99 protein-coding genes (2 of these 99 only partly in view) are annotated in these 115343 nt (G+C 63.5%); 20 read left to right on the forward strand and 79 right to left on the reverse strand.

The genetic code is table 11. The features are described from left to right. The 6 genes from IAE34_RS07945 to IAE34_RS07970 all read left to right on the forward strand — a co-directional run. Window positions 1-926, forward strand: the final stretch of a protein-coding gene (locus IAE34_RS07945) for a heavy metal translocating P-type ATPase (RefSeq protein ID WP_200138319.1). Its footprint begins 1525 nt before the window's first position; 926 of the gene's 2451 nt are visible here — the last part of the coding sequence; its start codon lies off the left edge, out of view; it ends in the stop codon at window positions 924-926. Window positions 927-947: 21 nt separating this feature from the next. Then, window positions 948-1163, forward strand: a complete 216-nt coding sequence (gene ccoS, locus IAE34_RS07950; protein WP_200138320.1) for a cbb3-type cytochrome oxidase assembly protein CcoS — start codon at window positions 948-950, stop codon at window positions 1161-1163. Next, complete coding sequence (locus IAE34_RS07955; RefSeq protein WP_200138321.1) at window positions 1156-1839, forward strand: sulfite exporter TauE/SafE family protein; 684 nt, start codon at window positions 1156-1158, stop codon at window positions 1837-1839. Before ccoS ends, IAE34_RS07955 begins: the two co-directional genes overlap by 8 nt. Before the next feature lie 145 nt (window positions 1840-1984). Continuing rightward, complete coding sequence (gene hemN / locus IAE34_RS07960) at window positions 1985-3367, forward strand: oxygen-independent coproporphyrinogen III oxidase (RefSeq protein WP_200138322.1); 1383 nt, start codon at window positions 1985-1987, stop codon at window positions 3365-3367. 176 nt (window positions 3368-3543) lie between these two features. Beyond that, complete coding sequence (gene fnrA / locus IAE34_RS07965) at window positions 3544-4278, forward strand: Crp/Fnr family transcriptional regulator FnrA (protein WP_200138323.1); 735 nt, start codon at window positions 3544-3546, stop codon at window positions 4276-4278. Window positions 4279-4330: 52 nt separating this feature from the next. Continuing rightward, on the forward strand, window positions 4331-4879 hold the full coding sequence (locus tag IAE34_RS07970) for an adenine phosphoribosyltransferase (protein ID WP_200138324.1): 549 nt from the start codon (window positions 4331-4333) through the stop codon (window positions 4877-4879). Window positions 4880-4890: 11 nt separating this feature from the next. Here the strand turns inward: IAE34_RS07970 and IAE34_RS07975 are convergent, their stop codons facing one another. Then, window positions 4891-5814 carry a class I SAM-dependent methyltransferase gene (locus tag IAE34_RS07975; protein ID WP_200138325.1) on the reverse strand — a complete coding sequence of 308 codons (924 nt, stop codon included), beginning with the start codon at window positions 5812-5814 and terminating at the stop codon, window positions 4891-4893. A gap of 264 nt (window positions 5815-6078) precedes the next feature. Here IAE34_RS07975 and IAE34_RS07980 point away from each other — a divergent pair, with 264 nt between their 5' ends. Next, window positions 6079-6708 (forward strand): DUF1062 domain-containing protein, encoded by a 630-nt coding sequence (locus IAE34_RS07980; protein ID WP_200138326.1) that lies wholly within the window; start codon window positions 6079-6081, stop codon window positions 6706-6708. A 45-nt stretch (window positions 6709-6753) separates the two neighbouring features. Continuing rightward, window positions 6754-7503, forward strand: a complete 750-nt coding sequence (locus IAE34_RS07985) for a thioesterase II family protein (RefSeq protein WP_200138327.1) — start codon at window positions 6754-6756, stop codon at window positions 7501-7503. A gap of 37 nt (window positions 7504-7540) precedes the next feature. Here IAE34_RS07985 and IAE34_RS07990 read toward each other — a convergent pair whose 3' ends face one another. Genes IAE34_RS07990 through IAE34_RS08040 form a run of 11 tightly spaced genes read right to left on the reverse strand, consistent with a single transcriptional unit; the run spans window position 7541 to window position 32643 of the window. Then, the gene (locus tag IAE34_RS07990; RefSeq protein ID WP_200138328.1) at window positions 7541-8290 is read right to left on the reverse strand and encodes a creatininase family protein; all 750 of its coding nucleotides are present in this window, start codon (window positions 8288-8290) and stop codon (window positions 7541-7543) included. Continuing rightward, window positions 8287-9168: a hypothetical protein gene (locus IAE34_RS07995; protein ID WP_200138329.1), complete on the reverse strand. Its 882-nt coding sequence runs from the start codon at window positions 9166-9168 to the stop codon at window positions 8287-8289. The genes IAE34_RS07990 and IAE34_RS07995 overlap by 4 nt, the downstream gene beginning before the upstream one ends. Before the next feature lie 28 nt (window positions 9169-9196). Further along, window positions 9197-9763 (reverse strand): nucleoside 2-deoxyribosyltransferase, encoded by a 567-nt coding sequence (locus tag IAE34_RS08000; RefSeq protein ID WP_200138330.1) that lies wholly within the window; start codon window positions 9761-9763, stop codon window positions 9197-9199. A 4-nt stretch (window positions 9764-9767) separates the two neighbouring features. After that, window positions 9768-11393: an aminotransferase class III-fold pyridoxal phosphate-dependent enzyme gene (locus IAE34_RS08005; protein WP_200138331.1), complete on the reverse strand. Its 1626-nt coding sequence runs from the start codon at window positions 11391-11393 to the stop codon at window positions 9768-9770. Between the two features lie 45 nt (window positions 11394-11438). Then, window positions 11439-12725: a beta-ketoacyl [acyl carrier protein] synthase domain-containing protein gene (locus IAE34_RS08010; RefSeq protein ID WP_200138332.1), complete on the reverse strand. Its 1287-nt coding sequence runs from the start codon at window positions 12723-12725 to the stop codon at window positions 11439-11441. After that, window positions 12722-16336, reverse strand: coding sequence for a beta-ketoacyl synthase N-terminal-like domain-containing protein (locus IAE34_RS08015; RefSeq protein WP_200138333.1), 3615 nt, complete (start codon window positions 16334-16336; stop codon window positions 12722-12724). Before IAE34_RS08015 ends, IAE34_RS08010 begins: the two co-directional genes overlap by 4 nt. After that, entirely contained in the window at window positions 16329-19577 is a 3249-nt protein-coding gene (locus tag IAE34_RS08020) for a non-ribosomal peptide synthetase (protein WP_200138334.1), read from the reverse strand. Before IAE34_RS08020 ends, IAE34_RS08015 begins: the two co-directional genes overlap by 8 nt. A 37-nt stretch (window positions 19578-19614) precedes the next feature. After that, window positions 19615-24735, reverse strand: coding sequence for a type I polyketide synthase (locus IAE34_RS08025; protein ID WP_200138335.1), 5121 nt, complete (start codon window positions 24733-24735; stop codon window positions 19615-19617). Then, the gene (locus IAE34_RS08030; protein ID WP_200138336.1) at window positions 24735-29765 is read right to left on the reverse strand and encodes a type I polyketide synthase; all 5031 of its coding nucleotides are present in this window, start codon (window positions 29763-29765) and stop codon (window positions 24735-24737) included. The genes IAE34_RS08025 and IAE34_RS08030 overlap by 1 nt, the downstream gene beginning before the upstream one ends. Window positions 29766-29816: 51 nt before the next feature. After that, window positions 29817-31088 carry a condensation domain-containing protein gene (locus IAE34_RS08035; protein ID WP_200138337.1) on the reverse strand — a complete coding sequence of 424 codons (1272 nt, stop codon included), beginning with the start codon at window positions 31086-31088 and terminating at the stop codon, window positions 29817-29819. Window positions 31089-31128: 40 nt separating this feature from the next. Beyond that, window positions 31129-32643, reverse strand: coding sequence for an MFS transporter (locus IAE34_RS08040; RefSeq protein ID WP_200138338.1), 1515 nt, complete (start codon window positions 32641-32643; stop codon window positions 31129-31131). Between the two features lie 652 nt (window positions 32644-33295). On the opposite strand from IAE34_RS08040, the gene IAE34_RS08045 reads away from it, so the two are divergent. Continuing rightward, on the forward strand, window positions 33296-34831 hold the full coding sequence (locus IAE34_RS08045) for an NCS1 family nucleobase:cation symporter-1 (RefSeq protein WP_200138339.1): 1536 nt from the start codon (window positions 33296-33298) through the stop codon (window positions 34829-34831). A gap of 17 nt (window positions 34832-34848) precedes the next feature. After that, window positions 34849-35577 carry an aspartate/glutamate racemase family protein gene (locus tag IAE34_RS08050; protein WP_200138340.1) on the forward strand — a complete coding sequence of 243 codons (729 nt, stop codon included), beginning with the start codon at window positions 34849-34851 and terminating at the stop codon, window positions 35575-35577. 37 nt (window positions 35578-35614) lie between these two features. Here IAE34_RS08050 and IAE34_RS08055 read toward each other — a convergent pair whose 3' ends face one another. Next, on the reverse strand, window positions 35615-35800 hold the full coding sequence (locus IAE34_RS08055) for a hypothetical protein (protein WP_200138341.1): 186 nt from the start codon (window positions 35798-35800) through the stop codon (window positions 35615-35617). Here IAE34_RS08055 and IAE34_RS08060 point away from each other — a divergent pair. Further along, window positions 35799-36236 (forward strand): GNAT family N-acetyltransferase, encoded by a 438-nt coding sequence (locus IAE34_RS08060; RefSeq protein WP_200138342.1) that lies wholly within the window; start codon window positions 35799-35801, stop codon window positions 36234-36236. The two genes, IAE34_RS08055 and IAE34_RS08060, sit on opposite strands and share 2 nt — an antisense overlap. 214 nt (window positions 36237-36450) lie before the next feature. Here the strand turns inward: IAE34_RS08060 and IAE34_RS08065 are convergent, their stop codons facing one another. From IAE34_RS08065 to ccmA, 15 genes are all read right to left on the reverse strand, one after another. Further along, window positions 36451-37110, reverse strand: coding sequence for a histidine phosphatase family protein (locus tag IAE34_RS08065; protein WP_200138343.1), 660 nt, complete (start codon window positions 37108-37110; stop codon window positions 36451-36453). 171 nt (window positions 37111-37281) lie between these two features. Beyond that, on the reverse strand, window positions 37282-37620 hold the full coding sequence (locus tag IAE34_RS08070) for an FKBP-type peptidyl-prolyl cis-trans isomerase (protein WP_200138344.1): 339 nt from the start codon (window positions 37618-37620) through the stop codon (window positions 37282-37284). 69 nt (window positions 37621-37689) lie between these two features. After that, window positions 37690-38091, reverse strand: a complete 402-nt coding sequence (locus IAE34_RS08075; protein ID WP_200138345.1) for a GFA family protein — start codon at window positions 38089-38091, stop codon at window positions 37690-37692. Between the two features lie 93 nt (window positions 38092-38184). After that, window positions 38185-38973 carry a PhzF family phenazine biosynthesis protein gene (locus IAE34_RS08080; protein ID WP_200138346.1) on the reverse strand — a complete coding sequence of 263 codons (789 nt, stop codon included), beginning with the start codon at window positions 38971-38973 and terminating at the stop codon, window positions 38185-38187. 50 nt (window positions 38974-39023) lie between these two features. Beyond that, on the reverse strand, window positions 39024-39962 hold the full coding sequence (locus IAE34_RS08085; RefSeq protein ID WP_200138347.1) for a 2-hydroxyacid dehydrogenase: 939 nt from the start codon (window positions 39960-39962) through the stop codon (window positions 39024-39026). Between the two features lie 98 nt (window positions 39963-40060). Beyond that, window positions 40061-40480 carry a hypothetical protein gene (locus tag IAE34_RS08090; RefSeq protein ID WP_200138348.1) on the reverse strand — a complete coding sequence of 140 codons (420 nt, stop codon included), beginning with the start codon at window positions 40478-40480 and terminating at the stop codon, window positions 40061-40063. A gap of 11 nt (window positions 40481-40491) precedes the next feature. After that, the gene (gene ccmI, locus IAE34_RS08095) at window positions 40492-41679 is read right to left on the reverse strand and encodes a c-type cytochrome biogenesis protein CcmI (protein WP_200138349.1); all 1188 of its coding nucleotides are present in this window, start codon (window positions 41677-41679) and stop codon (window positions 40492-40494) included. Beyond that, a complete protein-coding gene (locus IAE34_RS08100; protein ID WP_200138350.1) occupies window positions 41672-42148 on the reverse strand; it encodes a cytochrome c-type biogenesis protein in 477 nt (158 codons plus the stop codon). The genes ccmI and IAE34_RS08100 overlap by 8 nt, the downstream gene beginning before the upstream one ends. Further along, a complete protein-coding gene (locus IAE34_RS08105) occupies window positions 42145-42681 on the reverse strand; it encodes a DsbE family thiol:disulfide interchange protein (RefSeq protein ID WP_200138351.1) in 537 nt (178 codons plus the stop codon). The genes IAE34_RS08100 and IAE34_RS08105 overlap by 4 nt, the downstream gene beginning before the upstream one ends. Further along, complete coding sequence (locus IAE34_RS08110; protein WP_200138434.1) at window positions 42678-44651, reverse strand: heme lyase CcmF/NrfE family subunit; 1974 nt, start codon at window positions 44649-44651, stop codon at window positions 42678-42680. The genes IAE34_RS08105 and IAE34_RS08110 overlap by 4 nt, the downstream gene beginning before the upstream one ends. A gap of 11 nt (window positions 44652-44662) precedes the next feature. Next, window positions 44663-45118 (reverse strand): cytochrome c maturation protein CcmE, encoded by a 456-nt coding sequence (gene ccmE / locus IAE34_RS08115; RefSeq protein ID WP_200138352.1) that lies wholly within the window; start codon window positions 45116-45118, stop codon window positions 44663-44665. Next, on the reverse strand, window positions 45115-45291 hold the full coding sequence (gene ccmD / locus IAE34_RS08120; protein WP_200138353.1) for a heme exporter protein CcmD: 177 nt from the start codon (window positions 45289-45291) through the stop codon (window positions 45115-45117). The genes ccmE and ccmD overlap by 4 nt, the downstream gene beginning before the upstream one ends. Next, window positions 45288-46055 carry a heme ABC transporter permease gene (locus IAE34_RS08125; RefSeq protein ID WP_200138354.1) on the reverse strand — a complete coding sequence of 256 codons (768 nt, stop codon included), beginning with the start codon at window positions 46053-46055 and terminating at the stop codon, window positions 45288-45290. The genes ccmD and IAE34_RS08125 overlap by 4 nt, the downstream gene beginning before the upstream one ends. A gap of 46 nt (window positions 46056-46101) precedes the next feature. Then, window positions 46102-46770 (reverse strand): heme exporter protein CcmB, encoded by a 669-nt coding sequence (gene ccmB / locus IAE34_RS08130; RefSeq protein ID WP_200138355.1) that lies wholly within the window; start codon window positions 46768-46770, stop codon window positions 46102-46104. After that, window positions 46767-47399: a cytochrome c biogenesis heme-transporting ATPase CcmA gene (gene ccmA, locus IAE34_RS08135; RefSeq protein WP_200138356.1), complete on the reverse strand. Its 633-nt coding sequence runs from the start codon at window positions 47397-47399 to the stop codon at window positions 46767-46769. The genes ccmB and ccmA overlap by 4 nt, the downstream gene beginning before the upstream one ends. A gap of 178 nt (window positions 47400-47577) precedes the next feature. On the opposite strand from ccmA, the gene fliK reads away from it, so the two are divergent. The 3 genes from fliK to IAE34_RS08150 all read left to right on the forward strand — a co-directional run bounded on the left by fliK (window position 47578) and on the right by IAE34_RS08150 (window position 52256). Then, the gene (gene fliK, locus IAE34_RS08140) at window positions 47578-49137 is read left to right on the forward strand and encodes a flagellar hook-length control protein FliK (RefSeq protein WP_200138357.1); all 1560 of its coding nucleotides are present in this window, start codon (window positions 47578-47580) and stop codon (window positions 49135-49137) included. Continuing rightward, complete coding sequence (locus IAE34_RS08145; RefSeq protein ID WP_200138358.1) at window positions 49134-49475, forward strand: EscU/YscU/HrcU family type III secretion system export apparatus switch protein; 342 nt, start codon at window positions 49134-49136, stop codon at window positions 49473-49475. The genes fliK and IAE34_RS08145 overlap by 4 nt, the downstream gene beginning before the upstream one ends. 66 nt (window positions 49476-49541) lie before the next feature. Next, window positions 49542-52256 (forward strand): dermonecrotic toxin domain-containing protein, encoded by a 2715-nt coding sequence (locus tag IAE34_RS08150; protein WP_200138359.1) that lies wholly within the window; start codon window positions 49542-49544, stop codon window positions 52254-52256. Between the two features lie 155 nt (window positions 52257-52411). Here IAE34_RS08150 and IAE34_RS08155 read toward each other — a convergent pair whose 3' ends face one another. The 42 genes from IAE34_RS08155 to IAE34_RS08360 form a co-directional block, all read right to left on the reverse strand. Then, complete coding sequence (locus tag IAE34_RS08155; RefSeq protein ID WP_200138360.1) at window positions 52412-52804, reverse strand: DUF2802 domain-containing protein; 393 nt, start codon at window positions 52802-52804, stop codon at window positions 52412-52414. A gap of 1 nt (window position 52805) precedes the next feature. Then, window positions 52806-53285, reverse strand: coding sequence for a chemotaxis protein CheW (locus IAE34_RS08160; RefSeq protein ID WP_200138361.1), 480 nt, complete (start codon window positions 53283-53285; stop codon window positions 52806-52808). A 67-nt stretch (window positions 53286-53352) separates the two neighbouring features. Next, complete coding sequence (locus tag IAE34_RS08165) at window positions 53353-54237, reverse strand: CheW domain-containing protein (RefSeq protein ID WP_200138362.1); 885 nt, start codon at window positions 54235-54237, stop codon at window positions 53353-53355. Then, complete coding sequence (locus IAE34_RS08170; protein WP_200138363.1) at window positions 54237-55025, reverse strand: ParA family protein; 789 nt, start codon at window positions 55023-55025, stop codon at window positions 54237-54239. Before IAE34_RS08170 ends, IAE34_RS08165 begins: the two co-directional genes overlap by 1 nt. 49 nt (window positions 55026-55074) lie before the next feature. Next, window positions 55075-55962 (reverse strand): flagellar motor protein MotD, encoded by an 888-nt coding sequence (motD, locus tag IAE34_RS08175; protein WP_200138364.1) that lies wholly within the window; start codon window positions 55960-55962, stop codon window positions 55075-55077. A gap of 3 nt (window positions 55963-55965) precedes the next feature. Then, window positions 55966-56706, reverse strand: coding sequence for a flagellar motor protein (locus tag IAE34_RS08180; protein WP_200138365.1), 741 nt, complete (start codon window positions 56704-56706; stop codon window positions 55966-55968). Continuing rightward, on the reverse strand, window positions 56706-57836 hold the full coding sequence (locus tag IAE34_RS08185; RefSeq protein ID WP_200138366.1) for a protein-glutamate methylesterase/protein-glutamine glutaminase: 1131 nt from the start codon (window positions 57834-57836) through the stop codon (window positions 56706-56708). Before IAE34_RS08185 ends, IAE34_RS08180 begins: the two co-directional genes overlap by 1 nt. Window positions 57837-57881: 45 nt before the next feature. Then, on the reverse strand, window positions 57882-60140 hold the full coding sequence (locus IAE34_RS08190; RefSeq protein WP_200138367.1) for a chemotaxis protein CheA: 2259 nt from the start codon (window positions 60138-60140) through the stop codon (window positions 57882-57884). A 12-nt stretch (window positions 60141-60152) separates the two neighbouring features. Beyond that, window positions 60153-60941, reverse strand: a complete 789-nt coding sequence (locus IAE34_RS08195) for a protein phosphatase CheZ (protein ID WP_200138368.1) — start codon at window positions 60939-60941, stop codon at window positions 60153-60155. 18 nt (window positions 60942-60959) lie between these two features. Next, complete coding sequence (locus IAE34_RS08200; RefSeq protein ID WP_200138369.1) at window positions 60960-61334, reverse strand: chemotaxis response regulator CheY; 375 nt, start codon at window positions 61332-61334, stop codon at window positions 60960-60962. Window positions 61335-61438: 104 nt separating this feature from the next. Next, entirely contained in the window at window positions 61439-62179 is a 741-nt protein-coding gene (gene fliA, locus IAE34_RS08205; RefSeq protein ID WP_200138370.1) for an RNA polymerase sigma factor FliA, read from the reverse strand. Next, complete coding sequence (gene fleN / locus IAE34_RS08210) at window positions 62176-63018, reverse strand: flagellar synthesis regulator FleN (protein WP_200138435.1); 843 nt, start codon at window positions 63016-63018, stop codon at window positions 62176-62178. Before fleN ends, fliA begins: the two co-directional genes overlap by 4 nt. A 66-nt stretch (window positions 63019-63084) precedes the next feature. Beyond that, entirely contained in the window at window positions 63085-64395 is a 1311-nt protein-coding gene (gene flhF / locus IAE34_RS08215; RefSeq protein WP_200138371.1) for a flagellar biosynthesis protein FlhF, read from the reverse strand. Between the two features lie 11 nt (window positions 64396-64406). Next, complete coding sequence (flhA, locus tag IAE34_RS08220; RefSeq protein ID WP_200138372.1) at window positions 64407-66536, reverse strand: flagellar biosynthesis protein FlhA; 2130 nt, start codon at window positions 66534-66536, stop codon at window positions 64407-64409. A gap of 181 nt (window positions 66537-66717) precedes the next feature. Then, window positions 66718-67860 (reverse strand): flagellar biosynthesis protein FlhB, encoded by a 1143-nt coding sequence (gene flhB, locus IAE34_RS08225; protein ID WP_200138373.1) that lies wholly within the window; start codon window positions 67858-67860, stop codon window positions 66718-66720. Between the two features lie 2 nt (window positions 67861-67862). After that, window positions 67863-68639, reverse strand: a complete 777-nt coding sequence (gene fliR / locus IAE34_RS08230) for a flagellar biosynthetic protein FliR (RefSeq protein ID WP_200138374.1) — start codon at window positions 68637-68639, stop codon at window positions 67863-67865. Window positions 68640-68646: 7 nt separating this feature from the next. Next, on the reverse strand, window positions 68647-68916 hold the full coding sequence (gene fliQ / locus IAE34_RS08235; protein ID WP_200138375.1) for a flagellar biosynthesis protein FliQ: 270 nt from the start codon (window positions 68914-68916) through the stop codon (window positions 68647-68649). A gap of 21 nt (window positions 68917-68937) precedes the next feature. Beyond that, a complete protein-coding gene (gene fliP / locus IAE34_RS08240; protein WP_200138376.1) occupies window positions 68938-69693 on the reverse strand; it encodes a flagellar type III secretion system pore protein FliP in 756 nt (251 codons plus the stop codon). Continuing rightward, window positions 69690-70133 carry a flagellar biosynthetic protein FliO gene (gene fliO / locus IAE34_RS08245; protein ID WP_200138377.1) on the reverse strand — a complete coding sequence of 148 codons (444 nt, stop codon included), beginning with the start codon at window positions 70131-70133 and terminating at the stop codon, window positions 69690-69692. The genes fliP and fliO overlap by 4 nt, the downstream gene beginning before the upstream one ends. 9 nt (window positions 70134-70142) lie before the next feature. Next, the gene (fliN, locus tag IAE34_RS08250; protein ID WP_200138378.1) at window positions 70143-70610 is read right to left on the reverse strand and encodes a flagellar motor switch protein FliN; all 468 of its coding nucleotides are present in this window, start codon (window positions 70608-70610) and stop codon (window positions 70143-70145) included. A gap of 45 nt (window positions 70611-70655) precedes the next feature. Beyond that, on the reverse strand, window positions 70656-71624 hold the full coding sequence (gene fliM / locus IAE34_RS08255) for a flagellar motor switch protein FliM (protein WP_200138379.1): 969 nt from the start codon (window positions 71622-71624) through the stop codon (window positions 70656-70658). A 10-nt stretch (window positions 71625-71634) separates the two neighbouring features. Beyond that, window positions 71635-72132: a flagellar basal body-associated protein FliL gene (fliL, locus tag IAE34_RS08260; RefSeq protein ID WP_200138380.1), complete on the reverse strand. Its 498-nt coding sequence runs from the start codon at window positions 72130-72132 to the stop codon at window positions 71635-71637. A 126-nt stretch (window positions 72133-72258) separates the two neighbouring features. Then, complete coding sequence (locus tag IAE34_RS08265; RefSeq protein ID WP_200138381.1) at window positions 72259-73656, reverse strand: flagellar hook-length control protein FliK; 1398 nt, start codon at window positions 73654-73656, stop codon at window positions 72259-72261. Between the two features lie 83 nt (window positions 73657-73739). Then, window positions 73740-74087 carry an Hpt domain-containing protein gene (locus IAE34_RS08270; RefSeq protein ID WP_200138382.1) on the reverse strand — a complete coding sequence of 116 codons (348 nt, stop codon included), beginning with the start codon at window positions 74085-74087 and terminating at the stop codon, window positions 73740-73742. A gap of 50 nt (window positions 74088-74137) precedes the next feature. Continuing rightward, a complete protein-coding gene (locus IAE34_RS08275; RefSeq protein ID WP_200138383.1) occupies window positions 74138-75829 on the reverse strand; it encodes an ATP-binding SpoIIE family protein phosphatase in 1692 nt (563 codons plus the stop codon). 8 nt (window positions 75830-75837) lie between these two features. Continuing rightward, the gene (locus IAE34_RS08280; RefSeq protein WP_200138384.1) at window positions 75838-76137 is read right to left on the reverse strand and encodes an STAS domain-containing protein; all 300 of its coding nucleotides are present in this window, start codon (window positions 76135-76137) and stop codon (window positions 75838-75840) included. Window positions 76138-76240: 103 nt separating this feature from the next. Next, window positions 76241-76693, reverse strand: coding sequence for a flagellar export protein FliJ (fliJ, locus tag IAE34_RS08285; RefSeq protein ID WP_200138385.1), 453 nt, complete (start codon window positions 76691-76693; stop codon window positions 76241-76243). A 3-nt stretch (window positions 76694-76696) separates the two neighbouring features. Continuing rightward, window positions 76697-78058 carry a flagellar protein export ATPase FliI gene (fliI, locus tag IAE34_RS08290; RefSeq protein WP_200138386.1) on the reverse strand — a complete coding sequence of 454 codons (1362 nt, stop codon included), beginning with the start codon at window positions 78056-78058 and terminating at the stop codon, window positions 76697-76699. Further along, a complete protein-coding gene (gene fliH / locus IAE34_RS08295; RefSeq protein ID WP_200138436.1) occupies window positions 78048-78809 on the reverse strand; it encodes a flagellar assembly protein FliH in 762 nt (253 codons plus the stop codon). The genes fliI and fliH overlap by 11 nt, the downstream gene beginning before the upstream one ends. Window positions 78810-78999: 190 nt before the next feature. Next, window positions 79000-80019, reverse strand: a complete 1020-nt coding sequence (gene fliG / locus IAE34_RS08300) for a flagellar motor switch protein FliG (protein ID WP_200138387.1) — start codon at window positions 80017-80019, stop codon at window positions 79000-79002. Further along, window positions 80012-81787 carry a flagellar basal-body MS-ring/collar protein FliF gene (gene fliF, locus IAE34_RS08305; RefSeq protein ID WP_200138388.1) on the reverse strand — a complete coding sequence of 592 codons (1776 nt, stop codon included), beginning with the start codon at window positions 81785-81787 and terminating at the stop codon, window positions 80012-80014. Before fliF ends, fliG begins: the two co-directional genes overlap by 8 nt. 14 nt (window positions 81788-81801) lie before the next feature. Further along, on the reverse strand, window positions 81802-82134 hold the full coding sequence (gene fliE / locus IAE34_RS08310; protein WP_200138389.1) for a flagellar hook-basal body complex protein FliE: 333 nt from the start codon (window positions 82132-82134) through the stop codon (window positions 81802-81804). Window positions 82135-82240: 106 nt separating this feature from the next. After that, the gene (locus tag IAE34_RS08315) at window positions 82241-83611 is read right to left on the reverse strand and encodes a sigma-54-dependent transcriptional regulator (protein WP_200138390.1); all 1371 of its coding nucleotides are present in this window, start codon (window positions 83609-83611) and stop codon (window positions 82241-82243) included. After that, complete coding sequence (locus IAE34_RS08320) at window positions 83608-84828, reverse strand: sensor histidine kinase (protein WP_200138391.1); 1221 nt, start codon at window positions 84826-84828, stop codon at window positions 83608-83610. Before IAE34_RS08320 ends, IAE34_RS08315 begins: the two co-directional genes overlap by 4 nt. A 125-nt stretch (window positions 84829-84953) precedes the next feature. Beyond that, the gene (fleQ, locus tag IAE34_RS08325) at window positions 84954-86429 is read right to left on the reverse strand and encodes a transcriptional regulator FleQ (RefSeq protein WP_200138392.1); all 1476 of its coding nucleotides are present in this window, start codon (window positions 86427-86429) and stop codon (window positions 84954-84956) included. 166 nt (window positions 86430-86595) lie between these two features. Next, window positions 86596-86892 (reverse strand): flagellar protein FliT, encoded by a 297-nt coding sequence (fliT, locus tag IAE34_RS08330; protein ID WP_200138393.1) that lies wholly within the window; start codon window positions 86890-86892, stop codon window positions 86596-86598. A gap of 22 nt (window positions 86893-86914) precedes the next feature. Next, complete coding sequence (gene fliS / locus IAE34_RS08335) at window positions 86915-87313, reverse strand: flagellar export chaperone FliS (protein ID WP_200138394.1); 399 nt, start codon at window positions 87311-87313, stop codon at window positions 86915-86917. A gap of 133 nt (window positions 87314-87446) precedes the next feature. Beyond that, window positions 87447-88871, reverse strand: coding sequence for a flagellar filament capping protein FliD (gene fliD / locus IAE34_RS08340; RefSeq protein WP_200138395.1), 1425 nt, complete (start codon window positions 88869-88871; stop codon window positions 87447-87449). A gap of 80 nt (window positions 88872-88951) precedes the next feature. Then, complete coding sequence (locus IAE34_RS08345) at window positions 88952-89314, reverse strand: flagellar protein FlaG (RefSeq protein ID WP_200138396.1); 363 nt, start codon at window positions 89312-89314, stop codon at window positions 88952-88954. Between the two features lie 71 nt (window positions 89315-89385). After that, a complete protein-coding gene (locus IAE34_RS08350; protein WP_029612425.1) occupies window positions 89386-90234 on the reverse strand; it encodes a flagellin domain-containing protein in 849 nt (282 codons plus the stop codon). Between the two features lie 570 nt (window positions 90235-90804). Beyond that, window positions 90805-91230, reverse strand: coding sequence for a hypothetical protein (locus tag IAE34_RS08355; protein WP_200138397.1), 426 nt, complete (start codon window positions 91228-91230; stop codon window positions 90805-90807). Between the two features lie 387 nt (window positions 91231-91617). After that, a complete protein-coding gene (locus IAE34_RS08360; protein WP_200138398.1) occupies window positions 91618-92553 on the reverse strand; it encodes a ketoacyl-ACP synthase III in 936 nt (311 codons plus the stop codon). Window positions 92554-92855: 302 nt separating this feature from the next. Between IAE34_RS08360 and vioA the strand changes: the two genes are divergently transcribed. The 6 genes from vioA to IAE34_RS08390 all read left to right on the forward strand — a co-directional run bounded on the left by vioA (window position 92856) and on the right by IAE34_RS08390 (window position 101256). Beyond that, the gene (gene vioA / locus IAE34_RS08365) at window positions 92856-93974 is read left to right on the forward strand and encodes a dTDP-4-amino-4,6-dideoxy-D-glucose aminotransferase VioA (protein WP_200138399.1); all 1119 of its coding nucleotides are present in this window, start codon (window positions 92856-92858) and stop codon (window positions 93972-93974) included. Then, window positions 93955-95247: an ATP-grasp domain-containing protein gene (locus IAE34_RS08370; protein WP_233631013.1), complete on the forward strand. Its 1293-nt coding sequence runs from the start codon at window positions 93955-93957 to the stop codon at window positions 95245-95247. The genes vioA and IAE34_RS08370 overlap by 20 nt, the downstream gene beginning before the upstream one ends. Before the next feature lie 72 nt (window positions 95248-95319). Beyond that, complete coding sequence (locus IAE34_RS08375; protein WP_200138400.1) at window positions 95320-96024, forward strand: class I SAM-dependent methyltransferase; 705 nt, start codon at window positions 95320-95322, stop codon at window positions 96022-96024. Next, on the forward strand, window positions 96018-96743 hold the full coding sequence (locus IAE34_RS08380; protein WP_200138401.1) for a WbqC family protein: 726 nt from the start codon (window positions 96018-96020) through the stop codon (window positions 96741-96743). The genes IAE34_RS08375 and IAE34_RS08380 overlap by 7 nt, the downstream gene beginning before the upstream one ends. 208 nt (window positions 96744-96951) lie before the next feature. Further along, entirely contained in the window at window positions 96952-97719 is a 768-nt protein-coding gene (locus IAE34_RS08385; RefSeq protein ID WP_200138402.1) for a hypothetical protein, read from the forward strand. Window positions 97720-97776: 57 nt separating this feature from the next. Beyond that, complete coding sequence (locus tag IAE34_RS08390; RefSeq protein ID WP_200138403.1) at window positions 97777-101256, forward strand: glycosyltransferase family 2 protein; 3480 nt, start codon at window positions 97777-97779, stop codon at window positions 101254-101256. 53 nt (window positions 101257-101309) lie between these two features. On the opposite strand, the gene IAE34_RS08395 is transcribed toward IAE34_RS08390, so the two are convergent. The 9 genes from IAE34_RS08395 to IAE34_RS08435 form a co-directional block, all read right to left on the reverse strand. Beyond that, entirely contained in the window at window positions 101310-104033 is a 2724-nt protein-coding gene (locus IAE34_RS08395) for a glycosyltransferase (RefSeq protein ID WP_200138404.1), read from the reverse strand. A 51-nt stretch (window positions 104034-104084) separates the two neighbouring features. After that, window positions 104085-107654 carry a glycosyltransferase gene (locus tag IAE34_RS08400; protein WP_200138405.1) on the reverse strand — a complete coding sequence of 1190 codons (3570 nt, stop codon included), beginning with the start codon at window positions 107652-107654 and terminating at the stop codon, window positions 104085-104087. 72 nt (window positions 107655-107726) lie between these two features. After that, entirely contained in the window at window positions 107727-109295 is a 1569-nt protein-coding gene (locus IAE34_RS08405; protein WP_200138406.1) for a flagellar hook-associated protein 3, read from the reverse strand. Between the two features lie 14 nt (window positions 109296-109309). Then, entirely contained in the window at window positions 109310-111355 is a 2046-nt protein-coding gene (gene flgK, locus IAE34_RS08410) for a flagellar hook-associated protein FlgK (protein ID WP_200138407.1), read from the reverse strand. 12 nt (window positions 111356-111367) lie between these two features. After that, window positions 111368-112564: a flagellar assembly peptidoglycan hydrolase FlgJ gene (gene flgJ / locus IAE34_RS08415; RefSeq protein ID WP_200138408.1), complete on the reverse strand. Its 1197-nt coding sequence runs from the start codon at window positions 112562-112564 to the stop codon at window positions 111368-111370. 11 nt (window positions 112565-112575) lie between these two features. Then, the gene (locus tag IAE34_RS08420) at window positions 112576-113685 is read right to left on the reverse strand and encodes a flagellar basal body P-ring protein FlgI (RefSeq protein WP_200138409.1); all 1110 of its coding nucleotides are present in this window, start codon (window positions 113683-113685) and stop codon (window positions 112576-112578) included. Between the two features lie 12 nt (window positions 113686-113697). Further along, window positions 113698-114393, reverse strand: a complete 696-nt coding sequence (flgH, locus tag IAE34_RS08425; RefSeq protein WP_200138410.1) for a flagellar basal body L-ring protein FlgH — start codon at window positions 114391-114393, stop codon at window positions 113698-113700. A 60-nt stretch (window positions 114394-114453) separates the two neighbouring features. After that, window positions 114454-115239, reverse strand: coding sequence for a flagellar basal-body rod protein FlgG (gene flgG, locus IAE34_RS08430; RefSeq protein WP_200138411.1), 786 nt, complete (start codon window positions 115237-115239; stop codon window positions 114454-114456). 48 nt (window positions 115240-115287) lie between these two features. Further along, on the reverse strand, window positions 115288-115343 hold the end of the coding sequence (locus IAE34_RS08435) for a flagellar basal body rod protein FlgF (protein ID WP_200138412.1). The gene runs 685 nt beyond the window's last position; only the last 56 of its 741 coding nucleotides appear in the window; the start codon falls outside the window, past its right edge — the gene reads right to left on this strand; it ends in the stop codon at window positions 115288-115290.

Consider the following 115343-nt stretch of genomic DNA (forward strand, 5'->3'; position numbering starts at 1 on the left):
TCGACAAGACCGGCACGCTCACCGAAGGTCGCCTGGCGCTGCGCAGCGTCCAGCCGCTCGGGCCTTTGTCGGCGCAGCGCTGCCTGGCCCTGGCGGCAGCCCTGGAGAACCGTTCGGAGCATCCCATCGCCCGCGCGTTCGGGCGCAGCGCCGAGCCGGCCGAGCAGGTCGAGGCGGTGCCGGGGCTGGGCCTCGAGGGGCACCTCGGCCAGCAGCGCCTGCGCATCGGCCAGGCCGCGTTCGTCTGCGCCCTGAGCGGTGCCCAGGTGCCAGCGCTACCGGCCGCCGGGGGACAATGGCTGTTGCTGGGCGATCGCCAGGGGCCGCTGGCCTGGTTCGCGCTGGACGATCGGCTGCGCGAAGACGCCGCCGCGCTGCTGGCGGCGTGCAAGGCCCGCGGCTGGCACACCGTCCTGCTGTCGGGCGACAGTTCGCCCATGGTCGCCGAAGTGGCCGCGCAACTGGGGATCGACCAGGCCTGCGGCGGTTTGCGCCCGGATGACAAGCTGGCCCGGCTCAAGGCCTTGCAGGCCCAGGGACGCAAGGTGCTGATGCTCGGCGATGGCGTCAACGACGTCCCGGTACTGGCGGCGGCGGACATCAGCATCGCCATGGGCTCGGCGACGGACCTGGCCAAGACCAGCGCCGATGCAGTGCTGCTGTCCAACCGCCTGCAAGCCGTGGCAGAGGCCTTCGATCTGGCGCGGCGCACTCGGCGCATCATCCTCGAGAACCTGCTGTGGGCGACGCTGTACAATGGCCTGATGCTACCCTTCGCGGCGCTGGGCTGGATCACGCCCGTGTGGGCGGCCGTCGGCATGTCGCTGAGCTCGCTGGTGGTGGTGCTCAACGCCCTGCGCCTGACCCGACTGCCGGCCGCCGCCAAGGCCCGCGTAGCAACGAGACCAGCCGCCCTGGCCACCTGACCGCCTCTGGAGGACACCTTCATGCCCGCGCTGTACATCATGATTCCTGCTGCCCTGCTGCTGGTCGGCGTGGCGCTGTACGTGTTCTTCTGGGCCGTGGACAGCGGCCAGTACGACGACCTCGAAGGCCCGGCCCACAGCATTCTGTTCGACGATCAGGATCCACGCCATCAGGCCGCGATCGAGGCCCGTTCCGCCCCCGCCGCTGCCGACCAGGACCGCCCGCCCCGTGCCTGAACTGCTGCCTTCGATCGCATCCGCACTGGTGTTGGGGCTGCTGGGTGGCGGCCATTGCCTGGGCATGTGCGGCGGCCTGATGGGCGCCCTCACCCTCGCCATCCCACCCGAGCAGCGCAGTCGTCGCCTGCGCCTGCTGGTGGCCTACAACCTCGGTCGCGTGCTCAGCTATGCGGCAGCCGGCCTGTTGCTGGGCCTGGCCGGCTGGGCACTGGCCGGCAGCCCGGCGGTCCAGGCGCTGCGGCTGCTGGCCGCCCTGTTGCTGATCGCCATGGGCTTGTACCTGGCGGGCTGGTGGAGCGGGCTGACCCGCATCGAAGCCCTCGGCCAGGGCCTGTGGCGCCACGTTCGACCGCTCGCCACGCGCCTGCTGCCGGTGTCGAGCCTGCCCCGCGCCCTGCTGCTCGGCGCCCTGTGGGGCTGGCTACCCTGCGGACTGGTGTACAGTACCTTGCTGTGGGCGGCAAGCCAGGGCAACGCCGCCCACAGTGCGCTGCTGATGCTGGCGTTCGGCATCGGCACCTGGCCGGTCCTGCTGGCCACCGGACTGGCTGCCGAGCGCGTTGGCGCCCTGCTGCGCCGACGCCCCGTGCGCGTGGCCGGCGGCCTGCTGGTGATCCTCTTCGGCCTATGGACGCTACCTGGCCCCCACCAGCACTGGCTCATGGGGCATTGAGGCGGTGGTCGGCGGCAGCACGCCGCTGGAATTCGCTGGTGGCGTGCGGCGTGGTGCCAGACGCCGCGCTTGATACAGGTCAAGGCCGCGTCCTACAGACGATTCTAGACTCCGGGCACTGCCGCTCTTCTCGGGGACTGCCCACATGCTCGACGAACTCCACTGGGACCCCGACCTGATCCGTCGCTACGATCTGGCCGGGCCGCGCTACACCTCCTACCCGACCGCCGTGCAACTGCACGCCGAAGTGGGGTCGTTCGACCTGTTGCATGCGCTGCGCGAGAGTCGTCGCGCGGTGCGCCCTTTGTCGCTGTATGTGCACGTGCCGTTCTGCGCCAACATCTGCTACTACTGCGCCTGCAACAAGGTCATCACCAAGGACCGAGCGCGCGCCGCGCCCTACCTGCAGCGCCTGGAACAGGAAATCCAGCTCATCGCCTGCCACCTCGACCCCCGCCAGCGAGTCGAGCAGCTGCATTTCGGCGGCGGCACCCCGACCTTCCTCAGCCACGTGGAACTGCGCCAGCTGATGGCCACCCTGCGCCAGCATTTCAACCTGCTGGATGACGACTCGGGGGACTATGGCATCGAACTGGACCCGCGCGAGGCCGACTGGTCGACCATGGGCCTGCTCCGGGAACTGGGCTTCAACCGCATCAGCCTGGGCGTGCAGGACCTGGATCCGGCGGTGCAACGCGCCATCAACCGCCTGCAGAGCCTGGAACAGACGCGCACCCTGGTCGAAGCGGCGCGCACCCTGCAATTCCGTTCGGTCAACCTGGACCTCATCTATGGCCTGCCGCGGCAAACGCCCGAAGGCTTCGCCCGCACCGTCGAGGAAGTGATACGCCTGCAGCCGGACCGCCTGTCGGTCTTCAACTACGCGCATCTGCCGGAACGTTTCCTGCCCCAGCGGCGCATCGACGCCAGCGAGCTGCCTGCTCCGGCGCTCAAGCTGGAGATGCTGCACACCACCATCGAGCAGCTCGGCGCCGCGGGCTACCGCTACATCGGCATGGATCACTTCGCCCTGCCCGACGACGAGCTGGCCATCGCCCAGGAGGAAGGCACGCTGCAACGCAACTTCCAGGGCTACACCACCCATGGTCATTGCGACCTGGTCGGGCTCGGGGTCTCGGCCATCAGCCAGATCGGCGACCTGTACTGCCAGAACAGCAGCGACCTGAACACCTACCAGGACGCCCTGTCCAGCGCTCAGCTGGCGACCCAGCGCGGCCTCGTGTGCAATCAGGACGACCGCCTGCGCCGCGCGGTGATCCAGCAACTGATCTGCCACTGCGCGCTGGACTTCGAAGCGATCGAGCAGGCCTTCACCATCGATTTTCGTGGTTACTTCAAGTTGGAGTGGCCGCAACTGCTAGTGATGCAGCGCGACGGGCTGATCGCGCTCGATGACCGCGGCATTCGCGTGCTGCCGGCCGGACGCCTGCTGGTGCGCTCGGTATGCATGGTGTTCGATGCCTATCTGGCGCTACAGAACCGACAGCGGTTTTCCCGCGTGATCTAGGCGAAACGATGGACCACAGGACGGTCCAGTGAGCGAGGCACACCATGGAGGGAAAAGGGCTCGCGCCTTGGCGAAGAGCCTTGCGCCGGCCGCACCAAAGAAGTGCGGCTAGCCTCCAGGCGACCCGTAGGTTAACCTTACGGCTTATGTGTGCTTTTTTCACAAGGATCGAAGAAATGTCCGAGCCAGTCAAACTGCGCCCCCACGGTCAGGCCCATTGCAAGGATTGCAGCCTGGCCCCCCTGTGCCTGCCCCTGTCACTGAATCTCGAAGACATGGACGCACTGGACGAGATCGTCAAACGCGGGCGCCCGCTCAAGAAAGGCGAGTTCCTGTTCCGCCAGGGCGACAATTTCGGCTCGGTGTACGCGGTGCGCTCGGGTGCGCTGAAGACCTTCAGCCTGAGCGACGCCGGCGAAGAACAGATCACCGGTTTCCATCTGCCCAGCGAGCTGGTCGGGCTCTCGGGCATGGACACCGAAGCCTATCCGGTGTCGGCCCAGGCCCAGGAGACTACCTCGGTCTGCGAAATTCCCTTCGAGCGCCTGGACGAGCTGTCGGTGCAGCTGCCACAGCTGCGTCGTCAACTGATGCGGGTGATGAGCCGGGAAATCCGCGACGACCAGCAGATGATGCTGCTGCTGTCGAAAAAAACCGCCGACGAGCGCATCGCCACCTTCCTGGTCAATCTGTCTGCGCGCTTTCGCGCCCGTGGCTATTCGGCCAACCAGTTCCGCCTAAGCATGTCGCGTAACGAAATCGGCAACTACCTCGGCCTGGCGGTGGAAACCGTGTCTCGCGTGTTCACCCGGTTCCAGCACAATGGCCTGCTCAAGGCCGAGGGCAAGGAAGTGCACATTCTCGACCCGATCCAGCTGTGCGCATTGGCCGGAGGCGCAATGGACACCTGAGGCGTGCGGCGCGGGGTATACTGCCGGCTTGCTTTCACAGGATATCCGCCTCATGCACAGCGACACCTTCGACCTCAAAGCCCTGATCCGCCCGGTGGTGGACTTTCCCAAGCCGGGCGTGATCTTCCGTGACATCACGCCGCTGTTCCAGTCTCCGCGTGGGTTGCGCTACGTCGCCGATCAGTTCATCGAGCGCTATGTGGAGGCTGACTTCAGCCACATCGGCGCCATGGACGCCCGGGGCTTTCTGATCGGCTCGATCATCGCCCACCAGCTGAACAAGCCGCTGATCCTGTTCCGCAAGCAGGGCAAGCTGCCCGCCGACGTGTTGTCCGAAGGCTACCAGACCGAGTACGGCGAAGCGTTTCTGGAGGTGCATGCCGACAGCCTGTGCGATGGCGACTCGGTGCTGATCTTCGACGACCTGATCGCCACCGGCGGCACCCTGCTGGCCGCTGTGAACCTGGTGCGTCGCACCGGCGCCAAGGTGTTCGAGGCGGCGGCGATCATCGACCTGCCCGAGCTCGAGGGCTCGCGCCGCCTGCAAGCCACGGGCGTGCCGACCTTCTGCCTGACCGAGTTTTCCCTTTCCGAGTACTGAGCCGTCCGCGCTCACGCCTGCCGGCGGAACACCAGCGCCTTGAGCCCGCCCTGCGGATCGGCGTCGGGAAACTCCGGCGGGTTCTCAAGCCGCTCGCTGTACAGCAGTTCCGGCGCCTGCTCGCGCATGCCGTCGATGAGAAAATCCGGGCCGATGGCCGGGTCGTTGACACAGGCCAGTACCGTCCCTCCAGCACTGAGCAACTCGGGCAAGCGCCGCAGAACCTTGGCGTAGTCCTGGGTCAGCACGAAGCTGCCCCGCTGGAAGGTCGGCGGGTCGATGATGATCATGTCGTAAGGCCCGTACTTGCGCACCTTGCCCCAGGATTTGAACAACTCGTGACCCAGATAGGCGACACGTGAAGCGTCGTGTCCGTTGAGGCGATGATTCTCGCGGCCACGTGACAGCGCCGACTTGGCCATGTCCAGGTTGACCACCTGCTGCGCGCCCCCGGCGATCGCCGCGACGGAGAACCCGCAGGTGTAGGCGAACAGATTCAGTACCCGCTTGCCGGCGGCCTGCTCGCGCACCCAGCGTCGACCGTAGCGCATGTCGAGAAACAGCCCGTTGTTCCGCCGAACCCCAAGATCCAGCAGGTACTTCAGGCCGTCTTCGACCACCTCGCGCTGCTGGCAGGGCTCGCCGATCAACCATTGGCCTGGACTGTCGGGCAGGTAGCGGTGCTGCAGCAGGATCGCACTGCCTGTCCACTGCGGGGATTTGGCAAGGGCATTGAGCATCGACTCGAGTTCTGCCAGTTGCGCAGCGGCCGGTTCGCGAAACAGGGCGACCAGCAGCACGCCTTGCACCCAATCCACCGTGATCTGCTCCAGGCCTGGCCAGCAACGGCCACGACCATGGAACAAGCGGCGGGTTTCAGAGGGGACGGCGACCGTGAGCAAATGTTGCTCAAGTATAGACAGGGGGTTAGGCATGGGTTTTGGAGGGATCAAAATGGCTATCTTACCGTCGATACCAAGTAAGCGATACCTCGTGTGGCAGGATCGCAAGCAGTAGACCATCCGAATGCATGGAAAACTGTTACAGACACACAAACTCAAACTTCGCGAATAACCTATATGTAAGATATAGCCTACACACATGTTACTCGGTATTTCGGCCCCTCAATTTACCTCCATTGCTTGATTAAAATCTGAACACCGCTATATTCTTTAACTCTCCACCCAAAGGATCAATCCATGACAAACGGACATGTCACATGGTTGATATCGCCAATCGGCTATCAATCAATCACCAAACGTTGCCCCTGCTGCGAAATCAAGAAACTGTTTTTCCCCGCTGGCACCTTCCGCGTCAATGCCCAGAAGAAAATCCTTGATGTCTGGAATATCTACAAATGTGAGAAGTGTGACTACACGTGGAACATCGACGTTTTATCGCGCATCAAAACGGGAAAAATCGATCCAGAACTGCATCAGCGTTTCATTCATAACAATCTTGATGAAGTTCGTCGTTACGCCTATGACTACCCACTGCTCAAGCGTAATCAGGCCGAACTGGGTCCCTCGCCCGAATATGAAATCAAAGGGCCGTCACCCTACACTTATCGCGATTCCAGCCTCCTCGACATCACCATCGAGTTCGAGTACCGAATCGCTGTACGCCTTATAAACATCCTCACGCGCAAGCTGTGCTTGAATCGACGTCAAGTCATGCACTTGATCGAGGAGCACGCGCTCCTGGATGTCACCGCCAACGATCTGAACCGCAAACTCAAGATGCCAAGAACATTTCGCCTGGATCTGGCTCGCTTGTATGCATTGGACTTGCCGCTCACTACGCGACCTGAACAAGCGGTGACACTTTGATGGCTCATCTCAGCGATTGCCCGAGGACGCAAGAGGCCTGCCCCCATGTTATTCACTACCCCGCCCGATCCCGATAAGTTGAACGTGTTGTGTTTCCCGTACGCGGGTGGCAACGCCGACTTCTACAATCGCTGGAACCCACGACTACCCGATGACATCTGCTTCCACGCCGTGCAACTTCCCGGCAGAGGAAAACACATCGAACTTCCTCTGATCGGAACCATGGAGTTGCTCATCACACTGCTCATGGATGAGCTAACGCTTTTTCGCCACTGCCGGGTGGCGCTTCTAGGTACCAGCATGGGCGGGTGGATTGCCTTCCAGCTGGCTCAGCACCTGCAGATGGCAGGACATTGCGTACAACCGCAATGCCTGATTCTCTGCTCCACTGCACATCCCGACTACCGCGTCCATCTACCCGACCTCAGCGGCCTGGACAGAGCCAGCGCGATCGAACGGCTGGGTATCTTCAACCCTGGCTGCCTGAGCGTTCTCGGCAATCCGGAACTTGCAGACATCTTCTTACCCATTCTCAGGGCTGATCTGAACCTGTGTCGTCGGTGGCGTTTTCAAGCTCGGCCGGTGCTCAGTTGCGACATGCTCGCTTACCACGGAGCGTCGGATCGGATCGTCGACTATGCCATGATGCCTGCTTGGTCAACGCTGACTCGCGGTGTATTCACCCTCGACCGGGTACACGGCGATCACTTCTTTACCGAACGACCGGAGCAGAGTTTTCTCGAACATCTGAAAAAAAACCTCACCGCGCTGCACTCCCCATTGGCCATCACCTGAGAAGACACGCCGGCTTAACCACCGGCGTGCCTTGCGATCATCCTCTTGCGTCCATTACCCCCACCTTGATCTGCTCCCGGACGTGCTCGAACAACGAAACGCCAATCTCAGCGCTCGCGGTCGAGGTCATTGCCAACACGCCCTGATTGCTGGCGTCATCACGTAAAGGCAACTGATAGACACCGGCCCTGGGAGGTCGATCATGGTCGGGTCGTTCTGCGCGCACCAATTCAGGGTGCAAGTGCAGCATCAGGCTGGTTTCGGTGATGCCGGCATGCTCGGCATGCCAACCCGGGAACTCTGGCAGATGCTCCTGGACCCACTCCGGCCTGACCATGCTCCACCAACTGAAGGCGAGCACCGAACGTCCCTGCAGTGCCCCGCCCTGACGCATCTGGTCCAGCGCCTCGAAAATGAAACCTTCGTTCTCGTAATGACCATTGATGATTACCAGCTGTCGATAGGGCAACCCACTCAAGCTACGCAGTGTCTGCCCAATGAAGTCAATGAAGGTTCCACCCTCGACGAACACGGTGCCAGGAAACTGCAATCCTCCTCCGCTCTGCGGTAGAGACCGTACAGAGATAGGCAGTAGCGGCAACAGCAGCCCCTGTACGTCCACGCTCAACGCCTCGGCGAACGCTTGAGGAATCAAGGCATCGACGTTCAGTGGCAAGTGAGGACCATGCTGCTCCAGTCCGCCAATGGGCCAGACCAACACTTTGCCCCTCACCGCCTCATGCACCTGAGTGCTGGTCAGGTCGCTGAACAGCGTCACCGCACTCATGCCGTCACCTCGCGACGTGAGGTCTCACAGCGTTCGGCAAACTCTGAGCAGATGGACTGCAATGTGCCGAACATGTCCTGATGCAGCGCAGAGTAGACCTGTACGGTTTGCGCGCCGACCATGAGATATTCGTGCACATCACGGCCCCTCCCCACCCCACCACAGCCCATGATAGGCAATTCGAATCCCTGACGACGCAGGTCGTGAATGGCCGCCAGCACCAGCGGCTTGATACCTGAGCCTGAATAGCCGCATACACCGCCGAGCATCACACGCTGCCCCTGCTCGTCGAAGGCCAGCCCGCTGAGCGAGTCACTCAGCGTTATAGCCTGAGCCCCCGCGCGTTGCGCGCTGCGAGCCCGCTCGATGAGACCGGGCCCCAGCGCCAGCTTCACTGAAAACGGCGCAGTGGTTCGTCCGCGTACAGCCCGCGCGTAGGCTTCGACACGCTCGGGAGTGTCGTCATCGACGTCGTCGGCATGCAGGCACGAGATACCCAACTCCAGAGGACAGTCACTGACCTGCGCCACTTGAGCCGCCAGTTCGCCCAACGCCTCGGCGGTCCTGGCATGAATCGACGCAATGACGGGCAAGCCGTCCCGCCTGAATTCGCTCAGCACCACCAGCCAGTCAGCTACCGAGCGCTTGGAATACGTGGTGTTGTTCAGCAGCCCGGTTTCGATCACATGAATCTGCTCGGCGTGCGTCTTCTGGCAGTCGGGAAAAATGGTTTTTGTCACCACCGCCGCTGCACCGTGGGCCAGTAGCTGGCGAATGTTCCGGGGCTGATCCGATAGCAGCCCCGAACCCACGATCAGGGGTGATTTCAAATGCAGGCCCAGAATTTCATAGGTTCCGCTATGCACTGTAGTCTTCATCCGTGATTACCTGTTAGGTGAGGGGTCTTCAGGCAGGCTCCAACTGTGAACGTCGTTCCAGCAAACCCTCGATGATTCCAGCCAGTTGCCACGGGTTGGTACGCAGTTCCTCGATGTCGAGCTTTTCAACCCGGCAGATCTGTTCGAGCCCTTTGAGCAGATGGCTGGCATTGGCCACGATCGGCAGTTGCGTCACCAGCACGATTGGACGGCGCAAGGCGCAGGCCCAACCCAATTCGATGTGCGTGCCGTCCGTGCGCAGCAGATCCTGTCCCGAAAGCACCGGTAGAATCGGCATGAATACATCGCATTCCTGCATCCAGGCAAAGTCTCGTCTGGACACCTGTTCAGGGGTAAAAGCGGGTGTATCGAGCCCGAAACGCTCAGCGGCATGGGCGGAGAGCACTCGACCGTTCATTGCGCTCACTGCCTCAGTAGCCTGTTCGATGGTCTCCTTCAGCAGTTCGTGAAAACCATCCTGGCGAATGGCGAACTGGATAGGCCCCCCGATGAACACTTTCAGATTGTTCAGTGGCATGACAACGCTCCATGTTGAAGATAAGGTTCCTTGGGCACCCAAGGGCAGGTGAAACAATGCATCAGATCATCGCGTGCGCCCGCAGCTCCTTGAGGCTGTCGACGAACGCTTGATACACCTGGTCCAGATCACGGTCCTCATGTGCTGCGCTGATGAACCAGCAACGCCACTCCCAGATGTACACGTTGCGCAACAGCAGGTTGTAATACAGAAGGTCCATGTTTTCGCGATGCACCAGCCGCATGAATGAGGCAAAACTGCGTGCTTCGATCGCCACGCCGTAGTCGGCGAACAACCTATTCAGGCGACCCGCGAATGCTTGCATACGCTCGGTTAGTCTTTCGGTGAACGCTGTGCCGAGAAGCCTGACCTGCTGGAGCGATGCTCGCGCAGTGGCCATTGCAAGAGGATGCTGAAAGAATGTCCCGCCGAAGAAGGTAGGCTCCACAGCAGGGAAGCTGGCATCACCGTAGCGCCACAGGCCACCGTCGATGGCGTCCAGCGTGTTGGCACGCCCGGCCACAACGCCTAATGGCAGACCACCGCCTATGGTCTTGCCATAGGTGACGATGTCAGCCTCGATGCCATAGAGCCCCTGCACGCCCGCTGGATGTGCCCGGAAACCTGTAACGATTTCATCGAACACCAAGAGCGCACCACTGGCAGTACACGCTTCGCGCAACGCTCGAAGGTAGTGAGGGTCCGCCAGCCCCGGATCTCGGGTAGGTACTGGCTCGATCAACACCGCCGCAATTCGCTCGCCTTGTCGCGCGATGAAATCGAGCGCAGCCTGGGAGGCGAATTCGAATACCGACACATCCGCTACCATGCCCTCGGGAATACCGACGGAGACCGGCGCACTGATACCTGAGGGCCCGGCACTGGCAAGCACGGCGTCCCAGTGCCCATGATAACTGCTGGAAAATAGCACTACGTGGTTGCGCTGCGTCGCCGCCCTCGCTGCGCGCACCGCATTCATGATTGCCTCGGTGCCGCTGTTGACGAATGCCACACGCTCCATGCCCGTTATTTCGCAGATCAGCTGCGCCACCTCCAATGCCGTTGCGTTACGCGTGCCCAGTCCATAGGTCTGTTCGAGCTGATCGTGCAGCGCCTGATTGATGAATGCAGGTGAATGGCCAAACAGATGCGTGCCGAAGCCCATCGTCATGTCCACATACTCATTGCCATCCAGGTCACGGACCCTGGCGTCCCTGAACTCGGTGCACACCAGCGGATACAGCATCTCCTTGGTCGACCCTTTGAACCCGATACCCGAACGACTATCGGCGATCCGCTGGCGAACCTGCTCGGCATGGAGCTTGGACTGGCCCGTACGCTGGACATACCGTGGCACCAACTCATCGAGGTAACGCTGGCGAGCCTGCGACTCGACAGGATCGGCACTGCGCCGCATCCAGTTGAAGCCCTTGGCAGCCTGACCTGGGGCCTGGGCCTGCAGATGGTCGTGCAATTGCCGGATGGTCTGCAGCTCGGCGAAGAATTGCTTCACCGACAGCTTCACCCCGAACTGATGCTGGATCGGCGCCAGCACCTCGAACAACTGCAATGAATCCGCGCCGATTTCGGTCAATGGGGCGTCCATGTCGAGCTCGTCGGCAGGAAGGCCGAAAGCTTGCGCAAAGACTTCCACCAATTCCTGTTCCCTGCTCTGCGTACTTTGCATGATTGACTCTCTCCTTGAGTGACGAATGATTAATAGGACGATGATCTAGCCAGGATGGGTGGACGAAGACACCCCGCCCACAATGACGTGTACGTTGGTGCCGCCGATGCCAAAGGAACTGACTCCGGCCAGCCGCTGCTCTGCGACCTTTGGCCATGGCCGGCTGTGAGCGGTGATGTCGAATGGCGATAATGGATCAAGCAGTGCCGCGCAGGGCTGCTCGCAATGGGTGCTTGCAGGAAGGACTCCCAAGCGCACGGCCTGGAGCGCCTTTATGAGGCCGCTTATTCCCGAGGCGCAGTCGGTATGCCCCAGGTTGGCTTTCAGTGCGCCGAGTGCACAACTGCGCGGAGCGACGGCATCGAACACGCGTGAAAGGGCCCTCAGCTCGACAGCATCGCCTACCGCTGTCCCAGTACCGTGTGCCTCGAGCAGGCCGACCTGCCCCGCGCTCACGCCCGCCCGGGTCAATGCAGCGTTGATCACAGCCTCTTGTGCCTTGACGTTCGGAGCGGTGTACCCGGCCTTCTCCAAGCCGTCGTTGTTGACGGCAGAGCCTTTGATCACCCCGAGCAACGGATTACCGTCACGCAACGCGTCGCTCAGTCGCCGCAGCCCGACGAACCCTGCCGCATCGGCAAATACCGTGCCGTCAGCGCGCTGATCGAAGGGTCGAACTTTGCCGGTCGCCGATAAGATGCCCCCTTCGTTATAGCGGTAACCCACATGCGCCGGGTACCGCACACAAACGCCTCCGGCAAGGGCCATGTCGCATTCCCCGAGGTACAGGCTGTTGCACGCCATGTGAACCGCCAGCAAGGATCCAGAGCAGAAGTTTGCGATATTGACCGCAGGCCCTCTGCAATCGAGTTTATAAGCGACGCGAGTAGCCATGGCGTCGCTGCTACGCCCCCCCAGGGTCAGCATGGCATCGGAGGCGCTGTGATCATTCGCCGGGTATTGATCATGCCAGGTGTCGGCACGGGTCCCGACGAAGACTGCGCAAGCGTCCAATTCTGCGCCGGAACGATAGCCAGCCTGATTCAGGGCTGCTCGACAAAGGACCAGACACAGACGCTGCTGGGGGTCCATGCGCGAGGCCTCGCGGGGGGTGTAACGGAACTGGGCATGATCGAAACTTTCGGCATCGCTCAAATACGCTCCTCTGGGCACCCATCCGTCGGGCTGCGGCGTGATGGCAGGGTAGGTTTGCAGCAGCTCCTTGCCTTCGCAGATCGATTGCCACAGCGCGTCACAATCGTCGGCACCTGGGAAGCGGCCCGTCATGCTGACCACGGCAATGTCTTCTCGATAATGCGTCAGTGCGTTCATTGTTCGCTTTCCTCTGCTTGCAAGGTCGCAACGTGCTTGGCGAGCGCATCGGGACTGGAGAACTCGAAGAGATCGACCATCGCCAGACCGACATGGAATCGAGCGTTCGTTCTGCGAATCAGCTCAGCCCCCACTAGCGAGTCGCCGCCCAGGTCGAAGAAGTTGTCACACGCCTGCACAGGACAGCGCAGCACTTGCTGCCATAGCTCACTCATGGCGCGCAGATCGCAGACAGCGCTCGCCTCGCCTGCATCCACACGCAACGCTGGGCTGGCCAGGCGCTGGGGCAGCGGCCTATCGGAGACGATGAAGCGCGAATGGCGCTCGATGCTGGCGAAGATGCGATCCAGTGCGGTTTCGACCTGAACCGTCGAGAGGCCTGCGCCTCGATCCGGGGCATAGCGCAAGCCCTCACTGTGCTGCCAGCCCTCCAGACCCTCCCAGTCGATACTGAAGTAAGGGCTCTTGTCGCGACGGCGGCTGGCCCACCAGGCACAGGCCTCATTGGCTGCTGCGTAGGGACCCAGGCCAAGCCCGCCCGCCAGGACCGCCAAGGAAGAAATGAAGCAGCCAAAGCGTAACTCAGTTCCCTCGAACCACTCGTCGAGCCAGCGCGCGCCTTCCCACTTAGGCTGCATCAGTAACTGCCACTGTTGTCGCTCAGAGCGCATGAGCCAGTGCTGGGTAGCATTGCCCGAGGCCCCGGCGGCATGAATGAAGGCGTTGGCTTGAATACCGTCCCTGCGAAGTTGCTCAAGCACCCCGTGAATCTGCTGGCGGTCGCTGATGTCGGCCTCTACCGAGGTCACTTTCACACCCGTAGCTTGCAGCGCGAGCAACCTTTGCCGGCGAAGTCCCAAGCGCTCGGCATCGTGGCAGGCGCGCTGCAGGACGATAAGGTCATAACCCTGTCTACTGGCCAGGTAATGCGCCATCGCGAAGCCGACGGTGCCTAGACCACCGGTCACCAGGCAGGTCCCGACTGGCCGGACCGCACGAGCATTGATCGATCCCGACAACTCGTCGTGTCGTCGCACCCACACGCTGCTCGCCCGTATCGCACACAACGCCGGCAACGCATCCAGCCGCTCGAGCACTTGTCCCAACAGCTTGCCGGGCGACCCAGGGTTGTCCTGCATCTGCGCCAGGTCGACGATCTTTATCGATACCGTAGGATGCTCATGAGCCAGCGCGGCCACGCACGCCAGTGCAGCGCTCGGTCCCGATTGGACGTTGCCTGCCCCCCACGGATCGACGAAGCCGCTGCCCACAAGCACCAGTTCGATGCTCGGACGGGCCCGCTTCACCAGGCTCTGCACCTGCTCGCACAGCCACCAGGCCAGCTCAGGCCCACTGTCTGCCTTGTCGTCGTCAAGCAGCCAGACCAGCTTGTCGGCAACGCGCTCATCGGCACCGGCACCTCTACAGCCCAAGCGATGCAACTGATCGATCAAGGCGTCGCGCAGTGCTGGATCGCTCGCGCAGAGTGCGAATGGCGTTACGCACGGCACAGGACTCAAGCCCTGTAAAAGGCCCAGCCGTTGCCAGTTTTCCACATACACGTGCACCGGGTCGTGCTGCGTACTGCGCGCAGTCACTGCCTGCGAGCACGCCTGCTCCGACGCTTGCACGGGCTGGTCGGAGTCGTACCAGCAACGCACTGGGCGCAAGGGTGGCAACGGCAACGGGCAGTGCGGGGTCGTCGGCTCATCCTCCAGACGACTCCAGTCCACCTCCGCACCCATTGCCCAGAAGCGGCCAAGCCATGCACGCAGCGATTGCTCGCGCAGATCCAGTTGGAAGGCAACGCTGGTTGCTCGATTGGCTGGGTCAAGCGCAACAGGCACGCGGGCCGACACCTCGGGCTCGGCGAAGACCAGTGTCTGGCCAGGCAACAATAGCCGCAACCATTGACGCATCGCCTGCGCACAATGGCCATGATCGCCAGGTGTCTCGTCGGCATGGCCCCCATGGACGTAACGTTGAAAACCCGGCTCGCGCTCAAGCGTTGCATACAGCGCTTCGTCGAGCCGGACGTCGACCTCGTCAGGCAGTCGCTGTCTGGGTGAAACAGCGTAGCTGCGGGCCTCGAGCTGCTTGGCCAGCTGCGCGCAATCGTCGACATACATCGAGGTGCGCCAGTTGAGAGCACTACGCCCGACCGCCAATACCTTGGCAATCTGTTGCAGGTCTGCCCCGACGTTCTCTCGAAGATGATCCGCGAGGGCAGCGGCCATCCAATGAACGTCCTCTTCATCCCGGCCGCTGAGCACGACGGCCTGGGGCCCGGGCTCGCCCACGGCGACGCGCATGCTGCGCACAGGCGCCTGTTCGACGATCAGGTGGACATTGCTGCCGCCTGCGCCGAAAGCGCTGACCCCAGCACGGCGCGTGCAGCCCTTGGCCCACGGCATTGGCTGAGTGTTGATGACGAAGGGGCTCGACTGCAAATCGCAGGCTGGATTGGCACGGGTAAAGCTTGGATGCGGCGCGATATGGTCGCTGCCCAGCGCCAGAACCGCTTTTGTCAGGCCAGCGACGCCTGCGGCGGCGGCGAGATGGCCTACGTTCGCCTTGATCGAACCCAGCGCACAGAATTGACGCCGGTCGGTTGTTTCAGCGAATGCGCGACACAGCGCATCGAACTCGACCGGATCGCCCAACCGTGTTCCAGTGCCGTGCGCCTCGATCATGCCGATGGAATCGGCCGAGACTTGAGCCAGCGCCTGCGCCTCCATGATCAGCCGGCGCTGACCTTCGACGCTTGGCGCCGTGAACCCGGCTCGAGCACTGCCATCGTTGTTGGCCACCGACGCGGTGATCACGGCATGAATCTCATCGCCGGCACGCAAGGCTTGGTCCAACGGCCGCAATGCGACCAGCGCGACGCCATCGCCGAAGAAGGTGCCACTGGCCTGGGCATCGAAGGGCCTGCAGCTGCCGTCCTGGGAGAACATGAGATCGGGCTGGTACAGGTAACCAGGCTGAGCCGGTGCATGGAAGGAAACACCACCGGCGAAGGCGACCTCGCACTCACCCAGAAGAAGGCTATTGACCGCCAGGTGTACCGCGCTCAATGAAGAAGAGCATCCAGTCTGCACCGCCATGCAAGGCCCTTCGAAACCCAGCCGGTAGGCGACTCGGGCGCACATGTAGTCCTTGTCGTTGGTCAGCATGAGCTCCGTGCCGCCAGCGGTCGTCAGATCACAGTGGCCACGGATCACGTTGGTGAGGTAGGTATTCATCGATGCACCGGCGAACAGGCCGATGCAGGGCCGCCCAAGCGCATTGCCCAGGCCACTGGTCTGCGTCAGCTCCCATGCGCACTCCAGCAGCAGCCGCTGCTGCGGATCGAGCAACTGGGCTTCCCTGATACTGATACCGAAGAACGCTGCATCGAACCGGTCGGCATCGGCCATACGAGCATCCACGGGTACGAAGCGAGGATCTTCCAGCAACGCCTCACTTACGCCGAGGTCACGCAGGTGTGCAACGTCATAGCGGGTGGAGCATATTTTTGCTGCGAGTAAATTACGCCACAGCGTTCTGGGGTCACGTGCGCCAGGCAAGCGGCAACTCATGCCGATCACCGCGATCGATTGATCACTCATTGCCCGCTCCTCCATACACGGATCGATTGGCTCGACGATGGCGCAGGACGTTCTCGCGTCTGTGGTGGGATGAACTCACGCTCCGCTCCTCGGCCTGGCCGTAGTGTTGCAATTCGTCGGCGAGCATGCGTCCAGTCACGAGTCGGAACAGGTCCGAAGGTCGCAGGTGTTGGGCCTCTGGATAGGCCTCCAACTGGGCGTGCATCCGCAGCAACGTCATGGAATTGCCACCCAGCTCGAAATACGGTGTGTCCAAGTCGACCTGATCGCGCTCGAACACATCGCAAAGAATGTCCTGAATGCGTCTATGCCAGCCTGCGGAGGGACATACGCCTGAAGCGCTGAGCGCAGTCAGCTCAGAGGCAAGGCCGGCAAGGGCACTGCGATCCAACTTGGCGTGACGATTGAGGGGCAGGCTTGGCGCATGCAGCAAGCGGGTGGGCTGCATGTAGTCAGGCAAGTACTGACGCAAATGGGTACGGACGGCGCGCTCATCGAGCGGCTCGACGCCTTGGTGCCATTGCAACAGAGCAACCAGACGTGGATGCTCGCCCTGTTCGACGAGTACTGCAGCTTGCTTGACCGGTGCCAGTCGCTCCAGGCAGCGTTCCACTTCAGCAGGCTCGATACGGTACCCATTGAATTTGATCTGCTCGTCCACGCGACCCACGAAGCATATTCTCTGGCCATCCCAATAGCCTAGATCGCCCGTTCTATAGGCCGTTTGCGCACTGCGATAGGGGTCTTGGATAAAACGTTCCCCATTCAACGACTCCAGGCCGATGTACCCCAGCGAGACCCCTGCCCCTCCCACGACGATTTCTCCAACGCTTGCCGCAGGTGAAGTGGCCGTCTCATCCAGCACATACAGCGTTGCCAGGTCCAGGGGTTTGCCGATCGGTACCACTGCGTGCTCGGCAGACTCAGCGTCGACTTTCTGGATACTGGCGAATACCGTGGTTTCAGCAGGGCCATACAGATTCCACACCTCCCAGTCGTCGCGGATCATGTCGCGGGCAACTGCGCCTGTCAGCGCCTCTCCGCATATCACCCAATGCCTGGCATCGCTCAGCGATGGGCGGGAATTGATCACAGGGACCAGCTGACGCAGGCCCGACGGCGTCTGCGTGATGATATTGACGCCTTCGTCTTGCAGCAGAGCCCATAGCTGTTCCGGGAGCGCCCTGACCGCGCGGGGCACCACTACAAGACAGCCTCCGGAGCACAATGCACCCCAGATTTCCCAGATCGACAAGTCGAAGCTCGCGGCATGAGTCCAGCTCCAGATCTGGCCTGGAAGCATGTCCAGCGCGCGGAACATCGACTCGAGCAGCGCCACGACGTTACGCTGCCGAACATCGATGCCCTTTGGGGCACCCGTCGAACCAGACGTGAATACGCTGTAGGCCCGAGCATCGGCGCTGCTGAAGTCGAAGAGTGCGAGTTCCTCGGTTTCAGCCCCCCCTCTAGCGATGCTCGGATCGCACCTTCGCACTCGATCGAACTGGGCCGGTGACGACGCCTCGCAGACGACCGTGTCGATCTCGGCCTGCTCGATGATCCGCAGCAGTCGCTCTATGGGCAAGTCGGGGTCCAGAGGAACGTACGAGGCACCGATGCGCATGATGGCGAGCATGGCGATGATCGCATCGGCGCCTGAGCCCAGGTAGATACCGATACGATGCCCAGCCTGTGCTCCGCTATCCAGCAGCCCCTGGGCAAGCTTCAGGCTGCAGCGCTGAAGCGCGCGCCAGTCCAGCGTATGGGCGCCTTCACGAAGGGCCGGGGAGTCGGGGTGATCCTGGCAGCGGCTATCGAACCAACTGACCAGCGACTCGAACGAGACGTGCGTACAGGGCACGGCATTGATCGGTCCAGGCACACGGTTGCAATCCTGATCGATATCCATGGGCTGAAGCGAACGCCCCTGGAAGGTCTCACCGACTATCCCATCGACGCAGGCCAGCCAGTGTTCGGTGAATCGCACTAGGCCGGTAGTCGAAAAGATTCGGTCATCTCCCTTGATGACCACACGCAGCGCGTCGATGGCGTCGATGAACTCGAGAGCGATGTCCACCTGACCCTGCTGCTGGTTCAACCGCCAGGGTCCCACGTCGAGTCCGGCCCATCGCTGGCGTGCATCAGGGGCCGCCATGTGCAGCGCAAGCCAGCGCGACTGTAGTGTCTGCCCCAACATGTTCACGGTTGTTTGAAACAGCGGGTTACGCCCGTGCGGTCGAGCGATGGGCAAGGCACCCAACGCCTGCGAGAGATCGAACGATCGTAGCCCAAGGGCTCGATGCAGATCGCCTCGCGCTCGCTGGATCCGCTCCGATAATGCTGAAGACGATCGGACTCGCTGAGGCAGGACATTGAATAGACTGCCCAGCGTCTGCGCGTAACGGTCATCACGCATCGACATCGGCATTCCAATCACGACTTCGTCTTCGTGGGTAATGTCGGATACCGCTTGCGCCCAACTCACCAGCATGACGGTGTAGAGCGAAGCGTTGGTCCGACTGGCCAGGGCCCTCAAGCCCTGCAACCGTGTGCCCTCGATCGTCAGGTAGTGACTGGCGCCGGCACGTGCACCCTCTGCCCAGTGACTGGCCCACCGCAGGGGCGTTGGAACGGGCTGCAAGTATCGATGCCACTCGGCCTGCACTTGGTCACCGGACTCCACCGCTTGTTCCTGAACTTCACAGCGATAGTCCGAGAAAGGCAGGCCAGCGACCCGCCAGCCCGACGACTCCTCTTCGACTTCGACCAGATAGAGCGACTCCAGCTCGTCGAACATCAACCCCAATGAGGTGAAGTCGGCGACGATATGATGCGCGCTCAGCACCAGCACGCTCCAGCCCTCAGGATCCTGGAAGCAACCCAGCCGCACCACGTCACCCTTGGCAATATCGAACGGCCGATCAAACCATCGCTGTACGTGCTGCTGCTTCTCCAGTTCGTCCGAGCCGCCCAGCGCCTGGACATCCAGCTCGCACCCGCCGAGTTGGACAGTAGCGGGTATCGCCAGGTCATCGCATCCTGAGTAGCGTGTACGCAGGATCGGGTGTGCCGCCAGCAGACGTTGCCAGGCAAAGCCCAGAGCCTGATGCTGCAACGGCGCATACACGGCGATCGCCAGGCCGATGTTGTAGCGGATGTCCTGCGGATTCAACCTTGCAATCAGCCACTGTGCCTGTTCCTGAGGCGTCGCGCGGACCGAAGGGTCTATGGTTTCATACATGAGCGTTACCCACTTCCTTGTCAGAGTTAATGCCAACTCAAGCACTTGCCAGAAGCTTCTCGACCACGTCATCGACGATGCGACTGTCGAAGAAAGCGGTGATGGGGAGCGCCTTGCCGGTTCTCTGGCGCAAGCGTTGCACGATCGCCACGGCCCCCAGGGAATCAAGCGCCAGCTCAGCCAGATCCGTATCTGGATCCACCTGACTATGGCGGGTCAGCGTGCTCAGCTCATCGACGACCAGCTGTCTGAGCGTGGCTCGCATCGCCTCTTGCCCTCCCGTCAACGTCACACTGGGTGCGCTGGAGGGGTCCAGAGTCTTGGCCCTTGATCGAGACAAACCCAGCAAACGCTCCAGCGCCCCTGGCTGAAGGCTGGCGACAATCTCGCTACCGTCCTCATCGCTGCTCGCCATCATCCAGTCCAGTACCTGCGCCTGGGTCATCAGGCCAAGTCCATCAGTGGCCATGCGCTGACGATGCCGTTCTTCCAGGCGAGCAGTCATGCCTCCGGCCCAGGGCCCCCAAGCCACTACCCGCAAGGTGCGGACGGTGTGCGCATGCAGACCCGCCAGCGCTTCGGCGCAAGCGTTGGCAGCCGCGTAGGCCGCCTGGCCCGGCAGGCCGATGTGAGCCGACAGTGAAGAGCACATGACGAACCAGGTGGGCCTTGAAGCCTGTGCGGCCTCCAGCAGATTGAGCGTACCGGAGACTTTCGGCGCCAGTACCGCTTCAATCGTTTCTGCCTGCAAACGCGCTATCAGCCTATCCTCCACGACACCCGCCAAATGAACGATGCCCTTTAGTGGCTGGCCCCTGCGGGCGACCTGGCGCATCAATGCCTCGACATCGGTGCGATTACCCACATCGCCTTGAAAAAGATGCACATTCACACCTTGTTCCTTGAGGGACGCAACGAGCTCGAGCAGCGGCGCCTCGGGTCGACCTCGACCCATGAGGCTGATATGCCTGGCACCCTGCTCGATCAAGCGCTGCATCACCGCCGTACCTGTCTGGCCGAAGCCGCCGGTGACCAGGTAGCGTGCCGCCTCCTCCACGGCCAACGCCTGCTGCGGCTGCCCGCGCGTGGCACGCACCGCTTGCTCGTACAACACGCCGTTGGCGATCCGATGAACCTTGCACGGGTCGCCAGCTCTCAATACGGGCAGGAGGAGGTCCATTGTCTGAACGGCTGGAGGCCAGGATGCGGGTAGCTCGACAGCGTGACATCGGATACCGGGATACTCGCTGGCGATGACCCGTAGCATGGCGAGACTGGCGGCTGCCACCGAGGCTGAGTGGCGTTCGGACTCCGGCGCTCGAGTGATCAGGCATAGCCGTGGACGTTGGACGCCCGACTGGTCGATCTCCAGGCAGACTTCACGCAACCGCATCAACTGCTCGACCACTGACCGCGTTGGGTCCTCTGCGGCGAGTGGGCATGCTTCGTCGATGACGATCCATTGAACGCAAGCGCTTCGCTCGGTGATATCGCCAACCACGTCGGATACCCCGTCACCTGCTCGTATCAGAGCCTCACGCAACAGCTGGACCGTCGGTTGCGCACCACGCACGACATGGTTGATCGACTGCGAAGGCGGCGTGGCGACACTGCAAGCTCGCCACTCCAACCTCCAGGCTTGCGGATCTCTCGCCGCATCCGACGAGCGCAAGGATTGACGAGTGGCACGCTTGAGCTGGACGTTACGCAACCAGCCGACAGCCAGGCCGTCGGCATCGTGAAGATCGATGTCCCCTCTCAGGACCTGAATGTCCTGGTCGAACTCGGTGGTGGTCAACATGACCGTCGCGGTCAGTCGTGTCTGAACGGGACGGAGCAGGATCAACTCATCAACCGCCAGCGGAATGTACAGCTCAAGGCCCGGGCTGCGCTGCAGGTAGCCTGCATACAATGCCTGGAAGCAGGCGTCCAGCACGCCAGGGTCCAAGGCCAGCTGCATGTCACGCGCAACCATGCTCGGCGCTTGCAGATCGACGCGAAGACAGTGACCGGCAGGGTCATGCGCAATCGAAGTGATCCGCCTGAACAGTGGCCCCAGTTGCAATCCGGCCTCTTGCACGGTGTGATAGAACTCAAGGGCATCGACCTCGCTGCCGGCGCGGCTTCGTCCCAGAGGGTCTGGACTGGCCAGGGCCGAGGGTTCGACGGCCTGCAGGGTACCGCCCGAAAGCATCATCCGGCCCGCCGCCGGGTTGGCGTGGACAGTGAACTGATAGCGCTGTGCACCCTGGTCGCCGCGCCATTCGAATTCCACTGGACAGCTTTGACCTGGCTCGATCAACAGCGGCTGGAAGAAGCGGATGTCCGACACACGGACTGCCGGCATGTGACGCTCGCAGAGCGCTTGGCTGACCAAGGTGGCCAGATGCATCGCACCAGGCACCACGATCCTGTCGAAGATCCGATGGTCGGCCAGCAAGGACTCCCCTCGCCATACGACGGCAAATTCGATCGATTCGCGGGACTGACCGCTGAATGAGTCGTGCGCATGGCTGTAAGCTGGTAACGCGAAACGGGTGTGCGACCAGGCCGGCGAAGGCTGCGTGGACGACGTGAGCATTGGCAGATCCTGCCCAGCCTCGAACAAACCGGCCCAGAGCGTATCCAGTGTCTGTTGCAAGGGTTTGTGTCTATTGAGCACTGGCCAGACCCTGAGATTGGCGACTTTGCTCCCGAGACAGCGTTGAACATGCTGCACCAGCGAGCTGTGCGGACCCAGCTCGATGAAGGTGTCGCACCCTGACTCAGCCAGTTGGTTCAGGGCGCGGTCGAAGCGTACGGGACGAAGCGCGTTGCGCACCCAGTAACCGGCATCTGTCGGCACCGTGACGTCATCCCCAAAATGACTCGAGGACTGGAACTGCATATGGGCCGGGGAATGCCGCAACTCATCGAATGCCCGCTCCAGGTCAGCGCTCAGCGGCTCAAGCAGCGGACAATGAAAAGCATAGTGGGCATTGACCACGATAGGCTCGATTGCGGCCTGCTGACAGCGTTGCTCGAACACGGCCGCAGCGGCCTGTGATACCGAAACGATACTGGCCCCTGGGCTGTTGCAGGCCGAAATGCATCCGCCCTCATCGCCCGCGAGCAAGTCTTCGACGATGTGTTGCTCGGCCAGCACAGCATACATTCGACCGTGATCGTGCAACGTCGACATGCATTTGCCGCGCGCCACAGCGGCCTGGAGTACCTGCTCCCGGGTCAGGATACCTGCGCAACAGGCTGCCGAAAGCTCACCGACGCTATGCCCCGACACCGCTGACGGCTTTATCCCCCAGGAAACGAGCATATCGAACAGGGCCAATTGGATCGCGACGATACAGGGCTGGGCCCAACGGGTCTGCGCCAGATCGGTTCCGCTCCCGGCAGCAATGCTCGGCAGCAGTTCCCACCCATCCAGCTTGCGAAGGATCGCCTGACTTTGCTCGAGGCTGCGTCTGAATTCAGCATCGCGGCTCAGAAGCTCATCCACCATCCCCGGCCACTGGCTGCCCTGGCCTGAAAAAAGCAGCGCGATCTTTCGGCCGGGCACGCCCACCGAAGGCTTGTTCAACCAACGTTCCATCTCCTTGAGCATGACTCCTGCGCTGCTCGCATTGAATGCCTTGCGAACCGTGCCGCTCACGCTGCCGGCAGGGCAACTCACGCGTTGCTCGGGCGGTACGGTCTGTAATCGAGCCTGTACAGCCTTTACTGCCATTGTCAGAGTTTCTGGAGTATCGGCTGCCAGGCGATAGACGTTTATCGCGTTAGCCTGGCGGTGTGACCCGGCGCGAAGCAGCACTTGGGCGTTAGTGCCTGACCAGCCGAATGAACTGACCAAACCGAGTAGCGGCTCCCCGTCGCGCTCCGGCCAGGGGCGGCCAGAGCGCACAAAGCTGACACTGGGCGATGACTCGATATGGGAGTTGACCGTTTGCAGGTCAGCCTGACCCGGCACATATCGATGATGAAGGCACAGAACGGATTTGATCAGCGAAGCGATGCCTGCGGCGGCCTCGCAGTGACCGATGTTGCCTTTTACCGAACCGATCAGACAAGGTGCGTCCACGGGTCTGGTTCCCAGGACATTCACCAAAGCGCCCACTTCGATGGGATCGCCCAGGCGCGTACCGGTCCCGTGAGCCTCCACATAACCCAGCTGGTCGGCATGGGCTCCCGCACGGGCGAGCAGATCACGCAGGAGCGCCTGCTGTGACAATCCATTGGGCGCGGTCATGCCGTTGGTCCGACCGTCCTGATTCAGCGCCGTGGCCTCGATCACTGCCAGGACCCTGTCGCCGTCACGCTGGGCGTCACTCAGCCGCTTGAGTACCACAGCGCCGCACCCGTCGCTACGCACGATCCCATCGGCACGCTCATCGAAGGGCTTGCAGCGGCCGTCCGCAGCCATCAGACCCATACGGGAGGTGGCAATGGTGAACTCCGGTCCCAGTACCAGATTGACGCCGCCTGCAATGGCCTGATCGCATTCGTTGTTGCGCAAGCTCGAACAGGCCTGATGTACGGCCACCAGGGATGACGAACAGGCGGTATCGACGACCAGCGAAGGTCCTTTCAGGTCCAGCAGGTACGATACTCTTCCGGCCAACACGCTGTTGGAGACCCCTGGGCCGCTGAATGCGTTGATGCGATCCACGTTGCTGAACAGCCGGCGGGCATAGCCGTCGTTGTAGTTGACGACACCCACGTAGACACCAGTGCGACTCCCTTGTACGTCATGCCGCTCTTGTCCGGCATGAGCCAATGCCTCCCAAGCGACCTCGAGAAATACCCGTTGCTGCGGATCCATGTGCTCAGCTTCGGTATCGGTGATTCCAAAGAACGCCGCATCGAAAGCAGTTTCATCGATCAACCCGGCCCAACGAGTGCTTACCTTTCCAGGCGCGAGCGGATCGGGATCGTAAAGGTCACCGTTATTCCAGCGCTCAGGGGGAACTTCCTGGATGGCATCGCCCCGCTCGGTCAGCAATGTCCATAAAGCTTCCAGGGATTGAGCCCCCGGCAATCGGCATGCGGCTCCGACCACAGCGATGGGCTCGTCTCTGCGCTGCAGTGCCAGTTTCAGCTCACGCACACTCACCAACGCACGTTGCAGAGCCGAGGCGGTTTCGGATTTCGTGGCTCGTTCCATCAGAAGTTCGCTCCATTGAATTTTTCCTGAATGGTGGCCAATTCCTTGAGTAGTTCGGCCATCAATGCGTCGTCATCCTCATCTGCGCCGACCTCGCTGACCGTCGTATGCGCATCGTCATTGTCAGCGGGCCACAAGAGTGATTCCAGATAGCTGGCCAGTGCGTTGACCGTCGGGTAGTTCCAGAGAACGGTTGCTGGCATACGCACCTCCAGCTCGGTTTGCAGGCGATTTCGAATTTCCACACCCAGCAATGAACTGATGCCCAGGTCGCTCAAAGGCGCGTCATCTGGAATGCTCTCGATGGGCTGTTGGAGCAATGCGGCGACATACCGCCGCACGACATCGGCTAACTGTCCGTGCCGGTCCTGTGCATCCTGTCTCAAAACGACGGGCCTCGACGGCGGCGTCAGATTTCGCCCGAGCGCCATGGGTCCTCGGTACTTCATGATCGTTGGATCGAGCTCTGTCCCGGGGCAGTCGCGCAAGGCCTGCAAGCCTTCCAGAAGGGTCATGGCGGGGAGATGGCCGAAGACTTGTCCGTTCGCCAGCAAACCGTTGCCCTGGAAAGGCCCGAATCGCACGCTAATGCCAGGCAAGCCCAGGCCTCGACGGTAGTCCGCCAAGCCGTCGAGATAGGCGTTCGCAGCGGCGTAGCTGGCGTGACCGGGGAAGCCGAAGAGGCTCGAGACCGAGGAGATCAGGACGAAGGCCTCTATCGGCCAGTGCTCACTCAAACGGTGTAGATTCCACGCACCTTGCTGCTTGCCACGCATCTGTAGAAGCAACGTCCTGCCATCTACGCTTTGCAGGGGGCTGGCCTCGAGGGTGCCAGCAAGATGACTTATGCGGGTCAGCGGGCCAAGTGTCGAGGCATTGCGTTGCACTGCCGCATCCAAGGCCTGCGCATCACTGACATCCAGACATTCCACGACGATGTAGTTTCCCTGCTCACGCCAACGCTGCAGAGCCTGGGCGACAGGCTCCGAAGCCGGCTGTCTGCCGATTAGCACGAAGCGCGTCTCGCCCTGGTCGATCAACTGCTCCAGCAGCGCCTGACCCAGAGCCCCGAGCCCGCCGGTGATCAGGTGATAGCCCCGTGTATCTGAGGACCGTGATGGCACGCGATCAGGCGGCGGTTCCGCGGCCTGCAATGTGGGGATATAGCGCTGTTGGGCTCGCCAGGCGGACTGCGTGAGTGGCTGCGCCACACTGGCCTGCATGGCGATGGCCCACTGGGCGAACTCAGGGGATTGCCGGTCCAGGTGCGGCAGATCGCAAACACACAGGCGCAGCTGTTCAAACTCCAGGAGCGCCGTACGCAGCACTCCCCACAGCAACGTGGATTCAGGCCAAACGGTATCGCCCTCGCCGATACGGTATGCGCCGACGGTAAAGACATGGAGCGTCACGCCTTGACTTGATAAACGATCGACGAACCGCAACGTAGCCAGCAGATCCCTGACCAGGTATTGAAGGTCTTGATCAGGCTCAAGCAGCATGATCACGTGCTCGACGCTCTCGTTGGCGAAACCCTTGGCGAGAGCCGAGAAATCTGGCGAGTCATCAGCACCGAAACTGGACAGCTGACTTCCCGGCAAGTAGTCGCTGGCAACGGCATTGAAGGCTTGAGAGTTGCAAAGCACCAGCAAGCGGTCGGTACGAGGCGCGGCGGATACCTCTTCGCAAGCCGGCTGCCAGTTCAGTCTGTGAGTCTGCACGGCCCCGGGAGCGGCTCGCGCAGAGCCGTACACCACCGGCAATGCCAGAGGCGGTTGCGACAGCATTGCCCTGGGCGGCATCAGGGCTCCAGCGAGAAAGCCACGAACCATCAAGTGCGCCCGCAGCTGGTGCGCAGTCAGGTCTTGCAAGCCTTCGAGCCGCACGAACCCAGGCTCGCCACCGGCGATGCACTGTGCCTGCCATGTCTGTTCATTCAAATTCTGCGCAGCGCGCAGGAGCGCCTGCACGGCACTGCGCGACAACTCCAGGTCGGGAATCTTTCCTGACAGCGAAGCCATTCGATAACCACTCATGAGCATGCCATTGGCACGCAGCAGCGCCACGCACCCAATAGCCAGCGCCAGACTGTCCAACCAGTCTCCACTGATCTGCGCTTGCTCGGCCACCTGCAACACGCGCTGACGGGCCGTGGAGAATTCCTCGAAAACGCTCAGCTCATCGCACTGTGCGTGGCTCAGGAGGCATTGATGAGTGATGTCGAGCACGGCGTGATCGAGCGTGCAAGATTGCACTTCAGCCGTATCCAGCTCGCGCAGCCAATCGATAGCCTGCTGGCGATCAGTGATCACCGTCGCGACCCGGAAACGCTCGTGACTGATGGCGCTGCATAATGCCTGGGAGCATTCGCTCAAGCTAAGCTCCGGGTTGTCCTGCAACCACTTCAGGATGCTCGTGGCTCGCTGTCGGAGTGCTTCACGCCCATACCCGGACAACAACAGCGGATAGGCTCGAGGCAGATCTGGCTGTTGCGCCGACGCTCCATCGGCCAGCGCCAGGTCCATCGCGCAGGCATCGCTGCCGCCTCGGCGTGAACTGATCCACAGACCTCGATGCCAGTCGGCTTGCAGCATTGCGGCTTGCAAGCTGGATTGCAGCACTGGGTGACTGGATATCTCCACCACCACGCCGCTGGTTCGTTGCAGTACGCTACACAGAGCGTCGAACCATCGCAGCGGTAGAGCCACTGCCTCATCCCAGTGCGCACGACCAGGGGTTCGCAACACAGCGCCCGTGGCGCTGGCCCCATACACCGGAATCCTTGCCGGGCAAGGCACGATGTCTTGCATCGCCTGCGTCAGGTCGCCATAGCCCTGTTCAACGCGAGCGGCATGAACGCCAACGCGGGTCTGAATCTGGCGCACACGCACTTGGTGCTCATGACAGTGACGCTGCACGGCGGCCAGGGCCTGTTCGCTCCCGGAAATGACCGTTTCCTGTCCAGCGTGCTGAATGGCCGGATACGCCTCCACATCAAGGCGGGTCAGCAGTTCTTCTGTCTGTGACCAGCCAAGATCCAGCAACGCCATTGCCCCAGGTTGCGTGGCGGCCCAGCGCGCCTGGGCGAGGATCACCACCAGCGCATCGTGAAGGCTCAACATACCGGCGATATGAGCAGCGGCGGCCTCGCCGATACTATGGCCCACTACGGCCGTGGGTTTGAGCCCCTTTCGGATCCAGACGCGTGCCAGCGCGACTTGCACAGCGAAATGACAAGGCCAAGCGACTTCGACCGAAGTGAAGTCTTCCAGGTCATCGTACAGCCGCTCTGCCAGCGACCAGCCCGCCAGTGTTGCGAATACCCTGTCGCAGTCAGCGATGGTCTGACGAAATACTGGGTCGAGTCGCGCGAGGTGCAGGCCCATTCCTTGCCACTGATCCCCCTGGCCGGAAAACACCAGCAGTGCACCGTCGTCGATCGATCTCGCTGCCTTCACTACCAGGGTGTCGGGGTGCGGCGGCGACTCCTGCGTAGCCGGCCATTGCCGATCGATGATCACATGGGCGTTGGTGCCGCCAAAACCGAAGGAGCTGACACCCGCCAACGGGCGCCTCGACCGCCATGGTGTGTTTTGCACGACCGGTTGCACATCGAGCTGAGCCCAATCGATCGCTGGATTAGGCGTCGTATAATTCAAATGCGCAGGTATCGTCCCGTGCTGTAACGCCAGCAGGACCTTGATCAAGCCAGCCATGCCCGCCGCCGCCTCGCTGTGGCCGATGTTCGTCTTTACCGACCCGATCAACAAGGGCGAGCGCGACACACCGCGCGGACAGTAGGCAGCAGCGATCGCGGTGACTTCTATCGGATCCCCCATAGCGGTGCCCGTACCGTGCGCCTCGACGAACTCAACCTGATCGGGCGTCACCCCTGCCCGCTGCAGCGTTTCATCCAGCAGTGCCTGCTGGGCCTGGAAAGAAGGTGCTGTCAGGCTTGCATGGAAGCCGTTGTTATTGACCACGGAGGATCGCACGACCCCCCAGATCGGCGCCGCCTGGACAAGGGCATCAGGTAGCCTGCGCACGATCACGACCCCGGCCCCTTCGGCGCGCACATAGCCATCGGCGGCAGCATCGAAGGTGTGGCAGGTGGCGGTCGCCGATAGCCCACCGAATTGACGCATCGCCATGAAGCTCTGCGCCGCCAGCATAAGGTTCACACCTCCGACCACAGCGAAGTCGCACTCCCCCTGTTTCAGGGCCTGGCAAGCCAGATGCAGGGCGACCAGTGAGGAGGAGCACGCCGTATTGACGGTCATGCTGGGGCCGCTGAGGCCCAGACAGAAAGAGATTCGCGCGGACAGGATGCTGGTATCCAGACCGGTCGCGCTATGCGCCGTCATCTGTTGGGGAGTGATGTGGTGTGCGAAATCGCACCACATGGCACCGATGAAAACCCCACCGCGCTGCCCGCGAAGCGACGCCGGTGGCATCGCCGCCTGCTCCAACGCTGCCCAGGTGAGGGTCAGCATCAGACGCTGCTGCGGATCCATCTGGCTCGCCTCGTGAGCAGTGAGGCCGAATCTTTGTGCATCGAAGTCACCGGGGTGACTGATGAAACCTGCTACCTCTTTTTCATCGACGTTCCACGGGCTCTGCAAGCGCTCATTGAAATGATCGGTGCCGACCGGACCCACGCTTCGCTGGCCCTGAATCAGCAATCGCCAGAACTCGTGACTGTCAGCTGCGTGCGGAAAACAGCAGGCGAGACCGGTGATCGCTATCGGACACTGCGCCGATGCGGGTCTGGGATCCTGCAATGGAATAACAACGGGGGAGTCGTCGCACAAGTGTCGACATAACTGCTCAGGCGTTGCATAACGCCAGAATATCGTTGGCTCGAGTTCACGATCCAGACGCCGTTCGAGGGTGCTCACCAAATCGGTAATGGTGATTGAATCCAGACCCAGGCTTCCGAGCCGCTGGTGTGCATCGACGGCCTGCAATCCGGCGCAGAGCGCCAGTTCTTCCAGCACGACACGCAGCACATGTTCGTATGCAGTGTTCATGGGCTTTCCCTTTCCAGTGGCCATGAATCCATTTCATGGCTGCTTCGTCATTCAGCAGGGGGTGAGATCGAGTGTACGCAGCCCCTCGAACAGGACCTGCACCCAGGCACGCAGAGCCAATTGCCGCTCCAACTGCCGGACCGCCTGGACCGTGATCTTCAACCTGTCTTCGTAGAGCTCCGCTTCAAATCCAAGCGACAGCTCTGCCAATTGCTCAGGTGCTCTGCGGATGTCGAGCCGCTCGGGGGCCAGCCGATAACCGAGCAACTGAGGACGCGGCCGCGGTGAGTTGACGAAATTGAAACCCAGTGCTGGTAGATCGGGGCGCTCGGACTCTGGCACACCGGAGAAATACCGAGCGGCATACTCCTGCGCACCGTCCAGCGCTTCCTGTAGATCGCGTGTCGCTCGCAGCACATGCTCGTGCAACGTGGATCTGAATAGCTCGAATGTGACTGGCATCGGAAAAGCGACCGACCCGACAAGCTCAGCGACAGGAGTGTCCCACTCCCCTACGAAGTGCGGACTCATCCACATCATTAGCCCAACCGTGCCGCTCGACTGCAAACGACTGAGTGCGCAGGTCCAATGCCCCAGCAGCAAGTCGGCCAGGCTCACCCGCCATGCCTTGGCCTGCTGATGCAGCTCGTAGAGTGCGTCCGGCTCCAATACCACCGTCCAACTCAACACGCTGTCGTGACGGACCTGCCCATGATGCTCACGGCAAAGGCGATCCATTAGGCCCGGTGGCTGGACGGGGGGTGGCGCGGGGGTCGTCAGTTGCCGATGGCGCCGCTCAAGTTCCAACGCCAGTCTCAGGTAGCTGTCACATGGCTGTGCAACTAGCGGCGTACCTCGCTCGGCAGCCTGGTAAGCCCTGGACAGATCCCGCCACAGAATCCGACTGGAAATCCCATCGCACACCAGATGATGAAACAGAATCAACAGGCGTTGCTCTCCGGATTCCATGCTTTCGAACAGCCCGTAGCGCAATAGCGGTTGCGAACGCAGGCCGGCGTCTTGAACGACACGAGTCCAATGATGGATTTGCGCCAGCATGGCGCGATTCGACTCAGCCTGGATGACATGCACAGCCGTCTCGACCTTATTGCGATCAACGTCTCCCCATTCCATGCACCACCCTTCGGAAGTGCGTAGAAAATGCGCACTCAATACCGGATACTTTGCATAAATATAAGCCACCGCCTGTTGTAGATAATCAGGCAGCAGTACGTCAGTTGGAACAATCAACTCCCCTACAAATAGGTCTTCCAGGTCATAGGCCGTCTCGCAATCATAAATCTGGCCCAATAGCAGATGCATGAGCTTCTCCTGATGGCATTCATCCAAGTATCAACAAACGCTATTGCGAAAAGTGTGTTTGCTCATTAACCAGGGAGGGGCTACGGCGAAAGTTCATCCACACCACGGCGGCGCTCACGATGAGTATTCCGATTGAGGTGAACATGACCCAGTGGACAGCCTGCTCGAATGCAAATCTGGCACTACTGGCGACCTGCGCAGCCACCTCCGGTGTCAGCGTCTGGGAGTACGCCAATGCTCGATCTATGCCTTCGCGCAGTGAATCAGGATCGCTGATCCCTTCCGGCACCACGATGCTTGCGCTGTAGATGACGGACATGAGGGTGCCCAGTAATGCGATGCCCAGCCCTCCTCCCAGTTCGTAGGAGATCTCTTCGGCAGATGCTGCCATACCCGCTCTCTGCGGAGGGACGCTGGACATGATGGTGGTGGATGCCCCAGTCATACTTGCACCTACGCAGGCGCCCATCACGAACAACATCCCGGCTTGCATCACGATCGAGTGATCGAAGCTGTACATGAACAGTGCGATGACCACGGCATAGGTCAGCAACGCCATGATCAGGAATCGGTCACAGCGGATGCGGGGCAGCATCCACCCACTCAAAGGACCGGCCACGATAGCCCCCAATGATAGCGGTATGAAATAGAAGCCGGTCTGCAAGGGCGACATGTCCAGCACCAACTGCAGACGCTGACTCAACACCAGATTGATGCCCATCAGGCATCCGGCCGCCGCCAGGCTCGCCAGCATCGCCGAGGAAAAAGCCGCACTGCGGAAAATGGCCATGTCGATCAGGGGGTAGTCACGCTTTCGCTGGCCTCGCAGGAACACCCAGGCGCTGCCGATGCAGATCACCAACGCCATCGCCGCTGCAGCCATCGATGGGATCGGCTTCGCGAACTCCTTGATCAGATAGGCGAAGCTGATCAGGCATACCATGGCTTGCAGAGAGCCGAGCAAATCCCATGGCCCAGCATTTGGAAGAGGCGCGTTGTCGATCAGCCGCAGCGACAGGACCAGTGCAATGACGACAATGGGGACGTTGATCAGAAAAACCGAACCCCACCAGAAATGCTCGAGAAGGGCGCCACCGACCACTGGTCCCAATGCCGCGCCGCCCGAGGCGACCGCAGTCCAGATCCCAATGGCGACCGAACGCTCGCGCTCCTCTTCGAAAATCAGAGTGATGATCGCCAGGGTCGCCGGCATCATGGCCGCCGCCCCAACGCCCAACGCTGCCCTGGCAACAACAAGCAAAGCGGCACTGGGCGCGAAGGCCGCCAACAAGGAGGCTGAGCCGAAAATTGCCAGGCCTGCAACGAAGAGACGCTGATGTCCCACCCTGTCGCCGAGCGTGCCCGCGCCCAATAACAGGCCCGCGACGACCAATGGGTACATGTTGACGATCCACAACTTGTCGTTGGTGGACGCATCGAGCGCATGTGTGAGTGTGGGAAGCGCGATATAAAGGACTGTCATATCGATCGCGACCAGCAGAAGCGCAAATGACAGTACGGCTAGTACCAGCCACCGTCGAGTGTTGTTAGGCATCAAATTCTCCTTGCCATAAACTGCCGACATTCCCTGCCGACATTTTCAAGCTCATGCCAAGCTAGTTGACGATTATTACTATTGCAAAAAAACGGGAAATTAAAATTGTAAATTTATGATACGTGTTCATGAGGCCTATCTTGGTATGGCCTATCCAGGAAACTGAATGTGATCGAATAGGATCACGTGCGTACCCGCTTGTCACACTCGAGCAAGGCGATGGTTTCCGGAGGACTGACAAGAAAAGCCGAAGAAGCGAAAACCGGAATATCTTGTACACAAAACTAATAACAAATGCACCACAAGTGTGCACAATCGTAACGTTTCAGCCCAAAATGGTGACAAAATAGCGATAACTGACTGGCAGGTCAGATGGCGAGAAGAAGGCCGATTTTTGCGTGAAAATAAAATATCCTATGAAAATCATTCAGTTAAGTAGTTTCAGGTTTTTGCTGACGTTCACTTCAGCCTTTTAAGAAGCTGGCATGAAAATGGCTAGTCTGGACTGTGATTTGTATACAATCCGTTGATCATTACAATAATCCACGACGCCAGCCGCTCAAGGCTGTTCGCGCCCAGAACCCAGCGATGCGGGGCCTGCTGGAGATGATCCATTCTCTTCAATCAGCCCAGCGCATCAGGAGCCTCCGGAATGAGTAGCAGCCTAGACCTTGCCCCTGAACTTTCCGTAGCCAGCACCCAACCGTCGTCCTGCCCCCTCGACACCCCTACCCCGCCGTGCGAACTCAGCCCACGCCTGCACAACCGCGACCTGGCCCCCACTCGCCTGGAAGGCCGTCGCTGGGGTGGGTACAGCATCTTCGCGCTGTGGACCAACGATGTGCACAACATCGCCAACTACTCCTTCGCCATGGGCCTGTTCGCACTGGGCCTGGGCGGCTGGCAGATCCTCGTGTCGCTGGCCATCGGCGCGGCACTGGTGTACTTCTTCATGAACCTGTCCGGCTACATGGGCCAGAAGACCGGCGTGCCCTTTCCGGTGATGAGCCGCATCGCCTTCGGTATCCATGGGGCGCAGATCCCGGCGTTGATTCGCGCGGTGATCGCCATCGCCTGGTTCGGCATCCAGACCTACCTGGCCTCGGTGGTGCTCAGGGTGCTGCTCACAGCCGTGTGGCCGCAGGTGGCCGCCTACGACCACGACAGCATCCTGGGCTTGTCCAGTCTGGGCTGGCTGTGCTTCGTGGCGATCTGGGTGGTGCAACTGGTGATCCTGGCCTACGGCATGGAAATGGTGCGCCGCTATGAAGGCTTCGCCGGCCCGGTGATCCTGCTGACCGTCGCCAGCCTGGCGAGCTGGATGTTCTTCAAGAACGACGCACGCATCGCCTGGTCGGTGAGCGAGCCGCTGAGCGGTTACGAGATGTGGCGCAACATCTTCGCAGGCGGTGCACTGTGGCTGGCGATCTACGGCACCCTGGTGCTCAACTTCTGCGACTTCGCCCGCTCCTCGCCGTGCCGCAAGACCATCCGCGTCGGCAACTTCTGGGGCCTGCCGGTGAACATCCTGGTGTTCGCGGTCATCACCGTGGTGCTGTGCGGTGCACAGTTCCAGATCAACGGCCAGGTGATCGACAGCCCGACGCAGATCGTCGCCACCATTCCCAACACGCTGTTCCTGGTGCTGGGCTGCCTGGCATTCCTGATCGTCACCGTGGCGGTGAACATCATGGCCAACTTCGTCGCCCCGGCGTTCGTGCTCAGCAACCTCGCGCCGCGCCACTTGAATTTCCGCCGTGCGGGGCTGATCAGCGCCACCGTGGCGGTGCTGATCCTGCCGTGGAACCTCTACAACAGCCCGTTGGTGATCGTCTATTTTCTATCGGGCCTTGGCGCCCTGCTCGGGCCGCTGTACGGAGTGATCATGTCCGACTACTGGCTGCTGCGCAAAGGCCGGGTCAACGTGCCGGAGCTGTACAGCGAGCACCCTGGTGGCGCCTACCACTATTCCCGTGGCGTCAACCTGCGTGCGGTGGCCGCCTTCGTTCCGGCCGCGCTGCTGGCCATCATCCTGGCGCTGGTGCCGCACTTCCACAGCGTGGCGCCGTTCTCCTGGTTGATCGGCGCCGCAACCGCAGCGACCCTGTACCTGCTGATCGCGCCGCGCGATCGCCAATACCTGGATGTCAGCGGCGAGTCCATCGCCGTCGACCACAGCAGTCACTGATCGAGGAAAGGTTGTTCATGCGTATTCTGATCGTCAACGTCAACACCACCGAGGCCATCACCGAGGCCATCGCCGAACAGGCGCGCAGCGTGGCCGCGCCGGGTACCGAGATCGTCGGTTTGACGCCGCGCTTCGGCGCCGAGTCGGTGGAAGGCAATTTCGAGAGCTACCTGGCGGCCATCGCGGTCATGGACCGGGTGCTGGCCTATGACCAGCCCTACGACGCGGTGATCCAGGCAGGCTACGGCGAGCATGGCCGCGAGGGACTTCAGGAACTGCTCGACGTACCGGTCGTGGACATCACCGACGCCGCCGCCAGCACGGCGATGTACCTGGGGCACGCCTACTCGGTGGTCACCACCCTGGACCGTACCGTACCGCTGATCGAGGATCGCCTGAAGCTGTCGGGCTTGTACGACCGCTGCGCCTCGGTGAGGGCCAGCGGCCTGGCCGTGCTGGAACTGGAGGCCGACCCGCAGCGGGCCGTGCAGGCCATCGTCGAGCAGGCCGAGCGTGCGGTGCGAGACGACAAGGCCGAGGTGATCTGCCTGGGTTGCGGCGGCATGGTAGGGCTCGATGAGCAGATTCGCCGGCGTACCGGGGTGCCGGTGGTCGATGGGGTGAGCGCGGCGGTCACCCTCGCCGAGTCGCTGGTCAGGCTGGGGTTGAGTACCTCGAAGGTGCGTACCTACGCGACGCCGCGCACGAAGAAAGTGGTGGGCTGGCCGCTGTATCCAGGGCGCTGAGACGAGGCGTTGAGGCCAGCCAGGCTGACAGGGTTCGTCAAGAGCAGATGTCAGCCGGCATCCCGCCTGCTTTGCGGTTTGCCGAAGGGGATTCGCCTTTGGCCTCTGCGAACTTGCCAGACGAGAGCGTGGTGGGGAGATGACGATCAGGGTCACCGCCCGATACTTCAGGTGTGCCAAGATAGAGCCCATCGCAAGGATTGAGTATCAAGGCGTCGATCATGGAAAAAATCATCAGACTCGCCACCCCGGAAGATATCGAAACCATTTTCGATATTCGAACCAGCGTTCGCGAAAACCACCTGTCCCGGGAACAGCTGACAGAAATGGGCATCACGCCCGGCGCAATACGACAGGCGATTCTGGACGCCCCGTGCGCCTGGATCGCCGAGGTCGATGGTGTCCCTGCCGGTTTCTCCATGGTGGATGTCGAGGACGGGTGTGTATTCGCCGTATTCGTACGGCCCGAATTCGAGGACAAGGGGCTGGGCCGAAGCCTGATGAATGAAGCCGAGGCGTTGCTGTTTCGACATCACCCCACCCTCTGGCTGGAAACAGCCGAGGCTAGCCGTGCCAGCGGCTTCTATCGACACCGCGGGTGGCAGCCCGTCGAGCAACTGCCTGAAGGCGACGTTCGCTTCGAAAAGTGCCAGAGCTGACCATCGACACTGAGCGCCGTGGCCTGCCGGACCAGGTTGGAGTTCACTCCACGATGCCAGTATGTATGCCGCAGGCACAACACGGCGTATCACCTGGCAGCCGCTTCCCAAGCACGGGTACAAGCCCTTTGAAAGCGAAATCAAGCCTGACTGACAGGCCGCTGCCACCGATGAGGATCCGTGGAATCGGTGAAGCTCATCGTCTCGGACAGCGTCAGGTCGGGCACACCGTGGACCCGCCATCGAGTTCCTGACGCACGTTGCGGCTGAGCAGCGTGGCCTTGCCGTTGTGCCAGGTCAGGGTCAGCACGTAGAGCGTGTCGAAGTCCCCGCCGTCCCAATCCTGGGTGATCACGCGCTTCTCGCCGAGCGCCTTGCCGGCCACGGCGTTGATCAGGTCTGGCAGGTAACCGTGGGACCAGGCGGTGTACACCGTGGCGTTGCGGTACTTCGCACGCAGCAGCTCGTCCGCCAGGTCGTCGTAGTCGTTGGCGGCGAACTCGATGTTGACCGGCAGCCCCAGGCGGATGGCGCTGGGGCTAATGGTCATCAGTGGACGGATGTAGCTGTAGCTGCGGTCCTGACTACCCTCCTCCACATGCCGCCCCGGGTCGGCGGCGAACACGTAGTCGGCCTTGCCGAAGCGCTCCGGGAGCAAAGTAGCCAGGTCGATGGCGCGGTTCAGGCCTTGGCAGTTCAACTGGCCCAGACCCTCACCGGGTTTTTCGGCGTGACGCAGGAAGACCAGAGTCTGGGTACCGTCAACGGCTCGATCATCGCTGCGTACAACATCGAAAGTGAGCGGAATCAGCACGGCGGCGAGGGTGAGCGCGAGGAACAGGTGACGGCGTCGCAGGTAGTGCATCCACTTCATGGCAGGACTCGTTCGGCAAAAGGCGGAAGGCCTCCCTGGCCGGGTGCCGTGAGGGCTCGGCGCAGCAGCGCAGAACCTCGTCGTGGGACCCTGTAAGCCGCTCCTCCCTGGCAGGCGCCATCTTCGACCAGAGATATTGCCAAATTACGTCACGCAGGAAATAACTCGACATCATTCGTCGCGAGTGAGTACCTCCAGCAGCTCGATTTCGAAGGTCAGGTCCGAGTTCGGCGGAATGCTGCCGACCGAGCGCTCGCCATATCCCAGGTGGGCCGGAACCTCCAGACGCCGCTTGCCGCCGACGCGCATGCCCATGAGCCCCTGGTCCCAGCCCTTGATCACCCGACCGGTGCCGATCACGCACTGGAACGGCTTGCCACGGGCCCAGGACGAATCGAACTCGCTGCCATCGGCCAGCCAGCCGGTGTACTGGGTGGTGATCAAGGCGCCTTTGACCACGGCTTTGCCGTCACCGGACTGAAGATCGACGATATGCAGTTCCTGAATCACGCGATGGACTCCCTGAGCGATGTGAAGCCGGTCTTTTCTCAGGAATGCAGGCCGTTGGCAAGCCTGATCCTACAGCGCCTGAACCTGCTCGCCTGTCATCTCGCGGGTCTGGTTGGCGAAACAGTACCAGGCCGGGCGCTGCTCGACGAAGATCTGCAAGGTGAACTGCCAGTCCGCGTCGCCGCGCAGCACCCCCACCGGGAAGTAGTGGTCGTCCTTGCCGGTCAGGCGATAGAACAGGTGGGTGCCACAGTGTCCGCAGAACCCGCGCTCGGCCCATTCGGACGAGCGATAGACCGAAGGTGGCGCGCCTTCGAACCTCGGTGCCTGGCTGCAATGGACGGCCAGCATCGGCCCACCGCCCCATGTGCGGCACAGGCTGCAGTGGCAGGCACTGACGTCATGGTTGTCGAGGGTGGCGGTGAACTGGATCGCGCCGCACAGGCAACCGCCTTGTCGAGAGAGGGACATGTGACCGATGCTCCGTGTCTTGGGAAAGGCGAAGTATAGCGGCGATTGCCTGACGGCCCTGGCACGCCGGATCAGGCAGACGCCCAGCCCGGGTCAGAGGAACACGCTGGCACGCATGTACAACGCTGCCTGCCCGCTGATGATCACCCGACCATTGCCCGGCACCTCGCACTGCAACTGGCCCTTTCGTGCGCCGCCCTGCTCGCAGCTCAGCGTGCGCTTGCCCAGGCGCTCGGCCCAGTAGGGTGCGAGGCTGGTGTGCGCAGAGCCGGTCACGGGATCCTCGTTGACGCCCACGCGCGGACCGAACCAGCGGGTGACGAAATCGAAACCACGACCCGGGGCGGTGACCGCGACGCCGCGTACATCGAACGCCGACAATGCGGCGAAATCCGGTGTCAGTGGATCGAGCAGCGCGGCGTCATCGACCACCACGACGAAATCGTCCGAGCGATACAGCGCGCTGGCACGGGTCAGGCCGAGCGCTTGCAGCAGGCCATCGGGCATCGCCACGGCCTCGGGCTGCTTGGCGGGAAAGTCCATGGCCAGCAGACCGTCGGCGCGACGGCTGACACGCAGTTCACCGCTGCGGGTGTTGAAGCGCAGGATCTCGGCCTGCTCGCCCAGTTGCTCGAACAGCACCCAGGCGGTGGCCAGCGTGGCATGGCCGCACAGGTCCACTTCCACGGCCGGGGTGAACCAGCGCAGGTCGAAGGCGTCGCCGTTACGGACGAAGAAGGCGGTTTCGGAGAGATTGTTCTCTTCGGCGATCCGTTGCATCAGGTCGTCCGCCAGCCAGGCGTCGAGGGGAATCACGGCGGCGGGATTGCCACCGAATGGCTTGGCCGAGAAAGCGTCGACCTGGAACATCTCCAGCTGCATGCACACACTCCTTGTAGACCCCTGGCGCTGCGGGGTGAATTCGATGGGAATCAGAGGACAACCGGTGTCAGCACTGGCTGGCCGGCGAAAAAGGCCTGCAGGTTGCGCACGACCAGCTCGACGGTGTCGTGCGCCGCTTCCGGGGACTGTCCGGCGACATGCGGGGTGAGCACGGTGTTGTCGAGCGTCTTCAGCGCGTGCGGCACAGCCGGCTCGTCGTCGAACACATCCAGCGCGGCTCCAGCGATGGTGCCGCTGGCGAGGGCCTGCACCAGGGCCTGGGTGTCGACCACGCTGGCGCGGGCGATGTTGATCAGATATCCCTGGCCCCCCAGGGCTGCGAGCACCGCAGCGTCGACCAGATGCCGCGTGCCCGCCCCGCCGGGCGTGGCGATGACGAGGATATCCACCGCCTCGGCCAGCCTCAGCGGGCTGTCGTACCAGGTGTAGGGCAGATCGGTGCGTGCCGTGCGGCTGTGGTAGCTGACCGCCATGTCGAAGCCCTGGCCAGCGCGCTTGGCGATGGCCTGGCCGATGGCCCCCAGGCCGATGATGCCCAGGCGCTTGCCGCTCACCGAGGGGCTGATGACCCGGTTCCATTCCCCGCGGCGGGTGCTGGCGTCGGCACGCGCAATGTCGCGCAGCAGCGCCAGCATCAGGGCCATGGCGTGATCGGCGACCGGACCGGCATTGGCCCCGGCACCGTTGGTGACGGTGATGCCACGCGCCTTGGCGGCGGCCAGGTCGACCTGCTCGTAGCCGGCGCCGATCACGCAGATGATCCGCAGCTGACTCAGGGTCTGGATTTCGCCGGCCGTCAGGCCCAGCGGGCCACGTGTCAGCACGGCATCGATGGTGTCGGCATGACGGACGATGGCCTCGGCCCGCGATTGCGGTGTCTTGGCCAGAATCAGACGATAGCCGGCCTTTTCAAGCAACGGCAGGTAATCGTCGACGGTTTCCACCAGCACCAGAACGGTCTTGCCCATGCCACCCTCCGCATCGTTTGGCCGTCGAGTATGCCAGCTTGCGGGGGCCCTGTGCGCATCGGTGGCACGGCGATCGGGGCGCGCAGAAAGGCCTAGGGTCACTGCCCGAACGCGCGACCCAGCCCGCCCGGCACCCCGCTGCTGTCGGTGGTCTGCCATGGACCGTTGGGGCTCAGCGACCAGCTCCAGCCGCTGTCGTAGCGGTAGTAGGTGCGCTGGCGGTAGAAGGTATTGGGTTGTTTCTCCAGCACGTAAACGCCCAGTTTCGGATCCCAGTGGCTGGCACCGCCAGGCGGCGGGGCGAAGCTGGCCGAGGTGCGCGGCAACGGCTTGGGAATGCCGCTCGGTGCGCCAGGCTGCGGGGCCGGCGCACCGCCAGGCAGTGGCTTGACCACCGGCCCCTGTGGCGGCGGGGTCTCGATCGGTGGCGGCGCCTCGCGCTCGGCCGGTCGGTGCGCGGTGCAGGCGGACAGCCCCAGCGCCAGGGTGATGAGGGTCAGGCGTACGCTGCGATTCATGGCGGGCTCACTTATCGGTCAGGTCGGTCGATGGTCAGGGTCTGCACAGGCTGACCACGGGTGGCCACGGGCGCGCTCTGGCCGATCCATTCGCCCTGGGTCGGCTGACCGGCGCGCGAGACACGGGCCACCAGTTCGACTTCTCTGAAATCCGACAGTTTCATCTGCGGCATCATCGCCTCGGCGTCGGTCAGGCGCACCTCGACGGGCAGTTGCGCCACGGTGACGCGCCGGGCGGCCACAGGCATGGGCGGCCCGTGGCTGGCGCGGGCGAAAATGAACACCGTGTCGTCCGGGCGAACCTTGTCCTTGAGCGCCGGTGCCAGTGTTACCCGAACGCTCAGGGCGGCAGGCGACACGGGCTTGCCGCCGTGTTCGGCAAGTTTGGTCGCGGCACGATCGATCCCCCCTTGCAGCGCTGCGCGCGAGGCATCGCCCTCGGGCAATTGCGCCAGCAGACGCTGCCAGTAGTCGATCGCCTCCTGGTAGCGCTCACCCTCGAAGGCAGCGATACCGCGCAACCCCAGGCTGGTGACCTCGTTCGGGTCGGCCTTGAGCGCTTCGTCGGTCAAGGCCTGCAGGTGCGCGCTCCAGTGCTTGTCGGCCGCGAAATACTGCGCCTGTGCCCATTGACCGAGCAGCTCGGGCTGGCGGCCGGCCAGGGCCACGGCGCGCTCGTAGACGCGCGCGGCATCGGCCGGACGCTGCGCGGCCATGTAGGCGCGGCCCAGGAAGTACAGGCCTTCGGCCGAATCGGGCTGGGCCTGTACCGCACGTTCCAGGCGAGTGGTCATTTCTTCCACCGACTGGGGCGCCTGGGCGAACTCACGGGTTAATTCGACCTTGTCGGCAGCACCGAAATGCAGGTACAGCCCCAGCGCCAGCGCTGGCACCAGCAGCGCCGCCAGCACGGGCACGGTCCGCCCCAGCTCACCGGCCCGTGGCGCCTCTGCGCCCTCGGTGTCGGACAGCAGCTCACGTGCCACCTCGGCGCGCCCCTGTGCCAGGCGTTCGGCATCGAGCACACCGGCCCGATGCTGCGCGTCCAGTTCGACGATGCGCTCTTCATAGAGCGCCACGTTGAGCGCGGTGCGGTCCTGCTCGAGCTGTTGCCTGCGGCGACCACGCAGCACCGGAATCAGCAGCAACGCCAGGGCGGCGAGCAGCAACAGGCCCGCACTCAGCCAGAAGTCAGTCATGGGTCGATTCTTTTTCCAACAGATGGGCAAGCCGTTGTCGTTCGGCCTGGGAGAGTTCGGCGCCGCCCTCGATCGCCGATGACCGACGTCGGCGCACGATCAGCGCGATCACCACCAGGCCAGCGGCCAGCAGCACGCCGGGACCGAACCAGAGCAGCCAGGTGCGCGCACCGAGCGCGGGCTTGTAGCGCACGAAGTCGCCATAACGCTCGACCATGAAGTCGATGATCTGCTGGTTGCTGCGGTTCTCGCCGAGCATGCGGAAGATCTCCCGGCGCAGGTCGGCGGCGATCGGCGCATTGGAGTCGGCGATGTCCTGGTTCTGGCATTTGGGGCAGCGCAGTTCACGGGTCAGTTGCTGGTAGCGCTCGCGCTCGGCTTCGTCGCGGAACTGATAGGTGTCGATGGCTGCGCGGGCCACGCCGACAAGGCTCAATCCCAGCAGCGCGGCGAGGAGCCAGCGCTTCATGGCCGGGCCTCGTCGACCAGCGCCTGATACAACGGTGCCAACTGCTCGCGCCACACCTGAGCGTCGACCACGCCGACATGCTTGTAGCGGATGATGCCCTCGGCGTCGATCAGGAAGGTCTCGGGCGCGCCGTACACGCCCAGGTCCAGGCCCAGGGTGCCCTGCTCGTCACGGATGTCGAGCTGGTACGGATCGTGGAACTCGGCCAGCCACTTGAGCGCGGCGGCGTTGTCGTCCTTGTAGTTGACGCCGTGGATCACCACGCCCTGCTCGGCCAACTGGTTCAGATACGGGTGCTCGACCTTGCACGACGGGCACCAGGTCCCCCACACGTTGACCAGTGCCGGGCGGCCGAGCAGGTCGGCCTGGGTCAAGGTGCGGTCATCGCGCACGCTTTGCAGTGAAAATGCCGGGAACGGCTTGCCGATCATCGCCGAGGGCAGCTCGTCGGGTTTGAGGAACAGCCCTTTGTAGAGAAACACCGCCATCAGCAGGAACACCGCCAATGGCAACACCATCATCCAACGCCTCATGCCTTCGCTCCAGACAGGCCCAGTGTAGTGCGCGCGCGCGCCATGACCTTGACTCGATAGCGCCGGTCGCAGGCCGCCAGCAACCCGCCAAGCCCGGTCAACAGCCCACCGAGCCAGATCCAGCGCACGTAGGGTTTGATGTGCACGCGCACGGCCCAGGCGCCGTTCTCCAGCGGCTCGCCCAGGGCGACGTACAGATCGCGGGTCAGGCCTGCATCGATACCGGCTTCGGTCATCATCGACTGCTGCACGGTATACAGGCGTTTCTCCGGGTGCAGCACGGCTACCTCACGGCCCCCCTGGGACACGCGCACGGTGCCCTTGTCGGAGATGAAGTTGGGCCCCTCGAAGTGCCTGGCGCCCTCGAACAGGAAGTGGTAACCGCCGAGCTCGATGCGTTCGCCCGGCGCCATGCGCAGGTCGCGCTCGGCGCTGTTGTTGCTCGACAGCACCACGCCCAGGGCGCACACCACCAGGCCCAGGTGCGCCAGCTGCATGGCCCAGTAGCTGCGCGACAATTTGCCCAGCCCCTTGGCCAGGCCCGTGTGGCGGGTCTTGTCGAGGATGTCGCGCAGCCCGCCGAGCACCACCCAGGCGGCCAGCGCGAAGACGCTGAGCGCCGGCCAGTCGAAGTCGCCGACCATCAGCCCGGCCAGCGGCGCCAGCACCGCACTGCCGATCAGCACGGGCGTGAGCATGCTCGCCAGCCAGCGTCCCGGCGTGTCTTTCCAGCGCACCAGCACGCCGACCGCCAGTACCACCAGCAGCAAGGCCATCAGCGGCACGAACAACGCGTCGAAGTACGGTGGCCCGACCGAGAGCTTGGCGCCGGTCAGGGCATCGAGCACCAGCGGATACAGCGTGCCCAGCAGGATCATCGAGGCCGCCACCACCAGCAGCAGGTTGTTGGCCAGCAGCAAGGTCTCGCGCGACCACAGGCCGAAGCCCACCTGGCTCTTGACCACCGGAGCGCGCAGGGCGAACAGGGTCAGCGAGCCGCCGACCACGAACAGCAGGAAGATCAGGATGAACACCCCGCGCGCAGGATCCGCGGCGAAGGCGTGCACCGAGGTCAGCACCCCGGAACGCACCAGGAAAGTGCCGAGCAGGCTCAGGGAGAAGGCGGCGATGGCCAGCAGCACCGTCCAGCTCTTGAACACGCCGCGCTTTTCCGTCACCGCCAACGAATGGATCAGCGCCGTGCCCACCAGCCAAGGCATGAACGAAGCGTTTTCCACCGGATCCCAGAACCACCAGCCGCCCCAGCCCAGCTCGTAGTAGGCCCACCACGAGCCCAGGGCGATCCCGATACCCAGAAAAGCCCAGGCGACCAGGGTCCAAGGTCGCGACCAGCGCGCCCAGGCGGCGTCCAGCCGACCGCCGAGCAAGGCCGCGATGGCGAAGGCGAAGGCCACCGAGAAGCCGACGTAGCCCATGTACAGCATCGGCGGATGCACGATCAGGCCGAAATCCTGCAACAGCGGGTTGAGGTCGCGCCCGTCGGTCGGCACCTGCGGCAGCAGACGGGCGAACGGGTTGGAGGTGACGATCAGGAACGACAGGAAGCCGACGCTGATCATGCCCATCACCGCCAGCACCCGGGCCAGCATGACCTGTGGCAGTTGCCGGGAAAACACCGACACGGCGAAGGTCCAGCCGCCGAGGATCAGGGCCCACAGCAGCAGCGATCCCTCGTGGGCCCCCCACACGGCGCTGAACTTGTAATACCAGGGCAGCGCACTGTTGGAGTTGTGGGCCACGTAGGCGACCGAGAAGTTATCGGTCATGAACGCGTGGGTCAGGCAGGCGAAGGCGAACGCCAGGAACGCGAACTGGCCCCAGGCCGCGGGCCGCGCCAGGCTCATCCACAGGCGATCGCCGCGCCAGGCGCCGAGCAGCGGAATGCTGGCCTGGACCGCTGCCAGGCAGATCGCCAGGATCATCGACAGCTGGCCCAGTTCGGGAATCACCAGGGCCGCGGTCATGGCCGCACCTCGCCATTGGCAGCGGTCTTGCCGCTGTCCTTGAGCGCCTTGCTGACCTCGGGGGGCATGTACTTCTCGTCATGCTTGGCCAGCACCTCGTCGGCCACCACGACGCCCTCGGCGTTGAGCTTGCCGAGGGCGACGATGCCCTGCCCTTCACGGAACAGGTCCGGGAGAATGCCGCGGTAACTGATCGCGACCGACCGGTTGAAGTCGGTGACCACGAAGCGCACGTCCAGGGAGTCGCCCGAGCGCTGCACCGAGCCCTTCTCGACCATGCCGCCGGCACGGATGCGGGTGTCCAGCGGCGCCTCGCCATTGGCGATCTGGGTGGGGGTGTAGAACAGGTTGATGTTCTGCTGCAACGCGCTCAGGGCCAGGCCCAGGGCGACGGCCACGCCGGCCAGCAGGCCGAGGATCAGCAACAGACGCTTCTTGCGCTGCGGATTCACTGGGGGGTCTCCCGGCGCAGACGACGCGCCTCTTCTTGCAGATAGCGACGCCGCGCCAGCAGCGGCGCAGCGACGTTGATGCCAAGCACGATCAGGCACAGGGCGTAGGCCGACCAGACATACAGGCCGTGATGGCCCATGGCGAGGAAGTCGCCGACAGAGGTGAAGCTCATCGGCCGTACTCCTTGCTCGCCACGCCCAGCACCTGCTCGCGCACCCAGCTGGCGCGGGCCTCGCGGCGCAGCACTTCCAGGCGCATGCGCAGCAGCAGGACGGCGCCGAAGAAGGCGTAGAAACCCAGCACGGTGAACAGCAGCGGCAGCCACATTTCGGCCGGCATGGCCGGTTTTTCGGTGAGGGTGAAGGTGGCGCCCTGGTGCAGGGTGTTCCACCACTGCACCGAGTACTTGATGATCGGGATGTTCACCACCCCGACGATGGCCAGCACCGCGCACGCTTTGGCCGCACTGTCGCGGTTGCTGATCGACTGGCCCAGCGCGATCAGGCCCAGGTAAAGGAACAGCAGGATCAGCATCGAGGTCAGCCGGGCGTCCCACACCCACCAGCTGCCCCAGGTCGGTTTGCCCCAGATCGCCCCGGTGACCAGCGCCAGAGCTGTCATCCAGGCGCCAATGGGGGCTGCGCATTGAAGGGCGACGTCGGCCAGTTTCATCTTCCACACCAGGCCCACCACGCCAGCGAGCGCCAGCAGCACATAGCAGGACTGGGCGAGCATGGCGGCCGGCACGTGGATGTAGATGATGCGGAAACTGTTGCCCTGCTGGTAATCGGCAGGGGCGAAGGCCAGGCCCCAGGCAATGCCGACCAGCAGCAGCAAGGCGGCGGCGATGCTCAGCCACGGCAGCAGGCGGCCACTGATGGCGTAGAACCACTTCGGTGAGCCCAGCTTGTGGAACCATGTCCAGCTCATTTTCATCAGGGTGCATCCAGGGTCTTTGCCGGGCTTCACTGCCCAGGACTCGTTATTCGCCGACACTGATCCTCAGGCCGGCTGCGATGGCGAAGGGTGTCAGGGTCACCGCAAGGGCGGTCAGGCTCGCCAGCCAGAGCAGATACCCGCTGGCCGGCATATTCTGCAACGCCGCTTGCAACGCACCACTGCCCAGGATCAATACCGGGATGTACAGCGGCAGGATCAGCAGCGCCAACAGCAATCCGCCGCGCTTGAGCCCCACCGTCAGCGCCGCGCCCACCGCACCGAGCAGGCTCAGCACCGGCGTGCCGAGCAGCAGCGAGCCGAGCAGCACCGGCAGGCAGTTCGCAGGCAGGCCGAGCATCAGCGCCAGCACGGGCGCCAACAATACCAGCGCCAGGCCGGAAAAGGTCCAGTGCGCCAATACTTTGGCCAGCACCAGCAGCGGCAACGGCTGCGGCGACAGCACCCACTGTTCGAGGGAGCCGTCGTCGAAGTCGCTGCGAAACAGGCCATCGAGCGACAGCAGCACCGCCAGAAGAGCGGCGACCCACACCAGCCCAGGAGACAAGGTTTGCAACAATTGGCTATCCGCTCCGACCGCCAGGGGGAACAGCGCCACCACGATGGCGAAGAACACCAGGGGGTTGGCCAGTTCCGCCGGACGGCGGCACAACAGGCGCGCTTCGCGGCGCAGCAACGGGATGAATACGCTCATGCCGCCCACTGCCCCAGGTTCAGCTCGCGATAGCCTTCAGGCCGGCGTTGCAAGCTATGGTGAGTGGTCAGCACCACGCTGCCGCCTGCCTCGCAGTGCTCGGCCAGATGCGCTTCGAGCTGGGCCACGGCGTGTTTGTCCAGGGCGGTGAAGGGTTCGTCGAGGATCCACAGCGCAGGGCCCGGCAGATGCAGCCTGGCCAGGGCCACACGGCGTTGCTGACCGGCCGACAGGGTATGGCAGGGCACGTCTTCGAAGCCGCGCAGGCCGACCCTCTCCAGTGCCTGCCAGATACTGGCGCGGTCGGCGGGCTGGTGCAGGGCGCACAGCCAGGCGAGGTTTTCCTCGGCGCTGAGCAGCTCCTTGATGCCCGCCGCATGACCGATCCACAGCAGCAGGCCGACCAGCGCCTGGCGCTGCTCGCCGATCGCGCGACCCTCGAGCAGGATTTGCCCCGCCGTGGGCTGCATCAGCCCGGCCAACAAGCGCAGCAGGCTGGTCTTGCCGCTGCCGTTGGGCCCGCTGACCTGGAGCATGTCGCCGGGACGCAACTCGAAGTCCAGGTGCTCGAAGAGCAGCCGCCAGTCGCGCTCGCAGGCAAGGTTCTCGGCTTGGAGGTGGAAGCTCACGGTTTGGCCTTGTACTGTTCATGGAGGTCGATCGCAGGCCCTCAGGGAGACGCGAACGCTCTGCGGGTCTCAAGTCGCGCCGCGCCCTGCCGTTACACTGGGCAGTGACAGCGCGGCCGGCATTATACATGGACGCTCCGGCTGTCCAGTGTGCGGGTTCGACAGGTTGTATACAATCATGACTGAAATCAATAGTCTCGCCGCCCAGGCCAGCTTCGCCGCACAGGTGGCCAAGGCCAGCCTGACCGGCGAGCTGCTGCGCCTGACCCAGGCGCAGCCGGGCCTGATCCCTGCCGGGCAGACTGCACAGGGCGAGGTGCTCAGCCTGCGCCAGGGCGCCACGGACTTCACCCTGTTGCTGCGCCTGAGCCTGGCCGATGGCCAGACGGCCCAGGTGCAGGCCACCACCTCCCAGCCCCTGCCGCCAGGCAGCCAGGTCACCCTCGGCCAGCTCGACGGCAGCCGTCTGGCAGTGACCGTGCAGCAGGCCAGTGCCAGCAACATCGCGACCCTCACTCGACTCGACACCGACCAGGTGCCGGTCGGCACCCTGTTGCAAGGCAAGGTCCTGACCTCCCAGGCGTTGCCGAACGAGGCTGGCCAGCCCGCGGTGTTCCGCTCGCTGGTCAGTCTGCTCAACAGTGCCCAGGCTGGCGCCACCCTGGCGGTTGAGAGCCCACGCCCGTTGCCGCTGGGCAGTTTGCTCAGCGCCCTGGTGCAGGACGATCAGTCCCTGCGCTTCGTGCCGTTGAGCGGTCGTCAGGACCAGTTGGCCATCGCCCAGCAACTGATCAGCCAACAAGCCCGGCAAGCCTCGCTGCCAGCGCTGCTCGGCGCGTTGCAGCAGCTGGCAAGCACCCCGGACGTGGACCCGGGACTCAGCGCCAGTGCCTCCCGTCTGCTGGCCAGCCTTCCCGATCCTGGCCAACTGGGCGATGCCAAGGCTGTGGCGCAGGCCCTGGGCAACAGCGGCGCCTTTCTCGAGGCCAAGCTGCTGACCGGCCAGGGCGCGGCCCTGACGGCGGACCTCAAAGCCCAGCTGGTGCGCCTGGTCGCGCAGATCCAGCCGGGCCAGGCCAACGCCGTGCCGACCCTGGACGCCAATACCCTGTCGCGGTTGCTGCCGAGCATGGCGCGCAGTAGTCGGGGTCTATTCGATCCCGCCGCCAACCGCCCGCCACCCGGGGTTTTCCCACTGCCCTCGCGCGTGCTGCAGGAGCTGGAGGAGACTGCCGACCTGCAACAGTTGCTGCGCCTTGCCGCCGCCGCCGTCTCCCGCGTGCAGAGCCATCAGCTGGCGAGCCTGCAACAGACCGGCACCACCGAGACCGGCCAGCAGCAGACCACCTGGCAGGCCGAGATCGCGCTGCGCCATGGCCAGGACTTCATCCCGCTGCAGGCCAAGCTGCAACGCGAGGAAACCCCGGAGCAGCATGCCGATCCACAGCGCGGGCAACGCGACCCCCTCGAATCGCTGTGGCGCATCGAGCTGGCCTTCGACCTGCCCCCCTTAGGGCCGTTGCAGGTGCAGGCGCAGCTGAGTCAGGGCCGCCTCAGCGGTCAGCTATGGGCCGAGCGCCCGCAGACCGCCGAGCTGATCGACAGCCAGCTGTCGCTGTTGCGCGAACGCCTGCTCGCCCGTGGGCTGGACGTCGGCGATCTGGCCTGCCACCCGGGTACACCGCCGCAAGGCCCGCGCACACGACTCGAACAACGCTGGGTGGACGAAACCGCATGACCGCCCGCACCCCACGCCAGGCCATCGCCCTGAGCTACGACGGCCAGCAGGCTCCCACCCTGAGCGCCAAGGGCGAGGACGAGCTGGCCGAGGCGATCCTCGCACTGGCGCGCGAACACGAAGTACCGATCTACGAGAACGCCGAACTGGTCAGGCTGCTGGCACGCCTGGAACTGGGCGAGCAGATTCCCGAAGCGCTCTATCTGACCATCGCCGAAATCATCGCATTCGCCTGGCAACTGCGTGGCAAGGTGCCCGCTGGCTTCGACGACGCCCCGCGCGAGCCGCGCGACATCACCCCCGTGCTGGCCCTGCCGACACCAGACAGCACTATCTAACGCCTGGTATCGCGCCTCGGGCATCACCCTGGGCCTCCCCTCGATGAGTACGGAGGCCGCACGGCCATGAACGCCATTCCCACCGAAAATCTGCACCTGGTCAATGCGGCGCTGCTGGATTTCCCACGCCCGGACACGCTGGCCGAAACCGTCCTGCGCGACTGGCTGCGCAAACAGGGGATCGAGACAGCGCCGCAGGACATCGACGTGGTCACGGTCCACTATCAACTGGAGGTCCTGGGAGAAGGCCGCAAGCACTTTCGCGAAAACGCCATCCTCACGCAGAGGATGAATCTGGTGCAAGCCCTGTTGAGCAACTGGCAGGGTGAAACCGCCGAAGGCTACGGCGGCTTTCACTATGGTGACTGGGCGGGCCTGGCGCCCCATGGACCGCTGACCCTGGTAGAGCGCCTGGAGCCGGCGGGCTTTTTTTCCAATGCCCCCAGCTATCTGATCTTCAACGGCCTGTACGTGCGCCAGACACCGGAACTGTACAGCCCTGCGAACAAGCTGGCGGTGCGCGCGGAAGACTTTCAGGGGTTCATCTGGGGCCTGCACTTTCACACCCTGTACAAAACCCAGCTGGACGCCTATTGGCAACATAACCTGACGCTGTACCAGCGGGCCTTGAAGATCAATTTCATCGCCGCGTGCAACCGCCAGGTGGCCGAAGGCAGCCTGGGCGAGGCGGCACGCGACCTGATCTGGCAGGCAGCGGATCTCAAGCCGCGCCGCCATGTGCTGATTTCCTTGCTCAACGTCTATGGCTACACGACGACCTCGGTGGTGTGCCTGCGCAGCCAAAACAGCGCCCTCACCGTCCTGTACATTCCGGGCAATAGCAGCCCGTTCCAGACCTTCGACACGCCTTCGGCGATGAAGTACTGGTTCGCCGGCCAGTGCCAGGCGTCGGATCGACGTGCCGCCCTGCTGGAACTGTTCAGCAGTGCCGACTGGCCGGACGGGCTGGATTTCAGCGGCGTGCGCACGGCCCTGACTGGCCTCGGACTCTACCCCAGGTTCCATCGCTTCTCGGTCAACAGCCACCCTGGCTTCGCCACCAGCGGCCTGTGGGTACCGGAGGACATGATCGACTACCGCGCCGACCGCTACAGCCCACCCATCAGCACAGAGCTGTTCGGCTATCTGGCGCGTCGTCACCAGCAGCGTGCCTATGCCGACCTCGATCAACAGATCGTCAGCAACCATCAGATCGACAAATCTCGTTGGACCACGTACCTGAACGTGGCCATGGTCATGTTGATACCTGTGGCAATGGTGGTGCCGGCGCTTGGCGCACTGCTGGCCATCGGTGGCCTGACGCAATTCGCCCTGGGGCTTGATCGCGTGATCAACGGTCGCTCACTGCAGGACAAGGCCGAGGGCGTGCAGGCCCAGGCGTTCGGCCTGTTCAATGCGCTGCCTCTGGTGGGGCATGTGGCGCTGCGCGCCTCGGCGATCTACCGCTACTGCCGACCGGGCTTCGTCGGCTTCAGGGAGCTGGTGCAGACCTCCGAAAGCGCTGAAGAGCTGGCCCTGCAACCGGCTGAGGCAGCGTTTCGCGAGTCGCCTGTGCAGTCTTCGCCACAGCTCGGTGCGGTGGTGTGCCGGGTGGACCAAAGCCTGCGCCACCGTTTTTTCGCTACCCTGGCCACGGATGAAGGGCTGGAACAGGATTGGGTGTGCTACGAACTCAAGAGCGACAGCTTCATCCGCGTCTCCCAGGTGAGACAGGCCAGCCCGACACGCTGGGCCCTCGCCGCGGACAACCCTGACGCCCTTACACCCCTCACCGATACGTCACGCCAGATCGACGATGGACAGCGCATGAGCACGTTGCGGGCCCTGGGCATTGACGTGGAGCTGCCACTGGACTTCAGCCGCTTCCAGACCCTGGTACGCACGCCGCTGGAGCGGCTGATCACCAGCGTCTGGGTCGGCAATCGCGTCATGGACGACGCCTTCATCGACGCCATCGCCCACAACGCCACGCTGCTGCGCGGCAGCGGGTATCGCTACCAGCTATTGCTTTCGCGCCAGGACATGGCGAGTTTCGAGGCCAACCTCGACCTGCTCACCGTCAAGGCCGCTGGCGTGCAATTGCTCACGCTGGAGGAGCAGCCCGTATTCCTCGAATTCGAGCGTTCACCCTACTTCGCCCAGTATCAGGCGGCGCTGAAGGGCGACGGCAAAGGTGCTACCCATTTCAGTTCGGCCAGCGACATCCTGCGCTACCGCCTGCTCAGGCACTATGGCGGGCTTTACATGGACGCGGACGACACACTGCTGCCCATGACGGGCACTCCCCCCGTTCTGCCCCTGGAACGGCAGACGCTGAGTTGCACGGCCGACGGACTGGTGCTGGCCGCCCCTGTGTCGAACGATCAACTGGGCATGTACATCAAGTTCAACAGCAGCCTGATCGGCAGCCACCCGAACAACCCGACACTGGATGCCATCTCCGACGAGATCCTGCGCCGTTACCAGCGCGAGCCGGCGTTCTACGCTCGCCGACCCGATGCCGAGCAGGATCCGGTCGGCCTGGACCGCTATGCCCGGCAACTCAATCAAATGACCGGACCCGGTATGCTCAACGACGTGATCGACCAGCACCTGCCGTGGCTGAGCCAGTTGCGCGAGACCTGCAACCTGCTGGCCTCGCCCATCCACGACGTGTACGACGCAGTCGACAGCCGCGCATTCATGGATACGCTGGCCGACTACGCCCCTCTGGGCGAAATGGCCGACATCGGCTGCGCCCATTCGTGGCAGAACCATTGAGCAATGCGGCGTACATGCACGCGGCGCCCATGAGCGCCGCAGCCTGTCTGTAAGCGATGCCGGCGACAGGCCCAGGCAAGCCTCACCGCAGCACCACTGCCCATCGACGTCGCTGCATACCGCCTCAGACCGGCCACCTGCAGCGGCTGGAGTGCCTAGCCTCGGTGCAGTTTGCTCATCAACTCGGCTTCGGCCTGGGTCAGGCCACAGCTTTGCGTGAGTTCCGCGACGCTGGCGCCCATGCCGACCAGCTTGGCGGCCTGGGAAAAGGTGACGCTGTCCGGATCGCGCTGCTCGAGCTGCAGCAGCTTTTCGGGCAGTGGCGCCACCACCGCGCGCAGTTCGTGAATGGCCTCGCCCATGCGCACGGTCACGTTCTGGTAGTCATCGAGCCGCTTGGCCAGGTCCTTGATGCGCTGGTCACGCAGCGCATCACCTTGGGCCTGCTGGGCGGCCAACTCGCGCTGGCGCTTGCTGTAGTTGAGGAAAAACCACAGGCTCAGCGCCCACAACAGCGCCAGGAAGATGACGGCAGCCTCGAAGATCACCTCAGATGTTCTCCAGCTCCGACCACTCTTCTTCGCTCATCATCTTGTCCAGTTCGACCAGTATCAGCAGTTCGCCGTTCTTGTTGCACACGCCCTGGATGAACTTGGCCGACTCTTCGTTACCGACGTTCGGCGCGGTTTCGATTTCCGACTGGCGCAGGTAGACCACTTCGGCGACGCTGTCGACGAGAATACCGACCACCTGCTTGTCCGCCTCGATGATCACGATGCGGGTGTTGTCGGTGAGGTCCGAGGGCATCAGGCCGAAGCGCTGACGGGTGTCGATGACGGTGACCACGTTGCCGCGCAGGTTGATGATGCCCAGCACGTAGCTCGGCGCACCCGGCACTGGCGCGATCTCGGTGTAACGCAGGACTTCCTGTACCTGCATGACGTTGATGCCATAGGACTCGTTGTCCAGGCGGAACGTGACCCACTGCAGGATCGGATCTTCGGAACCTTGTGCAGACGACTTCTTCATTACCCTAGCCCTCTCATTCCGCCGGTGGCGGTGTGCTCGTTATGGTCGCTGCAACTGCGGCGCCGATTCAGTTGTGTGTGATGTTCATCTGCTTGACCGCACCGCTGGCGATCAGCTCGGCCAGCTCGGCTACGTCAAGCAGGGCGCACATGTGTTCGATGACGGTTCCGGCCAACCACGGCCGCTGGCCACGCTGGCTGCGCCATTTGATCTCGCGCGGATCCAGGCGCAGCGAGCGGCTGACCTGATGCACCGCCAGGCCCCACTCGTAGCCCTGCACCGAAATCACGTAGTGCAGGCCCTGGCGGAAGTCCTCGCGGTAGCGATCGGGCATGACCCAGCGGGCGGTGTCCAGCACCTTGAGGTTGCCGGCCTGGCAGCTGAGGATGCCGAGAAACCAGTCCGGCTGGCCGAACAAAGGCGTCAGTTCCTGACCCTCGAGGCTGTAGATCGAGCCCAGACAGACCAGCGGCACGGCCAGGGTCAGCCCGGCCACGTCGAACAGCAGGCATTCGAACGGCTCGGCAGCCCAGGCCGGCCGGCCATCGACCGTGGCGGGCGGCACTGGGGCGTCAGGGGCTGGCAGATGCACTTCGACCAGTGGCGCGACCGGCTCGATCGACGACGTCTGCGCTTGAGCCGTCTGCTGCTCGCTCAGCGTCACCGGCGGCGCCGGGTTCGCCTCGATGGGCGCCAGCAACGTCGGCATCACCGGCGCGGGCGGCTCGGCGAATGGCCTGGCCGCAGCCGACGTGGGTGCACGACTGGCGTCACGGGCCTGTTCTTCGCGCACGGCAGCGGCGAACTCGTCGCTGGGGGCGTGCTCGACGGGCACGGCCACAGGTTCGGGCGCCTGCACTTCGTCGAATTCAGTCGCGTCCTGCAGCAGACCGTCGAGATAAGACTGCAGCGCCAGTTGCGGTTTGCTGGTGATCTGGGGAGCGTGGTTCATCAGGCCACCTGCAAGGCGTTACGGTAGGAGAGCAAGTGCTTGAGCAGCGCTCGGTAGGCGATCACGCCACGACTCTTGCCGTCGAACTGCGAAGGCGTGACGCCCTGGCGGCTGGCGTCGCGCATGCGTGTGTCCACGGGAATGTAGCCTTGCCAGACCTGCTCGCCATAGGTATCGCGCAGCACCTTGAGGGTGCTCATCGAGGCCTGGGTTCGGCGATCGAACAGAGTCGGAACGATCTGGTAGGGCAGCGCCTGCTTGCGCGACCGGTTGATCATCGCCAGCGTCCCGACCATGCGCTCCAACCCCTTGACCGCGAGAAATTCGGTCTGCACCGGAATCACCAACTGCTGGCTGGCCGCCAGGGCGTTGACCATCAATACGCCGAGCAACGGCGGGCTGTCGATCAGGGCGAAGTCGAAATCCTGCCACAGCTGCGCCAGACTCTTGGCGATGACCAGGCCCAGACCGCTCTTGCCTGGCGATTGGCGCTCGAGCACCGCCAGCGCGGTGCTGGAAGGCAGCAGGGAGATGCGCTCGTGGCTGGTGGGCAGCAGCAACTGCCCAGGCAGGCCGTCGGGGACGGTGCCCTGGTGCAGGAACAGATCGTAGCAGCTGTGTTCGAGGGCGTCGGGGTTGTGCCCGAAATAGCTGGTCATCGAGCCGTGCGGATCGAGGTCGACGACGACCACGCGCTTGCCTGCCTCGGCCAGCAGGCCGGCCAGAGCGATGGTGGTGGTGGTCTTGCCGACTCCACCTTTTTGATTGGCTACTGCCCAGACTCTCATCGTGCGTTGCTTCCTCCCGACAGGGGCAGTTCGCCCAGCGGGACCGGTTCTATGGATTCGGTGACGGAGATTTGACGGGATTGCGCCCGGCCGTCGTGGCTGGCGTTGCCGGTGCACTTTGTGTGCCAGCCCTGCGCAACGCGGCATCCGGCGTGGCGTTGGCGGTGCCCGACCCGGTCAGGCTGCGGCGTACATCGAGGTTGCGCGAGATCACCAGGACCACGCGCCGATTGCGCGCACGGCCGTCAGCGGTGTCATTGCCGGCCACCGGTTGGTACTCGCCATAGCCCACCGAGGCCAGGCGCGCCGGATCCACGCCGTCCATCGCCAACAGGCGCACGATGCTCGCCGCGCGCGCCGAGGACAGCTCCCAGTTGGTCGGGTACTGGGCGGTACGGATCGGCAGGTTGTCGGTGAACCCCTCGACATGCACGGGGTTGGCGAACGGCTTGAGGATCCTGGCCACCTTGTCGATGATCTCGAAGGCGACATCGCTGGGCATCGCATCGCCACTGCCGAACAGCAGCGCCGAATTGAGCTCGATTTCTACCCACAGCTCATTGCCACGCACGGTCATCTGGTTGGCGCCGATGAGATCGCCAAAGGCTGCGGCCACCTCGTCGCTGATGGTCTTGAGCGGATCGTTGCTGCTCTGCCCTACCCCGGCGTCGGTCTGCTCGCTGTCCTTGACCAACGGTTCGGCCGGCTTGACCGTCAGCGGGCGCTCGTCGCCGATGGGAATCGGCCGCAGGCTGCGCTCGGGATCGTTGAACACGCCCACCAGGGCCTGCGAGATGACCTTGTACTTGCCCTCGTTGATCGAGGAGATGGAATACATGACCACGAAGAAGGCGAAGAGCAAGGTGATGAAGTCGGCGTACGACACCAGCCACCGCTCATGATTTTCGTGCTCTTCGACCTGACGACGACGGCGCATGGGCTACTCCATGAAACCTTGCAGCTTGAGCTCGATCGAGCGCGGGTTCTCGCCTTCGGCGATCGACAGCAGGCCCTCGAGCAGCATCTCGCGGTAGCGCGACTGGCGCAGCACGATGGCCTTGAGCTTGTTGGCCACCGGCAGCAGGATCAGGTTGGCACTGGCCACGCCATAGATGGTGGCGACGAATGCCACCGCGATGCCGTTGCCCAGTTGCGAAGGGTCGGCCAGGTTGCCCATCACATGGATCAGGCCCATCACCGCGCCGATGATGCCGATGGTCGGCGCATAGCCGCCCATGCTTTCGTAGACCTTGGCGGCCTGGATGTCACGGCCTTCCTGGGTGAGCAGATCCACCTCCAGGACGCTGCGGATGGACTCCGGCTCAGCGCCATCGACCAGCAGCTGCAAGCCCTTGCGCGCGTAGGGGTCCGGCTCGGCATCGGCAACGCCTTCCAGGCCCAGCAGGCCTTCCTTGCGTGCGGTCAGGCTCCAGTTGACCACCCGGTCGATGCCCCCGGCCAGGTCCACGCGGGGCGGGAAGATGATCCAGCGCAGGATCTGCAGGGCACGCTTGAAGGCCGACAGCGGCGACTGCAGCAAGGCCGCCGCCAGGGTGCCGCCCAGCACGATCAGCCCCGCAGGCCCGTTGAGCAGGGCGCCGACATGACCACCCTCGAGGAAATTGCCGCCAACGATGGCGACGAACGCCAGGATCAGACCGATCAGGCTGAGCACATCCATCAGACGCAGGCCTCGATCAGGTGCTTGCCGATCTCGTCCAGGCTGTAGACGGCATCGGCCAGGTTGGCCTTGACGATGGCCATGGGCATGCCGTAGATCACGCAGCTGGCCTCATCCTGGGCCCACACCGTGCTACCGCCCTGCTTGAGCAGGCGGGCGCCCTCGCGACCATCGGCGCCCATGCCGGTCAGGACCACCGAGAGCACCTTGTCGCCGTAGGTCTTGGCCGCCGAGCCGAAGGTGATGTCGACGCAGGGCTTGTAGTTCAGGCGCTCGTCGCCGGGCAGGATCTTCACCGTCCCGCGGGCGTCGACCATCATCTGCTTGCCGCCTGGCGCCAGCAACGCCAGGCCGGGGCGCAGCACGTCGCCGTCTTCGGCCTCCTTGACGCTGATTCGGCACAGCTTGTCCAGGCGCTCGGCGAAGGCCTTGGTGAACGCAGCCGGCATGTGCTGGATCAGCACGATGGGCGCCGGGAAACTGGCCGGCAACTGGGTCAGCACGCGCTGCAGGGCGACCGGCCCGCCGGTGGAGGTGCCGATGGCGACCAGCTTGTAGGGCTTGCGCTTGGGCGCCGGGGCGTGGCTGGCGGCCGGGGCGCTGGCCCGCGCAGGGGCTGCACTGCGCACTGGCGCATGACTGGTCGAGGCCGTGGCCGCAGCCGGCGCGGTACTGGCCGGTGCACTGGCCACCGGTGCAGGTGCGGGGCTGGCGAAGCTGCTGAAGCGACGGTTGCTGCGCGAGAGGGTATGGACCTTCTCGCAGAGCATCTGCTTGACCTTGTCGGGATTGCGCGAAATGTCCTCGAAGTTCTTCGGCAGGTAGTCGACCGCACCGGCATCCAGGGCATCGAGGGTGACACGCGCGCCTTCGTGGGTCAGCGAGGAGAACATCAGCACGGGCGTCGGACAGCGCTGCATGATATGCCGCACCGCCGTGATGCCGTCCATCATCGGCATCTCGTAGTCCATGGTGATCACATCGGGCTTGAGCGCCAGTGCCTGGTCGATCGCTTCCTTGCCGTTGGTCGCGGTGCCGACGACCTGGATGGTCGGGTCCGCGGAAAGGATTTCAGAGACGCGGCGGCGGAAGAAACCGGAATCATCCACCACCAGGACCTTGACTGCCATAAACACTCCATTAGACGGCGCCACCCTCGAGTCGCGCCGCCAGAATCAAATACGCCGCGCCGCGTAACGCTTGAGCATGCTCGGTACGTCGAGAATCAGCGCAATACGGCCGTCGCCGGTGATGGTGGCGCCGGACATGCCGGGCGTGCCCTGGAGCATCTTGCCCAGCGGCTTGATCACCACCTCCTCCTGGCCCACCAACTGATCGACCACGAAACCGATGCGCTGGGTGCCGACCGAGAGGATCACCACGTGCCCCTCGAGCTGCTCTTCGTGCTGCTGATCCTGCACCAGCCAGCGCTTGAGATAGAACAGCGGCAGCGCCTTGTCACGCACGATCACCACTTCCTGGCCGTCGACCACGTTGGTGCGCGATAGGTCCAGGTGGAAGATCTCGTTGACGTTGACCAGCGGGAAGGCGAAGGCCTGGTTGGCCAGCATGACCATCAAGGTCGGCATGATCGCCAGGGTCAGCGGCACTTTGATGACGATCTTCGAGCCCTGGCCCTTGGCCGAGAAGATGTTGATCGAGCCGTTGAGCTGGGAAATCTTGGTCTTGACCACGTCCATGCCCACGCCACGGCCGGACACGTCGGAAATCTCGGTCTTGGTCGAGAAGCCCGGGGCGAAGATCAGGTTGTAGCAGTCCGATTCGCTCAGGCGATCGGCGGCGTCCTTGTCCATGAGGCCCTTCTCCACGGCCTTGGCACGCAGGATGTTCGGGTCCATGCCCTTGCCGTCGTCGGAGATGGACAAGAGGATATGGTCGCCCTCCTGCTCGGCCGACAGCACCACGCGACCGGTACGCGCTTTGCCGGACGCCTCGCGCTCCTCCGGGGTTTCCACGCCGTGGTCGACCGCGTTGCGCACCAGGTGGACCAGCGGGTCGGCCAGTGCCTCGACGAGGTTCTTGTCCAGGTCGGTCTCTTCGCCGACCAGCTCCAGGTTGATCTCCTTCTTGAGCTGGCGGGCCAGGTCGCGGACCAGGCGCGGGAAGCGGCCGAAGACCTTCTTGATCGGCTGCATGCGCGTCTTCATGACCGCGGTCTGCAGGTCGGCGGTGACCACGTCGAGGTTGGACACGGCCTTGGACATGGCCTCGTCGCCACTGTTCAGGCCCAGGCGTACCAGGCGGTTACGTACCAGCACCAGTTCGCCGACCATGTTCATGATCTCGTCCAGGCGCGCGGTATCGACCCGCACGGTGGTTTCCGCTTCGCTGGCGCCATGCTTTTCCGCCGCGGCTGCAGGGGCGCGTGCCGGGGCGGGCGCCGCGGCAGGCTTGGCCGCGGCAGCAGGCACCGGTTTGGCCGCAGGCTTGGGTTCGGGCTTGGCTTCGGTCTTGGGCGCCGGGGTAGGCGGCGCCGCGACGGCCGCTGGCGCCGCCGAGGCTTGTTCGGCGGCGACGTCGCCATTGAATTTGCCCTTGCCGTGAAGCTGGTCCAGCAGCGCTTCGAATTCGTGGTCGGTGATGTGCTCGCTGGCGGCTGGCGCGACCGACGCAGCCGCAGTGGCGGCGGCCTGGTCATCGGCCTTGGGCAGTGCATCCACGGCGAAGTTGCCCTTGCCGTGCAATTGGTCGAGCAGCGCTTCGAACTCGTCGTCGGTGATCTCGTCACCTGCCGGCGCAGCACCTGCCGCTGGCAGGCTCTCGGTTACGACGGGCGAGAACTGGCCCTTGCCGTGCAACTGGTCGAGCAGCGATTCGAACTCCGCGTCGGTGATCTCATCGCTGCCCTCGGCAATGGCGGCCTGCCCCTGTACCTGCTCGCCGGCTTCGGCCTGGGCCTTGACCGCATCGAGCGAATCGAGCAGCTGCTCGAACTCGGTGTCGGTGATGTCCGCCGAGGCCGGCGCCGGAGCTTCGGCCACAGGCTCGACCGCCGCAACGGCTGGCGCTTCGGGCTCTGCGCCGGCCGGCTCGGCCAGACGCGACAGCGCAGCCAGCAGTTCGGGCGTGGCCGGGGTGATTTCGCTGCGCTCGCGGACCTGGCCGAACATGCTGTTGACGGTATCCAGTGCTTCGAGCACCACGTCCATCAATTCGGCATCGACCCGGCGCTCACCTTTGCGCAGGATGTCGAAGACGTTTTCGGCAATATGGCAGCACTCCACCAGCTCATTGAGCTGAAGGAAGCCGGCGCCGCCTTTTACCGTGTGAAAACCGCGGAAGATGGCGTTGAGCAGGTCTGCATCATCTGGCCGGCTCTCCAACTCGACCAATTGCTCGGACAATTGCTCAAGAATTTCGCCAGCTTCTACCAGGAAATCCTGAAGGATTTCTTCATCGGCGCCGAAGCTCATTAAACGTGCTCCCTAAAAACCCAGGCTGGATAGCAGATCGTCGACATCGTCCTGACCGGACACGACGTCTTCACGCTTATCGGCATGAATCTGCGGACCTTCACCCCGGGCTGGATGTTTTTCTTCGTCTTTTTCAGCACGCAATTGATCGTGGTCATGTTCGATGCCGGCAAAACGGTCGACCTGGCTGGCCATGAGCACGAGCTTGAGCAGGTTGCTTTCGACTTCGGCGACCAGTGCGGTGACCCGCTTGATCACCTGGCCGGTCAGGTCCTGGTAGTCCTGGGCCAGCAGAATGTCGTTCAGATGGCCGGCCACTTCGTGGTTGCCCTCGGCGCTGCGCGCCAGGAAACCGTCGACGCGCTTGACCAGGTCGCGGAATTCCGTCGCCGGCACTTCCCGGCGCATGAAACGCTGCCAGTCGGCAGACAATGCCTGTGCCTCGTTCGACAGAGCGTTGAGCACCGGCGTGCTCTGCTCGACCAGGTCCATGGTGCGGTTGGCCGCGTTCTCGGTCAAGCGGACCACGTAGGACAGCCGCTCGGTGGCGTCGGTGATCTGCGACACTTCCTCGGCCTGCGGCATGCGCGGGTCGATCTGGAAGCTGACGATGGCGCTGTGCAGCTCACGGGTCAGCTTGCCGACCTCCTGGTACAAGCCACGGTCTCGGGTCTGGTTGAGCTGATGGATCAGCTGGACCGCCTCGCCGAACTGGCCGCGTTCCAGACTCTGCACCAGTTGCTCGGCATGCTTCTTCAGGGTCGACTCGAACTCCCCCAACGAATCTTTTCTTGATTCCATAGCGCCCCCAGACATGCTTCAGCCGTTGACGCGTTCGAAGATCTTCTCGATCTTTTCTTTGAGCACCTGCGCGGTGAATGGCTTGACCACGTAGCCGTTGACGCCCGCCTGGGCCGCTTCGATGATCTGCTCGCGCTTGGCCTCGGCCGTCACCATCAACACCGGCATGCTCTTGAGTCGCTCGTCGGCACGCACCTGGCGCAGCAGGTCGATGCCGGACATCCCCGGCATGTTCCAGTCGGTCACCAGGAAGTCGAAGTGGCCGCTTTGCAGCATCGGCAAGGCAGTGGTGCCGTCATCGGCTTCTTCGGTGTTGGTGAAGCCCAGATCACGCAACAGGTTCTTGATGATCCGCCGCATCGTCGAGAAGTCGTCAACGATGAGGATTTTCATGTCTTTGTTCAATTAGACCTCCAAGCAGTCTTAAACGCGCTCGCCTGGCGAACGCGCACTCAATCAATTCGGCAAAACGTCCAGCGACTGCATCGAAACCGGCTTCAGCGTGCCCGCCATTCCCCCAGGCGGCTGCGCAGACGCGCCGCACACTGGCTGTGCAACTGGCTGACCCGCGACTCGCTGACCCCCAGCACTTCCCCGATCTCCTTGAGATTGAGTTCTTCGTCGTAGTACAGCGCCAGCACCAGACGCTCTCGCTCCGGCAGGTTGGCGATCGCTTCGGTCAACGCGGCCTGGAAACGTTCGTCCTCCAGATCGCGCGACGGCTCGACATGGCCGCTGACGCCGTCCTCGTGCAGCCCTTCGTGCTCGCCGTCCTGCAACAGGTCGTCGAAACTGAACAAGCGGCTGCCCAAGGTATCGTTCAGGATCCCGTAATAATCATCGAGCCCCAATTGGAGTTCGGCAGCAACCTCGTGATCTTTAGCGTCTCGACCCGTTCTGGCTTCAACTGCTCGCATGGCATCGCTGACCATGCGCGTATTGCGGTGCACCGAACGCGGCGCCCAGTCGCCCTTGCGCACCTCGTCGAGCATGGCGCCGCGGATACGGATACCGGCGTAGGTCTCGAAACTCGCGCCCTTGCTGGCATCGTACTTGTTGGCCACCTCCAGCAGGCCGATCATGCCGGCCTGGATCAGGTCCTCGACCTGGACATTGGCCGGCAGGCGCGCCAGCAGGTGATAGGCGATGCGCTTGACCAGCGGCGCGTAGCGCTCGACCAGCTCGTACTGAGCGTCCTTGGAAGCCTTGCTGTACATCTTGAAACCGCTCGCGTTCATAACACCGGCCCTGCACTGGTGGGATGTACCAGGCGCTCGACGAAGAATTCCAGATGCCCGCGCGGGTTGGCCGGCAGCGGCCAGCTGTCGACCTTCTGCGCGATGGCCTTGAACGCCAGGGCGCACTTGGAGCGCGGGAACGCCTCATACACCGCCCGCTGCTTCTGCACGGCCTTGCGCACGCACTCGTCGTACGGCACGGCGCCGACGTACTGCAGGGCAACGTCGAGGAAGCGGTCGGTGACCTTGGTCAGCTTGGCGAACAGGTTGCGCCCTTCCTGCGGGCTCTGGGCCATGTTGGCCAGGACGCGGAAGCGGTTCATGCCGTAATCGCGGTTCAGCAGCTTGATCAGCGCATAGGCGTCGGTGATGGAGGTGGGCTCGTCGCACACCACCAGCAGCACTTCCTGGGCGGCGCGCACGAAGCTGACCACCGAGTCGCCGATGCCGGCAGCGGTATCGATCACCAGCACATCGAGGTTGTCGCCGATTTCGCTGAACGCCTGGATCAGGCCGGCATGCTGGGCCGGCGCCAGGTGCACCATGCTCTGGGTGCCGGAGGCGGCCGGCACGATGCGCACGCCGCCGGGCCCCTGCAGGAGCACGTCACGCAGCTCGCAGCGCCCTTCGATGACGTCGGCCAGGGTGCGTTTGGGGGTCAGTCCCAGCAGCACGTCGACGTTGGCCAGACCCAGGTCGGCGTCCAGCAGCATGACCCGACGGCCGAGTTCGGCCAGCGCCAGGGACAGGTTCACTGAAACGTTGGTCTTGCCGACGCCACCTTTGCCACCGGTGACGGCGATCACCTGTACGGGATGCATGCTACCCATGTCTGTTATTTACCTTGTCTCGCGTGGGACCTGCCCACCTGGTGGGTCGCTGTGGACTCTCGGCGGCGTACATCGTCAACCCGCGCGCTGATCGGGATTGTGGTAGAGATCGGCGAACATGTCGGCCATGGCCTCCTCGCTGGGATCTTCCTGCAACTGCACACTGACCGCGCGACTGACCAATTGGTGCCGGCGCGGCAGTTGAAGATCGTCAGGAATGCGCGGGCCATCGGTGAGATAGGCCACGGGCAATCGCTGACTGACGGCCAGGCTCAGCACTTCGCCGAGGCTGCCGGTTTCGTCAAGCTTGGTCAGGATGCACCCGGCCAGGCCACAGCGTTTGTAGCTGTGGTAGGCGGCGGTGAGCACCTGTTTCTGGCTGGTGGTCGCCAGCACCAGGTAGTTCCTGGCGGCGATACCGCGCCCGGCCAGCGACTCGAGCTGCATGCGCAGGGCCGGATCGCTGGCCTGCAGGCCAGCGGTGTCGATCAGCACCACGCGCTTGCGCAGCAGCGGTTCCAGGGCCTGGGCCAGCGACTGGCCAGGGTCGACGTAGGTCACCGGCACGTTGAGGATGCGACCCAGGGTCTTGAGCTGCTCCTGGGCGCCGATGCGGTAGCTGTCCATGCTGACCAGGGCCAGGTTGTTGGCGCCGTACTTGAGCACGTAGCGCGCGGCGAGCTTGGCCAGGGTGGTGGTCTTGCCCATGCCGGCCGGGCCGACCATGGCGATGACCCCACCCTCCTCGATCGGCTCGACGTCCGGCACCCGGATCAGCCGGGCCAGGTGCGCCAGCACCATGCGCCAGGCGTGCCGGGGATCGTCGCTCTCACCGGCGAGGTCGAGCAGTTCACGGGCGATCGGGCCGGACAGGCCCAGACGCTGCAGGCGCCGCCAGAGGTTGGCTTGCTGCGGCTTGCTGCCCTGCAACTGGCCCCAGGCGAGCGAGCCCAGTTGCACCTCGAGCAGTTCGCGCAGGCCCGACAGCTCCGAGCGCATGGCATCGAACACGCGCCGGTCCACACCGGCCACTGCGGGCGCCGGCGCCACGGGACGGGCTTCGGGTTGCGGCTCGACCAGCGGCTCGGAGGCCGTCAGCGAGAGGCCGGCGAACAGTTGACGGTTACCCGACTCGGCCTCACCGCGCCCGCCCAGTTCGGCCTGGGCCGTGGCGATGCGCGACTGGGTCTTGCGCAGCTCGTCCTCGAGCTCGACGTTGGGCACGCGCGGGGCCAGGGCGGACAAGGTGTAGTCCAGCGCGGCCGTGAGCTCGACACCGCCGGCGATGCGCCGGTTGCCGATGATCGCGGCATCGGCACCAAGCTCGTCGCGGACCAGTTTCATGGCCTGACGCATGTCGGCGGCGAAAAAACGCTTAACTTGCATAACCCACTACCTCAGCCGTTAGGGCCCACGGTGGCAACGATGGTGACTTGCTTGTTGTCCGGTATTTCCTGGTACGCCAGCACGTGCAGGTTGGGCACGGCCAGGCGACCGAATCTCGACAGCATGGCGCGGATCGGACCGGCCACCAGGAGAATGGCCGGCTGGCCCTGCATCTCCTGGCGCTGCGCCGCCTCGATGAGCGAACGCTGCAGCTTCTCGGCCATGCTCGGCTCAAGAAGAACACCGTCTTCCTGACCTTGTCCGGCCCGTTGCAAACTATTGAGCAAGATCTGTTCCAACCTTGGCTCCAAGGTGATCACAGGCAGCTCGGACTCAATGCCGACAATGCTTTGCACGATGGCGCGGGACAATCCGACACGGACCGCGGCCACCAGCGCGGCGGTATCTTGACTCTTGGCGGCGTTGTTGGCGATGGCCTCGGCAATGCTGCGAATATCACGCACCGGTACCTGCTCGGACAGCAATGCCTGCAAGACCTTCAACAGCCCCGACAAGGAAATGACGCCTGGCACCAGTTCCTCGGCGAGCTTGGGCGACGCCTTGGCCAGCACCTGGAGCAATTGCTGGACCTCTTCATGGCCGATCAGCTCGTGGCAGTGCTTCTGCAGGATCTGATTGAGGTGGGTGGCCACTACCGTGCTGGCGTCGACCACGGTGTAGCCCAGCGACTGCGCCTGGGCGCGCTGGGCCACGTCGATCCATACCGCCTCCAGGCCGAACGCCGGGTCGCGCGCGGCGATGCCGTTGAGGCTGCCGAACACCTGGCCGGGGTTGATCGCCAGTTCGCGGTCCGGGTAGATCTCCGCTTCGGCCAGGATCACGCCCATCAGCGTCAGGCGATAGGCACTGGGCTGCAGGTCCAGGTTGTCGCGGATATGCACCGTCGGCATGAGAAAGCCCAGGTCCTGGGACAGCTTCTTGCGCACGCCCTTGATGCGCGCCAGCAGCTGTCCACCCTGGTTGCGATCAACCAGCGGGATCAGGCGGTAGCCCACTTCCAGGCCGATCATGTCGATGGGCGTAACATCGTCCCAGCCCAATTCCTTGGTTTCCATGGCCCGCTGCGGCGAGGGCAGCAGGTCCTGCTGGCGCTGCGCTTCCTGCAACGCCACCTGCTTGGCCTTCTGCTGCTTCTTCCACACCAGGTAGGCACCACCGCCGGCCAGCAGGCCGAGGCTCAGGAAGGCGATGTGCGGCATGCCCGGCACCAGGCCCATGACGATCATCAGGCCGGCGGACACCGCCAGGGCCTTGGGCGAGTCGAACATCTGCCGGTTGATCAGCTTGCCCATGTCCTCGGAGCCCGAGGCGCGGGTGACCATGATCGCCGCGGCGGTGGACAGCAGCAGCGACGGCAGCTGCGCCACCAAACCGTCACCGATGGTCAGCAGGGCGTAGACCTTGCCGGCATCGCCGAAGCTCATGCCGTGCTGCAGCATGCCGATGAGCATGCCGCCGATGAGGTTGATGAACAGGATCAGCAGGCCGGCCACGGCGTCGCCGCGCACGAACTTGCTGGCACCGTCCATCGAGCCGTAGAACTCGGCCTCCTGGGCCACTTCGGCGCGGCGCGCCTTGGCCTGGGCCTGATCGATCAGGCCGGCGTTGAGGTCGGCGTCGATCGCCATCTGCTTGCCGGGCATGGCATCGAGGGTGAAACGCGCGCTCACTTCGGAGATCCGCCCGGCACCCTTGGTCACCACCACGAAGTTGATGATCATGAGGATGGCGAACACCACCGCACCGACCACGTAGTTGCCGCCGATCACCACTTCACCGAAGGCCTGGATCACCTTGCCCGCTGCGCCATGCCCTTCCTGGCCATGGAGCATCACCACGCGCGTGGAGGCCACGTTCAGCGCCAGGCGCAACAGCGTGGCCACCAGCAGGATGGTCGGGAAGGCGGCGAAATCCAGCGGTCGCAGGGCGTAGACGCAGACCAGCAGGACCACGATCGACAGGGCGATGTTGAAGGTGAAGAACACGTCGAGCAGAAACGGCGGGATGGGCAACATCATCATTGCCAGCATCACCAGCAGCAACAGCGGCACGCCCAGGTTGCCCCGACCGAGACCGGCCAGGTTGTTACGGGCATTGCTGAGTAACTGAGCGCGATCCACCGGGTATCCTCTTCGAGCGGAAACTTGACGCCTGGACAGGGTCTGGGCGGTGCTCTGCAAGAAGCTTTCCAACTTCACGTGCCAGGTACGGGCAAGGGTATCGGCGGTAGCGAATGAACCTGGGCCTGCCCGCGGCCGGAGACCTCCAGGACGGGCAGCGGCTGGCGCGGCGAGCGGGCCGTCAGCTATCGCGGCGCAGGTCCGGCGGAATCGGCAGGTCCTTCTTCAGTGGATCCGGCGCCTTGCCGCGACCGGCGCGGTACTGGCGAATCTGGAACACGTAGGCCAGCACCTGAGCCACCGCCAGGTACAGCCCGGCGGGGATTTCGTGCTCGAGCTCGGTGGAGTGGTAGATCGCCCGCGCCAGTTCCGGCGACTCGAGGATCTGCACCTTGTGCTCCTGACCGATCTCGCGAATCTTCAGCGCCAGGAAGTCCGTGCCTTTGGCCAGCAGCAAAGGCGCCGAGCCGCCCTTCTCCGGGTCGTACTTGAGCGCCACGGCATAGTGGGTCGGGTTGGTGATGATCACATCGGCCTCCGGCACCGCCGCCATCATCCGCCGCTGAGACGCTTCACGCTGCAACTGGCGGATACGCTGCTTGACCTCGGGCTTGCCTTCCTGGTCCTTGTATTCGTCGCGGATCTCCTGCTTGGTCATCTTCAGCTTCTTGTGGGTCTGCCACAACTGGAAGGGCACGTCGGCCATGGCGATCAGCAACAGCCCGCTGGCCATCCACAACGCGCTCCACCCGACCACCTGCACGCTGTGGATGATCGCCTGTTCCAAGGGCTCGTTGGCGATCGCCAGCAACGCCTGGCGGTCGTTGGCCAGCACTGCCAGGGCCACGATCAGCACCAGGAAGAACTTGGCCATGGCCTTGACCAGCTCGGTGACGGAATTGAGCGAGAACATGCGCTTGATCCCCGACAAGGGGTTCATGCGGCTGAACTTGGGCTGCAACAGCGAGCCGGAGAAGATGAACCCGCCCAGCGCGATTGGTGCCACGAACGACAGCACGAACAGCAGCACCAGGATCGGCTGGGTGGCCCAGATCGCCATCTTCCCCGAGGCCAGCAGCAGCATGCCCATGGAGCGCTCGTCCACCAACTGTTCTCGCGTCAGGCTGAAACTCACCCGCATCAGAGTCATCAGCGTCTCGGCCAGGTAGCCGCCGAACGCCAGCAAGGCTCCGGCACCGCCAAGGGTGATGGCGAAGGTGTTGAGCTCTTTGGAGCGCGCGATCTCGCCCTTCTCGCGGGCGTCGCGCTTGCGTTTGTCGGTGGGCTCTTCGGTCTTGTCCTGACCGCTCTCGCTCTCGGCCATGGTCAGCGCATCCGAGCCAGTTCACGCAGCCATTGCAAGGCTTCGCTGGCGAACTGCTGATAGTGCGACAGGATATCGGCCAGTCCGATCCAGAACAGGCCCATGCCCAGCACCAGGGTCAAAGGGAAACCGATGGAGAAGATGTTCAGCTGGGGGGCCGCGCGCGTCATCACGCCGAAGGCGATGTTGACCACCAGCAGCGCGGTGATCACCGGCAGGATCAGGATCAGCCCGGCGCCGAGCACCCAGCCCAGGCGCCCGGCGATCGCCCAGAACTGGGAAACCGTCAGGGCATTGCCGATGGGCAAGGTGGTGAAGCTCTCGGTGAGCACCTCGATCACCACCAGGTGCCCGTTCATCAGCAGGAACAGCACACTCACAAGCATGGTGAGGAACTGGCCGACCACCGCCACGTTGACGCCGTTGGCCGGGTCGATCATCGACGCCATGGACATGCCCATCTGGATCGCCACCACCTGCCCGGCCACCACGAAGGCCTGGAACAGCATCTGCAGAGAAAAGCCGAACAGCGCGCCAACGAGGATCTGCTCGGCGCACAGCATCACGCCGCGCAGGCTCAGCGGTTCGAATTCGGGCATGGGCGGCAGCCCAGGGACGATCACCACGGTGATGGCCAGCGCGGCGTAAAGACGAATGCGCGCCGGCAGCATGCGCGTACCGAACACCGGCATGGTCATCAACAGCGCCGTCACCCGAAACAGTGGCAGGATGAAGGTCGCGACCCAGGTGCCGATCTGCGCGGCGGTCAGCTCGAGCATCGCCCGCTCACCCGATCAGCTGCGGAATGCCGCTGTACAGGCCGGTCATGTACTCCATGAACTTCTGCACCAGCCACGGGCCGACCACGATCAGCGTGACCAGCATCACCAGCAGGCGCGGCAGGAAGCTCAGGGTCTGTTCGTTGATCTGCGTGGCGGCCTGGAAGATCGCCACGATCAGGCCCACCAGCAGGCTGGGCACCACCAGCACCGCGACCATCATGGCGGTCAGCCAGAGCGCTTCGCGAAACAGGTCGACTGCGATTTCCGGGGTCATGCACTACCTCCTGGGGCGGGATCAGACGCCGCCGAAACTGCCCGCCAGCGTGCCCATGATCAGCGCCCAGCCATCGACCAGTACGAACAGCATGATCTTGAACGGCAACGAAATGATCAGCGGTGAAAGCATCATCATGCCCATGGCCATCAACACACTGGCCACCACCATGTCGATGATCAGGAACGGGATGAAGATCATGAAGCCGATCTGGAAGGCGGTCTTGAGCTCGGACGTGACGAACGCCGGCACCAGGATGGTCAGCGGCGCCTGGTCGGGGCTAGCGATGTCCGTGCGCTTGGACAGGCGCATGAACAGGTCCAGGTCGCTCTGCCGGGTCTGCGCCAGCATGAAGTCCTTCAGCGGGCCCTGGGCCTTGTCGATGGCCTGCTGCGCGGTCATCTGCTCGCTCAGGTAAGGCTGCAGGGCATCGCGGTTCACCCGGTCGAACACCGGCGCCATGATGAACAGGGTCAGGAACAGCGCCATGCCGGTGAGCAACTGGTTGGATGGGGTCTGTTGCAGGCCCAGCGCCTGGCGCAGGATGGAAAAGACGATGATGATCCGGGTGAAGCTGGTCATCAGGATGACGAACGCCGGGATGAAGCTCAGCGCGGTCATGATCAGCAGGATCTGCAGGCTGACCGAATATTCCTGCTGGCCGTTCGGGCCGTTGCTCAGGGTGATGGCCGGGATCGACAGCGGGTCGGCGGCCAGTGCCAGGGGCGCGGCCAGCAGCAACGCCAGCGCCAGGGTCAAGCGCAGCGCGCCGTTCATCGGTGGGTGTCCTTGTTGTCCTTGCCCATCAGTTCGAGCAGACGCTGGGCGAACTCAGGCGCCGCCGGCCGTGCGGTGTCCGGCACCGGTACGGGTTCGGCCAACACGTGCAGCGCCTCGATACTGCCCGGGCTGTGGCCGATCAGGATCTGCTGCTTGCCCACCTGCACCAGCAGCAAACGGTCCCGAGGGCCCAGCGCGCGGGTGCCGACGATCTCGATGACCTGGCCGCCGCGCGGCTGCACCAGTTGCAGGCGACGCAGCAGCCAGGCCAGCAGGAAGATAACCCCCACCACCAGCAACAGGCCGAACAGCATCTGCAACAGCTGACCGCCCATGCCGGCAGGGGCCGCTGCGGCCGCCGGCGCAGCCGCGACCTGCGCCGCGTGCAGCATCCCGCTGCCCAGCATGGCAGCGACCACACCCAGACCTCGGATCATGGTCCTCACTCAGCGCAGCTTCTTGATGCGTTCGCTGGGGCTGATCACGTCGGTCAGGCGGATGCCGAACTTTTCGTTGACCACCACCACCTCGCCGTGGGCGATCAGCGTGCCGTTGACCAGCACGTCCAGCGGCTCGCCGGCCAGGCGGTCGAGTTCGATCACCGAGCCCTGGTTGAGCTGAAGCAGGTTGCGAATGCTGATTTCCGTGGCGCCCACTTCCATGGAGATGCTCACCGGGATATCCAGGATCACGTCCAGGTTCGGACCCTCCAGGCTGACGTTCTCGTTGGGCCGCGGCGAGCTGGCGAACTCTTCCATCGGCAGGCGGCCCGGCCCTGACGCACGTCCGGAGTCGGCGGCCAGCAGCGCGTCGATGTCGGCCTGGCCCGCATCGCCGGTTTCTTCCAGGGCAGCTGCCCACTCGTCGGCCAGGGCCTGTTCCTCCGGGGAGGTGATCTCGTTTTCGTTAGCCATAAAGTCCTCGACAGGCTTGCAATGCGGTGAACGGTCGGGGCGCGGTCAGCGCCGGCCGATCGGATCGATGATCTGCAGCGACAGGGTGCCCTTGTGCGACCCCAGCCGCGCCTTGAACGACGGCACCCCGTTGGCGCGCAGTACCAGGTGTTCGGGCAGCTCCACCGGGATCACGTCGCCGGGCTGCATGTGCAGAATGTCGCGCAGCTTGAGCTGACGCCGCGCGACGGTGGCCGTGAGCGGCACGCTGACGTCCAGCACGTCTTCGCGCAGCGCCCGGACCCAGCGTTCGTCCTGATCGTCCAGATCGGACTGGAAGCCGGCGTCGAGCATCTCGCGCACCGGCTCGATCATCGAATAGGGCATGGTCACGTGCAGGTCGCCACCGCCGCCGTCCAGCTCGATGTGGAAGGTCGACACCACCACCGCTTCGCTGGGCCCGACGATGTTGGCCATGGCCGGGTTGACCTCCGAGTTCATGTACTCGAAGTTCACCGGCATGATCGCCTGCCAGGCTTCCTTGAGGTCGACGAAGCACTGGTCCAGCACCATGCGCACCACGCGCAGTTCGGTGGGGGTGAATTCGCGCCCCTCGATCTTGGCGTGGCGGCCATCGCCGCCGAAGAAGTTGTCCACCAGCTTGAACACCAGCTTGGCGTCGAGGATGAACAGCGCGGTGCCGCGCAGCGGCTTGATCTTGACCAGGTTGAGGCTGGTCGGCACGTACAGCGAGTGCACGTATTCGCCGAATTTCATCACCTGCACGCCGCCCACCGCCACGTCCGCCGAGCGGCGCAGCAGGTTGAACATGCTGATGCGGGTGTAACGGGCGAAGCGCTCGTTGATCATCTCCAGGGTCGGCATGCGGCCACGCACGATCCGATCCTGGCTGGTCAGGTCGTAGCTCTTGACGCCGCCCGGCTCGCCGGCGCTTTCGGTCTGTACCAGACCATCGTCGACGCCATGCAGCAGGGCATCGATCTCATCCTGGGACAGCAGGTCCTGCACGGCCATCGGTCGGCTCCTACTGCAATACGAAATTGGTGAACAGCAGCTGGTCGATGACCGGCTTGCCGACTTCTTTCTGCGCCACTTCCTGAACCACCGCGGTGGCCTTCTGGCGCAGCATCTCTTCACCCACGGCGCTGCTGGCCAGGGTGTCGAAGCCTTGCCCGGAGAACATCATCACCAGGTTGTTGCGAATCACCGGCATGTGCACCTTGAGCGCGTCCAGGTCGGCCTGGTTGCGCCCTTGCATGGTGATGCTCACCTGCATGTAGCGCTGCCGGCCGTTCTGGTTGAAGTTGACCACGAAGGCCGGCGCCAGGGGCTCGTAGATCGCGGCCGGCTTGGCATTGGCCTGCGCCGGATCGGCCGGGGCGGCCGGCTCGCTCTTGTGCATGACGAACCACGTGGCGCCCACCGACAGGCCCACGGCCAGCAGCAGGGCCAGCACCACCATCAGGATCAGCTTGAGTTTGCCTTTAGGGGCGGGTTCTTTGACTGCGTCGCTCTTCGCCATGCCAATAATCCGTCGTCCATCGCGTTTTCAAGAAGGGATGACGTGGCTTGAGCAAGTGTTATGCCAGATTACGAGGAATGGCGGCAGACAATGGCGGCAGGCGCCACGACCGCCGCCCGCTCTGGGTCAGGCGTAGTAGTCGACCGCGCTGTCGCCGATCACCACTTGCTGCTCGGCCGGGCGCGCCACCGACGCGAGTTCGGCGTCGTCGCCCTCCTCCTGCGCGCGCCGCGCCGCCACGCCGGAGAAATTGGCACTGCCCTGCTGCGCCTGTTGCTGTTGCTGGCGCGACTGGTCGGCGACGTTGACATCCGGCTGGGCCAGCCCTTGCTGGGTGAACAGCTCGCGCAGACGGTGCAACTGGCTGTCGAGGGCGTCGCGCACCCCGGCGTGGCCGCTGACGAAGGTGATCTGCGCCGCCTGGTCCGCCGCGACATTGACGCGTATGTCCAGCCGACCCAGCTCGGCAGGCTCGAGCTGGATGTTGGCCGACTTGAGGTTCTGGCTGGACAGGTACATCACCCGGTTCACCAGCCCTTCGCTCCAGGCGTTCTGGTTCATGACCAGAGGCTGCTGCAGCGGGTTGCTTGGCGACGCAGCGGGCGCCGCCTTGGCCGTCACAGCCTGGGTCAACTGGCTGAGACGGTTGGCGAAATCGTCGACACGGGTGTCACCCTCGGCTTTCTTGAGATCCTTCAGGCCACCGCTCAACAGCTCCGAGAAACCTTTCTCGCCATGCTGGGACTGACCGCGCGGCGATTCGCCCTCGGCCTCGACCAGCAGGCTCGCCAAGGTATTGACGCTGCCTTGCACGGTACCTTCCTGAGGCTGAGCCTTGTCCCCCTGCGCCGATGCATGGGTCGAGGTCGTGCCTTTGGCCTGGGCGCTCTGTTCCAGCGCCAGCCGCAATGTCGGCATGTCGGCCAGCGGGTCGGCTTCGGGATCGAACTCGGTGGTCGCCACCTTGGCCTCGGCCTCGGGCGCCTCAGGGACTACCGGCTGGGGCGTGGCGGCAGGCTGAACCGAAGCCTGCAGCACAGGCGCCACCGCTTCGGCCTGCGCCTGGATGAGCTGCGCGCCGGCCTGGGCATCGCTGACCTGGCCCGCCACCAGCCGGGCGTCTACCGAACCACCGTCGGCCGGGTGATCATCCTGGGTATCACGGGCCGTCTGCGCGTCTTCTGCGCCCGGAGCCTTGTCGTGCTCCGCAACCTGCGTGTCGGACGCTGCGGCGGGCTTGTCACGCGCCGCAGGCAAGGGTTTGCCGTGGGTGGCAAGCGTAGGCGAACGCTCGCTGCCGCTCTTGCCGCTGGGGGTGAAATCGGGTTTGTCCCTGGACGTGGGCTGGGGTGAGGGGTCGCGACTGGCCGATAGCTTGGCCTGCTGCTGCCGCGCCATCAACTGATCGAAGCCGTCACCCTTGCGCTGCGGGGCTTGCGCGGCCTTTTCCGGGATGCCGGCCGAGGTGCGTGAAGGCGCCTTGGCAGTACCGGCTTGCAGCAAGGGGTTGGGTGCGACAGGCATTGAAACTCTCCACGCCAGTTAACCGAATGAGTGACGTGTTCGAGTCAAGCAAGACTCGCGCCAATTTCTCCCAGACAGTTTCGCTAGCCTGCCGAAATACGCTCACGCTCGCTGCGATAGAAGCGCTGGACCTCGAGGAACTCCAGGTCGATGCGGTTGATCAGGTCCTCGATGCCGTACAGTGGCGGGCGCCGCACACGCTCCTCCAACTCCTGACAAAGCTCGGCGAGCCCCACCGCGCCCATGTTGCTGCTGCTGCCCTTGAAGCTGTGCGCAGCCATGCCCAGGGCCTGGGCGTCCTTGGCCATGTGTAACTGGCTCAGACGACGCTCCGAGTCCTCCAGAAAGGTCTCCAGCAACTGCAGGTAGCCGTCCTCCATGACCTCACGCAGGTCGCTCAGCACCTTGTGATCGATGTGTTGATGTGTCACTTGTTCGCTCCTTGATCAAGCTTGCCGCGCGCGGATTCGAACCCGGCACTTTACCAATCGAATTCCACCCGTGCTCGCCGTCCGTCGTCCAGCCACTGCGCATGGATACCCAGGCGCCTCACCAGATGCAGGCCGCGCCCGCTCAGGCCCTGATGCGGCAGCGCATGCGCCAGGGCATCGTCGATATCGAAGCCCGTGCCGCTGTCGCTCACCTCAAGCGTCAGACGTCCGCCGCCGGCAATGGGTTCAACCCTGAGCTCGATGCGCACGAAGCCCTCGCTCAGGCCTGACAGACGCCGGTCACGCTCGCGATAATACTGGGCGAAACCTCGCGCATCGTGCTTCAGACGCGAGTCCAGCCCCAGCACCCCATGCTCCAGCGCGTTGGCGTAGAGTTCGCCGAGCACGCTGTGCAGCACGCCATGACTGCTGCGCAGGCCGTGGATCTCCTGAAGCAGCTGCAACAGGCACGGCAAGGGGTCGAACCGCTTGAGGCTCTCGGCCTGCAGGACCATCGACAGCGACCAGTCCATCGGGCTGGTGCCCGTGGTATCGACCAGCGGCAGCTCGATCGGCAGGCACTCACCGGGCCGCCTCATGCTGATGTCGCACAGGCTGATGTCGTCACGGGGTCGCCCACCGAAGCGCGCCAGCGCCTGCATCACCTCATCGAACAACAGCTGCGGATCGCGGTTGGCGGCGAGCACCTGGCACAGGCGCTCGACCCCGAACAAGCGCTCCTGGGCGTTGCCGGTCTCGATCACTCCATCGGAGAACAGGAACAAGCGCTCGCCCTGGGCCATCGGCAGGACCACGGTCGCGTCGTCGAAACGCTCCGGCTCCAGAATGCCCAGCGGCAGGTGCAGCGACGGCAGGCTCGCCATTACCTCGCCGTCCACCGACAACTGATAGGCATCAGGCATGCCGCCGTTCCACACCTCGAGGGTGCCACGCTCGTAATGCAGGGCCACCAGCAAAGCGCTGCAGAACATGTCGACCGGCAGGATGCGCTTGAGCTTGGTGTTCATCTCGCGCAGCGTCTGCGCCAGGCCATAGCCCTTGGCGGTCATGCCATGGAAGACCTCCGCCAGCGGCATGGTGCCCACGGCCGCCGGCAACCCATGGCCAGTGAAATCGCCGAGCATCACGTGCAGGTCACCGCCAGGGGTGAGCGCCGCCATCAGCAGATCGCCGTTGAACAGCGCATAGGGCGACTGCAGGTAGCGAATGTTGTCGCTGTGCAGGCATCCGGAATGGGCGACCTTGTCGAACACGGCCTTGGCCACGCGCTGCTCGTTGAGCAGGTGGTGATGGTGCCGGGCGAGCTCGTCACGCTGCTGCAGCACGGTGGCCTGCAAGCGCCGCTGGCGATCCAGAGCGCCGATCTTGGCCGCCAGGATCACCGCGCTGTAGGGCTTGGCCATGAAGTCGTCGCCACCTGCCTGGAGGCAGCGCACCAGCGCCTGCTCTTCGTTGAGCGAGGTGAGAAAGATGATCGGCACGAAGCTCTCGCCGGCCAGGGCCTTGATCTGACGCGCCGCCTCGAAACCGTCCATCACCGGCATCAGGGCGTCGAGCAGGACCAGATCGGGCGCACATTGGCTGAACAGGGCCACGGCCTGCGCGCCGTCTTGCGCGGTGACCACCTCATGCCCCTGGCGGCGCACGATTTGAGCGAGCAGCAGGCGATCGGCCGCACCGTCCTCGGCGACCAGCACCCGCAACCCGGATTGCACGGGCATGGGCGACCTCAGCTGATGTCGAACAGGGTGTCGAAATTGGAGATGGCGAAGATCTTGCGCACGTCGTCGGTGACGTTGACCACGCTGATGCGCGCCGACTCTTCACCAACATGATCGCGCAGCATCAGCAACATGCCCAGCGCGGAGCTGTCGAGGTAGTGGGCGTCCTTGAGATCGACCACCACCTGCCTGGGCGCGTGGCGCTCGTAGGCGTCGCGAAACGCTGCATGCTGACCGAAGTCGAAGCGTCCCTTGACCGTTATCGTCAATCGTTCCTCGTCCTCTGAATAAACGGACTCGACGGCCATACGCGATTCCTTCGTTGATGGCGTGTGATGAACAAGGTGTAGCAGGCTAGCGGAGTAGTCGCAAGCGCAGCGGCAGTCGCGATCCAGGGGCTGTCCGAAAAACCTAGAACGGGCTCTGTCGAGGCAGGCGCTGCGACAGCTCATCGAGCAGCTTCTGCTCGCGTTTGTCCTCGGCGCGGCGGGCCTCGTCCAGATAGCGCTGCACCAGCTTGCGCAGCCCCTCGACCCGCGCATAGGCCTGCTGCCAGGCATCGCGGGCATTGCGCAGGTTGTTCTGGTGCCAGGTCAGGCTCTGGCGCTGCTGGGTCATGGCCGTTTCGAGCTGACCCAGAAAGCGCTGGTAGTTCACCAGCCAGTTGCCATCGACGCCCTGGCTGCCGCGGTTGATCCACTGGTGCTGGTAGTCTTCGCGGAACCGTTCGAGCTCGGCCAGCTTGGCCTGGGCCTGGGCCACCTGTTGCTGGAACTGGCCCAGGCGCTGGACCGCCTTGCGCTCCTCGTCCTCGGCCATCTGCACCACGGGCGCCAGGCGCGCGGCACGACTGGGCAGGGCCATGGCTTAGCCGTTGCCCGAAGTGGGGGCGAAAATGGTGCCCAACTGGTCACGACTTTCCGCCATGCCCACGCTTTCGTCGAGTCCCTGGCGCAAAAAGCCCACCAGCTTGGACTGCAAGGCGATGGCCAGGTCGGTCTCCGGGTCGCCGCCGGCCACGTAGGCACCGACGCTGATCAGGTCGCGACTCTGCGACAGGCGCGACCACAGCTGCTTGAACTTCTGGGCCTGGCGCAGGTGATCGGTATCGACCACCTGCGGCATCACTCGGCTGATCGAGGCCTCGATGTCGATGGCAGGGTAATGACCTTCCTCGGCCAGCCGACGCGACAACACGAAGTGGCCGTCGAGCACCCCCCGCGCCGAGTCGGCGATCGGGTCCTGCTGGTCGTCGCCTTCGGACAATACGGTGTAGAACGCGGTGATCGATCCGCCCCCCGCCTCGCCGTTGCCGGCGCGCTCCACCAGCTTGGGCAACTTGGCGAACACCGAAGGTGGATAGCCACGGGTGGCCGGCGGCTCACCGATGGCCAGAGCGATCTCGCGCTGAGCCTGGGCGAAACGGGTCAGCGAGTCCATCAGCAACAGCACGTTCTTGCCCTTGTCGCGAAAATACTCGGCGATGCGCGTGCAATACATGGCCGCGCGCAGGCGCATCAGGGGCGCATCGTCGGCGGGCGAAGCCACCACTACCGATCGCTTGAGGCCTTCCTCGCCAAGGATGTGCTCGATGAATTCCTTGACCTCGCGACCCCGTTCGCCGATCAGCCCGACCACGATGATGTCGGCCTTGGTGAAGCGGGTCATCATGCCCAGCAGCACCGATTTGCCCACACCGGTACCGGCGAACAGGCCGAGCCGCTGGCCGCGCCCTACCGTCAACAGGCCGTTGATGCTACGGATGCCGACATCCAGTGGCTGGCTGATCGGGTCACGGTTGAGCGGGTTGATCACCGGCCCATCCAGCGGCACCCAGTCCTCGGCCTTCATGCCACCCTTGCCGTCCAGCGCGCGGCCGGCACCGTCGAGCACTCGCCCGAGCATGCCCATGCCCATGGGCAGCCTGCCGCTGTCGTCCAGCGGTACCACCCGTGCGCCCGGCGCGATGCCGGCGATGCTGCCTACCGGCATGAGGAACACCTTGCTGCCGGCGAACCCCATCACCTCGGCCTCCACCTCGACCGGGTGGTAGCTGTCGTCGTTGATCACCTTGCAGCGACTGCCCACCGCACCCCGCAGGCCCTCGGCTTCCAGGGTGAGGCCGACCATGCGCAGCAGGCGGCCCTCGACCACCGGCTGCTCGGCCAGCTTCACGGCCTCGGCATAGCCGCTCAGGCGCCGGGCGAAGCTGGTGCGTTCAAGGCGCATCGGGTGCGTCCAGTTCGACGGCCAGGTCAGGCGCGGCCGGATGCAGGGTCTGCTGGTGGGACTGTTCGAACAACTGCGCCACGGCCTTTTCCAGGCGCGTCTCCATGCTCGCGTCGATACGGCTGTGGGCGGTCTCGATGCGGCAGCCGCCTGGCAGCAACGCCTCGTCCTCGAGCAGCTTCCAACGCTCCTCGTGCCGATCGCGCAAGGCCTTGACCTGCTCGAAGTCCTGCGGGTTGAGGTGAATGCGGATGTTCTCGGCGCCCATCGGCAGCAGCTTGAGCGCCTCGCGCAACACCTGGGCGATCTGCGTGGAGTCGCTGCGCAGTTCGCGCCCGACCACCTCACGGGCCATGTGTGCCACCAGATGGACCAACGACTTCTCGATCTGCCGATCCTGTTCGGCGATGGGCTCGAGCAGGTGCTGCATGACCTGCTCCAGGCTGGCGAGCTTGACGCCGAGCGCCTGCTCGGCCTCCTGCCGGACCTTCAGCTGGGTGCTGTGAAACCCTTCGCGCTCGCCGGTGGCGAAGCCTTCGTTATAGGCCTCCTGGCGGATCGCCTCGAGCTCTTCGAGGGTCAGCGGCTGGACTTCCTCCAGCGGCACTTCCTCGATTTCCTGCTCGACCGGTTCGGGCTCGGGCTCAGGCTCAGGTTCGGGCGCGGGGTCGAAGCTGGGCAGCGTCCAGACATCGAGGCCTTCGAGGTCGCGGGCACGGATCAGATCGCTGGGGTGGGGTTTGCTGGACATCTTCTCGGACACTCAAATCTCGTTCGACTCACCCAGCCACCTGGGTGAGCGCGGTTCATCCACGCAAGCGTCGACACCTGTAGGCACGGGACTCACCCGTGGATGCATCGCCAGCCAGTCGCGGGGGGCGGACATCCCCCGCACTGGCGGGTGCGCCTGCCAAGCATAGACGCCAGCCAGGCGAGCGAAGTCAGATCATTTCCTCGGCGCCTTTGCCGCCCAGCACGATCTCGCCCGCTTCGGCCATGCGCCGGGCGATGGTGAGGATCTCTTTCTGCGCCGTTTCCACATCGCTGACGCGTACCGGGCCCTTGGCTTCCAGGTCGTCGCGTAGCAGCTCCGAGGCGCGCTTGGACATGTTCTTGAAGACCTTGTCCTTGACCTTCTCGTCGGCCCCCTTGAGCGCAACCACCAGCACGTCGGAGGACACCTCGCGCAGCAGCGCCTGGATGCCCCGATCGTCGACGTCGGCCAGGTTGTTGAAGACGAACATCAGGTCTTCGATCTGCTCGGACAGGTCGCTGTCGATGTCGCGGATCGCATCCATCAGCTGGCCTTCCACGGAACTGTCGAGGAAGTTCATGATGTCGGCCGCGCGCTTGATACCGCCCAGCGTGGTGCGCGCGGCGTTGGAGTTGCCGGAGAACTGCTTCTCCAGGATCTGGTTCAGTTCCTTGAGCGCCGCCGGCTGCACGGTGTTGAGCGAGGAGACGCGCAGGACGATGTCCAGGCGCACCTTGTGATCGAAGTTGCTCAGCACTTCACCGGCCTGGTCGGGGTCCAGGTAGGCGACCACGATGGCCTGGATCTGCGGGTGCTCATAGCGGATGACATCGGCGACGGCGCGCGGCTCCATCCACTTGAGGCTGTCCAGGCCGCTGGTGTTGCCACCGAGCAGGATGCGGTCGATCAGGCCGTTGGCCTTGTCTTCGCCCAGGGCCTGGTTGAGCATCTTGCGAATGTAGCCGTCGGAGCCGACGCCCAGGCTGGTCTGGTCGCCGACGATCTCGACGAACTCGCTCATCACCTGCTCGACCTGCTCGCGGTGCACGTTGCCCATCTGCGCCATGGCCACGCCGACCCGTTGCACCTCCTTGGGCCCCATGTGACGCAGCACCTGGGCGGCGTCGGTCTCGCCCAGGGACAGCAGGAGAATGGCCGCCTTGTCGACGCGGCTCAGCTTGGCGGTAATGGCTCGATTGTCACTCATCGGCGTTGATCCACTCTTTGACGACCTGGGCCACACGACCCGGATCTTCGGCCACCAGGCCCTTGATTGCGTTCAGTTGCGCCTCGTAGCCTTCGGTCGGGCTGGGCAGCAGAATGCTGCTCGGCCCACCGAGACTGACGCGGTCCTCGCCTACTTCGCCGTCCAGGGCAATCATTCCACCGAGCTGCATGTCGCTGTCGGCCGCCACGTTCTTGTTGCCGCCGGTGATGTTGTTGAGCACCGGGCGTAGCACGCCGAACACCAGTACCAGGATGAACACCACGCCCAGCACCTGCTTGACGATGTCCCAGAACCACGGCTGCGAGTAGAACGGAATATCGGCCAGCACCTCGCCGCGGTCGGCGGAGAACGGCACGTTCATCACCGTCACGCTGTCGCCACGGCTGGCGTCGAAGCCCACCGCATCCTGTACCAGGCGAGTGAAGCGCGACAGGTCTTCCGCGCCCCATGGCGAATGGGTGGTCTCGCCATTGGCACCGACCTTGACCTGGTCGTCCACCACCACTGCGACGGACAAGCGGGTCAGACGCCCCTGCTGCTGACGGGTGTGGCTGATGGACCGGTCCAGCTCGAAGTTCTTGGTGCTCTGCTGACGCTTGTCCGCCGGGTACGGCGCCAGCATCGGCTGGCCGGTGGCCGGGTCCATGATCTGCTGGCCATTGGCGTCCACCAGAGGCTGACCGGGCGCGATGGCACCGGCCGGGGTGGCGGTACCGCGTGCATTTTCCGGGGCGGCAGCGCCGGCTGGCGGCTGGTTGCTCAGGGCGCCGGGCACCCCTTGCGGCCCACCGCTGCTGGCTCGCTGTTCGTTGACCGACTGCTCGCTGCGCAGGGCCGGCTGGTCCGGGTTGAACTGCTCGGAGGTGGACTCGACCGCATTGAAGTCGACGTCGGCGGACACCTCGGCCTTGTAGCGGTCATTGCCCAGCACCGGCTGCAGGATGTTGTGCACACGCTGGGTCAGCAGACCCTCCATGCGCCGGGTGTAGTCGAACTGCTTGCCGGCCATGGTCAGCGCAGTGTCCTGCAACTGGTCGGAGAGCAGGTTGCCCTTCTGGTCGACCACGGTGACCTGCGACTTGTCCAGTTCCGGGACGCTGGTGGCGACCAGGTTGACGATGGCCATCACCTGCCCGGGTTCCAGGTTGCGCCCCGGGTACATCTCGACCAGCACCGAGGCACTCGGCCGACGTTCGTCGCGCACGAATACCGAGCTTTTCGGAATGGCCAGGTGCACGCGCGCCGCCTTGATGTTGTTCAGGCTGGAGATGGTACGCGCCAGCTCGCCTTCCAGGCCGCGGCGATAGCGCGCCGCTTCCATGAACTGGCTGGTGCCCAGGCCCTGTTCCTTGTCCAGGATCTCGAAGCCGAGGTTGCCATCGCTGGGCGCCACGCCGGCGGCGGCCAGCTTCATGCGAGCGCGCGACAGGTCGTCGGCCTTGACCAGCAAGGCGCCGGAGTTCGGCTCCACGGTGTAGGGAATGTCGGCAGCGGCCAGGGTTTCCATGACCTGCTTGGTGTCCATGCCGGCCAGGCTGCCGTACAGCGGCCGGTAGTCGGGCTGTTGCGACCACAGCACCACGGCGAAGCCGATCGCCACGCTGGCCGCCAGGCCGACCAGCAGGCCAACCTGGCGCAGCATCGGCATGCGCGAGATGTTTTCCAGAAACGCCATGCCGAACAGCGGGGGCTTGGCTGCGGGCGGTCCGCTCTTGGCGGGGGCGTTATCGACGACTGCTTCGGCCATGACTCAACGCGCCCTCAAACCGGCATCTGCATGATGTCCTGGTACGCCTGCACCAGCTTGTTGCGCACCTGGGTCAGGGCCTGGAACGAAACGCTGGCCTTCTGCGAGGCGATCATCACGTCGGTGATGTCCACGCCGCTCTTGCCGATCTCGAAGGCATTGGCCAGCTGGCTGGAAGCCTGCTGGGTATCGCTGACCTTGTTGATGGCCTGGCCGAGCATGTCGGCGAAGCTGCTCTGCCCAGGCGCGAGCTCGGGCGCAGCGGCGACCTTGGGCAGCGACATGGCGTCTGCCTGCATCGCGCGCATGTCCAGCATCAGACGATTGAATTCAACACCTTGGCTCATGAACTTCTCTCTCCGGCGGCCGCATTTTTTTGACACCGATGCAGCGGATAGGATGGATAAAGCAACAAAGGTGCCAGCCTTGGCAACGTGCCCGCCCGCCGGGCGCTCAACCGATCAGTCCAGCCTCCACGTCGACGCCGGCATCACGCATCTGCGCCAGCTTGTAGCGCAGGGTGCGAGGGCTGATGCCCAGTCGCTCGGCAGCCTCCTTGCGGCGGCCGCGTTCGGCGCGCAGGGTGTCGATGATCATCTGGAACTCGTGGCGGCGCATGTCGTCGCCCAGCCCGCCAGGCTCCGCTGACGGCGCTTGCCCAGGCGCAGGCGCAACACTGACAGCGCTTGGTGACAAGGGAATGGCACCAGCCAGACAAAAATCCGCCGCCTCGATCACCCCACCCTGCTGAAGAATCAGCGCCCGCTGCAAGGCATTGTCCAGTTCTCGCACATTGCCGGGCCAGGCGTGATCCTGGAGGCAGGCCCGCGCCTCTGCAGACAAACGTACCGGGGCATGCTTCATCTTCATGACGTGCCTGGCGAGCAGGCGCTCGGCCAGCGGCAGAATATCGGCACGCCGCTCGCGTAGCGGGCGCCAGGCCAACGGAAACACCGAAAGGCGGTAATAGAGGTCTTCACGGAAACGACCGGCAGCCACTTCGCCTGCCAGATCGCGATTGGTCGTGGCCAGCACTCGAATGTCCAGGGTGATCGGCTTGCGCCCACCGACGCGCTCCACCTCACGCTCCTGCAACACGCGCAGCAATTTTGCCTGCAGGCCCAGCGGCATCTCGGAGATCTCGTCGAGCAACAACGTACCGCCGTCGGCCTGCTCGAACTTGCCCGCCTGGGCGGCGATGGCACCGGTGAACGCGCCTTTCTCATGACCGAACAGGGTGGCTTCGAGCATGTTGTCGGGAATCGCCGCGCAGTTGATCGCGACGAACGGCTGATTGGCGCGCGTGGACTGCTGATGGATGTAGCGCGCCAGCACCTCCTTGCCCGTGCCGGACTCACCGGAGATCAACACCGTGGAATCACTGCGGGCAACACGCGCCGCCAGCTCCAGCAATTGTCGGCTGGCCGGCTCGCTCGCCACCGGCCCTTGCTCGCTGGAATCGATGTGCCCGACGGCATGACGCTCGACCAGACTCAGCAGCGCGCGCGGCTCGAACGGCTTGACCAGGTAGTCCACCGCCCCCTGGCGCATGGCGTCCACCGCACGCTCGACCGCGGCATGGGCGGTCATCAGCAGCACGGGCAGTTGGGGCTGATGGCGGCGCAGATGGGCCAGCAACTGGTGGCCGTCCATGCCTGGCATGTTCACATCGCTGATCACCAGGTCGAAGTTCTGCGCGGACACGGCTGCGAGCGCCTGCTCGGCGCTGGCCACGGCCTGATGATCGAAACCGCCGAGCTCCAGCGTGTCGCTCAAGGCCTGGCGCAGCGCGCGATCGTCCTCGACCAGCAGCACCTTTGTCATGCCTCCTCCCTCTCGCCAGGCGCACCCAGCAAGGGCAGCACGATCCGCACGCAGGTCCCACGACCGACCTTCGACCGCAGGGCCAGGCTGCCCTGGTGAGCCTTGACCACGGCCTTGACCACCGCCAGCCCCAGGCCGGTACCGGTCGACTTGGTGGTGACGAACGGTTCGCCCAGGCGCTCGAGCACCTGCGGTGCGATCCCACTGCCCGCATCGCTGACGCACAGGTGCAGACAACGCTCGCGGCGCCACAGGTGGACCTTGATCCGCGCCGGCGCCTCGCTGGCCTGGAGCGCGTTGTCGAGCAGGTTGAGCAAGGCGCCCACCAGGGTGTCGCGGTTGCACAGCAGCTCGCCCAGATGGGTGTCGCACTGCCAGCGCACGGCATGCCCCTGGACATGGGTCTGCGCAGCCTGCTGCAAGGCCTGGAACAGCGCCTTGGGAGTCAGCCGATCGTTGAGCGGCAATTCGCCGCGGGCGAACACCAGCATGTCGCGCACCTGATGCTCCAGCTCGTGCAGGCGCTCCTTGAGGTGGCCGGCGAAACGCTGCCGCGTCGGCAGTGCCAGCTCGCCCTGGTCATCGGCCAGGTGGCTGGCGTAGAGCATCGCCGCCGACAGCGGCGTACGGATCTGGTGGGCCAGCGACGCCACCATCCGCCCCAGCGACGACAGGCGCTCATGACGCGCCAGTTGCTCTTGCAGGCGACGGGTTTCACTGAGGTCGTTGAGCAGCACCAACTGCCCCGGCTCGGCATCCAGCGAACGGGTGGCGATGGACAGGCGCCGGCCGTCGCGCAGCGAAACCTCGTGGCCGTCGTCTTCGCGCGGCGCGAAGCTGCGTACGATGACCTGGCGCCAGAGTTGCCCGACCAGCGGCTCGCCCAACAGCTCGCAGGCGGCAGGATTGGCCTCACGCACCGATCCCTGGCCATCGATCACGATCACCCCGCCAGGCAGCAGGTCCAGCAAATGCTGCAGGCGATTGGCCAGCCTCTCCTTCTCGGCCAGCTCGGCCATGCGCTGGGCACCCACCATCGCCAGCTCGCCCTTGAGCTCGGTGACCCGCGCTTCGAGCAAGGTGTAGGACTGGCTGAGCTGAGTGGAAACCTGGTCGAACAGGGCGAACGCCGGATCGCGTTCAGCCCGGCTGTCCTGTTCGAGCGAAACGCGGCCGGACGCATCGGGGCGTCTGGAAAGGGGGGCGACGTGGGGCATCGTGCTCTCTCGCATGGCTGACCGTCATAAAAACGGTACTTCACCCGCGATGTAGCAATACCCGTGCCGGGGATGGGGTGATCGCCAGCAGCCCGGGCCGCCACGCCCAGGCCGCAGGCCGGCGTTCACTCCTCGGGCTGATCCTCGCCGCCCTGGCGGCTCATCCCGTACTTGCGCATCTTCTCCACCAAGGTGGTACGGCGAATACGCAGGCGCTCGGCGGCACGCGCGACGATACCGTTGGCATCATCCAGTGCCTGCTGGATCAGGCCCTGTTCCAGGCTGCCGAGGTAGTCCTTCAGGTCCAGCCCCTCGGGCGGCAGCATGGCGTGGCTGGAGAAATTCGGCGTGTTACCGTTGATCGCCACGCGCTCTTCGAGATCGCTGCGCAGGCTGTCGACCAATTGCTCGTCTTCATCGTCGACGTAGCGGAACTTCTTCGGCAGCTCGGCTACGCCGATCACGCCATAGGGGTGCATGATCGCCATGCGCTCGACCAGGTTGGCCAGTTCGCGCACGTTGCCGGGCCAGCCATGCCGGCACAGCGACATGATGGACGCGGAGTTGAAGCGGATCGAGCCGCGCTTCTCGTGCTCCATGCGCGAGATCAGCTCGTTCATCAGCAGCGGAATGTCCTCGACCCGCTCGCGCAGCGGCGCCATCTCGATGGGGAAGACGTTGAGTCGGTAGTACAGGTCCTCGCGGAACGTCCCCTCCTCGATCATGTTCTCGAGGTTCTTGTGGGTCGCTGCGATGATGCGCACGTCGATGCTCTGGGTCTTGTTGCTGCCGACCCGCTCGAAGGTGCGCTCCTGCAGCACGCGCAGCAGCTTGACCTGCATCGGCAACGGCATGTCGCCGATCTCGTCGAGGAACAGCGTGCCGCCATTGGCCAGCTCGAAACGCCCGGCGCGGCTGGTGATGGCGCCGGTGAACGCGCCCTTCTCGTGGCCGAACAGCTCGCTTTCCAGCAGTTCCGCCGGAATGGCGCCACAGTTGACCGGCACGAAGGGCGCTTCACGGCGCTTGGAGTGGTAATGCAGATTGCGCGCGACCACTTCCTTGCCAGTACCCGACTCCCCGAGGATGAGCACGCTGGCGTCGGTATCGGCCACCTGCTGCATCATCTGGCGCACATGCTGGATGGCGCGACTGGTGCCCACCAGGCTGCGGAACAGGTTGGGTTCACGCTGGCGGCCGCGCTCGCGGGCCTGGTCATACATCTCGCGATAGACCTGGGCGCGGTGCAGCGAATCGAGCAGCTGGCTGTAACTGGGCGGCATTTCCAGGTTGGACAGCACTCGACGGCGCAGGTCCTCGGGGAACTCCGCCGAAGAAATTTCGCCCAATAACAGCACCGGAAGGAACTCATCCCACCCAGCGACGGTCTTAAGCAAGCCCGACGCTCCGGCTGGGGAATCCACTGCGCCAATCAGCACGCAGAGCACTTCCCTGCTCGAAGACAGAGCCTCGACCGCCTGCTGCCAGTCAACACTGGAGCAGGAGAGGTTCTCTTCGCCGAGAAAATTGAGGACCACCGCCAGATCGCGGCGGCGTTCGCTGTCGTCATCGATCAGAAGGATCTTGGTTTCACGCCACATTCAATACCAACTTCCCTAGTCATCTCGGCGCCCGAAGGCGTTATCGACTGCATTCAGACGTCCATCACTTGGATCAGACGTCTGAAACTCGAAAACAGCCACTAGTTAAGTCAAAAAACAGCACACAGTCAAATTAATGGCGCGTGGTTTTCTGCATGCCCAGCGATCAGCTGAACAAATGGTATACCTTTGTCGCGTTTTTTGCCTGACGGATCTGCGACATCTCCTCGACCATCGATTGACGCTCCCCACTTGCAACGTCGATCAATTGCCGGTACACGCCAAGCAATTCATCAAGGCTAGCACGGACCTGGGCGTCGTTCTCATGGGCTTCGGCGAGGATCTCCTCGACGCACACACGGCACGCCAGGTCCAACTCGCCCACCGCCGCCCAGTCGCGTTCGGCGAAGGCCGCCAGCAAGGCGTCACGGGTCTGGTCGATGCGGGCAATCACTTCGCTCATGAACGTCTCCTGGTCGCCTGGATCACTGCTCTGCCGCGGCCGGATCGCCGATCGCGTCCCAGCCTTCCTTGACGGTGATCAGCAGCCGCGCCACCTCATCGATGATCGCCGGATCACTGTTCACGTTGGCCTCGATCAGGCGACGGCTCATGTACTGATAGAGGTTGTCGAGGTCGGCCAGGCTGTTGGCGTGGTTTTCCAGATCCAGGCCCTCGCGCAGGCCGCCGATGATGTCGATGGCCTTGCCGATCAGAATGCCCTTCTGTGCCACGTCCCTGCGCGCGATCGCGCCCTTGGCCTGCGCCAGGCGGTCGAGGCCGCCCTGCATGAGCATCTGCACCAGACGGTGCGGACTGGCTTCGGAGGTCTGCGCAACACCATTGACTTTCTGGTATTGCCGAAGGGCCAACATCGGGTTCATGGATCTACCTCGTTGCAGCGAAAATGATGACGTATACCTGTTGTATCGCCGCCCTGCAGGAAAACTTTAGCGGCAATGAAAAGGCCCGGCGCGTCAATATGACGCGGCCAGGCCTTGGGGACAAGCAGCAGGGTCAGCTGTTCTTCGCCTGCGCGTTGATCGCCTCGAAGATCGAGGTGATCTGTGAGGCCTGGGCCTTCATCTTGCCCAGCGCGGTATCGAGCGCGACGAACTTGCGGGTCAGGGACTCGGTCAGCGAGTCGGTCCGTCGATCCAGGGCTGCCTGCTGGTCGGTGAGGTTCTTGGCCACCTTGTCCAGGTTGGACTTGCGGGTCGCCAGGCTGCCATCGGTGGAGTTGTAGGGATCGATGGCCTTGTTCATCAGCGCAAAAATGCCATTGTCGCTGGTGAACAGGTTCTGCACCTCTCCTCCAAGCTTCTTGTCATTCATGGCCGCGGTGAACTTGGTGCTGTTGAACTCGAGCGTGCCGTCCTTCGAGGTGTTGATGCCCAGCTGGCTCAAGCTGGTCAACTGCCCGCCTGAAACCGCCTGACTGAGCACACCGCGCATGTCGGAAAGCAGCGAGCGAGTGGTAGGGTCGTTGGTGAGCGGCCCCAGCACGGTGACATCCTTGCCATCCTGGGTCTCGGTACTGGTGGCGGTCAACGAGGTCACGGCTTTCTGCAGGGTGTTATAGGCATCGACGAAGCCTTGAACGGACTTCTTCAACCCATCGTTATCCTGGGCCACGGTCAGGCGGGTGGATGTCCCGGTGCCGTCGGCGGCTTTGGCGCTGACACCCGTCAGCTCGAGACTCAAGCCACTGATCGCCTTGTCCACGGTGTTCGAAGCACTGGTGATCTTCAGGCCGTCGACCGTCAGTTCCGCATCCTGTGCCAGGGCGGTGATGAAGCCACCACCGGTGCCGGACATCTGCATGGTGCCATCGATGGTGAGCTCTGGAATGCCCCCCACCGAAATGTCACTCCCCGCGCCGGTCTTGGTGGAGGTGAACACCAGGCGCGAGCCACCTGCTTCATTGACGATGTTCGCGGAAATACCGTTGGAGGCCATTTCCTTGTTCACCTGGTCGCGCACACTCTGCAGGGTTGCACCACTGCCGATGGTCAGCTTGTAGCTGCTGCCGCCCTGGGTGATGGTCATGTCGCCGGCGCTGATCGCGCTGGTAGCGCCCCCGGACAACTGCTGACTGGCGACTTTCGAGCCCGTGGCGAGTTTGTTCACCACGATGTCGTAGTTACCGGCGACCGCCGTGTTGTTGGAGGTGGCCTTGACCACGGACTCGTTGCCGGACGTGGCCGCGAAGGCGTTGAACGACGGCGCCTTGGAGTCGTTGAGCTTCTTCATGGCGTCCTGGAACGCCGTCAGGGCACTGCGCAACGAACCGATGCCGGAAATCATCGCACTGTTGTTGCTGGTCTGACGCTTGATCTGCGCCTGCTTGGCAGCGGTGTCCGAAGTCACCAGCACCTTGACGATATTGGTAATATCCAGACCAGAGCCTACACCTGTGGAAGGTACGATCGGGCTAGCCATGCAGAAGTCCCTCTTGATGATGATGCGCTGCCCGAGGGCCGCGGGACAGGCATTGAAAACGAATTATCGCCCTGAAGCCTTCAGGCTTTGGCGTCGAACAGCACACTCTTGACATCGCTCAGGCTATGAGCGATCCGCAGTGCCTCTTCCGAGGGGATCTGCCGAATCAGCTCGCCGGTTTCGCTGGCGACGACCTTGACTACAATCTTGCCGGATTCCTCGTCAGTGGAAAACTGCAACTTGCGCTGAGTCTGCTTCATGAATTCTTCGATTTGCGAGACGGCGTGCTTGACGTTGTCGGCACCCTGAGGCGCCAGAGCATCTTTTTTCTTGTCGTCGCGATCATCGCGCGGCTGGCTGGCCAGCTGCGCCTGTTTGTCGGGCACCTGTTCGGCCGCACGCGGGGCCGGGTAAGACAGGTTCAGCTTGACGCTCATGTCCATGTCCACCACCTCGTAAATAGGCAGCGGGAAAGCGCCTGGACAGCGCTTCCCCGCCTACTGCCAGCTAGAGATTAGCCCAGCAGTTTCAGGACTGCCGACGGCAGCTGGTTGGCCTGGGCCAGAACCGAGGTCGAAGCTTGCTGCAGAGTCTGCTGCTTGGTCAGCTGGGCAGTTTCAGCGGCGAAGTCGGTATCCTGTACGCGACCACGAGCAGCTTCGGCGTTCTCGTTGATGTTCTGCAGGTTGTTGATGGTGCTGGTCAGACGGTTCTGCGCGGCACCCAGGTCAGCACGGTTGCTGTTGATGGTCTGCAGAGCGTTGTCGATGGCCGAAACCGCGGCGCTGAAGTTCGACTCGGCGGTGGTGCTGTCCGAACCCTGGATGTTGATCGAGCTGGTAACGCCCAGGTCCGATGCGGTGAACTTGGCGCTCAGGTCGATGGTGATCTGGTTGGAAGCACCGGTGTTGGAGCCAACCTGGAAGGTCATGACCGAAGCCGAACCGTCCAGCAGGTTCTTGCCGTTGAGCTGGGTGCTGTTGGCGATACGGGTCAGTTCCGAGGCCATGGACTGGAATTCTTTGTCCAGAGCTTGACGGTCGTTCGAGCTGTTCGAGTCGTTTCGCGACTGAACGGCCAGTTCACGCATACGCTGCAGGATGTTGGTCTGCTCTTGCATCGCGCCTTCAGCGGTCTGGGCAATGGAGATACCGTCGTTGGCGTTCTTGATCGCCATGGTCTGGCCACGGATCTGCGAGGTCATGCGGGTAGCGATCTGCAGGCCGGCGGCGTCGTCTTTGGCGCTGTTGATTTTCAGGCCCGAAGACAGGCGAGTCATCGAGGTGCTTACTGCGTCGGAAGCACGGTTCAGGTTTTTCTGAACGCCCAGAGAGGTGGTGTTGGTGTTTACGGTCAAAGCCATGACGAATTCCTCGTTGGATTGGGTACTGCGGCTTCCGGCCCTGGCAACTCGCCGGGTGTGTGGCCTAGAGAACCTTCGTAATGGTTATCGTCGGTGGCGCGGTTTGCTTTAGGGTTTTTCAGAAATTTTTTAATGGCGTCCTGCCACCCCAATGAAATCAAGGGTTTGACGTCAGAAAAACAGCGCACGTCCAGGGTAGAGAAATGAGGTGGCAGACAAACGGCCCTGAGTCACTCATCCGCTCTACGAGAAAGAGCGATGAATCAGCGGCGCAGATAGCGGGAGAGTGAGCAAGATCTGAGCGCATGCTTGCACCCTGCTCGAGCCCGGCAATACCCAAACCCACTCGATCGCCAAGAAGACCTCATGTCGAACTCATCAGCTGACCCCCATCAAGTGGGGCCTGTCCTACATCAGGAAACGCAATTCCTGAAATACACCTCGGCGGGGGGAGCAAGCGAGCACGAGCGGGCTGCAACCCCGCTCCAGGCAGGGGTCCCACACCCATCGTCGACCTGAATTGACTATCGTGCAAGACACTCAGCCTTCAGGCCAACGAATATCCCGTGATTACTTGGGCGCCTCACACGCTGCGCCCTTGAACGTCATTTTGTAGGTGTAGTGCTTATCCCATCCCAGAGGGAGTGCGCTGGGCGCTGCCCACTCCGTGTAGATACCACCCATGACACCTGAGCCAGTGAACCTACCGATCGAAATAGTGGCGAGGTTGCCGGCACTGCCCATCCCACTCATAGGTACGCTACCGTACCATTGGAGGTCATCGCCACTCTGGAACCACGCACCTTTCCAGTTGGCCTGCGTGCTTGAATACCACGTTTTGTCTTCTTTGAAACAAATGGTCTGATGGGCATAAAAAGCACCACTCGGCTCATGGTAATAGGAGAACTGCCACGCCCCAACGGGAGACGCTTCACTTGCCAATGCAAGTGCTGGAGCCGATGTGGCCGCCACAATTGCACACATGAGCCTGAACATAGGTTCTCCTTGATTGCTCAATTTCCCGCATTGGAAACAGTCCAGCGAGATTCCACTCCAGATCTCTCAGGCCGCTGACATTCCGTAATGGCCATCAACACAACAGCCGCTACACAGAAGCTATCTGGAGCACCGTGACGATACGTCCATGGATACTGGCCGTGCTGATCGTGATCAGTATTGCGATCAAAGCCTTACCGACCGGCCTACTCAGCGGTAGCAACATACACCAACAGCGCGCCTAGGTGGCTCAGAGGCACTCCCAGAAAGGGGAGCCGGGGCGGGGTGTGGATCCTGGCTATGCGCGTCGTTACCGAGGACCCTCTAAAAAATGCAAAAGCGCCAATCGCATTGACGATCAGCGCCTTCATCGCCTGGCAACGGGGCTCAGTCCGTTCGTTCCAGGATCGCCGACCCCCAGGACAACCCGACACCAAAGCCACAGATCACGACTCGCTTGCGCGAAGAATCGAGTACATGCTTCTCGAGCAGCAACGGGATGCTCGATGAAACGGTATTACCGGTTTCGAGCATGTCCTTGACGAAGCGCGCCTTGTACTCGCCTTCCTCGAAGCGCTGAGACACCGCATCGACGATCGCGGCACTGCCCTGGTGAAGACAGAACATGTCGACATCCGCCGCCTCCACCTGACTCGCCTCGAGCAGCGCGCTCAGATGGGCCGGCACCTTGGACAAGGCGAAGTTGTAGACTTGGCGACCGTTCATGAAGAATTTGCCATCGGTCGTGCGCAGGTGCTCGGCACCGGCACCGTCGCTGCCGAACAGCGACTTGCCCAGCTGCCAGTGAGCCCCCTCGGCCATCCAGGTGGCCGTGGCGGCATCGCCGAACAGCATGGAGGTATTGCGGTCCTCGTCGTCGACGATCTTCGAGTAGGGATCGGCAGTGATGAGCAAACCATTCTTCAGGCCCGCGGCTTCCATGAAGCCCTTCATGGCGTACAGGCCATAGACGTAGCCTGAACAACCCAGGGATACATCGAAAGCGGCCACGTGGGTCGACAGGCCGAGCTTTTGCTGAACGATGGCCGCCGTGTGCGGCAGACCTTCGGCGTCGCCGTTCTGGGTCACGACGATGAGGGCATCGATACTGGCAGGATCCAGCGACGGATTGGCGGCGAAAAGCGCTTGGGCAGCCTCTACGCACAGATCGGAAGTTTCCTGGTCGACCTGCTTGCGCGGCAGGAAGGTCGAACCGATCTTGCCGAAGATGAAATCTTGATCCTTGCCGAACTTCGCACCCTGGGCGTAGTTGTCGACGCCCTCGACAGGTACGTAGCTGGCGATACTTTTGATGCCAATCATTATGGCTTCCCGATAGACATGGCGGAATTTCGCGGGATCCAGTCCACGCAAGATGGACTGAGCTGCCGTGGTGACGGTCCTTCCCGCAGACTCAATAGAGTAGAGATGCCCGTTTAGACTGCCAAGTCACGGTTGCGCGCACATTTGTCATCGATCTGGACGTCCCGGATTGGCCAAATTCTTGCTTGAGCCCATTCATAGCGCCTGGATCGTCGTTTAAATGACGCCCGGGCACGTGCCTGCACGTGCGTTATCGCTCGCTGGGGCGACCTCTTTAGCTGTAGTCAATGCGAGCCATGTCCATGGTGAAACCCATCCCCGTTACCAGCCCGCTGCTGCCTCCGCTGGAGAGCTATCTCCCCTATCTGGAGCAGATCTGGGAAAGCCGTTACCTGACCAACTGCGGTCGTTTCCACCAGCAGCTCGAGCAGGAGCTGGCCGACCACCTGGGTGTCCGTTACATTTCTCTGTTTTCCAACGGCACGCTGGCACTTGTCACCGCGTTACAGGCCCTGCGCGTCACGGGTGAGGTGATCACTACACCCTACTCGTTCGTAGCCACCGCTCACTCCGTCCTGTGGAACAACCTCAAGCCAGTGTTCGTGGACATCGATCCGCACACCAACAATCTGGATCCGCAACGCATCGTCGAGGCGATCACGCCCAATACCACCGCCATCCTGCCGGTTCACTGCTATGGCATTCCCTGCGATCTCAAGGGAATAGAGTCGATCGCCGACACCTATGGCCTGAAAGTCATCTATGACGCAGCCCATGCTTTCGGCGTGAAGCTGCACGGCGAGAGCATTCTCAACCATGGTGACATTTCGGTACTCAGCTTCCATGCCACCAAGGTGTTCAATACGTTCGAGGGCGGTGCGATCGTTTGTCAGGACGAGAAGACCAAACGACGTATCGACTACTTGAAGAACTTCGGATTTGCCGATGAGGTCACGGTGGTGGCGCCTGGAATCAACGGCAAGATGAACGAATTGCAGGCCGCATTCGGTCTGCTGCAATTGCGTTACATCGACCAGGCGCTGGTGTCGCGCCGTGAGATATTCGAGCGATACCGCCTGGGCCTCGAAGGGGTACCCGGCATCGAGCTGATCGCCCCCTCGCGCGATCTCGAATGGAACTATGCCTATTGCCCGATCATGGTGGATAGCGAGACCTTCGGCATCGACCGCGACGCCTTGTACGATCGTTTCCGCGAGCAGGACATTCTGGTCAGGCGCTACTTCTACCCGCTGATCAGCGAGTTCCCCATGTATCGCAACCTCGATAGCGCTCGCCCCGACCGTCTGCCGATTGCCTCGCAGATCTCTCGGCGGGTACTGTGCCTACCCATTTATCCAGACCTAGACACCGATAGCCAGGAGCGCATCATCTCGGTGATTCATGCTGCGCGGCAGGGCTGAATACATGCCACTCAACGTACTGGTCTTCCCCTGCGGATCGGAAAACGCCGCGGAAATTCATCAAGCCCTGATCCATTCGGTCCACGTGCGGCTGCACGGTGCCTCGAGTGTCGATGATCACGGGCGCCAGTTGTTCGAACTCTATCAAGGTGATTTGCCTCGCATCGGTGACCCTGAATTCGATGACGCGTTTGTCGCGCTGCTCCGGCATTGGCAGATTGATCTGGTATTCGCCACCCATGACACTGTCCAGGCGTATCTGAGCCAAGCCAGGGAGCGCTTCGGCGTCGGGCTGATCAATGATGACGCGCGGACATGTGCCATCGCTCGACGAAAGTCGCTGACCTACGCCGAGTTTGCCGACCAGCCCTGGGTACCGGACGTCTATACCGACACGGCGCAAGTGGTGCGCTGGCCCGCGGTGACCAAGCCAGACCTTGGCCAGGGCGGACAAGGTTTCGCGCTCGTAGCCGGTCCCCAGGCCGCCTTGGCGGCGATGGCTGCAACGACGCTGCCGTTGCTGGTCGAGTACTTGCCTGGCGAAGAAATCACCGTGGATTGTTTCACCGACTTCGAACACGCGCTGCGCTGGGTCGGTCCACGCGCTCGCGAGCGCGTCAGAGCCGGTATCTCAATGCGCAGCACGTTCCCGGCAGCAGATCCACAGATCACGCAGATCGCAGAAGTGATCAACCAGCGCCTCCGACTCCGTGGACCCTGGTTCTTCCAACTCAAGCGCGACCATTCGGATCGCTGGAAGCTGCTGGAGATCAGCTGCCGGGTGGCGGGATCCATGGTGGCCCAGCGCGCGCGCGGGGTGAACCTGCCGCTGATGGCTGTGCATGATCGCCTGGGCCGCAAAGTCAGTGCCTTGCCTCAATACGCTGTGGATCTGGTCGAACGACGTATCCTCACCGTGGCGCAGATGAACCAGCCGTTCGATACCGTCTACATCGATTTCGACGAAACCGTGATACGCGACGGCTCGGCCATCGCCTCTACACTGTACTTCCTGTATCGCATGCTGGCCAAAGGCAAACGGTTGGTCCTGCTCACCCGCCATGCGGGCGATCCGCTGATCACCTTGCGCAAGGCACGCATCGCGGCCGAACTGTTCGACGAAATCATTCACATCACCGACGACCGCGCGAAATCTTCATTCATCGTCGGCAAGGCGATTTTCATCGATAACCACTTCCCTGAACGCCTGGATGTGGCGACCCATTGCGGTATTCCGGTGTTCGATGTGGATGCCCTGGAGTTCATCTCATGATTGCTTTGAAGCCTGGGCCGCTCCGCCCTCTTCTTTCGAACAAAGCGCTTTTCCTGCGACAAGAGGCACATCATGTTTGAACTGCTGGACAGCAAGCGTTTCCCCGCCCACTACCAGACGCTGGAGACCCAGCGCGTGGAACGCTTGCTGGGCGAGTGGTCGGCAGACCATCGTCAATCGCTCAGAGTCCTGGACTACGGGATGGGACGCGGGAAGTACCTGCGCCTGTTTCGCCAGTGGGGCCTGCAACCCGTAGGCGTGGACATCAATCGCGACTACATCGACCAGGCCATCGAGGACGGGTTCGAGGCCTATCACGAGTCCCAGCTCGAGTCCCTGCAACAACGCTTCGACGTGATCTTTCTCAGCCACTTGATCGAACATCTGGATCCGACGCAATTGCTGGCGCTGCTCGAGCGCTTGATCGACTTGCTCGCACCAGGCGGGCGCCTGATCATGATCAGCCCGGTGCTGGGAGAACGGTTCTTTCACGACTTCTCTCATGTGCGGCCCTACTATCCGCAGAGCATCCGTCACGCCTTCGGGCAATCCAACGCACCGCTCTCGTTCGGCGCGAGCGAGCGCATTGTGCTCAGCGACATCCATTTCTTCCGAGACCCCTACAGGACCCGCTTGTGGCGATCGTTCTATGTCGAGAAGAGCGCGCTGCATCCGTTTACCCGCTGGCTCAATCGAGGGTTCGACATAGCTTGGCGGGCCTCCAGCGGACACCTCGGCGTCACGGCTTCATGGCTAGGGGTGTATCAACGATGCTGAACGCTGGCCGCACTCGCAAGCGCGTGGTGTTGATGCAACCTTACCTGCTTCCTTACCTGGGTTATTACCAACTACTGGGCGCAGCGGAGCTGTTCGTCAGCTATGACACCGCTCAATTCATCAAAAATGGCTGGATCGAACGCAACCGCTACCTGTTGGATGGCGAACCCCGATGGTTCAACGTGGCGCTTGAGAAAAGCAGCCACACTCTGCCCATTCTGCACAAGCGGATCAGCAAGGGATTCGATGTCCGGGACCTCATCAACAAGCTCGCCCACGCCTATCGCAAGGCCCCCAACGCATCGTTCGTGCTCTCATGGTTGCAGCCATTGCTCGAAGAACCTGCCGCGAGTATCGCCGAGCTCAACATACGGGTGCTCAAGGCCAGTTGCGCCCTGATCGGCGTGACCACGCCCATCATCACTGCCAGCGAACTGGAAAACGAAGCAGGCCTCAGCGGTCAGGCGCGCGTGCTGGCGTTGATGAAAGCCGTGGGCGCCAGTCATTACCTGAACCCTTCAGCGGGCGCCTTTCTCTATGATGCGGGCGCGTTCAGCGCTGCGGGCATGCAGTTGCAACTGCTCCAGGCGCGGCTACCCAGCTACCGGCAAGGCAGCCAGGACTTCAAGCCTGGACTGTCCATTCTCGATGCCTTGATGTTCAATCCTGCGCACACGGTTGGTGAATGGGCCAGACAGGGGGTCATTACAGATGCCTGAAGCGATTGGCGGCTATTTCGAGCTGGAACTGCGCACAGGCCTCACGCCTTACCCAGACGCCGTCGGCTTCAACTGCGCACGCTCTGCGCTAACGGCTTTGCTGCAGGCAAGAGCAGCCCCTTGCCTGCACTTACCCCATTACATCTGCCACGCTGTCGTAGAGGCCGCCCAGGCAGCTGGCAGCCGACTTCAGCCCTACGCGATCGACATGAAGCTCGAATTACCGCAACTGCCGGAACTCGACGCGGGCGAGCGCTTGCTCTACGTCAACTATTTCGGACTCAAAGACGCTTATGTCGAAGAAGTGCTGGCTCCCCACTACGGCGATCGCCTGATTGTCGATAACTCACAGGCGCTGTTCAGCACGCCATTGCCAGGTATCGCCACACTCTACTCACCACGAAAATTCGTCGGCGTCGCCGACGGCGGCTGGCTGGCCAACCCGCCAGACCGTCTAGGAACATTGCCACCCAGCCAGTCCACACACCGCTTCGGCGCGCTGCTGGGTCGCCTGGAATCCTCTCCCGAGGATCACTACCTCGCCTTCGCCGAAGCTGAAAAAGCCCTGTGCCTGACCCCTGTCTCGGCGATGTCGAACAGTACCAGGCGCCTGCTCGACAGCTTGGACTATACGACGATCGCCGACCGCCGCAAGGCCAACTTCACCTACTTGCGCGAAGCCCTCGACCGCTACAACCAGTTCGAGCCTGGCCTGACTGCCGTTCAGGCAGTCGCATTGTGCTATCCACTGCTGCTGGGCTCGAAGGCACAGACGCAGCATGTGCGCCAAGCGCTGCGTACCGAGCGAATCTTCATCCCCTGCTACTGGCCGGAAGTGGCCGATGCCGCGCACAGCCCAGACCTGGAAAGGCATTTGGCAGACTGTGTACTCCCGCTGCCTGTCGATCAGCGTTACGGCCACGAGCACATGCAAAGGCTCGTCGACCGCGTGCATTGGCACATGAGCACCTACTGAGCGCCTACTTCAATGACGGCATGGCCCTGTGGACCAGCCTTAGCAACAGGACCTTTCATGACTGCGCAAGCATTGCACCGCACACAGGGTAATCCTTACTACATCTACGCGCCCGACTACCGTGATACATCCTCGGGCGTGTGCGTCATGCATTACCTATGTCACGCGCTTAACGTCAGCGGACAAGAGGCGTACGTGGTGGGATGCACAGTCGTCAATCCCAACCTGCGCACGCCTGCACTGACGGACGTGGTTCGACACGTACACACCTCACGAGGCGCATCTCCGATCGCCGTATACCCCGAGGTCATCAGCGGCAATCCGCTGGGTAGCCCCGTGGTGGTGCGCTACATGCTCAACCGCGATGGATTCCTCAACGGCCGTGAAGTGGACGGACAACCGAGCGACCTTTACTACTACTACGCTCATGATTTTGCCGACGGCAAACGCCTGTACGACATGCTCACCCTGCCGACGATCGACTCGACGCTGTTCGCACCACTGGCACAGCCGATCGCCCGGCGCGGGCACTACCTCTACCTGCATCGGTTCGATGCGCAGCAAGTGGACTACAGCCTGCTGCCAGCAGGCGTGCAAGTGCTCAGCCTCAGCAAACCACGCTCGCTCCCGGAGCTTGCCGCGCTGTTCCAGAGCGCGCAAACGCTCTACAGCTACGAAATTTCGGCTACCTGCACCATGGCCCTGATGTGCGGCTGCCCGGTGATCTACCTGCGCGGTGGCCACGTGCATGAGTTGCCATTCACCGAGCACATTGGCGACGCGGGTGCCGCTTTGCTCGAAGAGCCCGGAGGAATCGAGCGCGCGCGTCAGTCAGTCGGTCTTGCCCGCCAGCGACTGCTGCGCATGGAAGATGAATTCTGGCCCCAGCTGCGTGCCTTTATCTCCCATACCCAGCGCGCGGCAGCCGAGCACTCGGTTAGCCATCAGATGCCCAGCGTCCGTGACTGGCTGCTTCATCGCCAGCTTGGCCCCGTGCAGCAGGTACTCGTCGATGCGCGACGCGATGCCCTCACTGACCAGACCCGACTGAGCGTGGTGGTCAGCGATACCGTCGGCGAGCGCCAGGCGCTGTGCGATACACTGGAGAGCCTGACGCTGTGGAGTGCCAGCAGCCCACTGCGATTGCGCATCTACGTCGTCAGTCGACAGCCCCTACCCGCCATGCTCGCCAGCAACGTCCAGTGGATCGACGCCGAGCCAGAAGCCGAGTTGCTCAACCAGATTGCCGAGCACGACGACGGCCAATGGCTGCTGCTGCTGGAATCGGGCGAGGAGTTGCTGCCCAGCGGCTGCGTCATGCTGGATCTCGAACTGCCAGGCGCGCAGGGCTGCCGCATGCTCTATGCCGATGAAATCTATCGCAGTGCGGGGGGCGCCAGTCCGGTCCTGCGCCCGGACATGAACCTGGATTACCTGCTGTCGATGCCGGCGGTAATGGCACGGCACTGGATCATTCGCAGGGACGTGCTGCTGGAGGTCGGCGGTTTCGACAAGCAGCTGCCCAACGCTCTCGAACTAGGCATCATTCTGCGACTGATCGAGGCTCATGGCCTCGATGGCATCGGTCACCTGGACGAACCACTGGTCATCTGCAACGCCGCTGACATGGCAGCGAATGCGGATGAAATCGGCCAGATCCGCCGCCATTTGATTGCCAGGAACTACCCCCAGTCGCAGGTGACTGAACAGCCTTCGCGCCACTACCACATCGACTATGGCCATGGCGGGCAACCTACGGTTTCGATCCTGATTGCGGTACGCGATCAACTGGACCTGGCGCGGCGCTGCGTCGACAGCCTGCTGTCGAAAACGCGCTACAGCGCCTTCGAACTGATACTGCTCGACAGCGCCAGCCAGGATCCGAAGCTGCAAGCGTGGTTCGAACAGCTCGTGGTCGCCGGGCAGGGTTTGATCAAAGTAATCCGCGACGAGGCCGCCCTCAACTTCAGTGCGCTCTACAACCTCGGCGCCCGCCACGCACAGGGCGACTTCCTGCTGTTGCTGAACAATGACTGCGTGATGTTCGAGGAGCAATGGCTGGAACATCTGCTCAACCACGCCATGCGTCCGGAAGTGGGCATCGTCGCGCCGAAGTTGCTCGACATCGAAGGCAAGCTCGCCCATGCAGGCTATGTGCTGGGGCTCAATGGCAGCGCCGCCAGCCCCGGCGTCGGCGTGGAGAACAGCGAAGGAGGTTACTTGCAGTACCTGCTGGTGGACCGCGACGTCAGTGCGGTCAGCGGCGCGTGCCTGATGATCGGGCGCGAGCTCTTCGAGTCCCTTGGGGGCATGGACGAGTCTGCCTTCGCACTGCGTTTCAATGACCTGGACCTGTGCCTGCGTGCCCGTGCCCAGGGCCTGCTGAACGTCTGGAGCCCCCGCGCCCTGGTGGCCTGCGAGCGCGTGAACGGCTGGAGCGATGAGCTGCGCAAAACCGACCTGCGTGCACGCCTGCGCCAGGACGAGAAAAACCTGCATACTCGCTGGCAGGACGCGTTGGTACACGACCCCGCCTATAACAAGAACCTGTCGCTGCGAGGCCCCGGTCACGAGCTGCCCGCGCTCTACGCCCTGACCTGGCGCCCACTGAGCTGGCGTCCACTGCCTGTGGTCCTGGTGCATGCTGACGGCGAACGTCCACAGCGATGCAGCGACGCCTTCGAGCAACTGCTCGAACACGGCCAGATCGATGGCTGCTCGATACCGGTGGTGCTCTACGACGCCGAACTTCGACGCTTGAATCCGGACGTGGTGGTGTTCGCGCACGTCGCCGACCCGGCTCGTATTGCATCCATGAGCGCCCATTACGCTCGGCACCCGGCGTTCAAGGTGCTGGAAGTCGAGGAGCTGCCCCAGGATGAGCGAGCCTGGCTAATGCTGCGCGATGCCCTCGCAGTTGTGGATCGTGTGGTGGTAGCGACTGCGCAACAGGCGCATCACCTCGCCCCCATGCACAGGGATGTTCAGCTTCGACCGACGCGTCTGATGCCGTCGTGGCATGAGGCAGTGATCGCACGCCCTTTGCCAGAGAAGCTGCGAATCGGCTGTCCGGTGCAGCCGGAAACCTTGGCGACGGTCGAACCGATCTTGCGGGCTTGCGCAGGTCGCGCGCAGTGGGTGCTGTGGGGAGAGGTTCCGGCGCATCTGGCGTCGCTGGTGGAGGAAGTCCATCATCACGACATGGCCTCACGGCCCGAACTGCTGCACAGCCTGGCGCTGGATCTTGCGCTGGTTCCCCTGTCACCTGGCGCATCGCCGCCGCCCGAACTGGCCTTGCGCCTGGCTGCCAGTGGCGTAGCGCTCATCAGCAATGACGATCAGGCACCGGTTCGTGATTGGCCGATCACCAGGGTCGACAACGGTAGTGAGCATTGGATCGAGGCTCTGGACGCCTACCTGCAAGCCCCGCAGAACGCCAGGGCAGCAGGGCTACGGCTACGGCAGGTGGTCGAAGGGGACGGTTTCTTCGACGCGAGTCACCGAGAGGTCTGCCTGCGCTGCTGGACGCGACCCTAGTAGCCTTGAGCGCGGCCGTTGGTAGACGAACGCTACCAACGGCCGCCACACGGTCAGGAAATCGACTTCAACGCGTCGCTGGCCCAGTGCCCAGCGAAGGCCTGGGGATAGCCCGCCTGCAGCGCCGTGCAAGCGCGCTCATCGGGCAGCGACGGCGCGTCGTCGAACAGTTGGGCGACCGGTGTCCACACCACCAGCAATCCGTTCTGCGCAGCCTCCAGGCAAAGCGCCACGTCGAAGCCCGCCAGGGCCTTCAAGCCGCCGCAGTGGTCGAATAGATCACGGCGTATCAGCATGCAATCGGCAGACACCGCAGCACAGCCCCGTACCGTGTCTGGCCAGCGTGCCCGGGCAGAGTCGGCGAGTGCCAGCCCCGACCATGGCGCATGCACGCGCGGGCCCTGCAGCAGGTCGAAGCCGGCGTGCGCCAGATTCAGCTCGCGCGACAGCAGGCAGGCGCCGACGACCCCGACCTCCGGGCGCAGCCCTTCATTGAGCAATGCTTCGATCCACGCCGGTGAAATCACCTCGCAGTGCTCGGCCAGCAGTAGCAGATGCTCGCCTCGGGCCTCCCCGGCGGCGATATTGAGCAGGTCGGGAAGTTCACCCGACTCGGCGCTCAGCAAACGTACTCGATTGCCCAACGGTGCCAGACCCGAGGCGAGCGCATCGGCCTTGGCGACTGGCGCAGCCACCAGCACTTCATAACGCGGGTAGCGGGTACGTTGCAGGACGCTGTTCAGACAGTTCAGCAAGCGCTGCGGGTCGCCCTGCGCCGCGACCAGGATGCTCACCAACGGGGTAGCTGAATGCCGGTAATCCAGCGTCAGGCCCGCTTCGCCCCGATCATGCACCTCGCCCCGGTAGCCCAGGTCGGTGAGATGGCGCTTCAGGCGTGTGGCAGCTTCGGCTTGCAGGCTCGGCGTGCAAGCCGCACCTACCACCAGGTACTGATCCATATGAGCCAGGCAGCCCTGCCCATGCTGTTCGACCAGACGCAGCAGCAGATCGAACTCGAACGCTGCACTCAGGCCCTCGCTGTATCCTCCCGCGTCCAGCACCGCCTGACGACGAACGCACCAGTGTCGCGACATCAAGCCGGGCTGGCTGCGCAAGGCAGTCAGATCGCTGCCTGGACGCACCACCGGCTGCAGGCGCCCCTCGTCGTCGCGTTGTACCTCGTTGGCGCACACCGCCAGGCACCCAGGCGCCTGCGCCAGCTCCTGGTGAAGACGCAACAGGCCGCCGACCACCAGCTCGTCGCCGGCGTCCAGCAGCATGAGCCACTCGCTGGCAAGCTGGCGCAGCAGCTGATTGAGGTGATTGATCCAGTTGTCATCGCTGACCTGCACGAAGTGCAGGGTGTCACGTGCCGTGGTGATCGCCGGCGGCTTGCCGTTCTTGAGCACCACCAGCTTGAACTGGCGCAGACCACTCGCCAGGAGGCTGTCGAAGGTCGTTTGCAGCGCCAGATCATCGTTGTGCAGATCAAGGACGATGAACGTCAGCAGAACGCCTGGGCGCTTGGCGATCTCAGCCAGCGCGCGCCGGCGCACACCGAGCTCTGGGAGCGAATCGGTCAACGCGCCGATCACTTGCCCGGAGCGGGTGTCTGCCAACCAGTCCAGCGCCTGCAAGCCCGGTATGCGCTGCAGACGCTCGAGCCATTCCCCAAGTTCCAGCGCCCGCTGCTCATCGCCTGCACCGGTCAGGGTGGGGACTAGCCGGCTGCAGACCTGCAGGTTGAACAAACCGAGCGCCAGCGCCTTCCAGTAGCGTTGCTGCAAGCTGTCGCGAGTGTCGTTCGGATGTTCGATCAACAGCTCGCGCTGGCGCACCCAGGTGCCCTCGAGCGCCTCGCGGTGGGCCTGCCCTGTCGGCCAGGCGTGACAGAGGAACTCCACCTCCGTCAAATCCGCGAACAAAACGGGGTCGTAATAGGGCAGTTCCACGTACTGGCGAGGCTCGAACACCCGCTGCGGCTCGCCGATCACTGACACCCATGGCGAGGTGAACAGCAAAGGCGCCTCAGTCTGGTCGTAAGTGCTGCGCACCAGGCGATTGAGCACCTTGAAGCCCGCTTCGTCGGTGCACAACGCAGGGCCTGAAGCATCCCACTGACGCAGCACGCGCACACTGTGTGCCAATTGCTGGTCCCGCGCCACAGGCGTCAGCGCGCTGACGCTCAGCTCGCAGATCACATCGGTCTGCTGCACAGGCGCGATAGCGCCTTGAGTCAACAGAGCGTAGGACAGTGCCACTTGCCAACCGGCGAAATCCAGCCCCACAGGCAAATCCGCCAGCACGCGGATGAGCGCGTCGACCCGCAGCACCGCCCGCCAGGCTGACTGACCCGCCAGCGCGTACGCGTGCAATCGCTCACGGCCACCCTCGTCTTTCGGAGCGAGCACCAAAGCGCCTACTTTGTGATAGCAGGCCTTGGCATCACCCAGCCGATACGCCAGTGCATAACCCTGGGCGCCCAGGGCTTGCGGGGTCTGAGCGAGAACCTGGGCAGCACGATCCAGTGCCTGGGCACGAACGAAATCAGCGTCCAGCGCCAGCATCACGTAGGGGCTTTCGAGCTGGCTCAAGGCCTGGGCCAGTCGCTGCGCCAGCACCTCTGGGCTGTCCTGGCCTGGGAGATAGTCCAGGGCTCGGCAAGCGACGCCAGCGCTCTGGTAATAATGCAGGGCGCGAGGGCGGTGAGCGGCCTGCTCGTGCCCGAGCAGGATGACCGTCACCTGGTCGCGTGAGGCGGTTGCATGTTCAGCCATTGGGCACCTATGAGTAATGGGTTGAGCCCCAGGTGATCCGGGGCCGGAAGTTCAGTCTGCCAGCCAGGCGTTGGCCCATTGCTGCAGATGGTGAGGCCTGAGCAGGTAATCGCGCAGCACTGCCTCACGCAAGGCATCGCCCTGGCGATAGCTCGCCTGCGGATCGGCCAGGTGCATACGAATGGCTTCCAGCCACTGCGCCGACGTGTTGTCTCGTACACGGGTGCAAGGCAGGTAGCCATCGTAGGCTTTGGTCTGTGTGCAGATCACCGGGAAGCCGCAGGCGCCGTACTCGAGCAGACGCAGATTGCTCTTGCAGTCGTTGAACAGGTTCTGCTCGAGCGGCGCCAACGCCAGGTCGAGGTTGAGGCTCGCCAGTTTCTGCGGATAGACCGCCAGCGGCACGCCCTTGTGGAATTCCTTGACATATGGGCGCAGGACATCCGGACACATGCCGAAGAACACCCAGTCGACTTCCTCGGCCAGGGTGCGAATGACCTCCAGCAGCAGTTCGAGATCACCTCGGTGACTGGTGCCCCCGGCCCAACCCACGCGGGGACGCAAGGTGGTCTGCCGTTCGCTGTGCCTGTCGGCCCAGAGGTGAGCGGCAAGCATGTTCGGCACTACGCGGATGTCGTGGTGCATGCTCGACAGGGCGTCGGCCAGAGGCTGGGTGGAAACCACCAGCCGATCGCACAGGCCGATGCCTTCGCTGACCAGCTCGCGCATGTTGCTGGGCATGTTGCGGGCGTGGGCGTTCTTCTTCGGGACATCAATGATGTAGTCATCGATCTCGTAGATTCGCCGCGCATTCGACAAGCGCTTGATACGCTTCATTTCGTCGAGCGATGTGGTGGTATAGCGGCACTGCAGGATGATGACATCGGGCTGTTCACGCTCGATTTCGATCATTTCCGGCGTGCTGTAGTCCAGACGACCCTGTACCCACCCGGCCTTTTCCAATTCGTGGAAGGGTTGAGCGACACGGTAATGACCCACCGCGGAGGTATTGATCGGCAACCCCAGCACCGAGGGCAGTACTCGGGCGATGAAAGGGTCCCAACCGCGGCGCTGTCCGGGGTCGAGGTTGAAACTGGCCATCTTCAGGCTGAGATTGCGGTTGTAGGCCGGATCACGAGCCACCTTGGCCAGCCAGCGGCTATGGAAGGTGTCCAGATCCAACGCCTTGCGTCGGCTGTCCGGCGCCACGTCATGGGCACTGCCCAGGCGCACCATCAGCGCATAGGGCGTCCATACGCACAGGTAGCCACGCTCGCGGGCACGCAGGCACAGGTCTGCGTCGTGCAAGCCAGCCTGCAAGGCCTGGTGATCGAAACCCTCGAGCGTCTCGAACAGTTCCCGGCGTATCAGCATGCCGTCCAGGGGCAGCGCGCTCCAGTTCTGAGTCGCCTGCAACCGGTGCAGATAACCGCTACTCTCGGCGGATACACCGACGAACGGGCTACTCACGCCACCGTGCAACCCCAACACCAGGCCTGCGCCGAACACATTGCCATCGCGGGTGCACAACTTGGGGCCCACCACCCCGACCTCGGGACGTTGCGCCTGGGCCATCATTTCGCTCAACCAGTGGTCGTCGAAGGCCACGCAGGCACTGTCGAGCATCAGCAGGTACTGCCCAGACGCCGCGTGGCTGGCCTGATTGAAACGCTGTACACGCTCCACGGCCTGGACATCCACCACCCGCAACTGAGCGCTGCCCAATGTAGCCATCGCCTGACACCACTGACGCAACTCATGCGGCAGATCCTCAGGCGCCACCAACAATACCTCGAACGGTGCGTACGCGGTGTGCTCGAACAAGGATTCGACACAGCGCATCGCCGCCGCCAGATCCTGGCCTATATCGACCAGAATCGACACCAGACCTGGCTGGGGATGGCGATAGTCCACACGGCACAGGGCAAGTGCCTGATGGCCTATGACCTGGGCGTCCACGCCCAGTCGTAGCAGATGGGCCGCCACGACCTTGGGCGCCTGCGCGACGATCTCTGGATCGCGCAACCAGCGATCGATGTCCCACTGGCAGTGCACCAGCAACTGATCGATATGCTCGACCACTTGCAGCCCATGCTGCTCGACCAGACGCCAGATCAGGTCATGCGCCGCCAGACTGCCGAAGGTGGGATCGAAACCGCCTGCCGCACGCAGCGCCTGGCAGTCGAAGGCCAGTACACGGCCGACATAGGGCAGGCTGCGCATCAGGTCGAGGTTGAAATCGGGCTTGAGGATCGGCGTGTGCGCCCGCATGGTGTCGTGCCCACCCTCGTCGGGATACAGGCACAGCCGTCCACCCAGTGCCATCCGCTCGGCCATGATGGCCAAGGCGTGCTGCACCAGGCGATCGCCGGCTCGCAGCAACAGCACCCAGTCGAATTCGCTGGTGGTTGCCAGACGCGCCTGTAATGCCGCGAAGCCGTCGCCCTCATTGTGCAATCGCTCGACCAGCCCCTCCTCGGGCAAGGCCAGGGTCTGCGGGGCCAACACCCAGCAACCGGCCGACTCGTAAGACTGCGCTTCGAGGCTGCTCAGCGTGGTTCGCACAGCGTGCTCGTCACCGCTCTGGGCCCAGATGACCGCCACGATGCGCGGGCGCAGGGGCCATTGCTCAAAGCGCTTGGGCAAGGCAGCCACCTGTGCGGCGGACAGCGCTCGGCACTGCAGCCACTGCGCATACACCTCGTCGAAGGACAGGCAGTCGGTACCGACTTGCTGCTGCTGACGCGCCTGCTGCGCGCCGTACAGTCGGTTGAGTTCGTACTCGCGCCAGGTCGTCTCGGGCGACGCGCTGTGCTCGTCCAGTGGCAGGTAGCGCACCCAGCCCGTGGCGGGCGCAGGATCACTGGTGCGCGCCGCGAGCATGGCCTTGATCCAGTCGGTCTCGCTGTCGAAGGCCATGACGAGTCGGGTCTGGTGACTTAGGCGGCCAGGGTGCAGACGCTCGAGGCTCAGATAACGCTTGAGATGGCCCAGGTCGCCCCGGCGCATCAGACAGATGTAAAGCGCCAGGTCCAGCCTGGCGATGAAACCGCCCTCTTCCACCAGCGCTGGCAGATAGGCCTGCACCAGGGTCGTACGCATCAGGGCATGGCTGAGCCCCCCGAACAGGTTCGGTGCGTAGGTTTCCAGAGCCTCCAGCAGATCCCCACCGTTGATCAGGGCGTCGTCGGGGCAGAGAATCGCATTGAGCATGCGCGCAGGCAGCAACGCGTCATCGGCATCGCACAGCATGCGCTGGCAGGTGGTCATGCTCACCCCAGGATGCGCACCCATCAGCGCAGCCTGTTGACTCACGCAATCCGGGAACAAACGGTCGTCGTCGCAGAGAAACTTGATCAGCTCGCCACGCGCCTGGGCCAGGCAGGCCAATAGGTTGCGGGCAAAGCCCAGCGTCTGGCCATTACGCTGATAACGTACCGCTACCCCCCTGCTCGCCACCACTTCCTCGACGATTCGTTCGATCTGGTCATCGCGGCTGTCGTCACAGACCAGCACTTCGAAGTGGGGATAGTCCTGCTCGACCGCACTGAGCAGCGTGGCACGAAAGAATTCGGCACTGAAAGCGGGGATGGCGATGCTGACGAGCACAGGTGGGGTCACGGCGCGAAACCTTGTGGGAGGCCCGCGCACGGTGTCCGGTAACGCACACGCACGGGCCGTGAAGCGAAAGGATCAGATGTAGTTGACCAACGACAAGCTGGCGATCTTGGCATAAGACTGCAGCGAAGCCTGGTACATGTTGGTCTGCATCTGCAGTCGCATCATCACCTGCGCCGGATCGCTGTCGCGGATCGAACTCTGGGTCTTGGCGTTCTCGGTGGTCAGCGCCTCGTTGGTCTCGGACTGCACGTCCAGCGCCGCGCCACGGCCACCGATGCTGCTGATGGACGAAGCGACCTGATCGGACGCGCTGCGAACGTTGCCGATCGCCGAATCCAGGGCGGCCTGGAAATTTCGCTTGGCGGTCGGATCGCTGTCCACCGGGGTGCTCAGGGCCGCGCGCAACTGGCCGATGGTGTCGAGCACGTTCTGGGTCTGGTGGGTATCGACCTTGATGCCGAAGGAGTCCCCGGCATTGGGTGTGCCCGACAGCTGGAAGCTCACGCCCGAGGCAGTGGCCGTGGAGCCGGACAGCGTACCGGTGGAAATCGGTCGGCTGTTGTCGTTCATCGGCGCGGCGTACAGCTCGAAGTCGGTGGCGCTGGTGAACTTCAGCACCGCCCCGCCGCCCGGGAACGAGGCGTTGTACTGGCCCTGGTCGCTGATGGTGGCGCCGGTCACCTGGGCCGAGGAGCTGTTGCCGGGGCTGCGCGAGCCGGCGATGGAGTCGGCCTTGGAGCTGAGGCTGAAGGTATGCCCGGCGATGGCCGCATCGGGATTGGCCTGATCACCAGCCTTGAGGCTGATGCCCAGGCGCAGGTCCACGCCGCGGAATGAGATCGATGGGTTGTCGCTCTTCGGGTCGAAGGTGCCGCCCTGGGAGGCTTCCAGGGTGACATCGTTGCCACCGGCGTCGAGGATGCGGTACTGGGTGCTGCTGAGAAACTCGATGTTGTACGGCTCGCCGCCACGGAAGCGGTCATTGTAGGTAGCGCTGCCGGACACCTGGCCATCGGACAGGCTGACGCGGCCATCGTCCACCGCCGGTGCAGTCAGGCGGGTCTGGCTGCGGCTGGTGTTGAGCGCCTGCTCGAAGGCATCGTAGCCGGTCTCGTTGGTGGCCAGGCTGAGCATGTCGCCGACCTGCAGCTTGAGCTGGCTCTGGTCGCCCTGGTAGCTGTAGGTGCCGTCGGCATTGCGGACATACGGTGGGGTGTCGCCCTTGGAGCCGGAGAACAGGTACTTGCCGTTCTCGTCGCGGCTGTTCATCAAGGAGAACAATTGGTCCTCGAGCGATTTCAGCTCGGCGGCATTGGCCTTGCGGTCATCGTCGGTGAAGCCGGCGTTGCCGGAACTGATCGCCAGTTCGTTGACACGCTGCAAGACGTTGCTGATGCCGTTGAGCGTGCTCTCGGCCGTGCCCAGCGCGTTGCGCACGTTGGTGGTGTTGGTCTTGTACTGCTCCAGCATGTTCTTCTGCTGATCGAGCTGCAGCAACCGCGAGGCGCCGACCGGATCGTCGGCGGCGGTGCGTACGCGAACCAGATCGGTGGCTTCCTGCTGGGTCTTGACCAGGTTGCCAAGGCCGCGCTGGTTGTTGGTGCTGCTGGTGTTGTAGAACTGCGAAGTGGAAATGCGCACGGTCTACGTCTCCTTCAAAGGCTGTTGATCAAGGTGGCGAAGGTGGCCTGGGCCGCCTTGATGATCTGCGAGGACGCGGTGTAGTACTGCTGGAACTTGACCAGGTTGCCGGTCTCTTCGTCGATCGACACGCCCGAGACGCTATCGCGCCCATCCAGTGCCGATTTCTGCAACGCATCGGTGGCGTCCATGTCCATGCTCGCCTGGCTGGCCTTGCCGCCGACGTTGGAGACCAGCTTGGCGTAGGCGTCGGTCAGGCTGATGCCGCGGCCATCCGCGCCCACGTCCACGGTGGCCTTGGTCTGCAGGTCGATGATCGACTGGGCGTTGCGGTTGTCCGAGGAACCGGCGGCGGTCAGCGACACGGTGAAGTTGTCGCCGCTCTTGGGCGCACCGGCCACGTCCATCTCGAAGGTGAAGTTGCGCTGGGTGGCGCCGTCCATGATCGGGTTGCCGGAGCCGTCGACCATCGGCACGGACAGTTGCAGCTTGTTGCTCTGGCCGGGAATGAAGGTGCCGGTGCCGATGGAATTGCCCTTGGCGTCGTACAGGGTGTAGCCCTGGGGCGAGGCCGAATCGTCGCCGAAGACCAGCTTGACCGGGGTGGAATACTTGAGGCCGGTCTGCAACTGGGAGCGGTCGGTGGCGTTGTAGATGTCCAGCTGCGAGGTCAGGGTCGGTTGGCTCACCAGGCCCGTGCCCTGGTTGCCCGAGCCATTGACCACGCTCAGCGGCGAGGACATCGCCAGGCGCTTGGGATCGGTCAGGGTGGCCTCGATGCCGGCAGCGGCGTTGCGGGTCGGGGTCAGCTTGAAGCTGTCGCCGGCCGACACCGCGCCACCGTTGAGCGACAGGCTGAAGCCGTCGATCACCTTGGGCGGGTTGTCGGTGAGGTCGAAGTTGCCCATGTCGGTGCCGTCGGGCAGCTTGCGCACGTTGTAGCCGGTGGCGCTGGTGAAGGTCACCTGGTAATCGCTGGTGCTGAGCTGGCCGCTGTTCTTGATGGTCACATCGAGATTGCCCGAACCGGCACTGTTGCCCTGGCGAGCGATGCTGCGCTGGCTGACCGCCTGGGCGCTGTTGATGTCCCCGAACAGCATGGCGCCGAAGTCGCCGTTCTTGTCGATGCCCTGGCCAAGTTGACGGTTGATCGCATCGGACACCACCAGCGCCACCCGGCCCAGTTCGTTGAGCGCCGGATCCAGGGTGTCCTTGCGATAGCGCAGCAGACCACCGAGCTCGCCACCGGTGGTGGTAGCGGTGATGTCCATCTTGGTGCTGCCGCGGTTGAGGATCAGGCTCATGCGCGTGGGGTCGTCGCGCCCCGGCGCCACTTCCAGGGTCTGGGTGGTCTTGCCCAGCACCAGCGACTGGCCGCTTGGCAGGTAGATGTCGTAGTTGCCTTCGCGCTCCACCACCTGGGTGCCGACCAGCTTGTTGAGCTCGCGCACGGCGCCGTCGCGCTGGTCGAGCAGGTCGTTGGGCTGGCCCTGGATGGCCGAGACACGGGAAATCTGCTCGTTGAACTGGGCGATGGTGGTGGTGAGCTTGTTCACCTGGTCGGCCAGGGAGGCCATGTTGGCATTGATGTTGGTGTTCTGCTGGTTGAGCTGCGACGACAGGCTGTTGAAGCGCTTGGCCAGGGACTGCGCGCCGGTGAGCAGCAATTGCCGCGAAGCGTCCTCGTTGGGCTTGGCCGCCGCATCCTGCATGGCGCCGAAGAAGGTCTTCAGCGCCGCGGTGATACCGGTGTCGGCGCTGGACAGGGCAGTGTCCAGCGGCGAGATCTGCTTGAGGTACGACGTGGCGTCGGTGGACAGCGAGGTGGTGGTGCGCAGCTGGTTCTCGAGGAAGGCGTTGTACACCCGGCGCACGTCGGCCAGGGTGGTGCCGGTGCCCATGAAGACCGTGCCGACCTGCTGCGAGCCCTTGGTCTTCTGCACGATCTGCTGGCGCGAGTAGCTGTCCACATCGGCGTTGGCGATGTTGTTACCCAGGGTGTGCAACCCCGATTGCGCGGCGCCCAGACCGGACATGCCAATATTGATCAAGCTCGCCATGTTTCGCTGCCCTTAAAGTTGCGTGGTGGTCCCGAGCATTGCGTAGCTCGTGTCCGACTTCATCTGCCGTGCGATCTGCGAGATCTTGCTGGCGTAGTTGGGGTCGGTGGCATACCCCGCCTTCTGCAGCTCCCGCACGAACTGTTCCGGGTTATCGGCTGCGTCGACCGCAGCTTTATAGCGTGAATTGTTCTGCAACAAGCTCACCAGGTCGTGGAAGCTGTCCTGGTAGGACTCGTAGGAGCGAAACGCAGCCGTCTCCTTGACGAACTGACCATTGCGGAACTCGCTGGTGATCGCCCTCGCCTCGCCGCCCTGCCAGCTGCCCGTAGCCTTGATGCCGAACAGGTTATGGCTGCTGCTGCCATCGGGATTGCGCATCACCGACTTGCCCCACCCGGTTTCCAGCGCCGCCTGGGCCACCAGGTAGCGCGGATCGATGCCGATGCGCTTGGCGGCCTGCTCGGCCATTGGCAGCATGGTGGCGACGAAGGCGTCGCTGTCGGCGAAGGCTTTGTTCGGCGCCAAGGGCGGCTGGGCCACCGCGCGGCCGAGGATCTGCAGGTCGCGCCCGGGGGCGGCGAAGGTCTGCGCCGGCTGCCAGTCACCCGTGGCCACGCCACCGGCCGGAATCTCGACACGCTGTGGCAGGGCCGACGTATTGGTCGCGCTCGCCGCGGCCCCGGCCGACGGTACGATACCGGCCAGCAGCCGATCGGTGAGCCTGCCCGGGAGTGCCAGGCGACGGGCGTTTAGCGCGGCCACGTCGTTACGGGTGGCCGTGGACTCGACGGCCTGGGGCGCACTGACCACCTTGGTCCCCCACAGCGCCGGCGCATTGCCATCCACGCGCGGGAACGGGCTGGTGTTGGGCCGTGCGGCCTTGTTCTTGGACAACTGCCGCACCAGCACGTCCTGCAGGCCGATGCCGCCGCCTTCACGGGACATGCTCACCGCCAGTTGCTGATCGTACATGTCACGGTACTGCTTGACCGTTTCGGTGTTCATCGGGTCGTCGGCAGCCAGCACATCGCCGGCCTTGCGCGAAGCCTTGAGCATTTCGCCGATGAACAGCGATTCGAATTCCTGGGCCACCTTGCGAATGTTGCCATCGCTGTCGCGGTCGCCATGCTTGAGCGAGTTGAGCCGATTGAGGTCGGTGTAGGCACCGCTGTCGCCGCTGCTGGAAACCAGGCTCTTGGGGGTCATGGCGCGCGTCCTCAGATCACGATCAGGTCGGCCTGCAGGGCGCCGGCCTGTTTCAGAGCTTCGAGAATCGCCATCAGGTCGCCCGGTGCCGCGCCGACCTGGTTCACCGCCCGGACGATTTCATCCAGCGTGGTGCCCGGGCCGAACTTGAACATCGGCTTGGCTTCCTGTTGCGCGTTGACCCGCGAGCGCGGCACCACGGCTGTCTGGCCATTGGACAAGGGCCCCGGCTGGCTGACGATGGGGTCCTCGGTGATGGTCACCGTCAGGCTGCCATGGGTGACCGCCGCCGGGGACACCTTGACGTTCTGGCCGATGACGATGGTGCCGGTACGCGAGTTGATGATGACCTTGGCCACGGCCTGGCCCGGATCGATCTCCAGGTTCTCCAGGATCGACAGGTAGTCCACCCGCTGGCTCGGATCCATCGGTGCGCTGACCCGCACCGAACCGCCGTCCAGCGCCTGTGCCACGCCTGGGCCGAGCAGTTCGTTGACCTTGTCGACGATGTGCTTGGCGGTGGTGAAGTCCGGACGGTTGAGGTTCAGGGTGAGCGTGTTGCCCTGGTTGAAACCACTGGGCACCGCGCGTTCGACCGAGGCACCACCGGGGATCCGGCCTGCCGAGGGCACGTTGACGGTGATCTTCGAGCCGTCGCGACCCTCGGCATCGAAGCCGCCGACCACCAGGTTGCCCTGGGCGATGGCGTAGACATTACCGTCGATACCCTTGAGCGGCGTCATCAACAGGCTGCCGCCACGCAGGCTCTTGGAGTTGCCGATCGACGACACGGTGATGTCGATCACCTGGCCGGGCTTGGCGAACGCCGGCAGGTCGGCATGCACCGACACCGCCGCGACGTTCTTGAGCTGTACGTTGCCCGAGCCTGGCGGCACCTTGATCCCGAACTGCGAGAGCATGTTGTTGAAGGTCTGCAGGGTGAACGGCGTCTGGGTGGTCTGGTCACCCGTGCCGTTGAGCCCCACCACCAGCCCATAACCGATCAGCTGGTTGGCGCGCACGCCGGAAATGCTGGCGATGTCCTTCAAGCGCTCGGCATGAGCGGTGAAGGCCAAGGGCAGGAGCAGGAACGCGGCGATCAGCCGTCTGGCGTTGGACATGATCATTCGTACTCAGAAGGGCCAGAGCGGGCTCATGAAGAAACGGTCCAGCCACCCGGGCTGGCTGGCATCGGCGAAGGAGCCGGTGCCCGAGTAGGTGATGCGCGCATCGGCCACCCGCGTGGACGGTACGGTGTTGTCCGTGGCGATGTCGTCGGCGCGGACCAGCCCGGCGATGCGCACCAGCTCTTCACCGGTGTTGAGGGTCATCCACTTCTCGCCGCGCACGGCGATGATGCCATTGGGCAACACCTCGGCGACGGTGACGGTGACCGAACCGGTCAGGGTATTGCCCTGGCTGGCCTGGCTGGCGCCCTTGGTGGTGCGCTCGCCGTTGTAGCCGGCATTGAGCGACAGGTCGCCGCCGCCGAACGGATTGTTGGTGTTCGGCGTGGTACCGAACAGCGAGGTCAGGCCGAGGTTGGCCTTGCTGTTCTTCTGCAACTGCGAGCCGGCGTTCTTGCTCGCCGAGGTGCGCTCGTTGAGGGTGATGGTGATGATGTCACCGACCCGGAACGCCTTGCGGTCGCCATACATGTTCTGTTCGAAGCCGGCCTGGTAGATCGAACCGTTGTTGGCCGCCGCCGGCAACGGCGTGCGTGGCAGCACGGGCGCATAGTACGGGTCGTTGGGCTTGGCGGCCGGCGCGACGCAGCCGCCCAGCAGCACAGCCCCGCCCAGGGCGACGACGGAGAACAGACGATTCATGACGCTTACCTCGCGGTGTAGCAGGCGCTGACGCAGCGCCCGGGTCGCTAGAGCCAGGGCTCAGAGTTTCTGGGTGACGAACGACAGCATCTGGTCGGCAGTGGAGATGACCTTCGAGTTCATCTCGTAGGCGCGCTGGGTGGTGATCATGTTCACCAGTTCCTCGACGGTGCTGACGTTGGAGTTCTCCAAGGTCTGCTGAAGGGTGGTGCCCAGACCATTGAGGCCCGGCGTACCGACCTGGGGCGCGCCGCTGGCGGCCGTTTCGAAGAACAGGTTGTTGCCGATCGCCTGCAGCCCGGCCGGGTTGATGAAGTCGGCGGTCTGGATGTTACCGATGATCTGCGCGGCAGGGTTGCCGGCCACGGTGATCGACACGGTGCCGTCCTGGCCCACGGTGAAGGTCTGCGCATCGGCCGGCACGACGATGGCCGGTTCCAGGGCGAAGCCGTTGGCGGTGACGATCTGCCCGTCGGAATTGAGGTGGAAAGTGCCGTCACGGGTGTAGGACAGCGTGCCATCAGGCTGCAACACCTGGAAGAAGCCGCGACCGTTCACGGCCAGGTCCAGCGGATTCTCGGTGGTCTGCAGGCTGCCGGTCTGGAAGTTCTTCTGGGTGCCGACGATGCGCACACCGGTACCGACCTGCAGACCCGACGGCAGCTCGCTGTCCTGGGTCGACTGGGCGCCAGGTTGACGCTTGGTCTGGTACAGCAGGTCCTGGAACTCGGCGCGATCGCGCTTGAAGCCGGTGGTCGAGACGTTGGCCAGGTTGTTGGAGATGACCGACAGGTTGGTATCCTGGGCGGACAGACCGGTTTTAGCGACCCAAAGAGCCGGAAGCATTTAGTGTTCTCCTCGCGCGCCTGTTTTACGGCACCCGTTCAAATGTGATTAACCGATTTGCAAAACCCGAGCCATGGCTTCGTCGCCCTGCTCGGCTTCTTTCA

The sequence above is a fragment of the Pseudomonas sp. S30 genome (assembly GCF_016518545.1).
Taxonomy (GTDB): domain Bacteria; phylum Pseudomonadota; class Gammaproteobacteria; order Pseudomonadales; family Pseudomonadaceae; genus Aquipseudomonas.

Coding starts and splice junctions, on each gene's coding strand:
- IAE34_RS08060 (WP_200138342.1), top strand. CDS start 35,799: ATGGAAAAAATCATCAGACTCGCCACCCCGGAAGATATCGAAACCATT.
- flgH (WP_200138410.1), bottom strand. CDS start 114,393: ATGAATCGTCTGTTCTCCGTCGTCGCCCTGGGCGGGGCTGTGCTGCTG.
- IAE34_RS08275 (WP_200138383.1), bottom strand. CDS start 75,829: ATGCCCGTGCAATCCGGGTTGCGGGTGCTGGTCGCCGAGGACGGTGCG.
- flgK (WP_200138407.1), bottom strand. CDS start 111,355: ATGGCGAGCTTGATCAATATTGGCATGTCCGGTCTGGGCGCCGCGCAA.
- IAE34_RS08350 (WP_029612425.1), bottom strand. CDS start 90,234: ATGGCTTTGACCGTAAACACCAACACCACCTCTCTGGGCGTTCAGAAA.
- fliG (WP_200138387.1), bottom strand. CDS start 80,019: ATGAGTGACAATCGAGCCATTACCGCCAAGCTGAGCCGCGTCGACAAG.
- IAE34_RS08360 (WP_200138398.1), bottom strand. CDS start 92,553: ATGATTGGCATCAAAAGTATCGCCAGCTACGTACCTGTCGAGGGCGTC.
- IAE34_RS08045 (WP_200138339.1), top strand. CDS start 33,296: ATGAGTAGCAGCCTAGACCTTGCCCCTGAACTTTCCGTAGCCAGCACC.
- fliE (WP_200138389.1), bottom strand. CDS start 82,134: ATGAGCCAAGGTGTTGAATTCAATCGTCTGATGCTGGACATGCGCGCG.
- IAE34_RS08165 (WP_200138362.1), bottom strand. CDS start 54,237: ATGAACCACGCTCCCCAGATCACCAGCAAACCGCAACTGGCGCTGCAG.
- IAE34_RS08180 (WP_200138365.1), bottom strand. CDS start 56,706: ATGGATGTGCTCAGCCTGATCGGTCTGATCCTGGCGTTCGTCGCCATC.
- fliH (WP_200138436.1), bottom strand. CDS start 78,809: ATGTCCAGCAAACCCCACCCCAGCGATCTGATCCGTGCCCGCGACCTC.
- IAE34_RS08020 (WP_200138334.1), bottom strand. CDS start 19,577: ATGTATGAAACCATAGACCCTTCGGTCCGCGCGACGCCTCAGGAACAG.
- fliJ (WP_200138385.1), bottom strand. CDS start 76,693: ATGGCCCTGCCCAGTCGTGCCGCGCGCCTGGCGCCCGTGGTGCAGATG.
- IAE34_RS08050 (WP_200138340.1), top strand. CDS start 34,849: ATGCGTATTCTGATCGTCAACGTCAACACCACCGAGGCCATCACCGAG.
- IAE34_RS08025 (WP_200138335.1), bottom strand. CDS start 24,735: ATGGAACGAGCCACGAAATCCGAAACCGCCTCGGCTCTGCAACGTGCG.
- IAE34_RS08280 (WP_200138384.1), bottom strand. CDS start 76,137: ATGGCCGTCGAGTCCGTTTATTCAGAGGACGAGGAACGATTGACGATA.
- IAE34_RS07990 (WP_200138328.1), bottom strand. CDS start 8,290: ATGAGTGCGGTGACGCTGTTCAGCGACCTGACCAGCACTCAGGTGCAT.
- ccmD (WP_200138353.1), bottom strand. CDS start 45,291: ATGAGCTTCACCTCTGTCGGCGACTTCCTCGCCATGGGCCATCACGGC.
- IAE34_RS08150 (WP_200138359.1), top strand. CDS start 49,542: ATGAACGCCATTCCCACCGAAAATCTGCACCTGGTCAATGCGGCGCTG.
- IAE34_RS08380 (WP_200138401.1), top strand. CDS start 96,018: ATGCTGAACGCTGGCCGCACTCGCAAGCGCGTGGTGTTGATGCAACCT.
- fleQ (WP_200138392.1), bottom strand. CDS start 86,429: ATGTGGCGTGAAACCAAGATCCTTCTGATCGATGACGACAGCGAACGC.
- IAE34_RS08345 (WP_200138396.1), bottom strand. CDS start 89,314: ATGGACATGAGCGTCAAGCTGAACCTGTCTTACCCGGCCCCGCGTGCG.
- IAE34_RS08010 (WP_200138332.1), bottom strand. CDS start 12,725: ATGAACGCACTGACGCATTATCGAGAAGACATTGCCGTGGTCAGCATG.
- IAE34_RS08035 (WP_200138337.1), bottom strand. CDS start 31,088: ATGCATCTGCTATTGGGCCAGATTTATGATTGCGAGACGGCCTATGAC.
- motD (WP_200138364.1), bottom strand. CDS start 55,962: ATGCGCCGTCGTCGTCAGGTCGAAGAGCACGAAAATCATGAGCGGTGG.
- IAE34_RS07970 (WP_200138324.1), top strand. CDS start 4,331: ATGCACAGCGACACCTTCGACCTCAAAGCCCTGATCCGCCCGGTGGTG.
- flhB (WP_200138373.1), bottom strand. CDS start 67,860: ATGGCCGAGAGCGAGAGCGGTCAGGACAAGACCGAAGAGCCCACCGAC.
- IAE34_RS08160 (WP_200138361.1), bottom strand. CDS start 53,285: ATGAAGAAGTCGTCTGCACAAGGTTCCGAAGATCCGATCCTGCAGTGG.
- IAE34_RS07995 (WP_200138329.1), bottom strand. CDS start 9,168: ATGAAGACTACAGTGCATAGCGGAACCTATGAAATTCTGGGCCTGCAT.
- IAE34_RS08015 (WP_200138333.1), bottom strand. CDS start 16,336: ATGAGTGATCAATCGATCGCGGTGATCGGCATGAGTTGCCGCTTGCCT.
- IAE34_RS08375 (WP_200138400.1), top strand. CDS start 95,320: ATGTTTGAACTGCTGGACAGCAAGCGTTTCCCCGCCCACTACCAGACG.
- IAE34_RS08385 (WP_200138402.1), top strand. CDS start 96,952: ATGAAGCTCGAATTACCGCAACTGCCGGAACTCGACGCGGGCGAGCGC.
- IAE34_RS07975 (WP_200138325.1), bottom strand. CDS start 5,814: ATGCCTAACCCCCTGTCTATACTTGAGCAACATTTGCTCACGGTCGCC.
- IAE34_RS08100 (WP_200138350.1), bottom strand. CDS start 42,148: ATGAAGCGCTGGCTCCTCGCCGCGCTGCTGGGATTGAGCCTTGTCGGC.
- ccmI (WP_200138349.1), bottom strand. CDS start 41,679: ATGACTGACTTCTGGCTGAGTGCGGGCCTGTTGCTGCTCGCCGCCCTG.
- IAE34_RS08080 (WP_200138346.1), bottom strand. CDS start 38,973: ATGCAGCTGGAGATGTTCCAGGTCGACGCTTTCTCGGCCAAGCCATTC.
- ccmB (WP_200138355.1), bottom strand. CDS start 46,770: ATGAGCGTATTCATCCCGTTGCTGCGCCGCGAAGCGCGCCTGTTGTGC.
- fliQ (WP_200138375.1), bottom strand. CDS start 68,916: ATGACCCCGGAAATCGCAGTCGACCTGTTTCGCGAAGCGCTCTGGCTG.
- fliT (WP_200138393.1), bottom strand. CDS start 86,892: ATGAGCGAAGTGATTGCCCGCATCGACCAGACCCGTGACGCCTTGCTG.
- fliS (WP_200138394.1), bottom strand. CDS start 87,313: ATGAACCCGATGTTGGCCCTTCGGCAATACCAGAAAGTCAATGGTGTT.
- IAE34_RS08075 (WP_200138345.1), bottom strand. CDS start 38,091: ATGTCCCTCTCTCGACAAGGCGGTTGCCTGTGCGGCGCGATCCAGTTC.
- IAE34_RS08105 (WP_200138351.1), bottom strand. CDS start 42,681: ATGAGGCGTTGGATGATGGTGTTGCCATTGGCGGTGTTCCTGCTGATG.
- IAE34_RS08355 (WP_200138397.1), bottom strand. CDS start 91,230: ATGTTCAGGCTCATGTGTGCAATTGTGGCGGCCACATCGGCTCCAGCA.
- IAE34_RS08170 (WP_200138363.1), bottom strand. CDS start 55,025: ATGAGAGTCTGGGCAGTAGCCAATCAAAAAGGTGGAGTCGGCAAGACC.
- IAE34_RS08030 (WP_200138336.1), bottom strand. CDS start 29,765: ATGAACACTGCATACGAACATGTGCTGCGTGTCGTGCTGGAAGAACTG.
- IAE34_RS08265 (WP_200138381.1), bottom strand. CDS start 73,656: ATGCCTGTCGCACCCAACCCCTTGCTGCAAGCCGGTACTGCCAAGGCG.
- IAE34_RS08395 (WP_200138404.1), bottom strand. CDS start 104,033: ATGGCTGAACATGCAACCGCCTCACGCGACCAGGTGACGGTCATCCTG.
- fnrA (WP_200138323.1), top strand. CDS start 3,544: ATGTCCGAGCCAGTCAAACTGCGCCCCCACGGTCAGGCCCATTGCAAG.
- vioA (WP_200138399.1), top strand. CDS start 92,856: ATGGTGAAACCCATCCCCGTTACCAGCCCGCTGCTGCCTCCGCTGGAG.
- IAE34_RS08065 (WP_200138343.1), bottom strand. CDS start 37,110: ATGAAGTGGATGCACTACCTGCGACGCCGTCACCTGTTCCTCGCGCTC.
- IAE34_RS08085 (WP_200138347.1), bottom strand. CDS start 39,962: ATGGGCAAGACCGTTCTGGTGCTGGTGGAAACCGTCGACGATTACCTG.
- flgJ (WP_200138408.1), bottom strand. CDS start 112,564: ATGACCCCCAAGAGCCTGGTTTCCAGCAGCGGCGACAGCGGTGCCTAC.
- IAE34_RS08200 (WP_200138369.1), bottom strand. CDS start 61,334: ATGAAAATCCTCATCGTTGACGACTTCTCGACGATGCGGCGGATCATC.
- ccoS (WP_200138320.1), top strand. CDS start 948: ATGCCCGCGCTGTACATCATGATTCCTGCTGCCCTGCTGCTGGTCGGC.
- IAE34_RS08090 (WP_200138348.1), bottom strand. CDS start 40,480: ATGAATCGCAGCGTACGCCTGACCCTCATCACCCTGGCGCTGGGGCTG.
- IAE34_RS08370 (WP_233631013.1), top strand. CDS start 93,955: ATGCTGCGCGGCAGGGCTGAATACATGCCACTCAACGTACTGGTCTTC.
- flgG (WP_200138411.1), bottom strand. CDS start 115,239: ATGCTTCCGGCTCTTTGGGTCGCTAAAACCGGTCTGTCCGCCCAGGAT.
- IAE34_RS07985 (WP_200138327.1), top strand. CDS start 6,754: ATGTTATTCACTACCCCGCCCGATCCCGATAAGTTGAACGTGTTGTGT.
- fliI (WP_200138386.1), bottom strand. CDS start 78,058: ATGCGCCTTGAACGCACCAGCTTCGCCCGGCGCCTGAGCGGCTATGCC.
- fliP (WP_200138376.1), bottom strand. CDS start 69,693: ATGAACGGCGCGCTGCGCTTGACCCTGGCGCTGGCGTTGCTGCTGGCC.
- IAE34_RS07980 (WP_200138326.1), top strand. CDS start 6,079: ATGACAAACGGACATGTCACATGGTTGATATCGCCAATCGGCTATCAA.
- IAE34_RS08125 (WP_200138354.1), bottom strand. CDS start 46,055: ATGAAAATGAGCTGGACATGGTTCCACAAGCTGGGCTCACCGAAGTGG.
- flhF (WP_200138371.1), bottom strand. CDS start 64,395: ATGCAAGTTAAGCGTTTTTTCGCCGCCGACATGCGTCAGGCCATGAAA.
- IAE34_RS08320 (WP_200138391.1), bottom strand. CDS start 84,828: ATGCCCCACGTCGCCCCCCTTTCCAGACGCCCCGATGCGTCCGGCCGC.
- fliK (WP_200138357.1), top strand. CDS start 47,578: ATGACTGAAATCAATAGTCTCGCCGCCCAGGCCAGCTTCGCCGCACAG.
- IAE34_RS08190 (WP_200138367.1), bottom strand. CDS start 60,140: ATGAGCTTCGGCGCCGATGAAGAAATCCTTCAGGATTTCCTGGTAGAA.
- IAE34_RS08145 (WP_200138358.1), top strand. CDS start 49,134: ATGACCGCCCGCACCCCACGCCAGGCCATCGCCCTGAGCTACGACGGC.
- IAE34_RS08005 (WP_200138331.1), bottom strand. CDS start 11,393: ATGCAAAGTACGCAGAGCAGGGAACAGGAATTGGTGGAAGTCTTTGCG.
- fliM (WP_200138379.1), bottom strand. CDS start 71,624: ATGGCCGTGCAGGACCTGCTGTCCCAGGATGAGATCGATGCCCTGCTG.
- IAE34_RS08315 (WP_200138390.1), bottom strand. CDS start 83,611: ATGACAAAGGTGCTGCTGGTCGAGGACGATCGCGCGCTGCGCCAGGCC.
- fliO (WP_200138377.1), bottom strand. CDS start 70,133: ATGATCCGAGGTCTGGGTGTGGTCGCTGCCATGCTGGGCAGCGGGATG.
- fliL (WP_200138380.1), bottom strand. CDS start 72,132: ATGGCGAAGAGCGACGCAGTCAAAGAACCCGCCCCTAAAGGCAAACTC.
- fliA (WP_200138370.1), bottom strand. CDS start 62,179: ATGAACGCGAGCGGTTTCAAGATGTACAGCAAGGCTTCCAAGGACGCT.
- hemN (WP_200138322.1), top strand. CDS start 1,985: ATGCTCGACGAACTCCACTGGGACCCCGACCTGATCCGTCGCTACGAT.
- IAE34_RS08420 (WP_200138409.1), bottom strand. CDS start 113,685: ATGTCCAACGCCAGACGGCTGATCGCCGCGTTCCTGCTCCTGCCCTTG.
- IAE34_RS08040 (WP_200138338.1), bottom strand. CDS start 32,643: ATGCCTAACAACACTCGACGGTGGCTGGTACTAGCCGTACTGTCATTT.
- IAE34_RS08195 (WP_200138368.1), bottom strand. CDS start 60,941: ATGGAATCAAGAAAAGATTCGTTGGGGGAGTTCGAGTCGACCCTGAAG.
- fliD (WP_200138395.1), bottom strand. CDS start 88,871: ATGGCTAGCCCGATCGTACCTTCCACAGGTGTAGGCTCTGGTCTGGAT.
- IAE34_RS08055 (WP_200138341.1), bottom strand. CDS start 35,800: ATGATCGACGCCTTGATACTCAATCCTTGCGATGGGCTCTATCTTGGC.
- IAE34_RS08390 (WP_200138403.1), top strand. CDS start 97,777: ATGACTGCGCAAGCATTGCACCGCACACAGGGTAATCCTTACTACATC.
- IAE34_RS08185 (WP_200138366.1), bottom strand. CDS start 57,836: ATGGCAGTCAAGGTCCTGGTGGTGGATGATTCCGGTTTCTTCCGCCGC.
- fliN (WP_200138378.1), bottom strand. CDS start 70,610: ATGGCTAACGAAAACGAGATCACCTCCCCGGAGGAACAGGCCCTGGCC.
- fliR (WP_200138374.1), bottom strand. CDS start 68,639: ATGCTCGAGCTGACCGCCGCGCAGATCGGCACCTGGGTCGCGACCTTC.
- fliF (WP_200138388.1), bottom strand. CDS start 81,787: ATGGCCGAAGCAGTCGTCGATAACGCCCCCGCCAAGAGCGGACCGCCC.